At 61.3% G+C, this 115,343-nt stretch carries 102 protein-coding genes and 4 tRNA genes (1 of these 106 running past the window's edge); 39 read left to right on the forward strand and 67 right to left on the reverse strand.

The features are described from left to right. The 4 genes from tuf (ACRTG1_RS11810) to rpsL form a co-directional block, all read right to left on the reverse strand. Nucleotides 1–1,175, reverse strand: a 1,175-nt coding sequence (gene tuf, locus ACRTG1_RS11810; RefSeq protein ID WP_206547510.1) for an elongation factor Tu, incomplete at its 3' end; no start/stop codon positions are given. Between the two features lie 75 nt (nt 1,176–1,250). Then, nucleotides 1,251–3,341, reverse strand: coding sequence for an elongation factor G (gene fusA, locus ACRTG1_RS11815; protein WP_206545226.1), 2,091 nt, complete (start codon nt 3,339–3,341; stop codon nt 1,251–1,253). A gap of 26 nt (nt 3,342–3,367) precedes the next feature. After that, entirely contained in the window at nt 3,368–3,838 is a 471-nt protein-coding gene (rpsG, locus tag ACRTG1_RS11820; protein WP_113155292.1) for a 30S ribosomal protein S7, read from the reverse strand. A gap of 59 nt (nt 3,839–3,897) precedes the next feature. Further along, nucleotides 3,898–4,269, reverse strand: a complete 372-nt coding sequence (gene rpsL, locus ACRTG1_RS11825; RefSeq protein WP_007010616.1) for a 30S ribosomal protein S12 — start codon at nt 4,267–4,269, stop codon at nt 3,898–3,900. Nucleotides 4,270–4,738: 469 nt separating this feature from the next. Between rpsL and ACRTG1_RS11830 the strand changes: the two genes are divergently transcribed. Continuing rightward, the gene (locus ACRTG1_RS11830) at nt 4,739–5,020 is read left to right on the forward strand and encodes a transcriptional regulator (RefSeq protein ID WP_113155294.1); all 282 of its coding nucleotides are present in this window, start codon (nt 4,739–4,741) and stop codon (nt 5,018–5,020) included. A gap of 79 nt (nt 5,021–5,099) precedes the next feature. Here the strand turns inward: ACRTG1_RS11830 and ACRTG1_RS11835 are convergent, their stop codons facing one another. The 13 genes from ACRTG1_RS11835 to ACRTG1_RS11895 form a co-directional block, all read right to left on the reverse strand. Next, complete coding sequence (locus ACRTG1_RS11835; RefSeq protein ID WP_432516337.1) at nt 5,100–6,191, reverse strand: esterase-like activity of phytase family protein; 1,092 nt, start codon at nt 6,189–6,191, stop codon at nt 5,100–5,102. Between the two features lie 253 nt (nt 6,192–6,444). After that, entirely contained in the window at nt 6,445–10,644 is a 4,200-nt protein-coding gene (gene rpoC, locus ACRTG1_RS11840; protein WP_113156315.1) for a DNA-directed RNA polymerase subunit beta', read from the reverse strand. A gap of 150 nt (nt 10,645–10,794) precedes the next feature. Continuing rightward, nucleotides 10,795–14,934 carry a DNA-directed RNA polymerase subunit beta gene (gene rpoB, locus ACRTG1_RS11845; protein ID WP_206545223.1) on the reverse strand — a complete coding sequence of 1,380 codons (4,140 nt, stop codon included), beginning with the start codon at nt 14,932–14,934 and terminating at the stop codon, nt 10,795–10,797. 181 nt (nt 14,935–15,115) lie between these two features. Further along, on the reverse strand, nt 15,116–15,493 hold the full coding sequence (gene rplL / locus ACRTG1_RS11850; RefSeq protein ID WP_065815249.1) for a 50S ribosomal protein L7/L12: 378 nt from the start codon (nt 15,491–15,493) through the stop codon (nt 15,116–15,118). A 51-nt stretch (nt 15,494–15,544) separates the two neighbouring features. Further along, complete coding sequence (gene rplJ, locus ACRTG1_RS11855; protein ID WP_113156316.1) at nt 15,545–16,063, reverse strand: 50S ribosomal protein L10; 519 nt, start codon at nt 16,061–16,063, stop codon at nt 15,545–15,547. Between the two features lie 343 nt (nt 16,064–16,406). Next, nucleotides 16,407–17,111 carry a 50S ribosomal protein L1 gene (rplA, locus tag ACRTG1_RS11860; RefSeq protein ID WP_113155297.1) on the reverse strand — a complete coding sequence of 235 codons (705 nt, stop codon included), beginning with the start codon at nt 17,109–17,111 and terminating at the stop codon, nt 16,407–16,409. A 4-nt stretch (nt 17,112–17,115) separates the two neighbouring features. Next, nucleotides 17,116–17,544 (reverse strand): 50S ribosomal protein L11, encoded by a 429-nt coding sequence (gene rplK, locus ACRTG1_RS11865; protein WP_113155298.1) that lies wholly within the window; start codon nt 17,542–17,544, stop codon nt 17,116–17,118. A 138-nt stretch (nt 17,545–17,682) separates the two neighbouring features. After that, complete coding sequence (gene nusG, locus ACRTG1_RS11870) at nt 17,683–18,210, reverse strand: transcription termination/antitermination protein NusG (protein ID WP_113155299.1); 528 nt, start codon at nt 18,208–18,210, stop codon at nt 17,683–17,685. Between the two features lie 29 nt (nt 18,211–18,239). Then, a complete protein-coding gene (secE, locus tag ACRTG1_RS11875) occupies nt 18,240–18,443 on the reverse strand; it encodes a preprotein translocase subunit SecE (RefSeq protein WP_113155300.1) in 204 nt (67 codons plus the stop codon). Between the two features lie 331 nt (nt 18,444–18,774). Then, nucleotides 18,775–18,850 (reverse strand) — tRNA-Trp (locus tag ACRTG1_RS11880). 230 nt (nt 18,851–19,080) lie between these two features. Then, complete coding sequence (tuf, locus tag ACRTG1_RS11885; RefSeq protein ID WP_206547510.1) at nt 19,081–20,256, reverse strand: elongation factor Tu; 1,176 nt, start codon at nt 20,254–20,256, stop codon at nt 19,081–19,083. A 212-nt stretch (nt 20,257–20,468) separates the two neighbouring features. Further along, nucleotides 20,469–20,978 carry a DUF2867 domain-containing protein gene (locus ACRTG1_RS11890; protein WP_432516338.1) on the reverse strand — a complete coding sequence of 170 codons (510 nt, stop codon included), beginning with the start codon at nt 20,976–20,978 and terminating at the stop codon, nt 20,469–20,471. Nucleotides 20,979–21,101: 123 nt separating this feature from the next. Continuing rightward, nucleotides 21,102–21,323, reverse strand: coding sequence for a hypothetical protein (locus ACRTG1_RS11895; protein ID WP_113155302.1), 222 nt, complete (start codon nt 21,321–21,323; stop codon nt 21,102–21,104). A 421-nt stretch (nt 21,324–21,744) separates the two neighbouring features. On the opposite strand from ACRTG1_RS11895, the gene ACRTG1_RS11900 reads away from it, so the two are divergent. The 3 genes from ACRTG1_RS11900 to ACRTG1_RS11910 all read left to right on the forward strand — a co-directional run bounded on the left by ACRTG1_RS11900 (nt 21,745) and on the right by ACRTG1_RS11910 (nt 25,058). Then, nucleotides 21,745–22,506, forward strand: a complete 762-nt coding sequence (locus tag ACRTG1_RS11900; RefSeq protein WP_432516339.1) for a hypothetical protein — start codon at nt 21,745–21,747, stop codon at nt 22,504–22,506. Beyond that, entirely contained in the window at nt 22,499–23,917 is a 1,419-nt protein-coding gene (locus ACRTG1_RS11905) for a hypothetical protein (protein WP_432516340.1), read from the forward strand. Before ACRTG1_RS11900 ends, ACRTG1_RS11905 begins: the two co-directional genes overlap by 8 nt. Before the next feature lie 64 nt (nt 23,918–23,981). Continuing rightward, nucleotides 23,982–25,058: a helix-turn-helix domain-containing protein gene (locus ACRTG1_RS11910; RefSeq protein ID WP_432516341.1), complete on the forward strand. Its 1,077-nt coding sequence runs from the start codon at nt 23,982–23,984 to the stop codon at nt 25,056–25,058. Here ACRTG1_RS11910 and ACRTG1_RS11915 read toward each other — a convergent pair. The 4 genes from ACRTG1_RS11915 to ACRTG1_RS11930 all read right to left on the reverse strand — a co-directional run bounded on the left by ACRTG1_RS11915 (nt 25,021) and on the right by ACRTG1_RS11930 (nt 28,510). Further along, complete coding sequence (locus ACRTG1_RS11915) at nt 25,021–26,052, reverse strand: alpha/beta hydrolase family protein (protein ID WP_432516342.1); 1,032 nt, start codon at nt 26,050–26,052, stop codon at nt 25,021–25,023. The two genes, ACRTG1_RS11910 and ACRTG1_RS11915, sit on opposite strands and share 38 nt — an antisense overlap. 593 nt (nt 26,053–26,645) lie before the next feature. Next, nucleotides 26,646–27,587: a toll/interleukin-1 receptor domain-containing protein gene (locus ACRTG1_RS11920; protein WP_432516343.1), complete on the reverse strand. Its 942-nt coding sequence runs from the start codon at nt 27,585–27,587 to the stop codon at nt 26,646–26,648. Between the two features lie 733 nt (nt 27,588–28,320). After that, nucleotides 28,321–28,394, reverse strand: a tRNA-Gly gene (locus ACRTG1_RS11925). A gap of 31 nt (nt 28,395–28,425) precedes the next feature. After that, a tRNA-Tyr gene (locus tag ACRTG1_RS11930) sits at nt 28,426–28,510 on the reverse strand. 187 nt (nt 28,511–28,697) lie between these two features. Here ACRTG1_RS11930 and ACRTG1_RS11935 point away from each other — a divergent pair. After that, nucleotides 28,698–29,546 (forward strand): TrmH family RNA methyltransferase, encoded by an 849-nt coding sequence (locus tag ACRTG1_RS11935; protein ID WP_317088187.1) that lies wholly within the window; start codon nt 28,698–28,700, stop codon nt 29,544–29,546. A gap of 72 nt (nt 29,547–29,618) precedes the next feature. Here the strand turns inward: ACRTG1_RS11935 and ACRTG1_RS11940 are convergent, their stop codons facing one another. The 6 genes from ACRTG1_RS11940 to ACRTG1_RS11965 all read right to left on the reverse strand — a co-directional run bounded on the left by ACRTG1_RS11940 (nt 29,619) and on the right by ACRTG1_RS11965 (nt 35,403). After that, on the reverse strand, nt 29,619–30,530 hold the full coding sequence (locus tag ACRTG1_RS11940; RefSeq protein WP_432516397.1) for a Csu type fimbrial protein: 912 nt from the start codon (nt 30,528–30,530) through the stop codon (nt 29,619–29,621). Between the two features lie 146 nt (nt 30,531–30,676). Then, a complete protein-coding gene (locus tag ACRTG1_RS11945; protein ID WP_432516344.1) occupies nt 30,677–33,082 on the reverse strand; it encodes a fimbria/pilus outer membrane usher protein in 2,406 nt (801 codons plus the stop codon). Continuing rightward, a complete protein-coding gene (locus ACRTG1_RS11950) occupies nt 33,051–33,761 on the reverse strand; it encodes a fimbrial biogenesis chaperone (RefSeq protein ID WP_432516345.1) in 711 nt (236 codons plus the stop codon). The genes ACRTG1_RS11945 and ACRTG1_RS11950 overlap by 32 nt, the downstream gene beginning before the upstream one ends. A 26-nt stretch (nt 33,762–33,787) precedes the next feature. Further along, on the reverse strand, nt 33,788–34,273 hold the full coding sequence (locus ACRTG1_RS11955) for a Csu type fimbrial protein (protein WP_432516398.1): 486 nt from the start codon (nt 34,271–34,273) through the stop codon (nt 33,788–33,790). A 513-nt stretch (nt 34,274–34,786) separates the two neighbouring features. Then, nucleotides 34,787–35,137, reverse strand: a complete 351-nt coding sequence (locus ACRTG1_RS11960; RefSeq protein WP_432516346.1) for a hypothetical protein — start codon at nt 35,135–35,137, stop codon at nt 34,787–34,789. A 190-nt stretch (nt 35,138–35,327) separates the two neighbouring features. Further along, a tRNA-Thr gene (locus ACRTG1_RS11965) sits at nt 35,328–35,403 on the reverse strand. A 161-nt stretch (nt 35,404–35,564) separates the two neighbouring features. Between ACRTG1_RS11965 and ACRTG1_RS11970 the strand changes: the two genes are divergently transcribed. Further along, a complete protein-coding gene (locus ACRTG1_RS11970; RefSeq protein ID WP_113155311.1) occupies nt 35,565–36,338 on the forward strand; it encodes an NAD kinase in 774 nt (257 codons plus the stop codon). Nucleotides 36,339–36,501: 163 nt separating this feature from the next. Then, nucleotides 36,502–37,944: a DEAD/DEAH box helicase gene (locus ACRTG1_RS11975; protein WP_432516347.1), complete on the forward strand. Its 1,443-nt coding sequence runs from the start codon at nt 36,502–36,504 to the stop codon at nt 37,942–37,944. Nucleotides 37,945–38,035: 91 nt separating this feature from the next. Here ACRTG1_RS11975 and ACRTG1_RS11980 read toward each other — a convergent pair whose 3' ends face one another. From ACRTG1_RS11980 to ACRTG1_RS12015, 8 genes are all read right to left on the reverse strand, one after another. After that, nucleotides 38,036–38,362 (reverse strand): TfoX/Sxy family protein, encoded by a 327-nt coding sequence (locus tag ACRTG1_RS11980; protein WP_206546257.1) that lies wholly within the window; start codon nt 38,360–38,362, stop codon nt 38,036–38,038. A 9-nt stretch (nt 38,363–38,371) separates the two neighbouring features. Next, complete coding sequence (sufA, locus tag ACRTG1_RS11985; protein ID WP_113155314.1) at nt 38,372–38,752, reverse strand: Fe-S cluster assembly scaffold SufA; 381 nt, start codon at nt 38,750–38,752, stop codon at nt 38,372–38,374. A 98-nt stretch (nt 38,753–38,850) separates the two neighbouring features. Continuing rightward, nucleotides 38,851–39,240: an SUF system Fe-S cluster assembly protein gene (locus ACRTG1_RS11990; RefSeq protein ID WP_206552399.1), complete on the reverse strand. Its 390-nt coding sequence runs from the start codon at nt 39,238–39,240 to the stop codon at nt 38,851–38,853. Nucleotides 39,241–39,245: 5 nt separating this feature from the next. Further along, nucleotides 39,246–40,487, reverse strand: a complete 1,242-nt coding sequence (locus tag ACRTG1_RS11995; protein WP_432516348.1) for a cysteine desulfurase — start codon at nt 40,485–40,487, stop codon at nt 39,246–39,248. Nucleotides 40,488–40,543: 56 nt separating this feature from the next. Continuing rightward, complete coding sequence (gene sufD, locus ACRTG1_RS12000) at nt 40,544–41,815, reverse strand: Fe-S cluster assembly protein SufD (protein WP_206547500.1); 1,272 nt, start codon at nt 41,813–41,815, stop codon at nt 40,544–40,546. A 9-nt stretch (nt 41,816–41,824) separates the two neighbouring features. Then, nucleotides 41,825–42,580 carry a Fe-S cluster assembly ATPase SufC gene (gene sufC / locus ACRTG1_RS12005; protein WP_090326477.1) on the reverse strand — a complete coding sequence of 252 codons (756 nt, stop codon included), beginning with the start codon at nt 42,578–42,580 and terminating at the stop codon, nt 41,825–41,827. Between the two features lie 27 nt (nt 42,581–42,607). Continuing rightward, on the reverse strand, nt 42,608–44,131 hold the full coding sequence (gene sufB / locus ACRTG1_RS12010; protein WP_432516349.1) for a Fe-S cluster assembly protein SufB: 1,524 nt from the start codon (nt 44,129–44,131) through the stop codon (nt 42,608–42,610). A 183-nt stretch (nt 44,132–44,314) separates the two neighbouring features. Further along, complete coding sequence (locus ACRTG1_RS12015; protein ID WP_432516350.1) at nt 44,315–45,478, reverse strand: cysteine desulfurase family protein; 1,164 nt, start codon at nt 45,476–45,478, stop codon at nt 44,315–44,317. 260 nt (nt 45,479–45,738) lie between these two features. On the opposite strand from ACRTG1_RS12015, the gene ACRTG1_RS12020 reads away from it, so the two are divergent. Both ACRTG1_RS12020 and tyrS read left to right on the forward strand, forming a co-directional pair. Beyond that, nucleotides 45,739–46,413, forward strand: coding sequence for an alpha/beta hydrolase (locus tag ACRTG1_RS12020; RefSeq protein WP_113155319.1), 675 nt, complete (start codon nt 45,739–45,741; stop codon nt 46,411–46,413). Between the two features lie 66 nt (nt 46,414–46,479). Further along, entirely contained in the window at nt 46,480–47,733 is a 1,254-nt protein-coding gene (gene tyrS / locus ACRTG1_RS12025) for a tyrosine--tRNA ligase (RefSeq protein ID WP_206546261.1), read from the forward strand. A 77-nt stretch (nt 47,734–47,810) separates the two neighbouring features. Here the strand turns inward: tyrS and ACRTG1_RS12030 are convergent, their stop codons facing one another. Beyond that, a complete protein-coding gene (locus tag ACRTG1_RS12030; protein WP_432516351.1) occupies nt 47,811–51,089 on the reverse strand; it encodes a DUF3971 domain-containing protein in 3,279 nt (1,092 codons plus the stop codon). A gap of 194 nt (nt 51,090–51,283) precedes the next feature. On the opposite strand from ACRTG1_RS12030, the gene ACRTG1_RS12035 reads away from it, so the two are divergent. Then, nucleotides 51,284–51,763, forward strand: a complete 480-nt coding sequence (locus ACRTG1_RS12035; RefSeq protein WP_113155322.1) for a peroxiredoxin — start codon at nt 51,284–51,286, stop codon at nt 51,761–51,763. A gap of 179 nt (nt 51,764–51,942) precedes the next feature. Then, nucleotides 51,943–53,244, forward strand: a complete 1,302-nt coding sequence (locus tag ACRTG1_RS12040; protein ID WP_432516399.1) for a peptidoglycan DD-metalloendopeptidase family protein — start codon at nt 51,943–51,945, stop codon at nt 53,242–53,244. Between the two features lie 66 nt (nt 53,245–53,310). Here the strand turns inward: ACRTG1_RS12040 and prfB are convergent. The 3 genes from prfB to ACRTG1_RS12055 all read right to left on the reverse strand — a co-directional run bounded on the left by prfB (nt 53,311) and on the right by ACRTG1_RS12055 (nt 58,517). Beyond that, nucleotides 53,311–54,442, reverse strand: a protein-coding gene (prfB, locus tag ACRTG1_RS12045; RefSeq protein ID WP_113155324.1) for a peptide chain release factor 2 whose coding sequence is annotated in 2 segments (ribosomal slippage) — nt 53,311–54,372 and nt 54,374–54,442 — 1,131 coding nt in all. Because the reading frame shifts where the segments join, the coding sequence is not laid out codon by codon here. 119 nt (nt 54,443–54,561) lie between these two features. Beyond that, nucleotides 54,562–57,018: a penicillin-binding protein 1A gene (locus ACRTG1_RS12050; RefSeq protein WP_206546263.1), complete on the reverse strand. Its 2,457-nt coding sequence runs from the start codon at nt 57,016–57,018 to the stop codon at nt 54,562–54,564. A gap of 332 nt (nt 57,019–57,350) precedes the next feature. After that, the gene (locus ACRTG1_RS12055) at nt 57,351–58,517 is read right to left on the reverse strand and encodes an N-acetylmuramoyl-L-alanine amidase (protein ID WP_432516352.1); all 1,167 of its coding nucleotides are present in this window, start codon (nt 58,515–58,517) and stop codon (nt 57,351–57,353) included. Between the two features lie 687 nt (nt 58,518–59,204). On the opposite strand from ACRTG1_RS12055, the gene ACRTG1_RS12060 reads away from it, so the two are divergent. From ACRTG1_RS12060 to aat, 7 genes are all read left to right on the forward strand, one after another. Further along, a complete protein-coding gene (locus tag ACRTG1_RS12060; RefSeq protein WP_432516353.1) occupies nt 59,205–62,177 on the forward strand; it encodes an Rne/Rng family ribonuclease in 2,973 nt (990 codons plus the stop codon). A gap of 192 nt (nt 62,178–62,369) precedes the next feature. Then, nucleotides 62,370–63,740, forward strand: coding sequence for a M48 family metalloprotease (locus ACRTG1_RS12065; protein ID WP_432516354.1), 1,371 nt, complete (start codon nt 62,370–62,372; stop codon nt 63,738–63,740). Between the two features lie 74 nt (nt 63,741–63,814). Next, nucleotides 63,815–64,582, forward strand: coding sequence for a DsbA family protein (locus ACRTG1_RS12070; protein ID WP_206546266.1), 768 nt, complete (start codon nt 63,815–63,817; stop codon nt 64,580–64,582). A 130-nt stretch (nt 64,583–64,712) separates the two neighbouring features. Further along, the gene (gene aroQ / locus ACRTG1_RS12075) at nt 64,713–65,156 is read left to right on the forward strand and encodes a type II 3-dehydroquinate dehydratase (protein ID WP_432516355.1); all 444 of its coding nucleotides are present in this window, start codon (nt 64,713–64,715) and stop codon (nt 65,154–65,156) included. Nucleotides 65,157–65,177: 21 nt separating this feature from the next. After that, the gene (gene accB / locus ACRTG1_RS12080) at nt 65,178–65,648 is read left to right on the forward strand and encodes an acetyl-CoA carboxylase biotin carboxyl carrier protein (protein ID WP_113155330.1); all 471 of its coding nucleotides are present in this window, start codon (nt 65,178–65,180) and stop codon (nt 65,646–65,648) included. A gap of 16 nt (nt 65,649–65,664) precedes the next feature. Then, a complete protein-coding gene (accC, locus tag ACRTG1_RS12085; protein WP_113155331.1) occupies nt 65,665–67,008 on the forward strand; it encodes an acetyl-CoA carboxylase biotin carboxylase subunit in 1,344 nt (447 codons plus the stop codon). A gap of 123 nt (nt 67,009–67,131) precedes the next feature. After that, nucleotides 67,132–67,752, forward strand: a complete 621-nt coding sequence (gene aat / locus ACRTG1_RS12090) for a leucyl/phenylalanyl-tRNA--protein transferase (RefSeq protein WP_432516356.1) — start codon at nt 67,132–67,134, stop codon at nt 67,750–67,752. Between the two features lie 34 nt (nt 67,753–67,786). On the opposite strand, the gene ACRTG1_RS12095 is transcribed toward aat, so the two are convergent. Beyond that, complete coding sequence (locus ACRTG1_RS12095) at nt 67,787–68,215, reverse strand: DUF2155 domain-containing protein (RefSeq protein WP_206547493.1); 429 nt, start codon at nt 68,213–68,215, stop codon at nt 67,787–67,789. 113 nt (nt 68,216–68,328) lie between these two features. Next, complete coding sequence (locus tag ACRTG1_RS12100) at nt 68,329–68,727, reverse strand: NADH:ubiquinone oxidoreductase subunit NDUFA12 (protein ID WP_113155334.1); 399 nt, start codon at nt 68,725–68,727, stop codon at nt 68,329–68,331. A gap of 53 nt (nt 68,728–68,780) precedes the next feature. Between ACRTG1_RS12100 and ACRTG1_RS12105 the strand changes: the two genes are divergently transcribed. Further along, nucleotides 68,781–69,011, forward strand: coding sequence for a hypothetical protein (locus ACRTG1_RS12105; protein WP_206546270.1), 231 nt, complete (start codon nt 68,781–68,783; stop codon nt 69,009–69,011). Nucleotides 69,012–69,105: 94 nt separating this feature from the next. Here the strand turns inward: ACRTG1_RS12105 and ACRTG1_RS12110 are convergent, their stop codons facing one another. Together ACRTG1_RS12110 and gatB are read right to left on the reverse strand one after the other, a co-directional pair. Continuing rightward, nucleotides 69,106–69,612 (reverse strand): GNAT family N-acetyltransferase, encoded by a 507-nt coding sequence (locus tag ACRTG1_RS12110; RefSeq protein ID WP_432516357.1) that lies wholly within the window; start codon nt 69,610–69,612, stop codon nt 69,106–69,108. Next, nucleotides 69,605–71,107 carry an Asp-tRNA(Asn)/Glu-tRNA(Gln) amidotransferase subunit GatB gene (gene gatB, locus ACRTG1_RS12115; protein WP_432516358.1) on the reverse strand — a complete coding sequence of 501 codons (1,503 nt, stop codon included), beginning with the start codon at nt 71,105–71,107 and terminating at the stop codon, nt 69,605–69,607. The genes ACRTG1_RS12110 and gatB overlap by 8 nt, the downstream gene beginning before the upstream one ends. 310 nt (nt 71,108–71,417) lie before the next feature. Between gatB and ACRTG1_RS12120 the strand changes: the two genes are divergently transcribed. Beyond that, on the forward strand, nt 71,418–71,675 hold the full coding sequence (locus ACRTG1_RS12120) for a YjhX family toxin (RefSeq protein ID WP_113155337.1): 258 nt from the start codon (nt 71,418–71,420) through the stop codon (nt 71,673–71,675). A 36-nt stretch (nt 71,676–71,711) separates the two neighbouring features. Here ACRTG1_RS12120 and ACRTG1_RS12125 read toward each other — a convergent pair whose 3' ends face one another. Continuing rightward, complete coding sequence (locus ACRTG1_RS12125; protein ID WP_113155338.1) at nt 71,712–72,143, reverse strand: CBS domain-containing protein; 432 nt, start codon at nt 72,141–72,143, stop codon at nt 71,712–71,714. A 95-nt stretch (nt 72,144–72,238) separates the two neighbouring features. Next, nucleotides 72,239–72,919, reverse strand: a complete 681-nt coding sequence (locus tag ACRTG1_RS12130; protein WP_222473918.1) for a rhomboid family intramembrane serine protease — start codon at nt 72,917–72,919, stop codon at nt 72,239–72,241. A gap of 486 nt (nt 72,920–73,405) precedes the next feature. Here ACRTG1_RS12130 and ACRTG1_RS12135 point away from each other — a divergent pair, with 486 nt between their 5' ends. Together ACRTG1_RS12135 and ACRTG1_RS12140 are read left to right on the forward strand one after the other, a co-directional pair. Further along, nucleotides 73,406–74,044, forward strand: coding sequence for a PAS domain-containing protein (locus ACRTG1_RS12135; protein ID WP_113155340.1), 639 nt, complete (start codon nt 73,406–73,408; stop codon nt 74,042–74,044). Nucleotides 74,045–74,135: 91 nt separating this feature from the next. Further along, nucleotides 74,136–74,753: a PilZ domain-containing protein gene (locus ACRTG1_RS12140; protein WP_113155341.1), complete on the forward strand. Its 618-nt coding sequence runs from the start codon at nt 74,136–74,138 to the stop codon at nt 74,751–74,753. A 22-nt stretch (nt 74,754–74,775) separates the two neighbouring features. Here the strand turns inward: ACRTG1_RS12140 and ACRTG1_RS12145 are convergent, their stop codons facing one another. Next, entirely contained in the window at nt 74,776–75,492 is a 717-nt protein-coding gene (locus tag ACRTG1_RS12145; RefSeq protein WP_432516359.1) for a haloacid dehalogenase type II, read from the reverse strand. Between the two features lie 228 nt (nt 75,493–75,720). Here ACRTG1_RS12145 and ACRTG1_RS12150 point away from each other — a divergent pair, with 228 nt between their 5' ends. Then, on the forward strand, nt 75,721–76,335 hold the full coding sequence (locus ACRTG1_RS12150) for a transglutaminase-like cysteine peptidase (protein ID WP_113155342.1): 615 nt from the start codon (nt 75,721–75,723) through the stop codon (nt 76,333–76,335). A 203-nt stretch (nt 76,336–76,538) separates the two neighbouring features. Here ACRTG1_RS12150 and ACRTG1_RS12155 read toward each other — a convergent pair whose 3' ends face one another. Together ACRTG1_RS12155 and ACRTG1_RS12160 are read right to left on the reverse strand one after the other, a co-directional pair. Next, the gene (locus ACRTG1_RS12155; RefSeq protein ID WP_432516360.1) at nt 76,539–77,066 is read right to left on the reverse strand and encodes a gamma carbonic anhydrase family protein; all 528 of its coding nucleotides are present in this window, start codon (nt 77,064–77,066) and stop codon (nt 76,539–76,541) included. Nucleotides 77,067–77,138: 72 nt separating this feature from the next. Next, nucleotides 77,139–77,459 carry a DUF6949 family protein gene (locus ACRTG1_RS12160; RefSeq protein WP_317562540.1) on the reverse strand — a complete coding sequence of 107 codons (321 nt, stop codon included), beginning with the start codon at nt 77,457–77,459 and terminating at the stop codon, nt 77,139–77,141. A 179-nt stretch (nt 77,460–77,638) separates the two neighbouring features. On the opposite strand from ACRTG1_RS12160, the gene ACRTG1_RS12165 reads away from it, so the two are divergent. Continuing rightward, nucleotides 77,639–78,307 (forward strand): hypothetical protein, encoded by a 669-nt coding sequence (locus ACRTG1_RS12165; protein ID WP_222473916.1) that lies wholly within the window; start codon nt 77,639–77,641, stop codon nt 78,305–78,307. Nucleotides 78,308–78,408: 101 nt separating this feature from the next. Here the strand turns inward: ACRTG1_RS12165 and ACRTG1_RS12170 are convergent, their stop codons facing one another. Continuing rightward, nucleotides 78,409–78,615, reverse strand: a complete 207-nt coding sequence (locus tag ACRTG1_RS12170; RefSeq protein WP_113155346.1) for a DUF3126 family protein — start codon at nt 78,613–78,615, stop codon at nt 78,409–78,411. 303 nt (nt 78,616–78,918) lie between these two features. Next, the gene (gene cysE / locus ACRTG1_RS12175) at nt 78,919–79,755 is read right to left on the reverse strand and encodes a serine O-acetyltransferase (RefSeq protein ID WP_432516361.1); all 837 of its coding nucleotides are present in this window, start codon (nt 79,753–79,755) and stop codon (nt 78,919–78,921) included. A gap of 108 nt (nt 79,756–79,863) precedes the next feature. Between cysE and ACRTG1_RS12180 the strand changes: the two genes are divergently transcribed. Then, nucleotides 79,864–80,664 (forward strand): enoyl-CoA hydratase/isomerase family protein, encoded by an 801-nt coding sequence (locus ACRTG1_RS12180; protein ID WP_432516362.1) that lies wholly within the window; start codon nt 79,864–79,866, stop codon nt 80,662–80,664. A 21-nt stretch (nt 80,665–80,685) separates the two neighbouring features. Here ACRTG1_RS12180 and ACRTG1_RS12185 read toward each other — a convergent pair whose 3' ends face one another. The 4 genes from ACRTG1_RS12185 to ACRTG1_RS12200 are packed head-to-tail and all read right to left on the reverse strand — an operon-like array spanning nt 80,686 to nt 83,489. Then, a complete protein-coding gene (locus ACRTG1_RS12185) occupies nt 80,686–81,555 on the reverse strand; it encodes an alpha/beta fold hydrolase (RefSeq protein WP_432516363.1) in 870 nt (289 codons plus the stop codon). Beyond that, the gene (locus ACRTG1_RS12190) at nt 81,542–82,306 is read right to left on the reverse strand and encodes an alpha/beta fold hydrolase (RefSeq protein WP_432516364.1); all 765 of its coding nucleotides are present in this window, start codon (nt 82,304–82,306) and stop codon (nt 81,542–81,544) included. Before ACRTG1_RS12190 ends, ACRTG1_RS12185 begins: the two co-directional genes overlap by 14 nt. Before the next feature lie 24 nt (nt 82,307–82,330). After that, a complete protein-coding gene (locus tag ACRTG1_RS12195) occupies nt 82,331–82,858 on the reverse strand; it encodes a DUF192 domain-containing protein (protein ID WP_432516365.1) in 528 nt (175 codons plus the stop codon). Nucleotides 82,859–82,892: 34 nt separating this feature from the next. Continuing rightward, on the reverse strand, nt 82,893–83,489 hold the full coding sequence (locus ACRTG1_RS12200; RefSeq protein WP_113155352.1) for a cold-shock protein: 597 nt from the start codon (nt 83,487–83,489) through the stop codon (nt 82,893–82,895). Between the two features lie 226 nt (nt 83,490–83,715). Here ACRTG1_RS12200 and ACRTG1_RS12205 point away from each other — a divergent pair, with 226 nt between their 5' ends. Together ACRTG1_RS12205 and ACRTG1_RS12210 are read left to right on the forward strand one after the other, a co-directional pair. Beyond that, on the forward strand, nt 83,716–84,156 hold the full coding sequence (locus ACRTG1_RS12205) for a VOC family protein (protein ID WP_113155353.1): 441 nt from the start codon (nt 83,716–83,718) through the stop codon (nt 84,154–84,156). 108 nt (nt 84,157–84,264) lie between these two features. Continuing rightward, nucleotides 84,265–85,797 (forward strand): acyl-CoA carboxylase subunit beta, encoded by a 1,533-nt coding sequence (locus ACRTG1_RS12210; protein ID WP_206547480.1) that lies wholly within the window; start codon nt 84,265–84,267, stop codon nt 85,795–85,797. 19 nt (nt 85,798–85,816) lie between these two features. Here the strand turns inward: ACRTG1_RS12210 and ACRTG1_RS12215 are convergent, their stop codons facing one another. Beyond that, nucleotides 85,817–86,086 carry a hypothetical protein gene (locus ACRTG1_RS12215; protein WP_317087985.1) on the reverse strand — a complete coding sequence of 90 codons (270 nt, stop codon included), beginning with the start codon at nt 86,084–86,086 and terminating at the stop codon, nt 85,817–85,819. A 321-nt stretch (nt 86,087–86,407) separates the two neighbouring features. Here ACRTG1_RS12215 and pncB point away from each other — a divergent pair, with 321 nt between their 5' ends. Then, a complete protein-coding gene (pncB, locus tag ACRTG1_RS12220) occupies nt 86,408–87,712 on the forward strand; it encodes a nicotinate phosphoribosyltransferase (protein WP_432516366.1) in 1,305 nt (434 codons plus the stop codon). 93 nt (nt 87,713–87,805) lie between these two features. On the opposite strand, the gene cckA is transcribed toward pncB, so the two are convergent. After that, the gene (cckA, locus tag ACRTG1_RS12225; protein WP_113155356.1) at nt 87,806–90,391 is read right to left on the reverse strand and encodes a cell cycle histidine kinase CckA; all 2,586 of its coding nucleotides are present in this window, start codon (nt 90,389–90,391) and stop codon (nt 87,806–87,808) included. Between the two features lie 227 nt (nt 90,392–90,618). Here cckA and ACRTG1_RS12230 point away from each other — a divergent pair, with 227 nt between their 5' ends. Beyond that, complete coding sequence (locus tag ACRTG1_RS12230) at nt 90,619–91,578, forward strand: hypothetical protein (RefSeq protein WP_432516367.1); 960 nt, start codon at nt 90,619–90,621, stop codon at nt 91,576–91,578. Nucleotides 91,579–91,780: 202 nt separating this feature from the next. Here the strand turns inward: ACRTG1_RS12230 and dksA are convergent, their stop codons facing one another. Continuing rightward, the gene (gene dksA, locus ACRTG1_RS12235) at nt 91,781–92,197 is read right to left on the reverse strand and encodes an RNA polymerase-binding protein DksA (protein WP_113155358.1); all 417 of its coding nucleotides are present in this window, start codon (nt 92,195–92,197) and stop codon (nt 91,781–91,783) included. A gap of 267 nt (nt 92,198–92,464) precedes the next feature. Here dksA and ACRTG1_RS12240 point away from each other — a divergent pair, with 267 nt between their 5' ends. The 4 genes from ACRTG1_RS12240 (at nt 92,465) to ACRTG1_RS12255 (ending at nt 96,344) form a co-directional block, all read left to right on the forward strand. Continuing rightward, nucleotides 92,465–92,974 carry a SixA phosphatase family protein gene (locus ACRTG1_RS12240; RefSeq protein ID WP_206547478.1) on the forward strand — a complete coding sequence of 170 codons (510 nt, stop codon included), beginning with the start codon at nt 92,465–92,467 and terminating at the stop codon, nt 92,972–92,974. A gap of 79 nt (nt 92,975–93,053) precedes the next feature. Then, nucleotides 93,054–94,532 carry a YcjX family protein gene (locus ACRTG1_RS12245; RefSeq protein WP_432516368.1) on the forward strand — a complete coding sequence of 493 codons (1,479 nt, stop codon included), beginning with the start codon at nt 93,054–93,056 and terminating at the stop codon, nt 94,530–94,532. Continuing rightward, complete coding sequence (locus ACRTG1_RS12250; RefSeq protein ID WP_113155361.1) at nt 94,529–95,593, forward strand: YcjF family protein; 1,065 nt, start codon at nt 94,529–94,531, stop codon at nt 95,591–95,593. Before ACRTG1_RS12245 ends, ACRTG1_RS12250 begins: the two co-directional genes overlap by 4 nt. 205 nt (nt 95,594–95,798) lie before the next feature. Then, nucleotides 95,799–96,344 carry a hypothetical protein gene (locus tag ACRTG1_RS12255; protein ID WP_113155362.1) on the forward strand — a complete coding sequence of 182 codons (546 nt, stop codon included), beginning with the start codon at nt 95,799–95,801 and terminating at the stop codon, nt 96,342–96,344. Nucleotides 96,345–96,386: 42 nt separating this feature from the next. On the opposite strand, the gene folK is transcribed toward ACRTG1_RS12255, so the two are convergent. Genes folK through folP form a run of 3 tightly spaced genes read right to left on the reverse strand, consistent with a single transcriptional unit; the run spans nt 96,387 to nt 98,142 of the window. Further along, nucleotides 96,387–96,929, reverse strand: a complete 543-nt coding sequence (gene folK, locus ACRTG1_RS12260; RefSeq protein ID WP_432516369.1) for a 2-amino-4-hydroxy-6-hydroxymethyldihydropteridine diphosphokinase — start codon at nt 96,927–96,929, stop codon at nt 96,387–96,389. After that, nucleotides 96,930–97,289: a dihydroneopterin aldolase gene (gene folB, locus ACRTG1_RS12265; protein ID WP_113155364.1), complete on the reverse strand. Its 360-nt coding sequence runs from the start codon at nt 97,287–97,289 to the stop codon at nt 96,930–96,932. Nucleotides 97,290–97,296: 7 nt separating this feature from the next. Next, nucleotides 97,297–98,142 carry a dihydropteroate synthase gene (gene folP, locus ACRTG1_RS12270; protein WP_113155365.1) on the reverse strand — a complete coding sequence of 282 codons (846 nt, stop codon included), beginning with the start codon at nt 98,140–98,142 and terminating at the stop codon, nt 97,297–97,299. Between the two features lie 152 nt (nt 98,143–98,294). Between folP and ACRTG1_RS12275 the strand changes: the two genes are divergently transcribed. Continuing rightward, entirely contained in the window at nt 98,295–98,924 is a 630-nt protein-coding gene (locus tag ACRTG1_RS12275; RefSeq protein WP_315900348.1) for a DUF922 domain-containing Zn-dependent protease, read from the forward strand. Between the two features lie 79 nt (nt 98,925–99,003). On the opposite strand, the gene ACRTG1_RS12280 is transcribed toward ACRTG1_RS12275, so the two are convergent. Further along, nucleotides 99,004–99,324, reverse strand: a complete 321-nt coding sequence (locus ACRTG1_RS12280) for a 2Fe-2S iron-sulfur cluster-binding protein (protein WP_113155367.1) — start codon at nt 99,322–99,324, stop codon at nt 99,004–99,006. Between the two features lie 155 nt (nt 99,325–99,479). Then, a complete protein-coding gene (locus tag ACRTG1_RS12285) occupies nt 99,480–99,767 on the reverse strand; it encodes an Hpt domain-containing protein (protein WP_245447581.1) in 288 nt (95 codons plus the stop codon). Nucleotides 99,768–100,106: 339 nt separating this feature from the next. Between ACRTG1_RS12285 and ACRTG1_RS12290 the strand changes: the two genes are divergently transcribed. Together ACRTG1_RS12290 and ACRTG1_RS12295 are read left to right on the forward strand one after the other, a co-directional pair. After that, the gene (locus ACRTG1_RS12290) at nt 100,107–104,927 is read left to right on the forward strand and encodes a hypothetical protein (protein ID WP_432516370.1); all 4,821 of its coding nucleotides are present in this window, start codon (nt 100,107–100,109) and stop codon (nt 104,925–104,927) included. Between the two features lie 164 nt (nt 104,928–105,091). Continuing rightward, nucleotides 105,092–106,132, forward strand: coding sequence for a zinc-dependent alcohol dehydrogenase family protein (locus ACRTG1_RS12295; RefSeq protein ID WP_206546293.1), 1,041 nt, complete (start codon nt 105,092–105,094; stop codon nt 106,130–106,132). Nucleotides 106,133–106,415: 283 nt separating this feature from the next. Here the strand turns inward: ACRTG1_RS12295 and ACRTG1_RS12300 are convergent, their stop codons facing one another. From ACRTG1_RS12300 to ACRTG1_RS12315, 4 genes are all read right to left on the reverse strand, one after another. Beyond that, on the reverse strand, nt 106,416–107,018 hold the full coding sequence (locus ACRTG1_RS12300) for an ABC-type transport auxiliary lipoprotein family protein (protein WP_283800797.1): 603 nt from the start codon (nt 107,016–107,018) through the stop codon (nt 106,416–106,418). 97 nt (nt 107,019–107,115) lie between these two features. Beyond that, the gene (locus ACRTG1_RS12305) at nt 107,116–108,489 is read right to left on the reverse strand and encodes an MlaD family protein (RefSeq protein ID WP_113155371.1); all 1,374 of its coding nucleotides are present in this window, start codon (nt 108,487–108,489) and stop codon (nt 107,116–107,118) included. A 10-nt stretch (nt 108,490–108,499) separates the two neighbouring features. Then, nucleotides 108,500–109,312: an ABC transporter ATP-binding protein gene (locus ACRTG1_RS12310; protein WP_113155372.1), complete on the reverse strand. Its 813-nt coding sequence runs from the start codon at nt 109,310–109,312 to the stop codon at nt 108,500–108,502. A gap of 12 nt (nt 109,313–109,324) precedes the next feature. Beyond that, complete coding sequence (locus ACRTG1_RS12315) at nt 109,325–110,515, reverse strand: ABC transporter permease (protein WP_432516371.1); 1,191 nt, start codon at nt 110,513–110,515, stop codon at nt 109,325–109,327. Between the two features lie 115 nt (nt 110,516–110,630). On the opposite strand from ACRTG1_RS12315, the gene dgcA reads away from it, so the two are divergent. Further along, complete coding sequence (gene dgcA, locus ACRTG1_RS12320; RefSeq protein ID WP_113155374.1) at nt 110,631–111,614, forward strand: N-acetyl-D-Glu racemase DgcA; 984 nt, start codon at nt 110,631–110,633, stop codon at nt 111,612–111,614. Nucleotides 111,615–111,633: 19 nt separating this feature from the next. Here dgcA and ACRTG1_RS12325 read toward each other — a convergent pair whose 3' ends face one another. Continuing rightward, nucleotides 111,634–112,470 (reverse strand): UDP-2,3-diacylglucosamine diphosphatase, encoded by an 837-nt coding sequence (locus ACRTG1_RS12325; RefSeq protein WP_206547471.1) that lies wholly within the window; start codon nt 112,468–112,470, stop codon nt 111,634–111,636. A gap of 309 nt (nt 112,471–112,779) precedes the next feature. On the opposite strand from ACRTG1_RS12325, the gene ACRTG1_RS12330 reads away from it, so the two are divergent. Together ACRTG1_RS12330 and ACRTG1_RS12335 are read left to right on the forward strand one after the other, a co-directional pair. After that, the gene (locus ACRTG1_RS12330) at nt 112,780–115,095 is read left to right on the forward strand and encodes an NADP-dependent malic enzyme (protein ID WP_206546296.1); all 2,316 of its coding nucleotides are present in this window, start codon (nt 112,780–112,782) and stop codon (nt 115,093–115,095) included. 199 nt (nt 115,096–115,294) lie between these two features. Then, nucleotides 115,295–115,343 carry the start of a DUF2865 domain-containing protein gene (locus ACRTG1_RS12335; protein WP_432516372.1) on the forward strand. 1,052 nt of this gene lie beyond the right edge of the window, so only the first 49 of its 1,101 coding nucleotides appear in the window; it begins with the start codon at nt 115,295–115,297; the stop codon falls past the right edge of the window.

Genomic DNA, 115,343 nt, shown 5'->3' on the forward strand with positions numbered 1-115,343 from the left:
TACTCAATGATGGCTGCGACGATGCCGGCGCCGACGGTGCGGCCGCCTTCGCGGATAGCGAAGCGCAGCTTCTCTTCCATCGCGATCGGAACGATCAGCTCGACGTCAACGGCAACGTTGTCGCCAGGCATGACCATCTCGGTGCCTTCCGGAAGATGCACAACACCCGTCACGTCCGTTGTACGGAAGTAGAACTGCGGACGGTAGTTGGTGAAGAACGGCGTGTGACGGCCACCCTCTTCCTTCGTCAGGATGTAGGCTTCTGCCTTGAACTTCGTGTGCGGCTTGACCGAACCGGGCTTGCACAGCACCTGGCCGCGCTCAACGCCTTCACGGTCAACACCACGGATCAGCGCGCCGATGTTGTCGCCTGCTTCACCCTGGTCGAGCAGCTTGCGGAACATTTCAACGCCCGTGCAGGTCGTCTTCGTCGTCGGACGGATGCCAACGATCTCGACTTCCTCGCCGACCTTGATGATGCCGCGCTCGACGCGACCCGTCACAACCGTACCGCGGCCCGAGATCGAGAACACGTCTTCGATCGGCATCAGGAACGGCTGGTCAACCGGACGCTCGGGCGTCGGGATGTAAGCGTCGACTTCTTCCATCAGCTTGCGGATTGCGTCCTCGCCGATCTCCTTGTTGGAGTCTTCGAGAGCTGCAAGAGCCGAGCCCTTGACGATCGGAATGTCGTCGCCCGGGAAGTCGTAGGACGACAGAAGCTCGCGAACCTCGAGCTCAACCAGCTCGAGAAGCTCTTCGTCATCGACCTGGTCGACCTTGTTGAGGAACACGACGATGGCCGGAACGCCAACCTGACGCGCAAGCAGGATGTGCTCGCGGGTCTGCGGCATCGGGCCGTCAGCGGCCGAAACCACCAGGATCGCGCCGTCCATCTGTGCAGCGCCCGTGATCATGTTCTTCACGTAGTCGGCGTGGCCGGGGCAATCGACGTGGGCGTAGTGACGGTTCTCCGTCTCGTACTCAACGTGCGCGGTCGAAATGGTGATGCCGCGGGCCTTCTCTTCCGGCGCGCCGTCAATCTGGTCATACGCGCGGAACTCACCGAAATACTTCGTGATCGCCGCCGTCAAAGACGTCTTGCCGTGGTCAACGTGACCAATCGTGCCGATGTTCGCATGCGGCTTCGTACGCTCAAATTTACCTTTGGCCATGTGAGCTCTCCATTCCTTGTGCCCGTTCGGGCTCTTTCAACTTTCGATAATCCGTAACGACGTGCGTTGAGCGAATTATGCGTATTTCTTCTGGATCTCCTGCGCCACAGCGCTGGGAACCGGCTCGTAGTGATCGAACTGCATCGTGTACTGGGCGCGGCCCTGCGACATCGAACGCAGCGTGTCGACGTACTTGAACATGTTTGCCAGCGGAACCATGGCATTAATCACCGTAGCGATACCGCGCGGCTCCTGGCCCTGGATCTGACCGCGACGACCGTTCAGGTCACCGATGATGCTGCCCACATATTCTTCCGGCGTCACAACCTCGACCTTCATGATCGGCTCGAGAAGCTGCGCACCCGCCTTCTGGGCGCCTTCACGGAAGGCTGCGCGGGCGGCGATCTCGAACGCGAGGACCGAGGAGTCAACGTCGTGGTAGGCGCCGTCGATCAGCGTGGCTTTCACGCCGAGCATCGGGAAGCCTGCAACCGGACCGGAGGAAAGAACGCTCTCGATACCCTTCTGGACACCGGGAATGTATTCCTTCGGAACCGAACCGCCGACGATCTTGGATTCGAACTCGAATTCCTCGCTCTCGGTGTTCGGCGCGAACACGATCTTGACGCGGGCGAACTGGCCCGAACCACCGGACTGCTTCTTGTGCGTGTAGTCGATCTCGGCTTCGCGGGTGATCGTCTCGCGGTATGCAACCTGCGGGGCGCCCACATTGGCCTCGACCTTGAATTCACGCTTCAGGCGGTCGACGATGATGTCGAGGTGAAGCTCACCCATGCCGGCGATGATGGTCTGACCGGATTCCTCGTCGGATTTGACGCGGAAGGACGGATCTTCTGCTGCCAGGCGGTTGAGCGCGAGGCCCATCTTTTCCTGGTCGCCCTTGGTCTTCGGCTCGATGGCGATCTGGATCACCGGATCCGGGAACTCCATGCGCTCGAGAATGACCGGCTTCAGCGGATCGCAGAGCGTGTCGCCCGTGGTCGTCTCTTTCAGGCCTGCCAGAGCGACGATGTCGCCGGCGTAAGCAACTTCCAGATCGGAACGCGAGTTGGAGTGCATCTGCAGCATGCGGCCGATGCGCTCACGCTTGTCCTTCACGGTGTTGGACAGCGAAACACCCTTGTTCAGCACACCCGAATAGATGCGGCAGAAGGTGAGCGAGCCAACGAACGGATCGTTCATGATCTTGAAGGCGAGCATGGAAAGCGGCTCTTCGTCGGAAGAAACGCGTTCGATCTCTGCTTCGGTCTTCGGATCGATGCCCTTGATCGCCGGAACTTCAAGCGGGGAAGGCAGGAAGTCGACGACGGCGTCGAGCAGCGGCTGCACACCCTTGTTCTTGAACGCGGTGCCGCAGAGGACCGGATGGAAGTTCACGTTGATCGTGCCCTTCCGGATCAGCTGGCGAAGCTCGTCATTCGAAGGCATTTCGCCCTCGAGGTAACGCTCCATCGCACCTTCGTCGATCTCGACAGCCGTCTCGATCATCAGCTCGCGGTATTCTTCGGCTTTCGCCTGAAGATCGGCCGGGATCTCAACGATGTCCCACTGAGCGCCGAGCGACTCGTCGCGCCACACAACAGCCTTCATCTCGATGAGGTCGACAACGCCCTGGAAGTCGTTCTCTGCACCGATCGGGAGCTGGATGGCGAGCGGCGTGGCACCAAGACGCGACTTGATCATGTCGAGGCAGCGGTAGAAGTCCGCGCCGATCTTGTCCATCTTGTTACAGAAGATCATGCGCGGGACATGATACTTGTCAGCCTGACGCCAGACAGTCTCGGTCTGCGGCTCAACACCGGCGTTGGAGTCGAGCAGAGCAACCGCACCGTCGAGCACACGCAGCGAACGCTCGACTTCAATGGTGAAGTCAACGTGGCCGGGGGTGTCGATGATGTTAAAGCGGCGGGTAGCGCCATCACGACCGGTCCACGACGTCGTCGTCGCAGCCGAAGTAATGGTGATACCGCGCTCCTGCTCCTGCTCCATCCAGTCCATGGTCGAAGCGCCATCATGCGTCTCGCCCATCTTGTGGTTCTTACCGGTGTAGAACAGGATACGCTCGGTCGTCGTCGTCTTACCGGCGTCGATATGCGCCATGATACCGAAGTTACGGTAATCTTCGAGCTTATATTCGCGGGACATCGTCGTGTACCTTTTCGATCCTACGGCTACCAGCGGTAGTGCGAGAACGCGCGGTTGGCTTCAGCCATCTTGTGCGTGTCTTCGCGCTTCTTGACGGCAGTGCCGCGATTGTTTGCTGCGTCGAGCAGCTCGCCGGACAGACGATCGACCATGGTCGTTTCGTTGCGCTTGCGGGCAGCTGCAATCAGCCAACGAATGGCCAGAGCCTGGCGACGCTCAGGACGAACATCGACCGGAACCTGATAGGTCGCACCACCAACACGACGGGAACGAACCTCGACGTGCGGAGCAACGTTATCAAGCGCCTGATGGAACACACCAACAGGCTCCTGCTTCATCTTGTCTTCTACCTGGTCGAATGCACCGTAAACGATGCGCTCGGCAGCCGACTTCTTGCCATCAAGCATGATGGCGTTCATGAACTTGGTCACAACCGTATCACCGAATTTCGGATCGGGGTTGATCTCTCGTTTTTCTGCACGGTGGCGTCGGGACATGTTTTTCGTCTCTTACCTTCGAGGCCCGGCTCAAAATCAAAGCGCCGAAGCCGGATATCCTACTTCGGACGCTTTGCGCCGTACTTCGAACGACGCTGCTTGCGGTTCTTCACACCCTGGGTGTCAAGCACACCACGGATGATGTGGTAGCGAACACCCGGAAGGTCCTTCACGCGGCCGCCGCGGATCATCACCACGGAGTGCTCCTGAAGGTTATGCCCCTCACCCGGGATATAGCCGATGACCTCGAAGCCATTGGCGAGGCGGATCTTGGCCACCTTACGCATGGCCGAGTTCGGCTTCTTCGGCGTCGTCGTGTAAACACGCGTGCAAACACCCCGCTTCTGCGGGTTGGCCTGCATGGCCGGAACCTTATTGCGCTTAACCGGCGCAATGCGCGGCTTGCGGATCAACTGGTTAACGGTAGGCATCAAACCTTCCCTTGTTACAAATTCCGTGTCTCAAGCCCGAGGGCCGCATCCAGAACAAAAATTTGCTCTACGCACAAATCCAGGCTGCAAACCGCTTTTAACGGTCTTGCCCGGACAAAAAGCAGAGGAAGCGTTTCCGCTTCATGCGCCGCAAATTCTGTCGCTCGCAAAAACGAACCCTGTTTGAGACCTGATCCGGGGCGCGTCGCCCCGAAAGAAAAAGCCTCACATCGGCTCGGACGAAGCGGTAATTACTCGCATGAGGGTTAACCGTCAACCCCGCCGCCAGGATTATCTTGTACCGCAGGCCATCGCCGAGCCAGACAGGGTTAAAACGACAGATTATTTCCCGAAACAGCGCCATTTCGAACCAAAACGGCGCTCCATCTCTGTCATTCTCCAATCCCGCATGCGAGAAGCAGGCTTCATATAGTAAGCGATTGCCGGTTGGCAAGAATCAGGAATCACCATGAGCGAATCTGAACATCGCCCCGTCACCATCATCACCGGCCGGGTCTGGCGCGAAAAGGGTGATGAGAGCGAGGGCGTGCATATCATGCTGCAGGCCCCGGACGACGACACGGCGGTGCGGCTGGCGCTGGAAGCCCTCGCGCGCGAAGGCTACGCGGAAGCCGAGCTGGACCAGATCGGCGACATGCAGGGCGAGCCCGATGAAGAACCACACCTGTCGGCCTGGCAGGGAGCGCTTGAAGGCGAGATCGCAATCGTCACCTTCGACGAACCGGTCTGACCCCTTCACGGATCAGAGACAGGAAGCCCGGCCATCGCGCCGGGCTTCTTCTTTATGAGCGCGCCTCAGTCGTCCCGCTTTACTGAGAAGGCGCATCCAGGGCGAACACCACGAACTGGGTGAACTGGCCGTTCGGGTTGAAATTGTTGTCGGAAGCCAGAACCAGCGTCTTCCGGCCAGCAATGACGGGCCCCCAGGTCAGGGATTCGATGTTGTCCACGTCGAGACCGAAGTCCCCTTCCCCGATCTTCAGAACATGCGTCTTGCTGACCGGCGTGACATCGCGGTCTGCGATGCTGTCAGCACCGAGAATATCGGTCGCACCCGCCGTTTCGACCCGATAGAGATTGATCTCGTTTCCGGTCCCCAGCGCAAAGGAGCGCTCGACCGCGAGAAACGTGCCGGCGTCGATCTCGAGGATCTCCGTCAGACCATTGTCGTTATAGTAAGGCTCGGTTTCCGACTTCTGGTGGATCGTTCCGGTTTCGTAGACATATTCGGCAACCGGCTCGCCGCTTTCGACGTTGAAACCAAGGATACGCGAAGGGCTGCCCGCCTCAAGCGTCGCTTTCGGTCCGTCCTGAACGAGCGCATTCTCGGTCGCGACCCAGATCGTCTCTCCATCGACCGAAAGCGTCAGCCCCTCGAACGCCAGATTGTTGCGAATGCCGCGCTCGCCGGCCTCATCGGGAAGATAAGCGCCGGGGACCGCGAAACTGCGCTTGAACGCGCCGTCCGGTTTGGCCTCAAAGAGCGTCGGATTGCCTTTGGCATCCCGTTCGCTCGACCAGAACACGCTCTGGCGCGCACCATCGTAGCGGATCGCTTCGGGATCGATCGTCTTGGCCGCGAAGGGCTCGCCATTCTCACCCTGCAGCACATGGCTCGAAACAATGTCGACGCCCTTCACGCCGTCTTCCTCGATCACAAGCTTCAGACGGTAGAAGCGCGTCGGCGCTTTCTCCGACCGGTCGTCCGAAATCGCATAGAACAGATCCGCATCCGCGTCGTAGTCCAGGCCGGAAATGCCGCCGAACTCGACACCGGAGATCATGAGACCGCTGGGGAGGACGATTTCGCCGAGATAAGCGGGCTTCATCATGGCTTCGGCATGAGCCAGAGACTGCGCCGAAACGGACAATGCGGCAGCGAGCACTAATTTCCTGAACATGAGGTCTTCTCCGTGAACCGGGCGCGAATGCGCCTCCAGAGCATCGGACCGACGAACCGAAACCGGTTTTCGGCTTATCCGACGCTCCATCGATGGTTTGGATCGCCTTTTGTGCGTCCGGATGAACGCACGGCGATCTGGAGAACCTCATGATGCAGCCGGGTGACAGACACGCGACGATGGCGGTGGACTGCCAAAAGAAAAGCCGGGCACAAGGCCCGGCTTCTGCATTCTCTGAGAAGAGGTCTGCCGATTACTCGGCAGCACTCGTCGTCATGTCGGCGATCATCGGATCCGCCATTTCCACGCCCGAGGTCTTGCGACGCTCGTCCAGGATCAGATCGTCGCGCGAGCGCGCAATCCGGCGAACCTGGCTCATCGCGCCACCCGTACCGGCCGGGATCAGGCGACCGACGATGACGTTTTCCTTCAGGCCCTGCAGCGTGTCGACCTTGCCGGCAACAGCCGCCTCGGTCAGCACGCGGGTGGTCTCCTGGAAGGAGGCCGCGGAGATGAAGGACGGCGTCTGCAGCGAAGCCTTGGTGATGCCAAGCAGGACCGGCTGGCCCTCGGCAGGCTTCTTGCCCTCTTCCACCAACCGGTCGTTGACCTCGTCGAACTCCACGGAGTCGACGTGATCGCCCGGAATGTAGGTCGAGTCGCCCTGTGCCGTGATCTCGATCTTCTGCAGCATCTGGCGAACGATCACCTCGATGTGCTTGTCGTTGATCAACACGCCCTGCAAGCGATAGACCTCCTGGATTTCGTTGACCAGGTAGGAAGCCAGAGCCTCCACGCCCTTGATCGCCAGGATGTCGTGCGGCGCCGGGTTGCCGTCGAGAATGAAGTCGCCCTTCTCGATCTGGTCGCCGTCCTGAAGATGGAACGGCTTGCCCTTGGGAATGAGGTATTCCGCAGGCTCCAGAGTCGCGTCATGCGGCTCGATGATGATGCGGCGCTTGTTCTTGTAGTCGCGGCCGAAGCGAACCGTACCATCGATCTCGGCGATGATGGCGTGATCCTTCGGACGACGGGCCTCGAACAGTTCCGCAACGCGCGGCAGACCACCGGTAATGTCCTTCGTACGGGCACTTTCGGTCGGGATACGTGCAATCACGTCGCCCGGCATCACCTTGGAGCCCGGCTCCACGGAGAGAACCGTTTCCACCGAAAGCAGGAACCGCGCGTCGCCACCACGAGCAAGCTTGGAGATCTTGCCCTTGGAGTCGAGGATCGTCAGAGCCGGCTTCAGGTCGGTGCCGCGCGGCGTCGAACGCCAGTCGATGACCTCGCGCTTCGTGATACCGGTGGATTCGTCGGCGGTTTCCTGAACCGACACGCCATCCACCAGATCCTCGAACGCCACGGTGCCTTCCACTTCGGTGAGCATCGGACGGGTGTAGGGATCCCACTCGGAGATACGCTGACCGCGCTTCACCTTGTCGCCCTCGTCGATGAACAGACGCGAACCGTAGGTCAGGCGGTGGCTAGCACGTTCCTCGCCGTTCTCGTCCATGATGAGAACCGCCATGTTGCGGCCCATCACGATGAGATCGCCTTCGGAGTTGCGCACCACATTGCGGTTGCGAACCTTGACCGTGCCTTCGAAGGAAGCTTCGAGGAACGACTGGTCGACCACCTGCGCCGTACCACCCATGTGGAAGGTACGCATGGTGAGCTGCGTGCCCGGTTCACCGATCGACTGAGCGGCGATGACGCCGACAGCTTCACCGATGTTGACCGGCGTACCGCGTGCAAGGTCACGGCCGTAGCAGACCGCGCAGACGCCGACGCGCACTTCACAGGTCAGCGCCGAGCGGATGCGGACGGACTGGATGCCTGCCTTCTCGATGGCTTCAACGTCACGCTCGTCGATCAGGCGACCGGCAGCAACGATGACTTCTTCGGTTGCCGGATTGATGATGTCATCAAGCGCGGTACGGCCCAGCACGCGCTGGCCGATGGAAGCGACCACCTGACCGGCGTCGACGATCGGCTGCATGGTCAGGCCCTTGTCGGTGCCGCAATCCGGCACGGTGACAATGCAGTCCTGAGCCACGTCAACCAGACGGCGGGTCAGGTAACCCGAGTTAGCCGTCTTCAGAGCCGTGTCGGCCAGACCCTTACGGGCGCCGTGGGTGGAGTTGAAGTACTCCATCACGGTCAGGCCTTCCTTGAAGTTCGAGATGATCGGCGTCTCAATGATGGAGCCATCCGGACGGGCCATCAGGCCGCGCATGCCGGCAAGCTGACGCATCTGCGCCGGCGAACCACGGGCACCGGAGTGCGACATCATGTAGACCGAGTTCATCGGCTTCTGGCGACCGTCATCGTCGAATTCGACCGCCTTAATGCGCTTCATCATCTCGTCGGCGACCTTTTCCGAGCACTTGGCCCAGGCGTCGACGACCTTGTTGTACTTCTCGCCCTGGGTGATCAGGCCGTCATTGTACTGCTGCTCGTATTCCTTCGCGAGCGCCTCCGTCTCGGCCACCAGGTTTTCCTTGGTGTCTGGAATGACCATGTCGTCCTTGCCGAACGAAATGCCGGCGCGGCAGGCATGGCCGAAGCCGAGCTGCATGACGCGGTCACAGAAAATGACCGTCTCTTTCTGACCGCAGTGACGGTAGACCGTGTCGATCATCTTGGAGATGTTCTTCTTGGTCAGTTCCTGGTTGCAGATGTCGAAGGGCACATTGTGGTTCTTCGGCAGAAGCTCGCCAACGATCATACGGCCAGGCGTGGTCTCGTGGATCTGCGATACGGGGTTGCCCTCCGCGTCGACAGTCTTGAAACGGCCCTTGATCTTGGTGTGCAGCGTGACGACGCCGGTCTCGAGTGCGTGATGCAGCTCGCCCATGTCGGCGAACACCATGCCCTCACCCGGTTCGTTCTGGTTCATGATGGACAGGTAGTAGAGTCCGAGAACCATATCCTGCGACGGCACGATGATCGGTGCGCCGGAGGCCGGGTGGAGAATGTTGTTGGTCGACATCATCAGGACGCGCGCTTCAAGCTGCGCTTCGAGCGACAGCGGCACGTGAACGGCCATCTGGTCGCCGTCGAAGTCGGCGTTGAACGCGGTACAGACCAACGGGTGCAGCTGGATCGCCTTGCCTTCGATGAGGGTGGGCTCGAACGCCTGGATGCCCAGACGGTGCAGCGTCGGCGCGCGGTTCAGAAGAACCGGATGCTCGCGGATGACCTCGTCCAGGATATCCCAGACTTCCGGCTTTTCCTTCTCGACCAGCTTCTTCGCCTGCTTGACGGTAGACGAATAGCCCTTCGCGTCGAGACGAGCGTAGATGAACGGCTTGAAGAGCTCCAGAGCCATCTTCTTCGGCAGGCCGCACTGGTGCAGCTTCAGCTCGGGACCGGTCACGATCACCGAACGGCCGGAGTAGTCGACGCGCTTGCCGAGCAGGTTCTGACGGAAGCGGCCCTGCTTGCCCTTGAGCATGTCGGAGAGCGACTTCAGCGGACGCTTGTTGGCACCCGTGATAACGCGGCCGCGGCGGCCGTTGTCGAACAGCGCATCCACGGATTCCTGAAGCATGCGCTTCTCGTTGCGGATGATGATGCCCGGTGCGCGCAGCTCGATCAGACGCTTCAGACGGTTGTTACGGTTGATCACACGACGGTAGAGGTCGTTCAGATCCGAGGTCGCGAAACGACCGCCATCCAGCGGAACCAGCGGACGCAGATCCGGCGGAATGACCGGGACGATCTTCATGATCATCCACTCCGGACGGTTGCCCGACTCCAGGAAGTTCTCGACCACCTTGAGGCGCTTCAGAAGCTTCTTCTGCTTCAGCTCGGACGTGGTGGACGCGAGCTCGGAGCGCAGATCGCCGGCGATCTTCTCCAGTTCCATCGATTCCAGAAGGTGATGGATCGCCTCGGCGCCGATCATGGCGGTGAACTGGTCTTCACCATACTCGTCGACCGCGATCAGATACTCTTCTTCGGAGAGGAGCTGATTTTCCTTAAGCGCCGTCAGACCCGGCTCGGTGACGATGTAGTTCTCGAAATAGAGAACCCGCTCGATGTCCTTCAGGGTCATGTCGAGCAGCGTGCCGATGCGCGACGGCAGCGACTTCAGGAACCAGATGTGAGCGACCGGAGCGGCCAGCTCGATGTGGCCCATACGCTCGCGACGCACCCGCGACAGCGTGACTTCAACGCCGCACTTCTCGCAGATGACGCCCTTGTACTTCATGCGCTTGTACTTGCCGCACAGGCATTCGTAATCCTTGATCGGACCAAAGATGCGCGCGCAGAACAGACCGTCACGCTCGGGCTTGAACGTGCGGTAGTTGATGGTCTCGGGCTTCTTGATCTCGCCATACGACCAGGAAAGAATTTTCTCGGGGCTAGCGAGAGAAATCCTGATCGAATCGAAAGTCTGTGCCGGCGCCTGAGGGTTGAAAAGATTCATGACCTCTTGGTTCATGCCGATCTCCTTTTCGGGACGCATTGTCCCTTTTTCAAACTTCGGTGTTGGCTGCCGCCGCCTGCCTCACCGGTTCAAATGCTCGGCCGCTATGCTGCCGTGCGAACGACGAATGCGTGTCGCGGGCAATCCCGCGACACGCCGTAACGCTTATTCAGCCGCGTCGGGCAGCTGCTCAGCCTCGGATCCTTCAATGCGGGAGTTTTCAAGCTCCACATTGAGACCGAGCGAGCGCATTTCCTTGACGAGAACGTTGAAGCTCTCGGGAATGCCTGCCTCGAACGTGTCGTCGCCGCGCACGATGGCTTCGTAGACCTTGGTACGGCCTGCCACGTCGTCCGACTTCACCGTCAGCATTTCCTGCAGCGTGTAGGCCGCGCCGTAAGCTTCCAGCGCCCAGACCTCCATCTCACCGAAGCGCTGACCGCCGAACTGCGCCTTACCACCCAGCGGCTGCTGGGTAACGAGCGAGTACGGGCCGATCGAACGGGCGTGGATCTTGTCGTCCACCAGGTGATGCAGCTTCAGCATGTAGATGTAGCCCACGGTCACCTGACGGTCGAAGGCTTCGCCCGTACGTCCGTCGTAAAGCGTGACCTGGCCAGAGGTCTTCATACCGGCCAGCTCCAGCATGTCGTTGACGTCAGCCTCATGCGCGCCGTCGAAGACCGGCGTTGCAATCGAAACACCGCGACGCATCTGCTCGCCCAGACGCACGACGCTCTCGTCGTCATACTGGCGAACCGGCTCGTTGCGGTCATTCTCGGGAATGACGGCCTCGATGGTCTGGCGCAACGGCTTGATGTCGCCGCTTTCCTTGTAGCTGTCGATCAGGTCGCCGATCTGCTGCCCCATGCCGGCACAGGCCCAGCCAAGGTGCGTCTCGAGGATCTGTCCGACGTTCATGCGGCTCGGCACGCCAAGCGGGTTCAGCACGATGTCGACATGCTGACCGTCATCAAGGAACGGCATATCTTCAACCGGCACGATGCGCGACACGACACCCTTGTTGCCGTGACGACCGGCCATCTTATCGCCGGGCTGCATCTTGCGCTTAACGGCAACGAAGACCTTGACCATCTTCATCACGCCGGGCGGCATCTCGTCGCCGCGCTGCACCTTCTCGACCTTGTCCATGAAGCGCTGCTCGAGCGCCTTCTTGGACTCGTCATACTGTGCACGCAGCGCTTCGAGCGCTTCCTGCTGCTTCTCGTCCTCGACGGCAAACTGCCACCACTGCGAACGCGGATACTCGCTCAGCGCATCAGCGGAAAGCTCGCTGCCCTTCTTGAAGCCCTTCGGACCGGCGATTGCCTGCTTGCCAACGAGCATGTCGGAAAGGCGCGCGTAGACGTTGCGGTCGAGGATCGACTGCTCGTCGTCACGGTCCTTTGCGAGGCGTTCGATCTCCTCGCGCTCGATAGCCATGGCGCGCTCGTCCTTCTCAACGCCGTGGCGGTTGAAGACGCGCACTTCGACGACCGTGCCATACGTGCCGGGCGGCATACGCATGGAGGTGTCGCGGACATCCGAAGCCTTCTCACCGAAGATGGCGCGCAGAAGCTTCTCTTCCGGCGTCATCGGGCTCTCGCCCTTCGGCGTGATCTTGCCGACGAGAATGTCGCCCGGCTGAACTTCAGCACCGATATAGGTGATGCCGGCTTCGTCGAGGTTCTTCAGCGCTTCTTCCGAAACGTTCGGAATGTCGCGCGTGATTTCTTCCGGTCCAAGCTTCGTATCACGCGCCATCACCTCGAATTCCTCGATGTGAATGGAGGTGAAGACGTCATCGCGAACGATGCGCTCGGACAGAAGGATGGAGTCCTCGTAGTTGTAGCCGTTCCAGGGCATGAACGCGACGAGCACGTTGCGGCCAAGCGCCAGATCACCCAGATCCGTCGACGGACCATCGGCAAGGATGTCGCCCTTGTTGATCCGGTCGCCCACACGCACCAGCGGACGCTGGTTGACGCAGGTGTTCTGGTTGGAACGCTGGAACTTCATCAGACGGTAGATGTCGACGCCGGAGCGCGATGCATCCACATCCTCGGTGGCGCGGATAACGATACGCGTCGCATCCACCTGGTCGACGATGCCCGTACGGCGGGCCGCGATGGCAGCGCCGGAGTCGCGCGCCACGATCGGCTCCATGCCGGTGCCGACGAACGGAGCCTCGGCGCGCACCAGCGGCACGGCCTGACGCTGCATGTTCGAGCCCATCAGTGCGCGGTTGGCGTCATCGTTCTCAAGGAACGGAATGAGCGCTGCCGCGACCGACACGAGCTGCTTGGGCGACACGTCCATCAGATCGACGTTCTCGCGCGGAGCCATCATCACCTCGCCGGCATGGCGGCAGATGACGAATTCATCCGTGAACGCACCATCTTCACCGATCACGGCATTGGCCTGTGCAACGTAGTGCTTGGCCTCTTCCATGGCGGAGAGATAGACGACGTCCTGCGTGACCTTGCCGTCCACGATCTTGCGGTACGGGCTCTCGATGAAGCCGTACTTGTTGACGCGGGCGAAGGTGGCAAGCGAGTTGATCAGACCGATGTTCGGGCCTTCCGGCGTCTCAATCGGGCAGATACGGCCATAGTGGGTCGGGTGCACGTCGCGCACTTCGAAGCCCGCACGCTCACGCGTCAGACCGCCCGGTCCAAGCGCCGAAAGACGACGCTTGTGGGTGATCTCTGAGAGCGGGTTGGTCTGGTCCATGAACTGCGAAAGCTGCGAGGAACCGAAGAACTCGCGCACGGCGGCAGCCGCCGGCTTCGCGTTGATCAGGTCCTGCGGCATGACCGTGTCGATCTCGATCGAGGACATGCGTTCCTTGATCGCACGCTCCATGCGGAGCAGGCCGACGCGGTACTGGTTTTCCATCAGCTCGCCGACGGAACGCACACGGCGGTTGCCGAGATTGTCGATGTCGTCGATCTCGCCCTTGCCGTCGCGAAGCTCAACCAGCGTCTTGACCACGGCGACGATGTCTTCCTTGCGCAGAACGCGCACGGTGTCCTCGGCGTCGAGCTCGAGACGCATGTTCATCTTCACGCGACCAACGGCCGACAGGTCGTAGCGCTCGGCGTCGAAGAACAGCGAATGGAACATCGCTTCGGCCGTCTCAAGCGTGGGCGGCTCGCCCGGGCGCATGACACGGTAGATGTCGAACAGCGCGTCCTGGCGCGACTCGTTCTTGTCGGCAGCCAGCGTGTTGCGGATGTAACCGCCCACATTGACGTGGTCGATGTCCAGGAAGTGGACTTCGTCGACACCGGCTTCCAGAAGAACCTTGAGGGTCTTCTCGTCGATCTCGTCACCGGCCTCGAGGAAGATCTCGCCGGTTTCCATGTTGACGATGTCTTCGGCCAGATAGTTGCCGAGCAGGTCTTCTTCCGTCGCGTGAATGGCCTTGAGGCCCTTCTCTGCAAGCATCTTTGCCTGACGCGCGGTGATCTTCTTGCCGGCTTCAACGACCACTTCGCCGCTGTCCGCGTCGACGAGATCTGCAGTGGCCTTGAGGCCCTTGTAGCGCTCAACCGTATACGGCACGCGCCAGTTCTCACCGTCGCGCTGATAGGTCAGCTGATCGTAGAAGGTGGACAGGATCTCTTCGCCGTCCATGCCCAGCGCCATCAGAAGCGACGTCGCGGGAAGCTTGCGGCGGCGGTCGATACGCGCGTGGACGATGTCCTTGGCGTCGAACTCGATGTCGAGCCAGGAACCGCGATAGGGAATGACGCGCGCGGCAAACAGAAGCTTGCCCGACGAGTGCGACTTGCCCTTGTCGTGGTCGAAGAACACGCCCGGCGAACGGTGCATCTGGGAGACGATGACGCGCTCGGTACCGTTGACGATGAAGGTGCCGTTGGACGTCATGAGCGGCATGTCGCCCATGTAGACGTCCTGCTCCTTGATGTCCTTGATGGACTTGGCGCCGGTGTCCTCATCCACATCGAAGACGATCAGGCGCAGCGTCACCTTGAGCGGCGCAGCGAAAGTAAGATCGCGCTGCCGGCACTCGTCCACATCGAACTTCGGCTCTTCGAACTCGTAGTCCACGAATTCGAGCATCGCCGTACCGGCGAAGTCCGAGATCGGGAACACCGACTTGAACACCGCCTGAAGCCCCTCGTCAGGTCGCCCGCCCTGGGGCTCCTCGACCATCAGGAACTGGTCATAGGATGCCTTCTGAACCTCAATCAGGTTCGGCATCTCCGCAACTTCCGGAATCTTTCCGAAGAATTTGCGTACCCGCCTGCGACCATTAAACGTTTGGGTCTCGGCCATCGTCGCTCCTTGCCCTGCCTGGCTTGCATGCACCACGTGAACCGCCATCCCGGCGGTCAATCCAAACGGATAAAAACCCGTTTCCTGAAAGCCGCTTGCGGCCCACAGGAAAGAGGTTCCGGTTCCGTCTTCAAAGTTCCGGTCCGCGCAGATCGGAAATCCGCGCGGACCGGACGCCGAATTACTTCAGCTCAACTTTAGCGCCAGCGCCTTCAAGCTGACCCTTGATCTTCTCGGCTTCGTCCTTGGACACGCCTTCCTTGATCGGCTTCGGAGCGGACTCAACGAGGTCCTTGGCTTCCTTGAGGCCCAGGCCGGTGATGCCGCGGACTTCCTTGATCACGTTGATCTTCTGTGCGCCTGCATCGGTGAGAACGACGTCGAACTCGGTCTTCTCTTCAGCAGCTTCGCCACCAGCAGCACCGCCTGCAGCAGCAGCAACAGCCACCGGAGCAGCAGCGGAGACGCCCCACTTCTCTTCAAGCATCTTGGAGAGCTCAGCCGCCTCGAGGACGGTCAGGCTCGACAGGTCTTCAACGATCTTAGCAAGATCAGCCATTGTACATTTCCTTTTGTGTTCGAACTGTGTTGTTGGTCTTGAGGACCGGCATCACGCCGCCTCGTCCTTCTTGGAATAGGCGCCAAAGACGCGCGCGAGCTGACCCGCGGGCGCGTTGACAACCTGAGCGATCCGGGTGGCCGGCGTAGAAATCATGCCGACCAGCTTCGCCCTCAGCTCGTCCAGCGACGGCAGCGAGGCAAGAGCCTTCACACCATCGGAATCGAGCGCGGTCTCACCCATGGCACCGCCAAGAATGACAAGCTTGTCATTTGCCTTGGCGAAGTCATTGGCGACCCGAGGAGCGACAACCGGATCGTCCGAATAAGCAATCAGGGTCTGGCCTTCGAAAAGGGCCTGAATGCTCTCGGACGGGGTTCCCTGAAGGGCGATTTTGGCGAGACGGTTTTTCGCAACCTTAACTGTGCCGCCTGCACCGCGCATCTTGGAACGAAGATCGTTCATCTGCGCGACGGTCAGACCGGCATAGTGGGCTACGACGACCGAACCGGTGTTGTTGAACACCTCGTTCAGGTCCGCGACGAATTCGCGTTTTTCCGCTCTGTCCACTGCCTTCTCCATTTGACGGAGTTTCCCGAAGGAAATATCCGCCGGTTTGCCTTTTGCCGCAGGGCATCCGCAAACTCGGATCACCCAAGCGACGCTCGAGGATCCTGTCCCCCTTCGCTGACCGGAAAACCCGGATCAAACAAAAGGCCAACACGGTTCGAACCATCAACCGGAGCCAGGCTCCGTTATCCGGTCCCACCCGTCTCATGCAGGCCCTTTAAAAGTATTAAGGCGAGCCGCCTGCAATCTCGGACAGGATGTTCCGGAAGTTTCCTTCCGGCTTCCAGATCTTGCGATCCGGAAAGTCTTGGGGAAGGCGCCGGAGCGCCCTCCCCGGAATTCATCAGCCTTCGGCCGACAGGCTGCCAACGTCGATGCGCAGACCCGGGCCCATGGTCGAGGTGAGAGCCACCTTCTTCACATAGTTGCCCTTTGCGCCGGCCGGCTTCGCCTTGATCACCGCATCGGTGAAGGCGCGCACGTTCTCGGCAATGGCCTTGGCGTCGAAGGAAGCCTTGCCAACGCCTGCATGCACGATACCGGCCTTCTCGACGCGGAACTCAACGGCGCCGCCCTTGGAAGCCTTGACCGCGCCCGTGACGTCCGGCGTCACGGTGCCGACCTTCGGGTTCGGCATCAGGCCACGCGGGCCAAGCACCTTACCGAGACGGCCGACCAGCGGCATCATGTCCGGCGTTGCAATGCAGCGATCAAAGTTGATCTCGCCCTTCTGGACGCTCTCAACCAGCTCTTCGGCGCCGACGATGTCTGCACCAGCTGCCTTTGCTTCTTCAGCCTTGTCGCCCTTTGCGAAGACGGCAACGCGAACCGTACGGCCCGTGCCGTTCGGCAGGTTGACCACACCGCGGACCATCTGGTCAGCGTGGCGCGGGTCGACGCCGAGGTTCATCGCAACTTCGATGGTCTCGTCGAACTTCGCGGTTGCACGGTCCTTCAGGAGCGCAACGGCCTCATCGAGAGCGTATTCCTTGTCGCGATCAATACCTTCACGGGACTTCGCAACGCGCTTGGAAAGTTTCGTCGCCATATCGTCAGCCCTCCACTTCCAGGCCCATGGAGCGTGCCGAACCTTCGACCATGCGCATGGCTGCTTCGACGTCCGTCGCGTTCAGATCTTTAAGCTTGGCTTCCGCGATCTCGCGAACCTTGTCGCGCGAAATCTTGCCAGCAACCACCTTGCCGGGCTCCTTGGAACCGGACTTCAGGTTGATTGCCTTCTTGAGGAAGTAGCTCACCGGAGGCGTCTTCATCGTGAAGGTGAAGGACTTGTCCTGGTAGTAGGTCACCACGACCGGGATCGGGGATCCCTTTTCCATCTCCTGGGTCTGGGCATTGAATGCCTTACAGAACTCCATGATGTTGATGCCACGCTGACCAAGCGCAGGGCCGATCGGGGGCGACGGCGTAGCCGAACCCGCGGGAACCTGAAGCTTGAGCAGGCCTGCAACTTTCTTAGCCATATCTCATCTGCCTTGTCGTTCTCACCGGCCACCCTGAAAAGAATGTGCCGGCACTGCAGTTTGGTGGTCCGGAAATCAGCGACCGGCTTAGCCGCATTTCCCTTCCACCGATGAAGCCCCGCGCACGGGGCAACACGGTCAGCCCTTTTCGACCTGACCGAATTCCAGATCGACGGGCACTGCCCGTCCGAAGATCGACACCTCGACCTTGAGGCGCGAACGCTCCTCGTCCACTTCCTGAACGAAGCCGTTGAACGAAGCGAACGGACCGTCGGAAACGCGAACCTGCTCGCCGATCTCGAAGGTAACGGAGGGCTTCGGACGCTCCACGCCTTCCTGAACCTGCGTCAGGATGCGCTCTGCCTCGGCTTCGGTAATCGGAACCGGCTTGGCGTCGCCCAGAAAGCCCGTCACCTTCGGGGTGTTCTTGATCATCGAGAAGACAGCGTCGGTGAGCTGCGCCTTCACCAGGACGTAACCCGGGAAGAACTTGCGCTCGGCATCGACCTTGCGACCGCGGCGCACTTCAACGACCTTTTCGGTCGGAACCACGACCTGCTCGATCTTGTTATCAAGACCTTTCTGGCGTGCCTGCTCCTCGATCGACTCTGCGACCTTCTTTTCGAAATTCGAATAAGCGTGGACGATGTACCAACGCGCAGTCATTTCAATCGCACTCCGTCTATCGTCCGCAATCAGGCACCGATACCGAGAATGATCTCGATACCCCAGGCCATGAGCTGATCGGCAGCAAAGAAGAAGATCGCCGCCAGCGTGGCGAATGCGATGACCATTACCGTCGAGATCAGGGTCTCACGCCGCGAGGGCCACGTCACTTTTGCGGTTTCGGACCGAACCTGCTGAAGAAACGTGAAAGGATTCGTGGTTTTCGACGCCATGTGCCGCTCTTGATTCTATCGTCTGGTAACCCAGACTGTTTGTTATCCCCGAACTGGCCGGGAGACGCACCCGAGACCAGGAAAACCCGGCCTTCGGGCAAGAGCAAAATCCGAAAAAGCGAATCGCTTTTCGTAATCCACCCATACGACAAAGGCGCGTAAAGCCGCGTTCCCGGCTCCACGCACCGCGTGTCTGTTCGCCCTACATAGAACCGAAGTTCGATTCTTGCAAGCCCCAACGGAAGCTTCCGACAGGCGCTTACTCAACGAACTCGCTAAATGGGATCTCACCAAACGGGATCTCACGAAACGGCTCTGGCGCAAAATGCGCTGGCAGGGGCAGAGGGGCTCGAACCCCCGACCTGCGGTTTTGGAGACCGCCGCTCTACCAACTGAGCTATACCCCTGCATTCCCGTGCGCTGCTGCACACTGTAGGCAGGCCGCTTCCTAAGGGCTTCCGACGCGTCTGTAAAGAGACTTTAGCGCAGGTTTTGCGCCATCCACGTCATTTGTTTCCCTGAGGGTTTCGTCAAGGCGGATTTCCACCCTGCCCCGGCCCTTTCAAAACAGGCTCCGGGCAAAAGAAAAGGGCGGCCAGAGCCGCCCTTTCCGCATTCAACACTGCCGGGGCAGAGCTTACTCAATGATGGCTGCGACGATGCCGGCGCCGACGGTGCGGCCGCCTTCGCGGATAGCGAAGCGCAGCTTCTCTTCCATCGCGATCGGAACGATCAGCTCGACGTCAACGGCAACGTTGTCGCCAGGCATGACCATCTCGGTGCCTTCCGGAAGATGCACAACACCCGTCACGTCCGTTGTACGGAAGTAGAACTGCGGACGGTAGTTGGTGAAGAACGGCGTGTGACGGCCACCCTCTTCCTTCGTCAGGATGTAGGCTTCTGCCTTGAACTTCGTGTGCGGCTTGACCGAACCGGGCTTGCACAGCACCTGGCCGCGCTCAACGCCTTCACGGTCAACACCACGGATCAGCGCGCCGATGTTGTCGCCTGCTTCACCCTGGTCGAGCAGCTTGCGGAACATTTCAACGCCCGTGCAGGTCGTCTTCGTCGTCGGACGGATGCCAACGATCTCGACTTCCTCGCCGACCTTGATGATGCCGCGCTCGACGCGACCCGTCACAACCGTACCGCGGCCCGAGATCGAGAACACGTCTTCGATCGGCATCAGGAACGGCTGGTCAACCGGACGCTCGGGCGTCGGGATGTAAGCGTCGACTTCTTCCATCAGCTTGCGGATTGCGTCCTCGCCGATCTCCTTGTTGGAGTCTTCGAGAGCTGCAAGAGCCGAGCCCTTGACGATCGGAATGTCGTCGCCCGGGAAGTCGTAGGACGACAGAAGCTCGCGAACCTCGAGCTCAACCAGCTCGAGAAGCTCTTCGTCATCGACCTGGTCGACCTTGTTGAGGAACACGACGATGGCCGGAACGCCAACCTGACGCGCAAGCAGGATGTGCTCGCGGGTCTGCGGCATCGGGCCGTCAGCGGCCGAAACCACCAGGATCGCGCCGTCCATCTGTGCAGCGCCCGTGATCATGTTCTTCACGTAGTCGGCGTGGCCGGGGCAATCGACGTGGGCGTAGTGACGGTTCTCCGTCTCGTACTCAACGTGCGCGGTCGAAATGGTGATGCCGCGGGCCTTCTCTTCCGGCGCGCCGTCAATCTGGTCATACGCGCGGAACTCACCGAAATACTTCGTGATCGCCGCCGTCAAAGACGTCTTGCCGTGGTCAACGTGACCAATCGTGCCGATGTTCGCATGCGGCTTCGTACGCTCAAATTTACCTTTGGCCATTGCAACTTCCTTTGGCGCCCTGGATGCGTTTGGGTTTCAGATGCGCGGCGATTAACGACAAAGGCGCGAAATTACAAGCCCCTTTGCCGTTTCGCCCCCGTCGAACCGCGCCCTTTGCCCGAAAGAGCGTCCCGTATGCCACATGCAGGGAGCCTCTTACCGAAGATTGACACACGCCAGGGTGGCAACGCCACGCAGCACGAACGGATATTTCAGGCCACGATGCGACGCACCGTATTGGCCACGATCAGCTTGTGAAACGGCATGATCGTCAGGAGATAGAGCCATCCGAACGGATTGTGCGGACGCACCAGTGTGGTGCACGAAACGCGTGTGCCCGGCCCGGCGGCCGGATCGGTCTCCACGATCAGCCGGAAGTCCAGATGCCGGTCGTCCGTCCCCAGTACGATTCGCCGGGAAGAGCGTTCAAGAACCGGAAACGGGGCCTGCTCCGTTCCAACCACCTGGTCCAGGGCGTCTTTCCCGGTCTTCAGACCGAAAGGCCGGACGATCACATTGCGCCAACGCATGAGCGTCCCGATCCAGCGCGGCGGGCGCGCAAAGGCCCGCGTCAGCGCGGCGCTTGCATCGAAAGTGTCTTTTGAAACGCCGGAATATGTATCGGAGAAACCTGCACCGGGCAGCGTCAGCGGCGCTTCGGCCCGGCCCGTCTTCGACATCAGCCCCATCTTCGAGGTCAGCCCCATCTTCGAGGTCAGCATGACGCAGTTCCTTGATGCATTCACCGCACGGGCGAACAGACCGGAGCATCGTGCCGCACATTGGCAAGGCCTGCCAGTGTGCGGCGAAAGAATGCGGCAAACGGGCGCACAGGCCCGGTCCGGCTAAACGTCGCCGGAGGTCAGAAGCGCCAGCACGAGCATGTAGCAGCCGACAATGCCAAGCGCCGGCAAGATGATCGCCGGATAGCCGAAGAAGTAAATGGCGATCGCCCAGAATGCGAGCAGGTTGAAAATGAAAAAGACCTTCTCCGCCGTATCGCCAAGGGATGCGCTTTTAAGCATCCAGCCAAACACGGGGATGGAATAGATGAGCTTCTGAACCATTGGGGGAGCCTTTCGAATGGTACATACGGGTCGGTGCCTGGGAGGGCTTTGTCTCTTCGGGCGCGGCTGCCCGAAGACGGATCGACATGGCGCGCAGACGCCACGCAGGGCTGCGGGAATGAAGCGTTGCCGCAGCACGCGGGCCAATGCCGGATGCGCAAATGCAGCCATCGCCAGTTCCCATTCGCCCGAGCGACTGCCAGAAATGTAGGGTCGAGGCAATCGATCGGACACCGGCTGCGACAAAGAGTGCGGCTTCTCCCACAGCCCGATTGACGCACCCTGCAGAGCACGCATTTCGCGCCTGCGATTGAACGTCGCAGCAGAATCTGCAAGCTTTCAATGAATAGCTCCCGGCCCAAGCCATCTCCCGCCTCAAACGGCTCCCCGCTCAAGACGATGCACCAGAAAGAAGCCCCGGATGGATAGTCTTCACGTCAAGACACCGGCAAAAGCGCTCTACCCACTGACTGCGCGGGAAGCCCGCGTCGCGCCCGGGCAGATCGTCGAAAAGGACGAGGGGCTTTACGTCTTCACCATGAAGGATGGCCGGGACATTCTCATCAAGGCGCCAAAGCGCGGGCGCGTGTGCCCACCCATTTTTCCATCCGGGACCACGCTCGACAGGCCTATGCCCTTCCTCACACTCGAGCCCCTGCCCGAAACCGCGCCGACGCCAAGGGAGCAGGCAAGAGCGCCGGAACCCACGCCAGAGACGCAACCTCCTGAAAAACGTGCAGGCGGGCGCTGGCTGGCCGCCGCCGTCTCGCTTCTGCTGCCTGCTCTTGCAGCCTTTGCCGCCTTCCTCCTTTGCGAACTGGCATTCCCGGACTTTTTCGAAGACGCCATCGCGGCGCGCTGGGGGCTGATCCTCGCCGCCTTTCTTGCCGGCGTCTGGTTCTCCACCGGCATCGCCGCGCGTCTTCACCCGTCGCCCAACAGGCTCGCCACAGCGGGAACAATTGCGGCAGGGCTTCTTGCCGTCATCTTCCTGCTGCCCGCAGCCCTCATCTCCGAGACGCTGGAGGACAACGGGATCCATGTCGATCTCAGCCCGGCGCATCTGTTCAACCCCAGCGCCTATGGCGTGGTTCTCGAAGACCCGGCGCGTCACTCAAACGGCGTCACGCCCACGCCGTCCGCAAGGCAGGCCCAGGAATTTGCGAGCTGGCTGAATGACTAGACCTCTTCTCTTTCTGATGCTCCTGTTTCTGGCGCTTTCTCCCGCGCGGGCGCAGCAGGTTCTGACGTTTTCAGCCGATGGCGAGCGCGTTGCCGGCGAAGGCAGCAGCGGCGATGGCGCGGAGCTGCGCTTCGACTGGGAGGCGGAAACGAAGATCGGCCAGCTTCTGGGCGAGCCGGTGGTCTCGGCGCGTTTTCGATACGCGCTTCAGGGCGGCACGGTCACCCTGCCCACCTCAACGGCGCTTGGGGCGTCGCACTACGAAACGCACAGCCTCGCCAGCCTGCCGCGCAGCGCCATGGATCTGATCGAGCTTTACGGCGTGCGGCTACGGCTCGATTTTCGCGGCGATGAAGGCAATTTCCACCTGATCGTCGATGTCGGCCGCCCCGGTCCCGCCGGCGACTGGTCGTTCAACGTGCCGGGCAGTCCCGACTGGGGAACGCTGTTTCGCGGACCGGGCTCCACGCTCGACGATCCGCGCTATCTGAGCGCCGACCGCGCCCGCGAAGAAGTGCGCCGTGGCCTGACACTCGCCGCAGGTTCCATTGTTGAAGCCCATGTCACCCTGCTCCGCCTCCACCAGTGGTACGAACGGGAGAACCCGGACTACCATCTGAAGGCCTATGGCGCGGCCATCCGCCATCTGGAGGACGGCGTGCGCGTGAGCTACGGCTATAACGAGACCACGCCGGAGGCGCTGGAAACCGTCTTCATCAAGTCGGTGCGCGACAGGCTCGATTTCGTCGCCTCCTACGAGCGCCGTTACCGCAAACTGCTGGACATTCCGGACCGCTTTCGAACCGGCGGCAATCACGCCCCCTATGAGGTCGCGCGCGATCAGGCGCGCCGCATGATCATCAATGCCCGCGAAAGGGCTCCGCGCTTTGAAAGCGATCAGGTGAACCCGGGCGCGCTCCATGATCGCGGCCACCCGCCCCGCTTCGACGGCAGCGGGGTCGCCGCAGCCGAACCAAAAGGCAGCACCGGCCAGCCGAAAGCGCCTTCCGGGGCCGATCAGGCGGAAACGGACGGGTGTCGCGTGCGCCTGTTCCAGCATTGCGAGAAGCCGTTCAACGGGACAATCGAGAAGGCGATGTTTGTCGCCTTCCGCTCTAGCGACCTTCCGGCGGACCTCTGCGACACCGGGTTCATGGCGCTCGGCTACCAGCGCAAGACCGACGATTTCACCCACCCGCTCGATTTCCCGGCGCAGCACATGTCTGAGATGCAGGGGCTCCTGCGTGGCTTTGCCCGTCACATGACGCGCGAGCACCCCGAATGCCGCATCGGCGCGGCTTCCAGCCCCACACTGCAGATCGTACCGCCCGACCCAGCCCATTCCCGCTGGACCTGCACGACCGATCCGAAACCGCTGCCGCACTCGGTTCAGATCTGCTCGGGGTTCTGAAACACACAACGCCTCACCGCCGATCCGCCCTTTATCCACGCGCCCGGCGCCGTATAGATAGCGCATGATCCTGATCCCCCTGCCCGCCATCGTCGCGCTCCTGCTGGGCTTTGTGCTTTGCCTGATCGCCCTGAAGCGAGAGCGCAGGTTCCGGCCCATCATCGTGTTTCTCGCCGTCAGCACCGCCCTGATGACCGTCGTCAGCCTGCGCTGGAGCTTCGACGCGCCGGTTTTCCGCTTCCTCCAGCCCGTGTTCGCCGCACTCCTGCCGGCAACGGCGTGGCTTTGCTTTGCGGGCCTTGAGGGCGGCGCGCGTCGGCCCGCCTGGCCGCACTACCTGCCCGGCGCGGTCATCCTCGTGCTTTCTCTTCTGTGGCCACGTTTCCAGACGCCCATCGACGCCCCGCTGGCCTTCCTGTTCTTTGGCTATGGCAGCGCTCTGATGTGGCGCGGACTGCAGGGCGAAGAAAATTTTGCAGGCGCCCGGCTCGGTGCGGCCGTCGACCCCGGCCGCGCGGCAATGTTTGTCGGCGCCCTGCTTGTCTTTTCAGGCATGATCGATCTGGCCATCGCCTTCGACTTCGGCCTTGCCGGCGGTGCGCATGCCGCAACCATCGTCAGCATCGGCAACATGGCTGTGCTGCCCCTGATCGCATGGGCAGCACTCGCCGTCGCGCGCAGCCTGCCCGAGACCGAAGAGCCCCCGGCAGCAGAAGCCACCGCGCGCGTGGAAGAACGGGATCAGCCCACCGCCGACGATGCGCTTGTGCTGGCCGCAACCCATCGGGTGTTGAGCGAGCGCCAGCTCTATCGCGATCCAGATCTCACACTGGAGCGGCTGGCGCGGCGCGTCGGCATTCCGGGGCGGCAGATTTCGCAGGCAATCAACCGCAGGCTCGGCCGGAATGTTTCGCAGGAGATCAACCAGTGGCGCATCTGCGAGGCGATGGCGCTTCTGGAAGAGACCGACCGCCCCGTCACCGCGATCATGTTCGATTGCGGCTTTCAGACGAAATCGAACTTCAACAACACGTTCCGCCGTGTGACCGGCCTTTCGCCCAGCGACTGGAGACGCCGGGCGAAAGAAACCTGCGAAACGCGCCTCAGCGCAGCGAAAGCGAGCGGCCCAGAAACGCCGTGATCCGGTCCAGAACTTCCGCGTGAATGGCGGCGCGGCCCCGGCCCGCGCCATCGCGGCAGACGATCCCGTCACCCGGATCTTCCGCCTCGATCATGGCCGCCGCCCCCGGCTTGCACAGCTGCAGAAAGCTGAAATGCATCGCGTCCGGGAGCATCACCCATTCCGTGGTGTCTGCGGGAAGGTGCTCCGCCAGCCATCCGCTTTCCAGCTCCGCAGGCCGATCCCCGATATCGACACCGGCCCCGATCAGCAGCGCCGGCGCATCAACACCGCCAAGGCTATCAGGCGTAAAGCCGCGCGCAAAACCGGGATCGAGCGAGACAAAGGCGCGGATGCGCGGATCGTGCATATCCTGCCTGAGACCGGGTGCATCGAGCTTCAGATCACCCATATCGTTCAGATCGCTTGTCGGACAGGCTCTCGAAGCAATGCCCGACGCGCAGTCGCGCGCAAACAGATCCGGATCGAACCGGCCACCCGCCAGCGCCGTAACGGTCCAGCCACCGAGCGAATGGCCGATGGCCGCGATCCGCTCCGGTGCGATGGAACCGGCAAGGGCCGGCTCCTCCAGCACTGCATCGATGACCCGGCCCAGATCGCGCGGCCGCTCCCAGAGCATGGCCGCCTGCCGTCGATCACGATTGAAATGCGTGGTGCCGGGATGATCCGGCGCGGCGACGGCATAGCCCTCATCGGCAAGCGCGACCGCAAGCCAGCTGAGATTGCGCCAGGTGCCGCCATAGCCATGCGAAAGAACGACCAGCGGATGCGCACCCGCCGAAGGCTGCGCATCACGCACAACGCGCCCGCCGACGAAGGCCGGCGTTTCCCCCACCACCACCCCGGGCGCACCGCCCTTAGCCGGATACCACAGCGCAACATTGAGCGGCCGCGGCCCCTCACCGCCAATGCCGACAGTGCGAAACCCGACATCGGCCTGCGCAGCGGAACCCAGAAAAACCAGCGCAACCGCGCTGAAGCAGATCTTGAACATTTCAGGTCTCTCCTTGGATCAGATCCGGGGAGGCATAGGGACCGGAAACGGGGTCGGAGACCTGAAACACGTTTCAGGACGGGTTGGTGGAGGCGTGTTTTGGTTGGGCCTATCAGCGGACGGATTTGTGCCGCATGAGCGGTGCGGCGCTGACACCGAATGAAGACGGACCTTAGTTTCGTTTGAATGCGTGGCTCTGGTACGTCCCGACAGGTGCACTCTCGAGCATGCCCAGCTGGATAACGAATATCCCGGAGAACCGCCACTCTGGGGCCATCAGGTGACTGGCGGCTAGCTGACATTGGTCGGTACAGAATACGTCGATACTTGCGGCCCATTTCGGTCATAGGGCACCGTCTCGATCAATGTCAGCTTCGCGTCCCCATATCGGACTCTCACACAGTTTGTGAGTTCACCGAAAGCGGACATACGGCTCCTTCGAAGCGCCTGAGAGCCGGAAGACCAGAGATGTCGTTGAAGGCCCATGATTTCGGCGACTTTCGATGCAGGTACGAACATTGGAACGTCGAGCTCATAGTGGATGTACCTCTCGCAAGGCAGGTAACGGAGTGGCGAGTTAAACCGCCCCTCCGCTATTTGTCTTTCTTGCCAGTAACAGCTGACACAATTTGAACGACCATGTTTACAATCTGTGGATCGATCTCCGACGTGTCTAATGATGAGAACGTCGAAGTCCTGTCGATATTCCAGTGCTGGAAAACTTCCCTGATTTCGGTACCGCTGGACCGTGTGCCGTAAGCGCGGAGGTAAAACTTGCCGAATTGAATGGCGTGGATGCGGTCCGATGATTTGAGGGACTCGCTCATATACGACTTGCCGAGCGAATATGCATACCGGGCAAGTGCAGCGAGTATGGCGATGGTGATAATATTCAGGAGCGAAAGCGAGACTGCCTTGGCATAGTCGGAAGGTGCCGTTGTCGCGCTAACAAGCGAGTATGCTAGGTATGCGGTTGTCGCTAAACCGGCGACGAGACTTACGAAGCCAAGGAAATACCAAGATTTCGCCGAGGACTTGTGCACATTCTCATAGTTTTCTTGTGTCTTAATCGCCTCATCAACGAAGTCCGCAAGATTGCTCTGAACCGCTGCCGCGAGTTCTTTTGTCTCCACCTCTCTCGCGGCGCGCCGGCCTTCAAATGCAGAGATAGCTGCTTCAATATCAGGGACAACTTCGGGAAGGGGGAGATCTTTGGCAAAGATTACCTGAATATCTTGAATGAAGAGCGGGAGCTGCAAATCGCCGAGCACAATCGGCAGTATAAGTAATTTTCCTGAACTTTCTGCATACGCTCGTGCCGTTCCGAGTTCCATCATCGGATACTGTGAGGTCATCGTATGCTCAGATATCAGGATTATGAACACTTCGGCCGACTTCAGGCCTTCGTTCAATTCAGTGCGCCAATTGATACCTGCCGCGAGCTTCGTACCCTCAACCGTGATTTGATGTCCCGCAATGCGCAGTTGGTGCATCAGCGCTTGGGCATATTCATCGTCAGCCCGTGTATAAGACACGTAAATTCTCGACATCGGCTCCCTCAAACGATTCAGGTGTTTACCCCAACTTCAGGCAATTTGAAGGAGACGAGGCCGCTGTGAGAATGGCCCTGTTTCCCGTAATTCATAATACCTGTCGTCACTCCACAAGGCCATCTTGTAAACTGCTAGCAGCTAGTCTCGCGTACAGGTACTCGACCAACTGCGGCTCTTCACAAGGCGGCGAGTTTCGTCTGTTTTCTTATTCGGATCGAGACATATTCGGAATCTAGCACCTTGTGGTCAACGATAAGCTTTCGCCTCCCCAGATTGTCCGCGCCCGGGCTTTCTGGTCATTCGTTCCCTCCGCAGCGAATGACCGCTTTCCGCCCCTCTCTGCCACTACTGCCAATGGTATCGAATGGCGGCTTCCGTGCCCCATATCGAAAGGTTTAAACGGCTGGGATGGGCGCGCAGCATTACTGCCATTAGGTCAGCTCCCCGCAATATCCAGCAGCACCCTATCAGAACCGCCCCGCCCCCCGGTTAATTGACGCCCTCCACGCGGTCCCAAACCAAGGTTGCACATTGTGATCCCCGCGCTTGGGATGACTTCTAGGTAGCGCCCGCCCGTTTCTGCTAAAGCTCCCCCGTTCCACAGCGAGACAGGCAAAACCAGCTTACGCTCAAGCCATAACCAGCCACCTTGCCAGCCCAAAGACACGGCAAGCAAACGCCATCACTAAATTCAGCAATTTTTGAGGAGGCAACCTGGAGCGGGTAGCGGGAATCGAACCCGCATATTCAGCTTGGAAGGCTGCTGCTCTACCATTGAGCTATACCCGCCGGGGTTCGTTGCGCTGGCTCTGGGAGACGGTGGTGGAGGGAGCTGGATTCGAACCAGCGTAGGCTTAGCCAACGGATTTACAGTCCGTCTCCTTTAACCACTCGGACACCCCTCCGTTTCCGTCAGAGCTCAGCGACGTGGCGTGAACTTCGTGTGGGCAAATCGCCCCGCTCAGTCCCGCAATGCGCGCCTTATGCAGAGACCGCTTCGAAGTGTCAACCGCCTGTCGCAAATCTGGTGTCAAAAATTTTCAGAACGCAAATCCTGTTTCCACAATCGCCTAGCGCGCCTATAGAGAACGCATGAGCGACGATCAGAATTCAAAGACCCCGAAAGACAGCCATTACGCACGCCTCCGGCGGGCCCACAGGGACCGTACACAGCAGAAGCAGGGCGATGGCAAAAGCGATTCCCGACGCGGCGAAGGCCCGCGCGACGGCCTTGTGCGGCTTTATGGCCTGCACACGGTGCGCGCCGCCCTCGACAATCCACAGCGTCGAATCAAGCATATGCGCATCACGCGCAACGCCGCTGCCCGGCTGGAGCTGGGCGAGCCCTCGGCCCTGCCCTTCCCAGTGGAGATCGTCGAGCCGCGCGCCATTGATGGCCTCACCGGGCCGGACGCGGTGCATCAAGGCGTTCTGATCGAGGCGGAACCGCTGAAACCAAGACCGCTCGGCGATCTGGAAGGCGCAGGCCTGGTGCTGGTGCTCGATCAGGTCACCGATCCGCACAATGTCGGCGCGATCATGCGCTCGGCCGTCGCCTTCGGCGTCAACGCGCTTGTCACCACGGCGCGGCACAGCCCCTCCGAATCGGGTGTGCTCGCCAAGGCCGCCTCCGGCGCGCTGGAGCATATCGACCATCTGACCGTGCGCAATCTGGCCGAGGCGCTGGAAGAACTCTCCGCCGCCGGCTTCCAGACCATCGGTCTCGATTCGGACGGGCCGGCCCAGCTTGAGGCCACATTCGCCGCAGACCGCATCGCGCTGGTTCTGGGCGCGGAGGGCAAGGGGCTCCGGCAGAAGACACGCGACACCGTCACCGCACTCGCCCGTCTCGACATGCCCGGCGCAATCCGCTCGCTCAACGTTTCCAATGCCGCCGCCGTGTCGCTCTATGCGGCGCGCCAGTATCTCGGCAGCCGCTAAATCGCCCCGCGTCCTCCCGGACGCGCAAAGGACGATCCGGTTCACTGATGGAGCATCGGATCAATCCGGTACTCAGTAAGTAACGGTCACGACCACCGTGTCCGTGTAGGTTCCCGGCGAAGGCGTCGTCTGCGGCGGCACGCGGCCATAGACGGTCAGCACCTGCCCGCTGCCGCTACCCGTGCCGGGCACCGCCTCGCCCGGAATGGCGGCCAGCCCCCAGGGCAGGCTGCGCGCCGCATCCTGATAGAGCCCGTAGGTCACCGTCTCGCTTCCCTTGCTCATCAGCCGCGCCGCCGGCGGCGCTGCGGCCTGCCCGCCATCGAGCCCGACCGTGTAGGCGGTGCCGGGCGTACAGGTCACCGTCACCCCGCCCGTCGTGTCCACATTGCCCGTCAGAACGCCATGGGCGCCGAAATCCAGATCCTGCGTGGCGACGAGGCAGTTGTCGGTAACCGAGGCCGTCACGGTGAAGGACGGGGACGCCGTCTGGCCCGACAGGTTCGAACAGTCGCTCAGAAGCGTGTAGCGATAGATGAAATTCACATCCGCGCCTGAAAAGGCGGACAGATAGGTTCCCGCCGGCACGGTCGACTGGCTGCCGAACACCTGGCCATAGAGCGTGAAACTTGCCGATCCGCTGCCCAGCACGCCGAGTGTCAGGTCGAGCGTCGGCGGCGTGGCGGCGAAGCCCCAGAAATAGGAACCCCACACCACCGTGCGCCCGGCGTCGGAATAGAGCTGGTAAGCGAGTGTGTCGCCGCCGCTCGCCATCTGCCGCGCAGAGACGGTCGCGCCGCCGCTGCCCGCGCCAATGCTCGGACAGATCAGGATACGCGTGAGCGAAAGGCCGGTGCAGTTCACATTGATCGTGGCCGTCCCGTTCACCGCCCCGCCTGAAAGCGTGTCGACCGCGCCGAAACTCATGTCGGAGATGGTGAAGTTGCAGCTTTGCGCACGCGCCTGCGAAAGCGCGCCCAGCATGAAGGCGAGGAAGAGCAGAGCTGCGAGAAGCGCCCTTTCCCGGCCTGGAGGGTTTTCGCTTTTCGGCGGATCGCGAAAACGCTCCAACATATTGTTTTTACGCCATTTTGGACGAAAAACCGGTTCCCTCTTTTTCTGAAATTGCTCTAGCGGCATGGCACCGCCTCCAGCTGCACCTGCTCGCCCGGCTGTGACCGATAGGCGAAGGAGGCAGCGCAGACCTGCCCATCGGGCAGCTCGATGCGCACGGCGTTCTCCCGGCCAAGCCCCGTCAGATAGGTCGCGCCATCATAGCCGATGAAGAAGGCGTGGCCCTGAAACGCCCCGACCGATCCGACGGGAAGCGACGCGCCTTCTCCATCCACGAATGAAACGAGCGCGCCACGCGCCTGCCGCTCAACACCGAAGGCAACCGCAACCCCGCCCTTGCGCGGCGGCACGGCGCTCGTCGCAGTCATCGGGATGTCCGCATCGAGCGGCAGATCCGCCGGGTCGATGGAGAAGGCGTTTTCCTCATTCGCCACCAGATCGGGAACGAGCAACCGCCCCCACCGGTCGCTCGTTCCGACGGGACGGTTTTGATGGGAAACCGAAACACCGGGCGCGCCGGTATCGACAACGGCGAATGCCCCATCAATGCGGTTTGCGACAAATGCCCCGCCGCCTGCCAGAACCAGAGCGCCATCGAGCGACGCTTCGGCCTGAAACGCGTCGTCGCGCTGGTAAAGCGCGCCCTCGATGCGCCCGTGCCGTCCGCGATAGCTGAGCGAGGCGGAACGCTCGGAACGCCCGCCCTCCACGCTTCGCAGACGCCAGCCGAAACTCCCCTCTTCACGCGTTTCCTGCCGGGAGAGCTGCGAGACCAGACGCGTGCCATCCGGGCGGCTTTCAATGCCGCTGGAAACGTTGAAGTTTTCTCCAAAAGCGATTGAAATTCCGCCGAAAACGCCAAAATTCTCTTTTTCCTCGGCATCAACAAAACCGGTGAGATAGAAATTGCCGCGACGGGCTATGCGCCGGCTGTAGGACAGCGAGAGAATGCGGCTGCTTTCGCTGTGCGCATCCTCGATATGCGTATAGGAGAGGCTGAGGGTCGAGGGATCGAAGCGCAGCGGGATGCCGAGCGATATCTGGTCGATGGCGCGCGGAACGCCGGCACCCAGCCAGCGGGCTTCAAGATCGCTGCTCACCGGCAGCGCCGTGACCGATGCGATATCGTGATACGCGCCGAAGCTGCGTTGCAGCCGCCCGCGCAGCGACCAGCCCTCAAAGCCCAGCTCTACCGATCCGTTGACGAGACCGCCGCTCTCACCATCGAAATGGCTTGCCGCAGCCGCGAGAGAGGCAGCGCCATAAGGACCGATGGGAAAGGCGATGCCCGCACCGCCATTCACCAGCCCGCCCCCGCCTTCCACATGGCCTTCCAGCGTCAGCCTGTCGGTGAGGCCGTAGCGCATGCTGGTCGACGCCATCAACCGGCTGTCGTAATCGGAGGAGCGGCTGCCGAAGGCGCGGCGGGGAAAACCCGCCTCAAACGAGAAGTCGAACAGTCCGCGTCGCAACAGCCGCGTCGAGGCGTAGAAAGGCAGTGTGGCCTCGGTCTCGCGCCCCTGCGCATCGCGCAGGACGATGCGCGCCGACCCGGCGCCGGAAACAGCCGGCAGATTGACCAGTTCAAACGGACCTTCATCGACGGCGCCGGAAAAGCGGCGCGTGTTGTCGGCATAGACTTCAAGCGTCGATGGAACGGCCGCCGTGCCCGAAAAGGATGGCAGTGGCAGCGTGACCAGATCAGGGCGCAGGCCGAAATTGCGCTGCAGCTGCACGCCGCCCAGATAAACGGGCCGTGTCCAGGCCAGACCGCCGCTCACCAGATCGCCGGCGCGCCAGGTCAAAAGGCGCTCGTCGTCATCGCGGGTCCAGCTGGTCGCAAGCCGTGTTAGCCCATCGAGCTGACCATCCGTATAGCCGGCGAGAAACGATTGGCTGAACGTGCCGTGCGGACTGAAGAGCCGCGCCTCGAAACTGCCGGAGACGCCCTTCAGAAGCCCGGTCTGCCCGCGCTCGAATGAGTGCGAGGTGGCAAACAGCGCGTAGTTCAAAAGCGCCCCATAGATGGAGCGACCGGCCTTGCGTTCGTCATCGGCATCCTGCGACAGATCCAGCGTTCTGGCAGCGCGCCCCTCATGCCCGACGGTCACAAACAGTCGCTGCCCGGCCTCATCCACCGCAACAACGAGATCAGGCAATTCATTTAAAAGAAAGAGATTTTCGCCGAATCTTGAATCCCCGCGTGGCTCGATACCCACCTCACGCAGCTCCTGCCCCGTCGCCGCCAGCTCGCCGGTCGACAGCTCCTTGAAGTTCCCGATCATCCCGACCGGCCGCTCATTGATAAACACTTCCAGATAGAGCTCGCGAACCACATCCACCACCCCGGGAGCAGTGCCGGAGAAAGCACCGCCCTCGCTGGCGCTGACGGGCTTGCCAACAAGCCCCAGCGCGATGGTGAGAAGCGCACTAGCGGCGCTGTATGGCCAGACTGGTTTCAATGGGACCGAGATGGCTTTGCGCCCGCATCACAAGCGGCCCCGCGCCAACCCTTCCACTTGTCCTGATCGGCCACTGCATGCTCGCGCCGCCAAGCACGTAACCCGTCAGGCCCTCATCCCGCCCAACCACACCGCCACCTGAAAGCAGCACGATGTCGGCAAGCCGCAATCGTGACGCGCCCTGATTGCGGGCAACCAGCAGAAGCTGCCCGTCCATCCGCACCAACCCCAGCGCGACCCGCGCCGGTGCAGCATCGGGCGCGCGGAAGAAAACCGGGATGGAGTGCCGCACCACAAGATTGACCGCCCCGGCCCGTCGCTTTGCCGGGTCGGGCAATTGATCCACCACGACGCGATAACTCTCCTCCCCGCGAACAGGCGTCCGGGCGGTGCGCACCACACGTATCGTGTAATCGACACCCGGAGAAAGCTGCGTTGCCGGGGGACTCGCAACGACATCGCGCGTGGGTTCGAAACGATCCTGACCGCCGGACTGACTCCAGCGAAAAACGCGCACCTGAACATGCATGGGCGCAGCCGCATCATTGCGCAGCCGCAGCACGGCCGCGCTATCGGGCGCAATCAGGTCGAGCGTGGTCGGCGCGACACGCAGACTGCCAGCCGAAGCAGCGGACATCTGCAACGCAAGGAACAGGACAACGAGACAACAAAAACGCATTGGCATTCCGGTCTCCCTTGGCAATCCTAATAGGTCACGGTCACCGTCACCGTGTCGGCATAAACGCCAGCGCCGGGCGTTGCCTGCGGCGGCACCCGGCCATAGACGGTTAACGCCTGCGCGTTTCCATTGCCCGTCCCCGTCACCACGTCGACACCGGTCGTGTCTCCCCACAAAACGGAACGCGCCGCATCCTGATAGAGACCATAGGAAATGGTTGCCGACGCGGGACCGGTCATCAACCGTATCGCCACGGTTGCACCTGAACCCGCGCCGGCATCCAGCCCCACCTCGTATGGCGTGCCATCGGTGCATTGGATGGAAATCGTGCTGCTCTGATCGATATTGGCGTCAATGACACCCTGCGCCCCAAAATCGAGACTTCCGACGGATACAATGGTGCATTCGGCCTGAATGGTGATCTGCACGTTCAGAGTGCTGGTCGCAGTCGCCGCCTGCGCCACAACGCCACCTGCCCAGGTCAGGAAGGCGGCTGATGAAACGAGCAATATGCAAATCCTACGCACGCTGGCTCCTCTTGGTCACGGGCGCGTTTTGCTGCCGGACTAACGGTGGCTTCGCCAAGAATTACGTATTGAGGAGAAAGTAATGCGATTCGCCCAAAAGTAGAAAAATAAATTTGTCAGCTAACTTTATCCACCATGGCGCGATATTTGAATTGATATACAACATACGGAAAATTTCACGGAAGAACATTCATGGGGATCGATCACATCGATACATTCGATTGCGCTCGGTCCCGAGATTTTTCGAAAACTCATTTCAAATTGCAAAGGACGAGTGGCGGTCCCTCAAAGCTGTCCGACTGAGAAACCCAAACCTCGGCCACGCCATGCTGGTTGAACACTCTGCAGTTACCGGCGTTCAACACCTTCGCTGCGCGATACCGCACAGGACAGCCGAAGAATTCAAGACAATTCCGGCAACCATCCACGCCAGAAGCAACGAGCATGAACGCAACCTCCTCCCTGAACCTGACCCGGCTTCAAGAACTTCTCACGCCACTATGGATTTGCGGACTTATCAATCAGATTGAGTTTTGTTGCGGCCTGCCGCATTGCCTCAACGCCTCCCAACGAGGGGTTTCCCGCGCATAGACCGGATATTTCGGCACAAAAGCTGGACTTCTGGAGTGTTGCAGAGGGCGATGAAGGTTTTGCGAGGTCGGCTTCTCTTATGTCGTTGTCCTGCATGAACCGCCTCATGAGAACGACAAACGGCAGGACATCCCCCTTAAGAAGCCCAAGGTCATCGCTAAACGAACCTTCCCTTCTGTGGCGGGCGATCTCGGCATCATGATAGGCGACGATCAGGTCCTCATGCGCTGCACCAAGCTCTTCGCAATTGAACCCCATGAGTTCGTCAGCGGTGTAGTGTTTTATCTGAGCGGGTCGCGCCCGGACGTAAAAGGCCAGAGCGAGCGCAGAGGCGCAAAAAAGCAGGCCGAATCTCGATACAGTTGGAGAACATACCGGACCGCACCCAAAATCCGGGTGAGGAAACAATCGGAGCAAAGCTAGCAAAAACAAAGCGAGAAGGTTGGAATGGTGCCCCCGGACGGACTCGAACCGCCGACCCCCTGATTACAAATCAGGTGCTCTACCAACTGAGCTACAAGGGCATCCGGCGATGCGTTAGCACAATCCGCGCTCAAGTGAAATCAAAACTGGCGACAGCCGGTTGCGATCCCCACATCAATGCAGCCGCATATGCCTTTGCACGCGTTCGCACGCATGCTAACCGATAGGCTCCTGCCTCAAGTTCAAGGGCCCTTAGATTACCATGACCCGAAAGCCGATGGCCCTTTCCTTCGTCTGCGCCGACACCAGGGACGCACAGGAAGCTGCAAAGCGCCTGTCCGCACTCTACGGCCAGGAGCGCCCCGAAGACGCGGATGTGATTGTCGCGCTGGGCGGCGATGGCTTCATGCTGCACATTCTGCGCGAAACCATGGGTGCCGGGAAACGCATCTATGGCATGAACCGCGGCTCCATCGGATTCCTCATGAACGAATATCGCGAGGACGGGCTGCGCGAGCGTGTGGCGGCGGCCATTCCCGAAACGGTGCGACCGCTCCAGATGATCGCCGTGGATGCCGACGGCAACACGGTGAAGGCGCTGGCCGTGAACGAAGTGTCGCTTCTGCGTCAGTCCTATCAGGCCGCCAAGATCCGCATCGCCATAGACGACAAGGTGCGGCTTGAGGAACTGATCTGTGACGGCGTGATGGTGGCGACGCCGGCCGGGTCCACAGCCTACAATCTTTCCGCGCATGGCCCGATTCTGCCGCTGGACGCGCCGCTTCTGGCGCTGACGCCGGTAAGCCCGTTCCGCCCGCGTCGCTGGCGCGGGGCGCTTCTGTCCAACCAGGCGACCGTGCATTTCGACATTCTGGAGCCGGGAAAACGCCCCGTAAATGCGGTTGCGGATCATACGGAGATCAAATCCGTCGTCTCCGTGACCGTGCGCGAATCGCACGATGAGACCGTTACAGTGCTTTTCGACGAGAGCCATTCTTGGAACGAACGCATCCTCTCAGAGCAGTTCCGCTATTGAACAATAGGTGACTTTACGGCAAGCCATCTGTTGACATCGGGCGCTCCAAGCCGTACGCCACCTAGGATTCGAGGCTCCATGCCTTATGAGGCGGCATCAGGCCGCAGAAACCAAAGACAGCCGAAACGTGCCAGCAGAAGAACAAGACACCGCTCAGGAAGCGTTGACATTTTCCGATCTGGGCCTGTCCCAAAAGGTCCTCTCCGCCGTGACCGACGCGGGCTATACGCAACCAACCCCGATCCAGGCGGGTGCGATACCGCATGCCCTGGCCGGCAAGGATGTGCTGGGCATCGCACAGACGGGCACCGGCAAGACGGCCTCGTTCGTTCTGCCGATGCTGACGCGCCTCGAGCGCGGCCGTGCAAGAGCACGCATGCCGCGCACGCTCATTCTGGAGCCGACGCGCGAACTTGCCGCCCAGGTCGAAGAGAATTTCGTCAAATACGGCAAGAATCACCGACTGAACATTGCCCTTCTGATCGGTGGCGTTTCCTTTGAAGAGCAGGAAAAGAAGCTGGAGCGCGGCGCCGATGTGCTGATCGCGACGCCCGGCCGCCTGCTGGATCACTTCGAACGCGGCAAGCTGCTACTGACCGGCGTCGACATCTTCGTGATCGACGAGGCGGATCGCATGCTCGACATGGGCTTCATCCCCGACATCGAGCGCATCTGCAAGCTGATTCCCTTTACGCGTCAGACGCTGTTCTTCTCGGCCACCATGCCGCCGGAGATCACCAAGCTTACGGAGCAGTTCCTGCAGGCGCCGGTACGCGTCGAGGTCTCCCGTCCGGCCACCACCGCAACCAACATCACGCAGCGCTTCGTCAAGAGCGGTTCCAAGCCGTGGGACAAGCGCGAGCGGCTGCGCAAGCTTATCGACGATGAAGGCGAGACGCTGAAAAACGCGATCATCTTCTGCAATCGCAAGAGCGAGGTTGCGACCCTGTTCCGCTCGCTGGTGCGTCATGAATATGATGCAGGCGCCCTGCATGGCGACATGGATCAGCGCGCGCGCATGACGATGCTGGAGAATTTCCGCAAGGGCAATCTGAAGCTGCTCGTGGCCTCCGATGTTGCAGCACGCGGTCTCGACATCCCGGATGTCAGCCACGTCTTCAACTTCGACATTCCCACCCATGCCGACGATTATGTGCACCGCATTGGCCGCACGGGTCGTGCAGGACGCAAGGGCGCTGCCTTCACGCTGATCACCAAAGCGGATCGCAAATATATGGATTCCATCGAAAAGCTGATCGGCCAGGACGTCGAATGGCTGGACGGAGATCTTTCGACGCTTCAGGCTGACGAAAGCCCTGAAGAGGAGAAGCGCGGGCGCGGCTCCAAGCGTGGCGTCAAGAAGGATGCCGGCGCGAAGGAGAAGCAGGGCTCTGCACAGAATTCCGGGCAGGACACCGACAGGAAGTCGCGCAAGGAAGAGATCAAGTCCGACAATGCCGAGCGCAAGGCAAAGCAGGACAGGCCCCAGCAGGACCGCTCCGAGCAGCGCCGCGACAACAGGCGCAAGCCGCGTGAAGAGGAAAACACGGTCGTCGGCTTTGGCGACGACGTGCCCGCCTTCATGAAGATCCAGGTCAAGACCTGACCCGATCCGGTCTTGTGACGAATTGAAAAGGCCGCCGCTGGCTCCTGCCTGCGGCGGCTTTTCTTATTGCGTGATGTGTCTCTTGCGCCTGTCAGCGCTTTCGGCTTCTGAGGCCAGCCTGAAAGGCCCGTTGCGCCCAGAGCGCCATCTCGTCGGGATCATCAAGGGCAGCGTCCGGAATGGACCAGTAAGGCATGGCGACAGGCCCCCGCCCCTTATGGCCCTCATAGACCCACTGGCGGCAACCGGCCTCGGCGAAATCAGCCGCGCTTTCCGCATCAGCCTTCAGAAGGATTTCGCCGCTGACCTCCAGCGCGAAGACAACACCCTGATGATAGATGCCCTTCCCGCCAAACATGCGTTTTATGGAAACGGGCCCAAGCCCGGCGAAAAGATCGTGGATCGCATCATCGTCCACGGCGACGCGTCAGGCCGCGCCGCGCGCTTCGGCAAGCGCTTTCAGGTCTGCCGGCTGAAGCTCGATGGATTCACCGCAACCACAGGCCGATGTCTGGTTCGGGTTGTTGAAGGTGAACCCGGTGCGCAGCTTGGTGACCTCGAAGTCGAGCTGCGTACCAAGAAGAAACAGTGCGGCTTCCGGCGCGACATAGACATGCGCGCCTTCATGTTCCACATGGTCGTCCTTGGGGTCCGCCTCGGTGACGAGGTCCACGGTATATTCCATGCCGGCGCAGCCGCCCTTCTTGATGCCGACACGCACGCCCTTCGCGCCCTCACGGGCGGCAACGATGTCGCGCACGCGGCCTGCCGCCGCGTCGGTCATGGTCATCACTTGAAATCGGCTCATCGAATTCTCCGTTCACGGCGAGTGAAACGCTCGCGGAAAGGTCCTGTCTTCAAGATGGGCAAGATGCGTGGCTCTTGCAAGGGCCACGCCTCACCTGCTCAGTACCAGCCAACGGCGAACTGGGCTTCCTCGGACATCCGGTCGGGCGTCCAGGGCGGATCGAAAACCATGGTCACTTCCACATTGCTGACCCCCTCGACCGTACTGACGGCGTTCTGCACCCAGCCGGGCATTTCGCCGGCCACGGGGCAGCCCGGAGCGGTCAGCGTCATGTCGATCTTCACCGAGCGATCATCCTCGATATCGACCTTGTAGATCAGGCCGAGCTCATAGATGTCGGCGGGGATTTCCGGATCGTAGACGGTCTTCAGCGCGCTGACGATGTCGTCTGTCAGGCGAGCAAGCTCCTCCTGCGGAATGGAAGACGTTTTGGCTTCCGTCTCCGTGGCCTCGACCGTCTGGTCCGTATCCTGCGGTGTCTCAGTCATCTTGTTCACCCGAAAAAACGCCGCGCTTTCTCAAGCGCTTCAGCGAGGGCGTCGACCTCCTCGCGCGTGTTGTACATGCCGAACGACGCGCGGCAGGTCGAGGTTACCCCGAAATGTTTCAACAGCGGCTGCGCGCAGTGCGTTCCTGCCCTGACGGCGACGCCCGAACGGTCGATCACCATGGACACGTCATGCGCATGAACGCCCTCGATCTCAAACGAGACGATGGCGCCCTTGTCCGGCGCATTGCCGAAGATGCGCAGCGCGTTGATGCGCGACAGTTGCTCATGCGCATAGCGCACCAGATCGGCCTCATAAGCTGCAATCGCCTCACGGCCAACGCCTTCGATATATTCAAGCGCCGCGCCAAGCCCGATCGCCTGCACGATGGGCGGCGTGCCGGCCTCGAAGCGGTGGGGCGGATCGTTATAGGTGACACTGTCGAGCGTCACGTCCTCGATCATCTCGCCACCGCCCTGGAAGGGCCGCATGGCGGCAAGGCGCTCTTTCTTGCCATAGAGCACGCCAATGCCCGAAGGTCCGTAGAGCTTGTGTCCGGTGCAGACATAGAAATCGCAGTCGAGCGCCTGGACGTCTACCGGCAGGTGGACAGCGCCCTGACTGCCATCGACCAGAACCGGAATGCCGCGCTCATGGGCAATGCGGATGATTTCCTGCAGCGGCGTGACGGTGCCAAGCACATTCGACATATGCGTAATGGCGACGAGCTTCGTACGGTCGGTGAGCGTCTTCTCGAACGCCTCGACCGTGAGCACGCCCTGCTCATCGACCGGGATCCAGGCGAGCTTCGCGCCATGGCGCTCGCGCAGGAAATGCCAGGGTACGATGTTGGAGTGATGCTCCATGATCGACAGAACGATCTCGTCGCCCTCGCCGATATTCGGCATCGCATGGCCATAGGCGACGGTGTTGATCGCCTCAGTGGCCGACTTGGTGAAAATGATCTGATCGGTGCTTTCCGCATTCAGGAAGCGCCGAACCGTTTCACGCGCCTTTTCATAGGCATCCGTGGCGGCGTTCGAGAGAAAGTGCAGGCCGCGATGAACATTGGCGTATTCATTGCTGTAGGCATGCGTGATCGCATCGATCACCGCCTGCGGTTTCTGCGCGGACGCGCCATTGTCGAGATAGACGAGCAGCTTGCCGTACACCTCTCGCGCCAGGATGGGGAAATCCCGGCGAACGGCTTCAACGTCATAACGCATAGTGTCGACCTTCTGGTCCATTTCGAACCCCGCGTGCCCGCCCCTCGCTCAGAAAGGCGGGCGTGAGTGGTTTAGCTTTAGCCGTGCTCGGCGAACCAGTCGACCAGTCTGGCCTCCAGCGCCTCGATCACGGTTTCATCCTCGAGCTCTTCGATCACCTCGGCCACGAAGGCCTTGACCAGCAGACCGCGTGCGGTCTTCTCGTCGATGCCACGCGCCATCAGGTAGAAGAGGTGCTCCTTCTCGATATCGGTCACCGTCGCGCCGTGGCCGCAGGCCACATCGTCGGCGAAGATCTCGAGTTCCGGCTTGGAGGAGAAACCGCCATCATCGGACAGCAACAGCGTGTTGCAGGCCATTTTGGCGTCGGTCTTCTGGGCGATCTTCGCAACGCGGATCTGGCCCTGAAACACGCCATTGGCCTTGCCCGTGACGACATTGCGGAAGGTCTCGGTGGAGACCGTGTCGGGCGCCAGGTGATCGAGCACCATGGTCACGTCGCAATGGGTCTCGCCGCCAAGAAGGTTCACGCCACGAAGCTTGAACTCGGAGCCCTCGCCCCGCGCCTCAACCTTCACTTCCTGGCGAACCAGTTTACCGCCGCTGTTCAGGATGAAGAGCGTCAGGCTCGACTCCTTGCCCAGCGAGGCCGTGAACTGGCCGAGATAGGCCGCATCGTCCGGCTGTTCCTGAAGCAGGATCCAGAACACATGCGCGCCATCGGCAACGTCCAGATGCGTGACGGATGATGCAAGCGCATCGCCGACACCGGTCTGGCGCTCGATGATGGTCGCCCGCGAGCCGGCGGCCGCATTGACCACGAAACGGCCATGCACCTGACCGCCCGCATGGATGTTCTGAAGCTCGACCGGACGGCTGAGCTCCGCGCCTTCGGCGATATCGAGCCAGTAGCCATCAGAAACGAAAGCCGCGTTGATCGCACCAACGGCGTCGAACCGGTCGGAGGCCGTCAGCCATTCGGCAGAAAGCGCGCCTTCCTGAAGCTTGTCGGCCAGCGTGGCGATGGTCAGGCCTTCAGGCCCGGCGGCACGGCCATGCGCTGCACCATTCAGCACGGGCAGGACCAGCGCGTTTTCGATCAGCGGATCAACAGCCTCGGCATTGGCGACCGGCTTGAAATCCGGAACAACGGACAGAAGCCGGCGCAGGTCGGTATAGTGCCAGGCTTCGACGCGGCGCGTGGGCAGGCCCTGCTTGAGAAGCTCGAGCGCCTCATCGCGACGGACGGTGACATCGGCATCGCCGGGCAGGTCAGAGAAACGGCTGGAATAGCCGTTGACCAGCGCCGTTTCGGCCTCCGTCAGCGTGTTTTGAGCATGAAGGTTCATCTCGTCACCTCAAGCGGCTGCGTCGATGACGCCGGCGTAACCGTTCTTCTCCAGCTCAAGCGCCAGATCCTTGTCGCCAGACTTGATGACCTGGCCGCGGTAGAGAACGTGAACCGTGTCGGGAACGATATAGTCGAGAAGACGCTGGTAGTGGGTGATCACCAGCACGGCGCGATCCGGCGAACGCAGGGCGTTCACGCCATCGGCAACGATCTTCAGAGCATCGATGTCCAGGCCGGAATCGGTCTCGTCCAGAACGCAGAGTTTCGGCTCCAGAAGCTTCATCTGCAGGATTTCGGCCCGCTTCTTCTCACCGCCGGAGAAACCGACATTGAGCGGACGCTTGAGCATGTCCATGCTCATCTCCAGCTCGTCGGCTGCGGTGCGAACGCGCTTCAGCATCTCGGGGATCTTCAGCTCTTCCTCACCGCGCGCCTTGCGCTGCGCGTTGATGGCGGTCTTGAGGAACTCCATCGTGGCAACGCCCGGAATTTCGAGCGGGTACTGGAAAGCGAGGAAGATACCGGCGGCGGCGCGCTCGGCCGGATCCATCTCCAGAATGGACTCGCCATTGTAGAGGATCTCGCCCTCGGTCACCTCATAGTCGTCACGACCGGCGAGGATGTAGGACAGCGTGGACTTGCCGGAGCCATTCGGCCCCATGATCGCGGCCACTTCGCCGGCCTTAACGGTCAGGTTGAGGCCACGGATGATCTCGGTGCCATCCTCGGCGATGCGGGCGTGCAGGTTTTTGATCTCAAGCATGATTTTTTCCAAACAAATGCGCCGGCCTCAGCCGACCGAACCTTCAAGCGAAATACCGATGAGCTTCTGCGCCTCGACGGCGAACTCCATCGGCAGTTCCTGGATGACGTCCTTGACGAAGCCGTTGACGATGAGCGCGATGGCCTCTTCCTCGGGAATGCCGCGCTGCATGACGTAGAACAGCTGATCCTCGGAAATCTTCGACGTGGTCGCCTCGTGCTCGAACTGCGCCGTGGCGTTCTTCGCTTCGATGTAGGGCACCGTGTGCGCGCCGCAGTCATTGCCGATCAGCAGGCTGTCACACTGGGTGAAGTTACGGGCGTTGGCCGCCTTGCGATGCGCCGAAACCTGTCCGCGATAGGTGTTCTGCGACTTGCCGGCGGAGATTCCCTTGGAGATGATGCGGCTCGACGTGTTCTTGCCCAGATGCAGCATCTTGGTGCCGGAATCGATCTGCTGATGGCCGTTGGAAACGGCAATCGAGTAGAACTCGCCGCGGCTGTTGTCGCCACGCAGGATGCAGGACGGGTACTTCCAGGTGATCGCCGAACCGGTCTCGACCTGGGTCCAGGAGATCTTGGAGTTGTTGCCCCGGCAATCGCCGCGCTTGGTGACGAAGTTGTAGATACCGCCCTTGCCCTCGGAATCGCCCGGATACCAGTTCTGGACCGTGGAGTATTTGATCTCCGCATCGTCCAGCGCAATCAGCTCGACCACAGCGGCGTGCAGCTGGTTCTCGTCGCGCTGCGGCGCGGTGCAGCCTTCCAGATAGGACACATAGGCGCCCTCTTCCGCGATGATCAGCGTGCGCTCGAACTGGCCGGTGTTGCGCTCGTTGATGCGGAAATAGGTCGATAATTCCATCGGGCAGCGCACGCCCTTCGGCACATAGACGAAGGAGCCATCGGTGAAGACGGCGGAGTTCAGCGCAGCATAATAATTGTCCGACACCGGCACGACCGATCCCAGATATTTCTGGATCAGCTCGGGATGCTCGCGGATCGCCTCGGAGATCGAGCAGAAGATCACGCCGGCCTTGGCGAGTTCTTCCTTGAACGTGGTCACGACCGACACGGAATCGAACACCGCATCAACAGCAACGCGACCGGAGCTGTAGACATTGTCGCTCGGGTTTCCGTCCAGCTCACTCGGCTCGCCCTGCTTGCGAACGCCGGCAAGAATTTCCTGCTCCCTCAAGGGGATACCGAGCTTTTCGTAGGTCTTGAGCAATTCCGGATCGACTTCGTCCAGCGACTTCGGGCCGGTCTGGTTCTTCGGCGCTGCGTAATAGTGCAGATCCTGAAAGTCGATCTTGGGATAGCTGACGCGCGCCCAGCTCGGCTCTTCCATGGCCTGCCAGCGCTTGTAGGCGTTCAGCCGCCACTCCGTCATCCATTCCGGCTCTTCCTTCTTGGCCGAAATGAAGCGGATGATGTCTTCGTTGAGGCCCTTGGGGGCCAGCTCGCTCTCGATGAGCGTCTCGAAACCATATTTGTACTGGTCCACATCGATCATGCGGACCTGATCAATCGTCTCCTGCACGGCAGGCATATGCGTTCTCCATCCATGCCGGGGTCAAGACCCGGCCGTCTTCAAAATTGAGCACACCGTGATTGCCTTGCGGCAACCCTCATGTAGTGCATCGGAGCAGATGTTTCATCCGGTCACATATTAAATATGTGTCTTTTTCTCCATTTTAATCTGCATCAGTTCCATTTTTCTCACAGCGCCGCCTCAGGCGGCCTCGGAAGCCCCCTTGCGCCGCCGGGCGATATTGGCCAGCGCCGCATCAAAAAGCGCCAGTTCATCCTCGCCCGTCGCGTGCCCGATGGAAACGCGCAGCGCACTGGCCTGATCACCAAGCCCCATGGCTTCAAGCACGTGGCTTGGTCCCACACGCCCAGAAGAACAGGCGGATCCCGCAGACAGGGCCACACCGCCAAGGTCGAAGCCGATCTGCGCAGTCTCGGCCTTGGTGCCGGGGATCGAGAAGAAGCTGGTGTTGGCAACGCGCGGCGCGCCCCGGCCATGGATGACGGCATCGGGTACATGCGCCAGAATGGCAGCCTCGAAACGGTCACGCATGGCGGCAAGCGCATTGATGCCAGACAGTTTGCCGAGCGCCTCTGACGCCGCTGCACCAAAGCCTGCAATCGCGGCCAGATTCTCCGTGCCGCCGCGATGTCCCTTCTCCTGCCCGCCGCCATTGATCAGCGGTTCAGGCATCATCAGGTCAGCGCTGCCGACGATGGCGCCTGCGCCCTTCGGGCCGCCGATCTTGTGCGAGGAAAGAATAAGATAGTCTGCGTATCCCGCTGAAATATCGAGCGAAATCCGACCGGCCGCCTGCACCGCGTCGATGACGACCACCGCGCCTGCCGCCTTTGCGATACGGCCGATATCTTCAAGCGGCTGAATGATCCCGGTTTCATTGTTGACCGCGTGCACGGCGACCAGCGGAAGCCCTTCGCCGCGATCATGGGCGGCGAGCTTCGCCTCAAGATCGATCAGATCGACCGAGCCGTCAGGACGAACGGCTATCATATTGATGGCGCTGGCGGAAAAGCGCCCGCCCTTCAGAATGCAGGGGTGATCGGCGGCACTCACGTAGAGCGCAGAGAAGGTCAGCGGCGCACGCCCCATCGTCCAGCGTGGAGAGAGAAGCGTTGCCGCAGCCTCGGTCGCACCGGAAGTGAACACCACATGGGCGGGCTCTCCGCCGACGAGTGCGGCAACCTGTCGGCGCGCCGTCTCGAGAACACGCTTGGCGGCACGCCCTTCGCTGTGAACGGAAGAGGGATTCGCAGGCATGGCCAGTGCGTCAAGCATGGCCGTGCGCGCGCACTCAAGGAGAGGCGCACTGGCGTTGTAATCAAGATAAGCACGGGCTGCCGACATTGATTTTCCGCTTTTCTCCGCGAATCCGACGTCTGCTTTACGCCTTCTTGGCCAAACTTGGCCTCAATGGCGTAATTTCCTTGAATTTTTAGGGCGAGCCGTCCTATCTACCCGGCTTGCCGACATGATGGACGCGTTGCGTCTGTCATTTTTGAATAATTCTAAACTAGCTTCTATGGAGGCGTCGGCGTCGCGTCAAGGGTAAGGAACATAGTTCCTTGTGCAACCCGAAGCGCTGCGACGCCCAATGTGGAGTACTCATGCCTGAGGTCATTTTCGCCGGACCGGCCGGACGCCTGGAAGGACGCTATCAGCCGTCCAAGGAAAAGAACGCTCCGATCGCGCTCATCCTGCACCCGCACCCACAGTTCGGCGGCACGATGAACAACAAGATCGTCTACGATCTTTTCTACATGTTCCAGAGCCGCGGCTTCACCACGCTTCGCTTCAACTTCCGCGGCATCGGCCGCAGCCAGGGCGCATTCGACCACGGCACCGGCGAATTGTCGGATGCAGCGGCGGCGCTCGACTGGGTGCAGACGCTCCATCCCGATTCGAAGAACTGCTGGATCGCCGGCTACTCGTTCGGTGCATGGATCGGCATGCAGCTTCTCATGCGCCGTCCCGAGATCGAGGGCTTCATGTCCATCTCGCCGCAGCCGAACCTCTACGACTTCTCGTTCCTCGCCCCCTGCCCGTCTTCGGGCCTGATCATCCATGGCGATGCCGACAGGGTCGCGCCGCCGGCAGACGTTCAGGGTCTCGTTGACAAACTCCAGTCGCAGAAGGGTATTACGATCACCCAGAAGACGATGCCCGGCGTCAATCACTTCTATACCGACCAGATCGACAACCTGATCGGTGAATGCTCGGATTATCTCGACCGCCGCCTGCGCGGCGAGCTGTCCGAGCCCCGCCCCAAACGCCTCAAGTAAACTGTCCGACGGACAGGCGCTGCCCCGGCAGCGCCCTCCGTCAAACATCAAAGAGCCTGAAAGATCATGACCGCCTTCAAATCCGACTTCCTGCGCACGCTGAGCGAACGCGGGTTCATTCACCAGACCTCCGACAATGCGGGTCTCGATGAACTCTTCCGGAACGAGACGGTCACGGCATATATCGGCTTTGACCCGACCGCGCCGAGCCTGCACGCCGGCGGTCTGATCCAGATCATGATGCTGCACTGGATGCAGAAGACCGGCCATCGCCCGGTCGCCCTGATGGGCGGCGGCACCGGCATGATCGGCGACCCGTCCTTCAAGGACGAGGCGCGCAAGCTGATGACACCGGAAACGATTGCCGACAACATTGCCGGCATCAAGAAGGTGTTCTCCAACTACCTGACCTTCGGCGACGGCCCTCAGGATGCACTGATGGTCAACAATGCCGACTGGCTTCTGGGCATCAATTACCTCGAATTCCTGCGCGATGTGGGCCGCCATTTCTCGGTCAACCGCATGCTGTCGTTCGATTCGGTGAAGACGCGCCTCGACCGCGAGCAGTCGCTGTCCTTCCTGGAATTCAACTACATGATCCTCCAGGCCTACGATTACGTTGAGCTGAACAGACGGATTGGCTGCCGCCTGCAGATGGGCGGTTCCGACCAGTGGGGCAACATCGTCAACGGCATCGATCTCGGCCACCGCATGGGCACGCCGCAGCTCTACGCCCTCACCTCGCCGCTTCTGACCACCTCGTCGGGCGCGAAGATGGGCAAGAGCGCCGACGGCGCTGTCTGGCTCAACCCGGACATGCTTGGCGCATACGATTTCTGGCAGTACTGGCGCAACACCGAGGACGCCGACGTCGAGCGCTTCCTCAAGCTCTACACGACGATGCCGCTCGATGAGATCGCCCGCCTTGCAGCACTTCAGGGAGCAGAGCTCAACGAGGCGAAGAAGATCCTCGCCACCGAGGTAACGGCAATGCTGCATGGCCGCGAAGCGGCGGAAGAGGCCGCGGAGACGGCGCGCAAGACTTTCGAGGAAGGCGCACTGGCGCAGACGCTCCCGACGGTCGAAGTCGAGCGCTCTGCGCTTGAGGAAGGTGTCGGTGTTCTGGCGCTCTTCGTGACCGCAGGCCTTGCCGCCTCCAATGGTGAAGCGCGCCGGCATGTGAAGGGTGGCGCAGTGCGCCTCAACGACCAGCCCGTCAGCGATGACCGGCAGGCCGTAACCCTAGACAACCTCACCGAGGAAGGCGTGGTGAAGCTCTCGCTCGGCAAGAAGAAGCACGTGCTTCTGCGCCCGGTCTGAGCCTCGCAACAATCGTATTTAAGAAATGAGCGTGCGTCCAACCGGGCGCACGCTTTTTCTTTATGGGCGGCTGCCCGCTATCGATACTCGAAGATTTGCCGGAAGATGCCCGGCGCAATGGCCGAGATGGGGTTCACCTCCATCTGCGGATCCTTCAGCTTGCCGTAGAGACGATATGTGATGCCGATCAGGCCGCGATCACGGCCATTGCCGAGAATGGCGCCGAACAGCGGGATCTCGCCAAAAATGCGGTTGAGCCCGTAAAGCGGCATGAAGGTGCCGGTGATCGCGATGTTGTCATTGGCGTCGAACAGCGTGCCCTGAAACGTGGTGCCGATCAGCGGACCGCGCAGAACGCCGTCGCTCAGCGCCAGACTGCCCGGTCCCTTGATGATGTTGGCAAAGCCACGCTCGAAGCTGACACGTGCGGCATCGACCTTGTCGCCATTGCCGCTATTGTCCGTTGCGGCGACCAGAGACCCCAGACGCGGCTCGTTGACGATGAAGAAGTTCTCGGCCGTCACGCTGCCCTGGAAGCGGCCACCGCCAGCTTCCGTCAGGGCCAGCACCATGCGCCCGCCTTCCATGTGTTCGTAGAAATCCACGAAACGCATGACCGCACCGGCATCGGAGGAATTGGCGCGAATGCCGCCTGCGTCGCGCGACAGGGAAACGCTTCCGCCAGATGCGGTGACGCCCTTTAAATCGAGCCTGCCGGTCTCACCGGCCCCCGCCTTGTAGTCAAGCGACACATCGCGCATCACTTCGCCGCCGAAACCGGACACGCGGCCGAGACGGGCGTCGAGTGTGATGCCCGCGTCTGCGCCGTCATCATCGCCACCTGACGCGCCCTGCCGCGCACCCAGATAGTATTTCACCATGGCGCGGCCATCGACCGACGCGCCGCGCACCGACACCCTGTAGGCGGAACCTGAACGGTCGATGGAGACGGAGAAATCGTCATCGCGGTTCAGCCGCGCCTTGTCGAAGCGGGCCGATGCGAGCCGACCGCCCGCAATGGTGATGCGCCCGGTTGCGGAAAAGGTCTTTCCGGAAAGCCTGAAATCGGTGAGTTCCATGGAGGATGATTTCTCATCCAGAATGAAGGAAGCGGTGGCTGGAATGCCCGCCCCCTTGCTCCAGTTGATCCAGGGCAGCGTCAGGCGCGCCTTGTCCAGATTGACCTTGAGCGCCTTGCGTCCATCCTCAAGCTCGTCATAATCGACCGTCATCGGACCGGAGAGAATGCCATCAAGGCCCGGCACGATCTTTCGCCGCGCCGCATCGTCAAGCGTCAGTTCGATCCTGCGCGAGCGCGCCTGATCGGATTCGCCAAAGGGCTCCACCAGTTCGAGCCGCGCCGGCACGCCGTTGAGTGTGGCGGTGGCCGAAATATCTGCCCGCCCCGGCTCGACCATGAGCACGCCGTCCGCGTTGGCAACCATCTGCCCGTTGAAGGGTTTGGAGATCGAGAGGTCGGAGTATTCAAGCGTCGCCCGCCAGCCAAGCTGGTCGCGCGGAATGCCATCGCTCAGGGGAATGTCGGCTGTCACATGACCGGTGACGTCGCCGGTCACGTCCTTGGGCGTCAGATCGATGCGTTCTGACACGTCGATGGGCTCGTAGGAGGCCAGTTCGACGACGGCGGGCGCCTTGCCGGCAACATCAATGGCGAGCTTGCCGATGCGCGGCTTCACATGCGCGTTGCGAACGGACAGCGTGCCATTGCTGGCCGCAACCTGCCGTCCGCTTGGCATGAAGACGGTGCCCGCCTCGATGGCAATATCGATGTCGGAGCCCTTGAAGGCGATGCTGCCGGCGGCGTCCCGCACCGGCGGAATGCGTCCTGCAATATCGAAACGGGCATCAGCGACGGAGAATGCGCCGTTCACTTCCTCATCGTTCAGCGGCTGGCCATTGCCGAACCGGCCGGGCGGAACGCGCAAACGCAGATTGCCTTCCACCACATGCCCGCCAAACAGGTTTTCAAGCACCCATTCCCGTGCGCCCGAGGCCGCAAACCACGGCCAGAACTGCTTGACCTCATTGGTCGGCATGCCGCTCGTATAGACGGCAAGCGAAAGCCCGGGCGTCTTGCCGGCTTCCAGCGTTACAGCAGCGCTTGCGGTGATGACGCCGGATGTCGTTGCGATACGGATCGTATCGCCGACGATGCGGCCGCTGCCGGTGTCGATGCGTCCGGAAACACCCGCCACGAAGGGAACGGCAGCCTGCGGTGAATCGAGCGGAGCGATGGTCGATTTCGGACTGACCAGATCGAAGCCATAAAGCGCGCTGTCGGCCTCCTCGTTCTCAAGAGGAACGATCCTGCCGGTGAAGTTGAAGACCGAACGGCCGACAACGAGGTTTGCCTGATTGATGACGATCATGCCGGCTTCACGGCCAATCTCGGCGCGGATACGGCCCGTTGCGGTCAGAATGCCATCTTCGCCAAGATCAAACGGCGCTTCCTGCAGCGCCACCTCGAACTGCAGCCTGCCTTTTCCGACCTCCTGCTCGCCGCCCTTGAGCGATAGCCTTGTGGCGGCAAGAAGCGCATCGGCTCCCTTCAGTTCTCCGGCAACGGACCGCGCCGCCTCCAGAAGCGTTGGGTCGGGGGAATCGATTTCCACCTCGAGCGACTTGATCGGTCCATCGGCAAGCGGGCGAAGCGCCGATCCGACAAGCTCCACCTCCCGCTCACCCAGCGCCGCATTGGCCCTGAATTCCAGCTTTCCCGAAGGTGCGAGCGCGGCATTGACGTCGAGGGCTACGGCGCGGCCCGTCTCGTCATCCAGAACAATCTCGACATCACGCATGCGCAGATAGCGCGTTCCGGTACGCTCGGAGATCGCATAGACCCGCCGCAGGCCCGCAAACACGCTCTCTTCCAGAACGGACGGATCAATGGGCTTTTGCCAGCGGGCAACCGCTGCAACCTCGTCGGACTTCGCGGAAAGTGCTGACAGATGCACCCGCGCGCCGGAAAGCTCGACGCTTCCCACTTCCACTTTCCCGCTCAGAAGCGGGAGCAGACGGAATCCGATACGCAAAACGTCCGCATCGACCATTCTGTGGCCAGTCTCGGCCTTGCTCAGATGCGCATCGCGGATTTCCAGAGCAACCAGACTGCGATCACTCAGAACCAGCCCGAGCTCCCCCATGTCGGTCTGGATTTCGTAACCGGCGGCGGAGGTCAGCGCCCTTTGGGCAGCGGCGCGGAGGCGATCCTGCCCGATGGAGCCGGTGCCAACGAACTGAAGCAGAAGGCCGGCCAGCACAAGAAGCGCGATCAGGGAGACCAGAACAATGAGAATGCGCCGGCACCACAGCCAGAACAGGGAGCGCCGCAGCACGCCACGAGCCCTGCCCTCAGTAGAAGGGTAGGTCTCCAAAGCCGCTATCTCGCCCCGTCTGAACCTGATTTTCCTGTGAGAAGCGCCTTCCTGATCCACAACCGTTCCCGTCGACACACCGCAGCCATGGACGAATCCATCGACATCATTATATCTCTCCCTTTCATCGCCTATCCACAAACAGGGGAAAGAAAATGACAGAACCCGTCAAAGGAAGCGAAGCACCGGATTTTGTGCTGCCAGCCGATGGCGGCAGCGAGGTCAGATTGTCCGACTTTCGCGGCAAGACGGTTGTGCTCTTCTTTTACCCCAAGGACAACACCAGCGGCTGCACGGTCGAGGCCATCGACTTCACCGCACTGAAGCCCGAATTCGACGTGGTCGACACGGTCGTGCTGGGCATGTCTCCCGACAGCCCCAAGAGCCATGACAAGTTCAAGACCAAGCACGGCCTTACCGTCGGCCTTGTTTCCGATCAGGAAAAAGAAACGCTGCAGGCCTATGGCGTGTGGGTCGAGAAGAGCATGTATGGCCGCAAATATATGGGTGTGGAACGCTCCACCTTCCTGATCGATCCGGAAGGCCGCATTGCGGAAGTGTGGCGCAAGGTGAAGGTGCCCGGTCACGCACAGGCCGTTCTCGAGGCCGCCAAGAAGCTCAGGCAGGCCGCCTAGAGCAGTTCCGGTCAGGCAGGATCGCCTGACGCGCATACAGGCGGGAATGATAAAATATAGCGGAGCAGCACACCTGCCCCGCTTTCTTTAACGCCACACCTGATCGGGAAAAGCTTTATTAACCCTAATCAAGTGTAATCAAAATCGAACAAAGCTCACCTGCAACGAAGTTCGATTTTCTGATGCGTTCACAGCAATCTGCGGTTTTCGGCAAGCGAAAAGAGCCCCACACGATCATCATCGCGCGGGGTGAAAAGATACGACATTTCACCGTACGGCCATGGATGGCCGCATCAGTTGGCTCAGCGATCGCTGCGATCGGAATCGGCTACATTCTTGCAACGTCCTATCTGGTTATGCGCGACGATCTGATCGGCGCGACGGTGGCCCGGCAGGCCCGCATCCAGCAGGCCTATGAAGACCGTATCTCGTCGCTGCGCGCCCAGCTCGACCGCGTGACCAGCCGTCAATTGCTCGACCAGCAGTTCATGCAGGAAAAGGTGGGCGAACTTCTTGCCCGGCAGGATCAGCTGACCAAGCGCCAGAGCCGCCTGGAACCGGTTCTAAACCGCGCCGGCACGGAACTCCTGCCCAAAAAGGGGCCGGTTCCCGCCCCGCGCCCACAGATCAAGGCCGACACCGAGCCGCTTCTCGATCCGACACGGACCGGCAGCATCGCCGTTGCAGCACTGGCTCCCACGAAAGCCGATACCGTTCCCTGGCCGCTTCGTTCGCAGACGCAATCGGACGACCGACCGCTTTCTGCCGCAGACAAGGCGGATTTTCTTTTCGTGAAGCTCAACCGCGCGCTCGCATCAATCGAGACGGAGCAGATCGACCGCGTCAGGACGCTGGCCGACAACGCCTATCAGAGCGCCGAGGTCATCGCGGACGCACTTGATGATGTCGGGGTCCGCGTTTCGGAAGACGAGCGCGAACAGCATGTCGGCGGCCCGCTTCTGACATCGGCCAGTGCGCTCGCCTTCGAAGACCAGGTACGCGACTTGGACGATGCGCTGTCTCGCCTCAACGACATCAAGGGCAAGGCGCGCGCGCTGCCGCTGGCCAATCCGGTTCCCGGTGCGCAGATCACCAGCCGCTTCGGCTCGCGCCGCGACCCGTTTCTGGGTCGCAGGGCGCATCACTCCGGCATGGACTTTCGCGCCCGGACGGGAGCGCCCATCCATTCGGCCGGCGTCGGCACCGTCATCAAGTCCGGCTGGAACGGTGGTTACGGACGCATGGTCGAAATCGACCATGGCAACGGACTGACCACACGCTACGCGCATATGAGCAAGCTTCTGGTCAAGAAGGGCGAGAAGGTCGAGCCGGGAACGCTGATCGGCAAGGTCGGCTCCAGTGGTCGCTCCACCGGCCCTCACCTGCACTATGAAGTGCGCAAGGGTGGTACGGCCATCAATCCCTCGCAGTTCATCACGGCTGGTCGAAAGGTCGCCGCGTTTCTCAAGGACGGCTCCTGAGATGCAAAACGGGCGAGCCTGAGGCCCGCCCGCTGTTCTACTCTTCACGCCGACGCATGAGCCGGTTCAGGCGAGGTCTTCGACCTCGGCCCCTTCCCCGCCATGCACGCGCTGCGACAGTGCGGCTTCCATGAACGCATCAAGCTTGCCGTCGAGCACGTCCTGCGGGCTGGTGCTTTCCACGCCTGTGCGCAGGTCCTTCACCAGCTGATAGGGCTGCATGACGTAGGAGCGGATCTGGTGTCCCCAACCGATGTCGGTCTTGGACGCCTCGGTGGCGCTGGCCGCATCTTCCCGCTTCTTCAGCTCGTCCTCGTAAATGCGCGCGCGCAGCATGTCCCACGCGGTTGCGCGGTTCTTGTGCTGGGAGCGTTCCTTCTGACACTGCACGACAATGCCGGTCGGAATGTGCGTGATGCGAACGGCCGAGTCGGTCGTGTTGACGTGCTGTCCGCCCGCGCCGGAAGCGCGATAGGTATCCACGCGCACGTCCGAATCGGGAATGTCGATCTCGATCGTGTCGTCGATGACCGGATAGACCCAGGCGCTGGCAAAGGATGTGTGCCGGCGCGCAGCGCTGTCGAAAGGCGAAATGCGAACCAGACGGTGCACGCCCGATTCGGTCTTCAGCCAGCCATAGGCGTTGCGCCCCTTGATCAGAAGGGTTGCCGACTTGATGCCTGCCTCTTCGCCGTCATGGACTTCCATGACATCGACCTTCATGCCGCGACGTTCGGCCCAGCGCGTGTACATGCGCAGCAGGATCTGTGCCCAGTCCTGACTCTCGGTGCCGCCGGCGCCTGCATGGATTTCGAGATAGGTGTCGTTGCCATCGGCCTCGCCGGAGAGCAGCGTCTCCACCTGGCGCGCGGCAATCTCGTCCTTGAGCACTTTGAGCGCGCTCTCGGCTTCCGTCACCACGTCAGCGTCGCCCTCTTCCTCACCAAGCTCGATGAGGCCGATATTGTCCTCAAGCGCCTGGGTCAGATCACGGACCCCGCTGATATTGTCTTCCAGCATCTGACGTTCACGCATCAGCTTCTGCGCCTCCTGCGGATCGTTCCACAGATCGGCCTCTTCAGCGCGCGAATTCAGGTATTCCAGCCTCTTTACTGCCTCATCCCAGTCAAAGATGCCTCCTCAGCAGGCTTATGGCCTGCTTGATTTCGTCGACAAGATTTTCGGTTTCCGCACGCATTGCAGATCAACACCTCGGCTTTGTTGGATTTTTCAAGAAACGCTTCCTGAATCGCGTCGGACCATATGAACCGCGCCCGCCTGTGTAAAGCGGGCGCGTCACAGATTCAGAACGCTGCGTCAGTAGAGGCCGCCAGCGCCGGAATTCACCGCCCGGTTGGCCTGTGGCGAAACAACCCGCGGCCCGCCCATGCCTTCCAAATCTTCCATGCCGATCACCCAGTAGCTGTCGGCCGGTCCCGTGCCGGGCTTGAAGGCTTCCATGATGACGCCCGGCTGGCCCGACTCGGCGCGCATGCCGGTCTTGCGGTCAATCGGGATGATGTTCATGCCCTCGGGCACCTGGAAGTCCACCGGGCGCATGTCCTTGAGCGCATTGCCCATGAACTCCTTGAAGATCGGCGCGGCCAGACCGCCACCGGTCGAACCACGGCCCATCGGGCGTGGCGTGTCGAAGCCCATGAAGACGCCAACCACGAGATCAGGCGTGTAGCCAACGAACCAGGCATCCTTCTCGTCATTGGTGGTGCCGGTCTTGCCGGCGATGGGACGGCCGAGTTCGGCAATGGAGGTTGCCGTACCGCGCTTCACCACGCCTTCCATCATGGAGGTGATCTGGTAGGCGGTCATCGGGTCGAGAACCTGCTCGCGATCATTGATGATCTCGGGCTCTTCCTGATTGGTCCATTCGCTGGCAACACAGCCCACGCATTCGCGACGGTCATGCTTGTAGACAGTCTTGCCGTAGCGATCCTGAATACGGTCGATCAGCGACGGAACGATCTGCTTGCCGCCATTGGCCATGACCGCATAGGCGGAAACCATGCGCATGACTGTGGTTTCGCCCGAGCCGAGCGACATGGCCAGAACCGGCAGCATCTTGTCGTAGATGCCGAAATGCTCGGCATAATCGGCAACGAGCGGCATGCCCATATCCTTGGCAAGCCGCACGGTCATCAGGTTACGCGAACGCTCGATACCGGCGCGCAGGGTCGAAGGGCCGGCAAACTTGCCGCCGTAGTTCTTCGGCTCCCACACATCATTGCCGACCTGCACCGAGATCGGAGCATCAAGCACCACGGAGGCAGGCGTGTAACCATTGTCGAGCGCGGCGGCATAGACGACCGGCTTGAAGGCCGAGCCGGGCTGACGATAGGCCTGCGTTGCACGGTTGAATTCGGATTCGGCGTAGGAGAAGCCGCCGACCATGGCCAGAACGCGGCCCGTGTGCGGGTCCATGGCGACAAGCGCGCCCTCAACCTCGGGCACCTGGCGCAGCGTCCACGCGCGGTCCGTGTCAGCTTTCTTCTCAACAAAGATCACATCGCCCGGCTTCAGAACGTCGGACTGGCGTTCCGCCTTGAGGCGCTTGCCGTCCACCACGTGCCGCATGGCCCATTTCATGTCTTCCAGCGCAATCGTACCGGTCGTGCGTTCCTCGGACAGTGCGCCGGAAACCTCACGCTCAGGCTTGAGGCCAATGGAAATCTTGTTGTCTTCGGTTCCAAGAACCACGGCCACATTCCACTCGGGAACATCGCTCAGCCCATCGACTTCGCCGAGGGCTGCACCCCAGTCGCCGGAAACGTCGATCTGCGTGACCGGTCCGCGATAGCCCCGCAGCGTGTCATAGCGCAGAAGGCCATTGTGCAGCGCCTTGCGCGCATAAAGCTGCATCTGCGGATCGAGCGTGGTGCGAACGGAAAGGCCGCCCTCGTAGAGCGCATCTTCGCCATAGCGCGAAATGATGTCGCGGCGCACTTCCTCGGTGAAGTACTCGCCGGCGAACAGATAGGTGCCCCGGCGACGCGGCGAAACGTTGAGGCCGGTGTTCTTGGCCTTCTCGCCCTCTTCAGCCGTGGCGTAACCATTCTCGACCATCTGGTCGATCACCCAGTTGCGGCGCTCGATGGCGCGCTCGGTGTGACGGAAGGGATGGTAGTTCGACGGGCCCTTGGGAAGAGCAGCGAGATAGGCCGCTTCTTCCAGCGTCAGCTCGTTGACCGACTTGTCGAAATAGGTCAGCGCCGCACCGGCGATGCCGTAAGCACCGAGACCGAAGAAAATCTCGTTCAGATAGAGCTCGAGGATGCGATCCTTGGAATAGGCCTGCTCGATGCGGAAGGAGAGCACCATCTCCTTGATCTTGCGCTGCATGGTCTGGTCGGAGGTGAGAAGGAAGTTCTTCGCCACCTGCTGCGTGATCGTGGACGCGCCGACCGGACGCCGGCCCGAACCCAGATTGCGCGCATTCGTCACGACGGCGCGGGCAAGGCCCGTCACGTCGATGCCCGGATGCTTGTAGAAATTCTTGTCTTCTGCGGAAAGGAACGCAGCCTTGACGCGATCCGGAACGGCCTGGATCGGAAGGTAGAGGCGACGCTCGCGCGCGAACTCGGCCATGAGAGCGCCATCGGAGGCGTGAACGCGGGTCGTGACCGGCGGCTCATATTTCGCCAGCACCTCGTAATCGGGCAGATCCTTGGTCAGATCGCCGATGTAGAGCGCGATGCCCGCAGCCACCAGCAGCGCCAGCACAATGCCGACGCCGAAGAAATACCCGATGAGACGTATCATGCCCGCTCCAATTCAAGCCCGGTCGCAACTTCACCGCCCGTCAGCGGCAACTGCCCCGCGCAGCCTTTCCAAGTCTTATCGGCAGGACAAAGAGGGACAGGCGAATGGTGGATTGCCACCGCAACGCAGTCCGCTGTCTTCATTCCATGCGATTCCAATATACCATTTCTTTTCACGATCTTCGCCCGCTCGTGCAAGGACAGCCGGAAAATCATGCGCCTGCTCTTAATGCCTCACGCTTGTGGGCAAAATACGGCGATTGCAGCGCCCCCGGCGCGAACAGCACAAAACGGGAGCGCCGTTGCAGACTTGCAACGAATTGGGCTCTGAGATCAACCTCCAGCTGCACCATTTGCCTTGGCAAAATAGCTGATCGCATCAATGATCGCCGCCATTGTCTTCTCCCGCCATGCCGGATCGCGCAGCTGCGCTTCGTCCTTCGGATTGGAAAGATAGCCCAGTTCCAGAAGAACCGAGGGGATGTCCGGGGCGCGCAGAACGCGGAAACCCGCATAGCGATGCGGGTTTTTCACCATCTGCACGGTGCTCGACAGTTCGCCGATGAGCGTGCGCGCAAAGCGGATGGAGAAGGCGTGCGTCTCGCGCCGGATGAGATCGACCAGAATATCCTCGACCTCGTCCTGCTCTTCTTCCGGCACCTTGCCGGCGATCTCGTCAGACAGGTTTTCGCGTGCAGCGGTAGCCGCAGCCTCGGCGTCGGACGCCTTGTCGGAAACCGTGTAGACGGTCGCACCGCGCACGCTGCGAATGGCAATCGCATCGGCATGGACCGAAACGAAGAGGTCAGCCCCCTTCTCCCGCGCAATGCGCACGCGCTCGTCGAGACGCAGGAAACGGTCATCATCTCGTGTGAGAACAACGCGATACCGGCCAGTCTCCTCGAGCTTTTTCTTGAGTTCGAGCGAGAACAGAAGCGTGATCTGCTTTTCGACCGTACCGTTCACGCCACGCGCGCCACCATCGGCGCCGCCATGCCCCGCATCAAGCGCAACGGTGAAACGATCCTTCATCGCAACGGCCTCGTCCTTGGCGGAACCAAGGTCGGGCGGCGTGATGCTGGCCCGCAGGGCCTTGTCAAAATCCTCAACGGAACTGGCGCGCATTTCGATGATGAGGCGAAACCCGTCGGAGGTCTCGTTCTTCATAACCTCGGCCTTTTCGACCGAGAACGGCCCCTTGGCGTTGAAGAGCAGACGCGCGCGCTGCGCATCGACGGCGCCATATTGCACACCGGCAACCAGCCCCCGTGGCTCCAGTTCCAGAGGATCGAAGGTAAATTCGGTGGCCGGCATGTCGATCACCAGCCGGTTAGGATCGCGCAGGAGGAACCAGCGAAAATCGGGCGCGCGGTCGAAATGCACGACGATGCGCGTGTATTGCTGGTCACCGGCCATCTTGTAGTCATGCGCCTTGAGCGCAGGACCATCGGCAAGGGCATTGTTGAGAACGAGAAAGAGCCCGGTGAGGACAACCGTCAAAAAAAACGCTGGTCTGTGCAAAACCGCTTCTCTCCGATGCGTCATGCGGATTTAGTCGAATCAACTCCATTTCCAGCGAAAGAAAATGGCAATTTTTCTTCGAATCGACCGCCAACGATCATATTTTATGCGCTGTGCAGGGACATTGGGCAAATAAGCTGGATGATATTTGCAGGCCGCCCCGGCCAGGGCGCGATAGAAATCAGGGTTGCCAATACAACTGTCAAATCATAAAAGCATCTTTGAATCATCGCGATATCCGTCCTTGGTTTGAGTCCCAGCTGACAAACGGCGATGAGCAACGGGGCAAACCTTTATCCGCCGCCGCAAACCCGAACGGGTGGTGATTCAAGAGGAATTTTTCAGGGCCTTCCTCAAGCATGGAAGCCCTGGCTTCAGGAAACGGCCGGACCATCACTGTCCGCGCCGGCTCTACATGAGCAAAAGCTGGCCCGCAAAATCGGGCCTTGGTTGAAACGGTTCTGCCGGGCGATGGAATGGCATCAGGCGCAATTGGAACGAGATCCGGATTGAAACGCACCGCAAGCTCGGTGCTCCGGCCCAATTTGGCGCGGCCTTCAACGCCGGCGAGCCTCAGATTATCCGGCACAGATTGTCACGTTGGCTTGCGGCTACGCCCGTCGAGCCCGGCCCGACAATCTTTCCTTGCCGGGGAGACAAGTATTTATGCCAAACAAAATGCTGATAGATGCCTCCCATCCGGAGGAAACGAGGGTTGTTGTCCTTCGCGGTAATCGCATCGAAGAGTTTGATTTCGAATCTCAGGATAAGAAGCAGCTTCGCGGTAATATTTATCTGGCACGCGTCACACGCGTCGAACCTTCCCTTCAGGCAGCCTTCGTAGAGTATGGTGGCAACCGGCACGGCTTTCTCGCTTTCAGCGAAATCCATCCCGACTATTACCAGATCCCCGTAGCCGACCGTCAGGCGCTTCTGGAGGCCGAAGCCGCAGAAGCGAAGGCCGATGACGACGACGAAGACAGCGAGCCCCGCCAGGCACAGAAAGGCGGACGCAAGCGCCGCCGCGCCAGCACCCGCAAGAAGACCGCCCAGCAGGACGACGCTTCCCAGGACGAGGCTGCACAGGAAGAGGACGGCGACAGCAACGCCGTTGCCGAGGCGCAGCCTGAAGCCGGGGCGGACGCCGACGCGGTTTCCGACGACGATGCCGACACTGCGCAGGACGCGGACGGCGAAGACAAGCCGCAGGCCATGGCTGCAGAGGCCTCTGCCGACGTGGTTTCGGAAGAGCCGCGCAGCCGGCGCTCGCGCCGCAACCGGTCCGATGACGATAACAATGGCAACGACGACGAAGACGACGTCGACACGGTTGGCGCTGACGATGCGATGGAAGAAGCGCAGCCCTCGCGCCGCGCCGCCCGCAAGAACTACAAGATCCAGGAGGTCATCAAGCGCCGCCAGATCCTGCTCGTTCAGGTCGTCAAGGAAGAGCGCGGCAACAAGGGCGCCGCACTGACCACCTATCTGTCGCTGGCAGGCCGCTACTCGGTTCTGATGCCCAACACCGCACGCGGTGGCGGCATTTCCCGCAAGATCACCAATGTGCAGGACCGCAAGCGCCTCAAGGATGTCGTGAAGCACCTGGAAGTGCCGCAGGGCATGGGCGTGATCCTGCGCACTGCCGGTGCAAACCGCACCAAGGCGGAGATCAAGCGCGATTACGACTACCTGATGCGCCTTTGGGAGAAGGTTCGCAGCCTGACGCTTGAATCCACGGCCCCCGCCCTCGTCTACGAGGAAGGAAGCCTCATCAAGCGGTCGGTGCGCGACCTCTACAACAAGGACATCGGGGAAATCCTGGTGGCCGGTGAGGAAGGGTATCGCGAGGCGAAAGACTTCATGCGCATGCTCATGCCGAGCCATGCCAAAGTCGTTCAGCCCTATCGCGACGTGACGCCGATCTTTGCCGGCAATGGCATCGAGGCGCAGCTCGACCGCATGCTGCAGCCGCAGGTCACGCTGAAATCCGGTGGTTACATCATCATCAACCAGACCGAGGCTCTGGTGGCGATCGACGTGAACTCCGGCCGTTCGACGAAAGAGCACTCGATCGAGGACACCGCGCTCCAGACCAATCTGGAAGCGGCGGAGGAAGTGGCGCGTCAGTTGAGGCTGCGCGACATGGCGGGCCTGATCGTGATCGACTTCATCGACATGGAGGAGAACCGGAACAACCGGGCGGTCGAGAAGCGCCTCAAGGAATGCCTCAAAAACGACCGCGCCCGCATCCAGGTTGGCCGCATCTCGCATTTCGGCCTTCTGGAAATGTCGCGTCAGCGCATCCGCGCAAGCGTTCTGGAAAGCACCATGCAGCCCTGCCCCCATTGCGGCGGCACGGGACACATCCGCTCCGATTCGTCGGTGGCGCTCTATGTGGTGCGTTCCATCGAAGAGTACCTGCTCAAGGACGCGCGCAACGACATCGCCGTGCGCACGCCGGCGCAGACCGCGCTCTATCTGCTGAACCACAAGCGCTCCAATCTGGTCGAGATGGAAAACCGCTTTGGCGTGACCATCACGGTCGAGGCTGATGACAGCGTGGGTTCGCAGCATTTTGCGATCACCAAGCAGCAGCCCGCCGACAAGTCGGGAATGGAGCAGCCGGCAGCCCCGCAGGCGGCGCCCGCACAGGTGGTTGAAACCCCTGCCCCCGCACAGGAAACCGAAGCCGGTGAGGATGGCGAACCGCGCAAGCGTCGCCGCAAGCGCAAGCGCCGGGGCGGCCGCAACCGCAACAATGGCGGCGCCGAGGGTGCAGAGCAGAATCAGGATCAGAACGCAGATCAGATGCCAGGCGACGACGATGCCGTCGCAGCCACGGCTGAGGATGGCGCAGCAGTTTCCGAGGATGCAGCCGAGACGAAGCCGGCAGAAGCCGGCGAAGGCGAGCGCAAGAAGCGCCATCGCGGGAAGCGTGGTGGCCGCAGGAATCGTCGCGACAGCGATACGCAGGAAGCCCAGGCCGAGGGCGACGCCTCTGTAGAGGCAGACGTTTCCGAGGACGCTCCGACTGCGGAAGGTGCAGAAGCCCCGCAGGCGGCGGCAGCAGCCGATACGCCGGTTGTTGCCGATGAGGCTCCGGCAGCTGTACCCGAGGCGCAGGCCGCCGCACCCGAGGCAGGGACAGAGGCGGAGGCTTCTGCCGAGGCAACGGATGCGCCCGCCGAGGAGAAGCCTGCTCGCAAGCCGCGCCGCCGCACCCGCAAGGCTGCTGCACCGGCTGAAACCGCGCCTGCCGAGACAGCCGACGAAGCGGCTCCAGCCGTAGCGGAAGAAGCGGCAGCCGAGGAAAAGCCTGCCGAAGAGGCAGCCGCTGAAGAAAAGCCGGCTCCGAAACGGCGTCGCACGACCACGCGTCGCAGCACCGCCAAGGCCAAACCGGCTGAAGACAAGCCAGCCGAAGACAAGCCGGCTGCAGAAGAGACGGTTGCCCCGCAAACCGCCGAAGAGGCTCCCAGCGAGGCAGCACCGGCCCAGAAAGCGGTCGAGGAAACGGTCGAAGAGCCTGCCAAGGAAGAAGTCGCCGTATCTTCGGAACCGGTTGTCTCCTCTTCCGAACCGGCAGAGAGCGATCGCCCCCGCAAGACCGGCTGGTGGCAGCGCAAGAGCTTCTTCTAGAGGGACGTGCGCCGGCTTCTGCAGCTGGCGCATTTGGAACACAAAAAACTGGAAGGCCGGCGCATTGCGTCGGCCTTTTTGCATTGGCGACACGGCAAGAGCACAGATCAAAACTCCATGATCGAAGACTGTTGTGCCTTCCCATTGCCCTTATGCTCGTCTACCAATTCGGCAATGCTTGAGAGAGACACCATGGTTCACAGGATTATCGCGCGGGCAGCCACGCTCTTCATGCTGGCATCCTATCTGATTGTCGTTTCGGTGCCGGCTTCACAGGCGCAGGGGCGTGTGACCGTCGTTCGTGACGCGGAAATCGAGGCTCTTGTTACCGAATATGCCGCCCCGATACTGAAGGCGGCCGGTCTGTCCCGTTCGGGGATCGACATCATTCTCGTCAACAATCGCAGCTTCAACGCCTTCGTGGATGGGCGACGCATCTTCATTCACACCGGCGCTCTGACACAGGCTGAAACGCCCAACGAGATCATCGGCGTGATCGCTCACGAAGCCGGGCATATCGCGGGCGGACATCAGGAGCGACTGCGCCAGCAGCTCAAGCGTGCGCAGACCATGGCCATCGTGTCGGCGCTGATCGGCATTGGAGCCGGCGTTGCGGGTGCAGCAACGGATACGCGCGGTCTGGCTTCGGCCGGTGTCGGCATGGCTGCAGGCGGTGCGGAAATGGCGCGGCGCGGCCTGCTCGGCTATCAGCGCTCCGAAGAGGTGACCGCCGACCGCACGGCCATCGATTATCTCAACAAGACCGGCCAGTCGGCCAAGGGCATGCTGACGACGTTCGACCGTCTGGCGGGCGGCCTGGCGCTCGCAGGCGTCAATGTCGATCCCTACCAGATCAGCCACCCCATGCCGCGCGAGCGTATCGCCAATCTGGAAGAGCTTGCGCGAAAGAGCCGCTTCTACGACCGCAAGGACCCGGCGCAGCTTCAGCAGCGCCATGACATGATGCGCGCAAAGATTGCCGCGCATACGGAAGGCGCGCAGGCCGTACAGCGGCTGTTCAGGCAGGACCCGCGCGGCATTCCCGCCATGTATGGCGACGCGATTGCCACCTTTCTCACCGGAAATCCCCGCACGGCACTCCAGAAGGTCGATGCACTGATCTCCAAAATGCCCCGCAATCCCTATCTGCAGGAGCTGCGCGGTGACATCCTCATCAAGGCGAACCGCCCGAAGGATGCAGCCAATGCCTATGCCAGGGCGTTATCGCTTGCTCCGGGCACGCCCGGACTGCTTCAGGTGGGCTATGGGCAGGCGCTTCTGGCGACCGGTCAGCCGGACCTCGTGAAGAAGGCGGCATCGGAACTGCAGACCGGGCTTTCGCGTGAGCCGGAATTCGCCAATGGCTATCGCTATCTTGCCCAGGCCTATGGTCAGATGGGTGACATCGCCAATGCGGAACTTGCTTCAGCAGAGGGCTATTTTCATGCCGGCCAGTATCGCGATGCGAAGCTTTTCGCCATCAGGGCGCAGAAGCGCATGAAGCGCGGCTCGCCCGGCTGGCTGCGCGCGCAGGACATCATTCAGTACAAGGCTCCCGGTTGATCGGTGAACCTTTCGCCCCAAATGGGCCACACAACAAACAGATATCCTCAATTCAGATGAAATCGGATTTGATCATGACTCTTTCCAGCAAACTCCGCGCCCTTACGGCGGCAACCACCCTCTTCCTGCCCGCCATGGTGCTCGGAAATGTCGCGCAGGCATCGGACGGCGCAGCGCTCGGCAAACCGGAAGTCGAACAGATCGTGCGCGACTACCTGCTCGAAAACCCGGAAATCCTGCTCGAGGTTCAGGCAGCACTCGAAACCAAGCAGCGCGAGCAGCAGGCCGAGGCCCAGAAGACGGTGCTGCAGGATCGCAAGGATGATCTCCTGAACAGCCCGCATGACGGCGTGATCGGCAATCCGGAAGCCCAGGTCACCGTGGTCGAGTTCTTCGATTACAATTGCGGCTTCTGCAAACGCGCCATGGCCGACATGCAGGCGCTGCTCGAAGAGAATGACGATGTGCGCTTCGTGCTCAAGGAATTCCCCATCCTCTCCGCAGAATCGCGCGAGGCCCATGTGGTTTCCATGGCTGTTCAGGCGACCGCGCCCGAGAAATACGCCGAGTTCCATCAGCAGCTGATGGGTTCGGAATCCCGCGCCGATGGCGAACTGGCCATGTCGATTGCGACCGGCCTTGGTCTTGATGAGGCAGCGCTTCGCAAGGAAATGGAAAATCCGGAGATCCAGAAGGCTTTCGCGGAAACCTATGAACTGGCGAATCAGCTTGCGGTTACCGGAACGCCCGCCTATGTGGTCGGAAACGAGGTTGTGTTCGGCGCGCTGGGCAAGGATGTGCTCGGCGAAAAGATCGAACAGGCCCGCACGGAAAGCAACTGACGCGCACGCCGGAAGCCTCCGGAGCGCTCTGTGGACAGAGAAAGAAGCCCCTTGCCATCTTTGCGGTACGGTCTAAGCCCTCTATAGAGGAGCTTGTGATGGTGCCGCAAAAGGGCCAGGGGACGATTTTATGGCGAAAACAGTCTTCATTCTGAACGGGCCCAATCTGAATGCGCTCGGCAAGCGCGAACCCGGCATCTATGGCGGCGATACCCTTGAGGACGTCGAGAAGAACTGCCGGGACAAGGCCGCTTCACTTGGAATGGACATTGAGTTTCGCCAGTCCAATCACGAGGGCGACCTCGTTGACTGGATCCATGAGGCCGGCCAGAAAGCTGTCGGCATCGTCATCAATCCCGGCGCCTATGGGCACACGTCGATTGCATTGCATGATGCGATCCGTGCGGTGAGCCCGCTCCCGGTGATTGAGGTGCACATTTCCAACATTCATGCCCGCGAAGCGTTTCGCCACGTTTCGATGATTGCCCCGGCGGCAAAAGGCATGATTTGCGGATTGGGCACAATCGGTTATGTACTCGCGCTGGATGCGCTGGCCGCACATCGGCCGGATTGAGACAAAAGCAGGACAAAACACATGTCGACAAAAAAGACGGGGGTCGATCAGCAACTCATTCGCGAGCTTGCGACGATCCTGAACGACACCAATCTGACGGAAATCGAAGTCGAGCAGGACGACCTGCGGATTCGCGTGGCCAAGCAGGGCGCAGTCGCCGTGCAGAGCTATGCCGCTCCGGCACCCGCCCCCGCGCCCGCACCGGCTGCGCCGGCCCCGGCCGCGGCTGAAGAAGCCAAGAAGAGCCCGGCCGATTCCAAGAATGCCGTTCCTTCCCCGATGGTCGGCACCGCCTACAAGTCTCCCGCGCCCGGCGCGAACGCCTTCATCGAAGTCGGCCAGTCCGTGAAGGAAGGCCAGACGCTTCTCATCATCGAAGCGATGAAGACCATGAACCAGATTCCCGCGCCCCGTTCCGGCACCGTGACGGCGATCCTCTTCGAGGATGCGCAGCCGGTTGAGTTCGGCGAGCCGCTGGTCGTCATCGAATAGTCCGGGGCAGGCGCGCATGTTTCACAAGATCCTCATCGCCAATCGCGGCGAAATCGCCCTGCGCGTACTGCGCGCCGCCAAGGAGCTCGGCATCCAGACCGTAGCCGTGCACTCCACGGCGGACGCGGATGCGATGCATGTGCGCCTTGCCGACGAAAGCGTATGCATCGGGCCGCCGCCCTCGCGCGACAGCTATCTGAACATTCATCAGATTCTGGCCGCCTGCGAGATCACCGGCGCCGACGCCGTGCATCCGGGCTACGGCTTCCTTTCGGAAAACGCCAAGTTCTCCGAAATTCTGGCCGCACACAATCTCACCTTCATCGGCCCCTCGGCCGACCACATCCGCATCATGGGTGACAAGATCACCGCCAAGAAGACTGTGAAGGCCCTTGGCATTCCCGTGGTTCCGGGCTCCGATGGCGCCGTGACCGACGATGTGGAAGCCAAGCGCATTGCCGCCGATATCGGCTATCCGGTGCTGATCAAGGCATCGGCCGGCGGCGGCGGACGCGGCATGAAGGTTGCGCGCACCGAGGCAGATCTTGCCGAGGCGCTCTCCACCGCCCGCACAGAAGCAGGTGCGGCCTTCGGTGACGACGCGGTGTATATCGAGAAGTATCTCGAAAAGCCGCGCCACATCGAGGTTCAGGTGATGGGCGATGGCGCGGGCAACGCGATCCATCTGGGTGAACGCGACTGCTCGCTGCAGCGCCGCCACCAGAAGGTGTGGGAAGAGGCCAACTCGCCTGCCCTCAATGTCGAGCAGCGCAACCGCATCGGCGAAATCGTCTCCAAGGCCATTGCCGATCTCGGCTATTCCGGCGCGGGCACGATCGAGTTCCTCTACGAGAATGGCGAATTCTACTTCATCGAGATGAACACCCGCCTGCAGGTGGAGCATCCGGTGACGGAAGCCATTACCGGCATCGATCTGGTGCATGAGCAGATCCGCGTCGCTTCCGGCGGTGGACTGTCCTGCACGCAGGATGAGGTGCGTTTCGAGGGCCATGCCATCGAGTGCCGCATCAATGCGGAAGACCCGCGCACCTTCACCCCCTCGCCGGGCACGATCACGCATTTCCATACGCCGGGCGGTCTTGGCATCCGCGTCGATTCGGGCGTCTATTCGGGCTACCGCATCCCGCCTTACTACGACAGCCTGATCGGCAAGCTGATCGTGCATGGACGCAACCGCGTCGAGTGCATGATGCGTCTGCGCCGCGCGCTGGACGAGTTCGTCGTCGACGGCATCAAGACCACGCTTCCGCTGTTCCAGGATCTGGTCGGCAATCCCGATATCGCCAATGGCGATTACGACATCCACTGGCTGGAGAATTACCTGGCGAAAACGAGCTAGAGTTTCGGTTATCCCGTTTCTCTGTCAGTGATTGAGATCGCCCTTTGTGCGTCCAGTGGACGCCGGGCTTTCCAAAGCTCGCCGCCCCATGTGATTCTCCGGCGATCTGGCCGGTTGAGCACGATGGCACGACCTTTCGCACCAGGATTTCGGATCCCTCCGGATCTTCTTCTTCGCGCTTACGCCACCGGGGTTTTCCCGATGGCGGAAAGTGCCGATGATCCGGAGGTTTTCTGGGTGCGGCCGGAAATGCGCGGGGTCATCCCGCTCGATTCCTTTCACATCCCCAAAAGCCTCGCCAAGACGCTGCGCCGCGCGCCCTTCCGCATCGCCTTCGATACGGACTTTGAGGGCGTCATAGAAGGCTGTGCAGAGGCGCGACGCGACACCGACGACACATGGATCAACGCGCCCATCCGCGAAGCCTACGGGCTTCTATTCGAGAACGGGCACTGCCACACGGTGGAAGCCTGGACGGATAAAGGGCTGGTGGGCGGGCTCTACGGCGTCACACTTGGCCGCGCCTTCTTCGGCGAGAGCATGTTCTCGCGCCAGACCGATGCCTCCAAGGTCTGCCTTGTGCATCTGGTCAAGCGCCTGCGCGAACGCGGCTTCACATTGCTCGACACGCAGTTCACAACCCCGCACCTAAAACAGTTCGGCGCGATCGACGTGCCCCGCAGCCGTTATGAGCAGATGCTTCAGGACGCGCTGCAAAAGGGCGAAGCGCGCTTCAGCCCCTGACAGTCCGCGTCGATGGAAATCAGTAGGGTTTCACTCAGTCCGCGTCCGGCGGCGGGACTTCCGTGTCTTCCTTGCAGGCCTTGAGCCACACGTCGTAAACCGCGTGCTCGACGGCATTGAGGCCCGGGCTTTCGGCCAGCATCCAGCCGGTGAAGATGCGGCGGATCTCACGGTCCAGCGTGATCTCGTCCACTTCCACGAAAGCGTCGGTGCGCGGCTCCTCGGTCTCCTCGGAGCTGTAGCAGACGCGCGGCGTCACCTGCAGAGCGCCAAACTGGACGGTCTCATGCATATAGACGTCGAAGGAGATGATGCGGCCGGTAATCTTGTCGATGCCGGTGAATTCGGCCACCGGGTGCTGCAAACGCTCTGCCTGCGCCGGCAGGGCGGCGAGCGTCGCCATTCCCAGTCCCAGCGCTGCAACAAGCCTGAAACCGGCTTTCTTCTTGTGGCCTGAATTCATGTGGCTCGACACCCGTCCTGTTCGCTTGTCATCCGGGATAGACCGGTGGAATCACCAAGTCCATGGGAAGGCGCACAACTAATGTTAAATTGTGGCAAGAACAGCGCGCGGCTTCAACCGCCGGGCGTCCACGCATCATAGTCGCCGGTCACGCGCGGGCGCTCCTTGCCGGTCGCAATCGATCCCTGCGGACGATAGGCGGCGGGGGTGCCCGTGAGATTCGGCTGATGCGGCTTCTGCCATTCGCGCGGCGTGTAGTTTTCGTTCACCGGCGCAACATCGACGCGGTGGTGCAGCCAGCCGTGCCAGCCAGCGGGAACCAGAGACGCATCGGAAATGCCGTTATAGATTACCCAACGGCGCGTGCGCCCTTCGGAATCCTTGCCGCCTTCGTAATAGATGTTGCCGAACTCGTCTTCACCGACGCGCGTGCCCTTGCGCCACGTGTGGAAGCGGGTGCCCAGTGTCTGGCCATTCCACCAGGTGAAAAACTGAAGCAGGAACTTCTTCATGGCGTCCTCAAGTCGCTCGCTATCATCGTTCGAGATGGCTCGTGAGTTGCGTTATGGCGTCCGCATCGCCAGAAGGCAAGGCCCGTTACGGATTGCTCAAAGTTCATTTCATCGCATTCGCCGTATCACGGCTGTTTTCGGGCCGGCAAAGGGGTTTTGCCCCTCACCTGTCTCATGGCTGGAAAAGCCGGAAGCGCGGCGAGGACGTGGTTTCCGGGGACCGGATGGAGAGCGCCTTCCGCGCAGCTGTCAAAGCCAAAGCCTGCCACCGCAATGAGACCTGATGCGCGCGAATGCCGCAAGAGGGATAGCCGGCTGACAAAAGGATTCGGTCTCGAATCAGCGCCGCCCTGCGTCCGGGGAGCCTGAGGCCCTTCCCTAAAGCAGCCTGCGGTAGATCAAGGCCGGGATATCGAAACCGGCGCTGCCGCAATCCTCGCTCTGGCCCATCTGCTCAAATCCCAGATGCTCATAGAAGCCACGCGCCCGGCCATTGGCCTCTTCCACTTCGAGCGTGATCTCGCGCGCCTCGGGAAAGCAGATCGCCACCTCGTCGAACAGGGCCTGACCGATGCCACGCCCCTGGCAGGCAGGAAGCACGTAAAGCTGATGCAGCTTGATGGATTTGCCTTCACGCTCGGCGACGGCGAACGCCATACCGCCGATATCGCTGCCATTGTCTGCCAGAACGAATTCGGAGTGCGGCTGTTTCAGCCGCGCCCTCAAGGCCTCGATGGAGTGCCAGGCACCGGTGATCTCATCCACACGCTCGCGGCCGTAGATCGCGTCATAGGTGTCGTGCCAGGTTTCCACGAGGAGCGCACGCACGGCCGGCAAGTCACGCTCGCCGGCCGTGCGGACAAAATAACCGCCGGCATCAATCATTGATGCCGAGCTTTTCCTTCACCAGCGCGTTGACGGCCTGCGGGTTGGCCTTGCCACCGGTGGCTTTCATCACCTGACCGACGAACCAGCCGGCCAGCGTCGGCTTGGCCTTGGCCTGCTCGACCTTTTCCGGGTTGGAGGCGATGACTTCGTCAACGGCCTTCTCGATTGCGCCGGTGTCGGTGACCTGCTTCATGCCGCGCTCATCGACGATGGCGACCGGATCGCCGCCCTCGGTGAACACGATCTCGAACAGATCCTTGGCGATCTTGCCGGAAATCGTGCCGTTCTTGATCAGGTCGATGATCGCGCCGAGCTGGTCAGCCGAAACAGGGGTCTCGTCGATCCCCTGCCCGGCCTTGTTCAGCGCGCCGAGCAGATCGTTGATGACCCAGTTGGCGGCAGCCTTGCCGTCACGTCCCTTTGCAACCTTCTCGAAGAAGTCTGCCGTAGCCTTCTCGGCGATCAGGACCGAAGCGTCATACTCGGACAGGCCGAAGCCTTCGATGAAACGCGCCTTCTTCTCATCCGGCAGCTCCGTGAGGTCGGCTGCAAGCGCATCCACATAGGCCTGATCGAATTCCAGCGGCACCAGATCCGGATCGGGGAAGTAGCGATAATCGTGCGCTTCTTCCTTGGAGCGCATGGAGCGCGTCTCGCCCTTGACCGGATCGAACAGGCGGGTCTCCTGATCGATGGAACCGCCATCCTCGAGAATCGCGATCTGGCGACGGGCTTCCGATTCGATTGCCTGACCGACAAAACGCACCGAGTTCACATTCTTGATCTCGCAGCGCGTGCCGAATTCACCGCCCGGCCGGCGCACGGACACGTTCACGTCGGCGCGCATGGAGCCTTCGTCCATGTTGCCGTCGCAGGTGCCCAGATAACGCAGGATGGTGCGCAGCTTGGTCAGGAACGCCTTGGCCTCGTCCGCAGAACGGATATCGGGCTTGGAGACGATCTCCATGAGCGCGACGCCCGAGCGGTTGAGATCCACATAGGACATGGTGGGATGCTGGTCGTGCATCGACTTGCCGGCATCCTGCTCCAGATGCAGGCGCTCGATGCCCACTTCGATTTCCTCAAACGAGCCGTCCTTGGCGGGGCCGACGGAAACCGTCACCTTGCCCTCGCCGACGATCGGCTGCTTGAACTGCGAAATCTGGTAGCCCTGTGGCAGGTCCGGATAAAAATAGTTCTTGCGGTCGAAGACCGAGCGCAGGTTGATCTGCGCTTTCAGGCCAAGGCCCGTGCGGATTGCCTGCTTGACGCAGACCTCGTTGATGACGGGCAGCATGCCGGGCATGGCCGCATCCACGAGGGAGACATTCGCATTGGGGGCAGCACCGAAAGTCGTCGAAGCGCCGGAGAACAGCTTTGCTTCAGACGTTACCTGGGCATGGATCTCCATGCCGACGATGATTTCCCAGTCGCCGGTAGCGCCGGAGATGAAACGCTTGGGATCGGGCGTGCGTGTATCGATGAGTGTCATGGTTTCACGGTGCCGTGCAGTCGGATGGTTCGGAATGGACTGCCGCATTCGCTAGACCAAACATACCCGCGTGGCAAGCCAAGCACTTTATTCCGGCCACAGTTTGCGTTATGAAATGCAGCATCAACGGAGTTTTTATGTCCAACTATCTTGAGGCCCGGTAGGGCCCCGAACCTGAACCAACACAGGGTCGGGGCGAGAAAACCTTGAAACCCTGCGCCATCGCAAGGCGGCGCAGCGATGTTTGTCGGCCATTTGGCCGGTGGTTTTCCCATTGGTTTGCGCCAGTGGTTTTCCAGGACTTCAAGATATGGATATTTCGCGCGCAGAGCAGCGCATCCTGCACATATTGGCGCAGGGCGGCCGGATCGTCATCGAAAAGGACGAGCAAGGCCAGATACTCGAACTGAACTGCATCACACGTGACGGCTGGCAGTTTCCCGGCCTTGACCTGACACTGTTCAGAAAAATCAAACGCAAACGGGCAATCCAGTCGCGCAACAGCGGTCCCTACCGCATCACGCGCCGCGGCCTTCAACTGGTCCGCTCACAACTCGATAACCGTTAAAACAAAAGAGGCTGCCGAAAGGCAGCCTCCGTCTTTTCAGGCGGTCGCGATGTAGCTGCGAATGTCTTCGGCCTCGCGCTCGACCTCCTCGATGCGCTTTTTCACGACATCGCCGATCGAGATGATACCGGCAATCTTGCCGTTCTCTTCCACCGGCAGGTGCCGGAAACGGCCTTCAGTCATGATCTGCATGACCTCGTTGACCGTGTTCTGCTCATGGCAGCGGCGAACTTTTGCGGTCATGACCGCAGAAACTGGCTGTTCAAGCATGTCGGCGCCATCGCGCCCGATCACGCGCACAATATCGCGCTCCGACAATATACCTGCGATACGCCCGTCGGGCTCCGTCACAACGACGGCACCGATACCGCGTTCAGACAAGAGCTGGGCGGCCTCCGCCAGCCTCCTGTCCGGACCGATGGTGACCACATTGCGCCCTTTGGCGTCCAGAATGGCCTTCACCGTCATGGCAATCTCCTTCTTCTGGCAACAGGGCAATGTTGCGCCGTGAAAGAGCGCTTTGCAAGTAGACGAATGCTTATGCCGTCGTCGAAATCCTGCCCTTAGGAAGGGAAATCAGCCTGACGCCGCGCGGGCGGGCGATCAAAGAACTGGATGCCGAAGAAACCCAGGAGAAAACCGCCGATATGGGCTTCCCAGGCGATCTGGGGACCGTTGACCACGGTGCCGCTCATCAGGCCCGTCACCACATTGGCCACCATCCAGACGCCAAGGAACACCACGACGCTGCGCGATTTCACGACCAGGGAGACAGGAAGCACCGGCCCGGTGAAGGCCGGCTTGGGCTGACGCCGATCCACCCGGAACGCAAAGCGGGCGGCTGCCCCCATCATCGCGGAAATGGAGCCGGATGCGCCAACAAGCGGCACTGCCGAGGATGGATAGAGCAGGTAATGCAGCCCGACGGCGGCAAGCGCGCCTGCCACCCAGAACAGGACGAAACGCGCGCTTCCGATGCGGTTGGCAAGCGGAGACCCGAAGGCGGCAAGCCAGATCATATTGACCAGAAGATGCCCCCAGCTTCCATGCAGGAAGGAATAGGTGACGGGGCTGATGAAAGCGTAGGTGTCGAGCGCAAACTGCCCGCTATAGCGGATCGGCAGAAACGCGAAATGCACCATCAGCCAGATCTGCTGATCAATGCTCATCCAGAATGTCTCGATGGCAAAAATTGCAACGCAGATCAGGCCGAGGACCGTGACGGCCGGCGCCAGGTTGAACACCGGCTCCCTGCCATCACCGCCGTTCCGCTCAAACCCATTTTCGGATTCCGCTTCAGGAATCGCCCGCTCTTCATCTCTGTTCATGATTTTGCGTAGCAGACCCGCGGAAAAGAAAAAAGCCGCTCAGGATGAACCTGAACGGCCTGGTCGAGCCCCCACTCCGGCTTTCGTGTGAAAGACCGGCCCCGGCCCGTCAGTTGGAGCATCGGGCGCCCCCGCTACTCCCTCAATCATTCAGATCGTCCTTCAGGCGTCCACGGGGACGCATGGCGATCTGGTTGATTCGGTCTTGCTAACGGCCGGACACTGCCACCGGCCCGAAACCCGCGCAATCTAAACCCTTTGTTAACCCTAACAGAGCGGCTGCGCGAACAACCCCCATCGCTTTGGCACGCATCCTGCACCCATCCACATGTCGCTATTGAAAATGCCTGCACCTGTCCGCCTATGGGACAGGCCCGGGCCGAGAGTAAGGAGCCAAGAGGCATGAAACATGATGGTTCGGTGACGTTGTTCCAATATTGGAACAGGTTGCGTGGCAACCGTCCGGCCCCCAGGCGCACGGAAGTCGAGCCGGCAGAGATCAAGACACTGCTGGCCGATACGTTCATTCTGGAACGCGATGCGCGCGGCGAAGCCGTGTTCCGCCTCGCCGGCACCCGGCTGTGCGCCACATTCGGAAAGGAACTGAAGGGCCTCTCCTTCGCCTCCCTGTGGCCGGGCCGTGATCAGGCCGTGGTCGGCAAGCTTGCGCGCAGCGTGTTCGACATGAAATCCGTGGTGGTTCTTTCCTTTGCGGGACGCAACAGGAGCGGCGATGCCGCAGCCTTCGAGCTTCTGCTTCTGCCGCTTGAAGGCGGCATGGAAAGCCCGCGCGCCATGGGCTCGCTGCTGGCCTGCCACAAGCCTTTCTGGCTTGGCGCAGAACCAATCGTGGAATGTGAAGTCACCTCGCTGCGGATCATCGACGCCGACCGCGAGCCCTCCCTCCTGAAGAACCGGCCAGCCGTCCAGGTGCCGCCACTGGTGCCGGAGCGCCGCTCCATCACCGACAGCCTCATCGAACCCGGCCAGGGCCGCCGCTTCCGCCATCTTGTGGTTTTCGACGGCGGGCGCAACGAATAGTTGCTCCTTACCGCTTATTAACGGATCAGGCGTAGTGTCTCGATGCCCCATGGGCCAGCTGGAATCTTCAGATCGAAGGGCGCAAGACACGATGAGAGCGGCGATCAACCGATCCCCATCAGACGATGAAAGACGCAGCTTTCAGCGCGTCAAGGTGTCGATCTATGGCCGCTTCATGCTTGAGGATCGCAGCGAACACCCCTGCCGGGTGACAGACATGTCACCGGGCGACGTTTGCCTGATCGCACAGCATTCGGGCAGGCAGGGCGAGCGCGTGATTGCCTATCTCGATCATATCGGCCGCATTGAAGGCGAAGTGATCCGCGTCAACCGCGACGGTTTCGCCATGACGGTGGTTGCCTCCGAGCGCAAGCGCGACAAGCTCGCAGCCCAGCTTACATGGCTTGCCAACAAGCACGAACTGGATCTGCCGGAAGATCGCCGTCATGAGCGTATCGCACCGCGCAACCCGATCAGCGTTCTGCGCCTGCCGGACGGCCGCGAATATCGCTGCCGCATCATCGACCTGTCTCTTTCCGGCGCAGCCGTGGAGAGCGAAGTGCGGCCTGAGCGCGGAACGCAGGTTCATCTTGGCACGATGCGCGGACAGGTGGTGCGCCACTTCGACGATGGCGTCGCCATCGAATTTGCAAGCATCCAGAACCGTCAGGCGCTGGAAGCAGAGTTCTCGCTGCCGACGGAAGCCTGACCGCTGCATTCGTAACAGCGGCCTAAGCGCCCATCCGCGTCGCCAGCTCTCCAAAGTCCGAGACGCTCACATCCCAGTCCCGTTCTGCGACGGGATCGCGTGACGATCCGCTGCCATATTCCAGCGGACGCGCAACGAAAGCCGTCCTGAGTCCACAGGCGCTGGCGGCAGCCAAATCGCTGTTGTGTGCCGCCACCATGCAGACCTCCCCGGGCTCAAGCCCCAGAATATCGGCGGTGTGCAGATAGGCTTCCGGCGCGGGCTTGTAGGCCTGCGCGACCTCGGCGCCCAGAATGGCGTCCCACGGCAGGCCGGCGCGCTTGGCCATATTCAGCATGAGAAGAACATTGCCATTGGAGAGCGGCGCGATGATGTAATGCGTCTTGAGGCGCGCAAGCCCCGCCAGCACATCGGGCCAGGGATCGAGCCGGTGCCATGCGCGGTTCAGCGCATCCAGTTCGTACGCGGGAACGTGCGAAGGGTCTACGCCGACATCCGGAAGGATCACTTCCAGATTTTCCCGATGCAGGACATCGAGCCGCACAAAGGGCCGCCGACCGCTTCGCACCTCCTCCATGGCCGGCTGATAACGCGCCCGCCACAAATCCGCGAATGCTGCCGGATCAACGCCCCCTGCCCCATGACGCTGCAGAAACTCTGCCGCCTCGCGCGCCACACCTGCGCGCCAGTCCACCACCGTGCCGAATACATCGAACACCAAAGCCTTCACACCATTCATGCTGCTCTCCTCTCCATCGTCAATCCGCCCGTGAAGTGCGGCGCGAACCGAGCGCCGTGACGCCTTCGAATTTCATTACAATTTTAGATAAATTTTATTCAAATATAATTCGATTTTTATATTGATTAGATCAAAATACAAATAGAATTTAGCGCGATTTATACTTCCCACTTTTGCCTGGAATAAATTCCCCTGTGTCATTGTCCTCTCAAACGGGGAGACAAAACTATGGGGCATTCAAAGAGCGCACGGCTGATCGCGGCCGCCGCACTTGCATTCGGAGCGTTCACCACGGGGGCGTTCGCCACACCCAATTTCATGAAGACCGGTGGCTTCACCAGCCAGCCGATCGGTCACTATGAACTTTGCCAGCGCGAGCCGGTCGAGTGCAACCAGACAACGGCGCGCCCGCGCCCGGTGAAGCTGACGCGCGAGATGTGGAAAGCCATGATCGACGTCAACAATGCGGTGAACTCGACGGTTCTGCCGCGCACCGACATGGAAATGTGGGGCGTGGAAGAGTACTGGTCCTACCCGACGGCCTATGGCGACTGCGAGGACTATGTTCTCGAGAAGCGCCGCCGCCTGATGGCAGCCGGCGTGCCTGCCGGCAATCTGCTGATCACGGTGGTGCGCCAACCCAATGGCGACGGCCATGCCGTTCTGACCGTGGTCACCAATATGGGCGATTTCATTCTCGATAATCTGGAAGCCCGCGTCTCTCTGTGGGGCGATACGGATTACACCTATCTCAAGCGCCAGGCCGCTTCGCATTCGGGCAAGTGGGTCAACATCAACAACGGACAGCCCGTCGCCGTTGGCAGCGTCGCTTCGAGCCGCTGATCTTCTCAACAAAACACATGGGCGAAGTCGACTGAACGCGCCCATGTCTTTCTGAACACCAACGGAAAACGTCGCGCTCCAGAGCATGGGACCGGCGGCATCCGTTGCGGGACACCCGGTCGAGTCCCCACCTCCCCGTCCCCAACGACCGGGTCAGGAGCCGGCCCACCCCATGGGTCGGCTCCACCTTTTTTTTCGGGAACTCAGACTTCCTTCAACCCTGCGGAAAAGCGCTGACCGTTCTTCACATAGTGATCGGCAGACCAGCGGAGCCCGCGCACCGCTTCCTCATCCAGTTCACGCACGACCTTGGCAGGCGAACCGACGATCAGCGAATTGTCGGGGAATTTCTTGTTCTCGGTAACGAGCGCGCCGGCGCCGACCAGGCAATTCCTGCCGATCTCAGCGCCATTGAGTACCACCGCGCCCATTCCGATCAGACTGTTTTCGCCGATCCGGCAACCATGCAGGATCGCCCGGTGCCCGACCGTGCAGCCGCGCCCCACGACCAGCGGAAAGCCCATATCCGTATGAAGTACGGAGTGTTCCTGAATGTTGGTGTCTTCGCCGATATCGATCAGCTCATTGTCACCGCGCAGGACAGCGCCGAACCAGACACCCGCATTGCGTCCGAGCCGCACACGCCCGATCAGCGAGGCGTCCGGCGCGATCCAGTTTGTGTCCCTGTCCTCGAACTGCGGGCTCTCGCCCTCCAACGCATAAATCGGCATGAAAAACTCCCGGTAGATTAAGGCGGCACACTACAACACGCGGGCGGGAATCAGAATCTGCACTTCGCCGCTTCAAATCCGCCCGACCGCCAGCACCGCCTCGATAACAACCACACCGGTCGCCGTCACCCATAATCCGGACGTGAAAGCCGCACCCGCCAGCGCGCCATGCCCGATCAGCCTCTGCCTGTGGCTTGCGAGCGCTTCACGTAGGAAAACGACCGGTCCCACGCACAGCATGACCGCGAGGGATCGCAAAACACGCCGACGAACGATGAAGGGCGACTGGAAGCGCACACGCCTGCCGGTCAGAAGCTCAAAGAGACTTGAAAGGAGACCGCAAAAGACAAGTCCGGCGACAAACGCCGCCCCGCAAAGCCAGATATGGACCATGTCTTTACGCTCCATTTACCATAAGAACCCAAGGTCAATACAACCTTTGAGGCAAACTTTGTGCCGATTCCCGTGTCCCGTATCGAGACACAAGCGAGGATCTGAAACTGGCGACCGAAAACGACATCAGCGCTGCCAACACATCTGCCGCCGTGCAACAAAACCGGTTTGCGCGCCGTGTGTTTCAGTTCTTTCTGCTGCTGCTGGCGCTTTCCATCGGCATCCTGTTTGTCGGCCAGTGGTATGGAGACACGCTGTCGGAAGCCGGTCACACCGCATCCACCAAGCCCCGCGAGATCGTCATCGGCAACAATGTGCTGACATTTCCGGAAAACATGATCCGCTTCAAGGCCGCACGGCAGGATGGCGTGAGACAGCGCCTGGATGTCTATATGGTCTGGCCCGAACTCGAGGGCTATTCGCCTGACAGAAGCGATGATTTCAACCATGTGGACGGATCGCGACGCATCCTGTTTGTGACATTCGAGGAACAGATGATGTCGCGCGACATGAGCAACCGGCTTGAACCCGTCTACCGGCAGGTGATCGAGGCGCACTCGGTTGGTGGACCGGAGAGCATTCGCTTTCACCGCTTCAAACAGGGCTCCGGCTATGAGGGCGAAGTGCTTGCGGTTTCGGCCTCAGAACCGGGGGAAGAACCCTTCGTGGCGCGTTGCCTGACAGGAACTGCGGCGCGGGAGGCGCTCGCGCCGTGCGAACGCGACATCAACCTGGGAAACCGGCTGAGCATGACCTACCGCTTTCCCGCCTCGCTGCTCGGCCAGTGGCGGCTTCTGGACAAGGACATTCGCCGGAAGGTCGCAGAGCACATCAAGACCCCGCTGTAAGCCCCCTTTGACAGAAAAAAGCCCGCATGCGACAGCGCATACGGGCTTTCGAATTCACGCCGCCGCGCCAGGGGCGCCTGCGTGCTTCTGGCCAAAACGGCTCAGAGGTCGATGTCGAGAATGGCCATCGAGAAATTGTAGGAGAGCTCTCCCTCTTCCTCATCCTTGAAGACGATGCCGAGGAACTCGTCACCAAGATAAAGCTCGCAGGAATCGTCCTTGCGCGGACGCGCCTTCACGGTCAGCGCATCATTGTTGAAGGTACGTTTGAAATACGCTTCGAGCTTTCGGATCTCTTCGGGCTTCAAGAAACATCTCCAGTGCCTGGCGCATCGTGTGAAACCGGACCGGTTTCGGGACAGCACGACGCACAGCTTCAGATTTGATGCAGACCCGCCGGATATCCGTGCGAACACCCGGTAGCCCTGCTGTGATCGCGGCGCTTCTGACATGAGGCCAGCGCCACTGTAAACCCTGAAACCGGGATTTCAGCCGTAAAGCCTCTGCGGGTCAACAGACGTTTTTGCTGCGAACAGTCACCAGTCGTGATGCCGGGAAACCTCCCTGCCCTGACAAAATAGAGATGAGCTGAATGAGCGCCGCAGACGCGCTCAGGACTGACCGTGCAGGATCTGGTCCATGGAGCGGGACGGCTCGCTGCAGCCCGACTCACCAACGACACGCGCCGGCACGCCGGCAACGGTCTTGGCAGCCGGCACATCGTTCAGCACGACAGAGCCCGCCGCAACGCGTGCGCAATGGCCGACCTCGATATTGCCGAGGATCTTCGCTCCAGCGCCGATCAGCACGCCATGGCGGATTTTCGGGTGCCGGTCGCCCGTTTCCTTGCCGGTGCCGCCCAGCGTCACCGCATGCAATAAGGACACATCGTCTTCGACAACCGCCGTCTCACCGATGACCACGCCGGTTGCATGGTCGATGAAGATGCCCTTGCCCATCCGCGCACCGGGATTGATGTCCGTCTGGAAGACGGCCGACGAGCGGCTTTGCAGGTAGAGCGCGAAATCCCTGCGTCCCTCCTTCCACAGCCAGTGCGCCAGACGATGGGTCTGGATGGCGTGGAAGCCCTTGAAATAGAGCACCGGCATCAGAAAACGGTCGCAGGCCGGATCGCGGTCGTAATAGGCCTGAATGTCCACACGCACAGTAGTGCGCCATTCAGGCTCGGCATTGAGCATGGCGTGGAAAGTATGGCGGATCAGGTCCGCGCCCATGTCGGGATGATCGAGCCGCTCGGCGACCCGGTGCACGACCGCGCTTTCCAGATCGTCATGATTGAGGATCGTCGCATAGAGAAAGGCCGCAAGCAGCGGATCATTGGCGACAGCGGCCTCCGCCTCTTCACGGACCGCGTACCAGATCGGGTCCACCGGTTGAGGCGCGCTTTTGCCGGAACTGCGTTCACGGATAGCGTTGCGAGCGTTCATCGATTTCTCCGCCAGAGGCCTAACCTTGCCTTAAAGCCAAACATACGTCAGAAGCCAAGGTAATTGAACCGCAAAAAACTGTGACAGCAGCTACAGGAAAATTGATGCATGACGGTCCAATCGCAGCAAAATGAGGCAGGTTTACGTGTTTCCCGCTCGAATGGCATCGCGACCATTCTGATCTCCCGGGAAGCAAAGATGAACGCGATGTCACAGGCCATGTGGCGATCGATGATCGATCTGGTCGGTGAACTGGAGGCCGACGACACGGTGCGCGTTCTGGTTCTGCGCGGCGCGGGCGACAATTTCTGCGCGGGCGCGGATGTTTCCGAGTTCGACACGGTGCGGCGCGATGCGGAAACCGCGCGCAGCTACGAAATGCTGAATGCCGGCGCGTTTGCAGCCATTCGCAACACGCATCTGCCGACCATTGCGGCTATTTCCGGTGTCTGCTTCGGCGGCGGCTTTGGCCTTGCTGCGGCCTGCGACCTGCGGATAGCCTCGCCCGATGCGCTCTTTTCAGTACCGGCAGCGCGGCTCGGCCTTGCCTATCCGGTGGAGGCGATGGGCGACATCGTGGCCACGGCAGGCGCACAGATGGCGCGCTACCTCACCTTTTCCGGCGCGCGGATCGATGCGGCGCGCGCCCGCGAATGCGGGTTCCTGCTGGAGGTCGTGCCTTCTGACGTGCTGATCAGCCGGGCCACGGACCTTGCAGCAACCATTGCCCGCAATGCCCCGCTTTCCATCCGCGCATCGAAGGTTTCGATTTCGGCGGCGCTGACCTGCAGCGCGCAGGAAGCCGAACGCGCTCAGGGGCTCGGCGACATCACGTTCGAAAGTGCGGATTATGCGGAAGGCCGGCGCGCATTTCGCGAGCGGCGCCCACCGCATTTTGCAGGACACTGACCGGCCTGACCGCGAAATGCTCTAGGCCGCCTCGTCGCGGCCCAGAAATTTCAGGATCTCGGTTGCGAAAACATCGTTGCGGTCGCCGGCCACCATGTGCCCGGCCCCGCCGACATCCACATAGGAAGCGGCAGGCGCAAGGGAAACGAACTCCCGGGCATGCGCTTCCTGCACCAGTTCCGAACGCATGCCACGCACCAGAAGCACCGGCAGGCTCAATTGCGGCAGGCCCGCAAGCAGCTCCTGCATCAGCGCTTCCGCGCCATAATTGATGCTCTCGGCCCCCTTGATGAAGGCGGGGTCCCAGTGCCAGCGATAGCGGCCATCCTCATCCTGCCGCAGATTCTTGCGCAGGCCCTCCAGCGAGCGACGCGGCGTGCGGTGCGGCAGATAGGCGGCGATTGCATCGGCAGCCTCTTCAAGCGATGCGAAGCCCTCTTCCATGCGCGCGCCCATGAAACCCTGGATCTTGTTCACCCCTTTGGGATCGAGGCGCGGCGTGATGTCGACAAGCACGAGCGCATCAAGAAGCGGCCCGTCCCGCATCTCCGCTGTCAGGGACGCCAGACCGCCAAGCGACGCGCCAACGGCTGATGGCCTGATGTGGAATTGCTCATGAACCTGCCGGAAGATGGCAGCGGCATCTTCGCCATAATGGTGAAATCCGTAGCGGCCGCTTTCGACCCACGCGCTCTCGCCATGGCCGCGCTGGTCTACCGAGATGGCGCGCATGCCGCGCTCGGCCACCTCACGCGCCGTGGCGTCCCAGGCGCGCCGTGTCTGCCCACCGCCATGCAGGAAAACGACGGGCTGACCGCCGCCATCCCAGATATCGCCGGTCAGCCTGTTGCCTTCGGCCCCGACAAAGGAAATCGCCTTACGTTCGATCAAGAGGGTGCTCCTCCAGAAACGCCAGCGCGCGCGCCTTGAATGTCCGGTCGCCCACCGCCAGCATGTGGTCCCGTCTTTCAATCGCAAATGCCGTGCCGTTAGGCAACAGATCGGCCAGCCCTTCAGGCGAACCGGCAATGTCATCGACGGTGCCAACGGCAACCAGCGTCGGCTGGGCAATCGTCGCGGCATCTTCGGCGGTCAGGAGCTCGCGGGACGTGGCGATGCAGGCGGCGAGCGCAATGCGGTCGCTCTTTGTCTGATCGGCGAATTTGCGGAACATCTGGCCGCGCTCGGAGGTGATGCTATCCGGATCGTCGGCAAGAAGCGCTTCGGCGATCTCGTCCCACTCTCCAACGCCGTCAATCATGCCGCGCCCAAGCCCGCCAAGGATGAGCGTGGCGACCTTCTCGGGGTGCTCAAGCGCCAAAAAAGCGGAGATGCGCGCGCCCATGGAATAGCCCATCACATGCGCCTTCCCGATGCCCAGATGATCGAGCAGAGCGGCTGCATCACCCGCCATCTTACCGGGCGTGTAATCCGCCTTGTCATGGCTCTTGGCAGATTTTCCGTGGCCGCGATTGTCGATCGCGATGACGCGGAAGCCCGCATCCCGCAGGGTCTTCACCCAGCCCGGCGCAACCCAGTTGACGAAATGCGTGGAGGCAAAGCCGTGAATGAGGAGAATGGGATCGCCCTGGCCTTCATCGATGAAAGCGAGCTCGAACCCGTCATGGAGGAAAGACTTCATTTTCCGGAAAATCGCCCTTGCTGACTATTGGGCGCCGGCGGCCTCTAAGCGCGGATGGCGCAAACGGTCACCGACCTCGATCCCCGTCTTCTGCGCGGTTCCGGCGACCAGTTCAAGCACGAATTGGGATTCGACGTCCGGCGAGATGGAAGCGGTGGAGAACGGCGTGCCGGGCGCAATCGCCCGAACCGTACCATCAGCCGCCACGAAAAGAAGATCAAGCGGCAGCGGTGTGTTCTGCATCCAGAACCCCTGACGGCCCTCTGCCGGGAAGATGAAGAGCATGCCGCGATCCTGCGGCATGGACTGGCGGAACATGAGCCCACGCTGACGCTCATGCGCCTCGTCGGCAATTTCGATGTCGAAACGCACCTCGCCCGCCGCCGTGACCGCGACAAGCGGTTCAGGATCGACCGGCAGGCGCATGGCCGATCCCTGTGCAAAAGCGCCAGCGGCGAGAAAAATAAGGAAAACAGACGCGAGAAACGCCTTCAGGACACGCTGGCTCAACGAACGAAAAGCCTCAACCGGCTGGAAGGAAAAATGCGACATTGGCGGCACTCTCGTGAAAAGGGCCGCGCAATGATCAATGCGCGGCATTCAGCGTGCCAAGATCGGGGTAGACTTCGGCAGCCATAAGGCCTTTTTCACCGCGCCCGAAGCGCACCAGCACAACCTGGCCGGGGCGCAGTTCCGTCACGCCGTAGCGGCGCAGCGTTTCCATGTGGACGAAAATATCCTCGGTCCCCTCGCCGCGGGTCAGGAAGCCGAACCCCTTGGTGCGGTTGAACCATTTGACGAGCGCACGCTCCAGACCGCTTTCCGCGGCCACAGTGACATGCGTCCGAGGCTCCTGATCCTCACTCGGGTGCACCGCAGTCGACAGATCGATGGAAACGACCTTGAAGGCCTGAAGGCCCTTGTCGCCCTGTCGGGCGAGGCATTCGATCCGTGCGCCTTCCAGCGCCGTCTGGAAGCCGTCCTTGCGCAGGCAGGTTACGTGAAGTAGCACATCTCCATGCTCTTCGTCGTCCGGGAGGATAAAGCCATAGCCCTTCGCCACGTCAAACCACTTAATCGCGCCGGTGATCTCCACCAGCTCAATGGCTTCCGTAGCGTCATCCGCCGTTGGCGCCGTACCGCCAGCCTCGTACCTCTTGGTTGTCGAGGACTTGTCGTCCATCCCATCAAGCCTTTTTTCAAGTCCGCCCGACTCACTGTGTAGTTCGAAGATAGCATTTGCGCTTTGTGGCATAGCAAGACCCAGTTTCTGATTTTCAACAACAGGTGAAAACAACTGGATTTGAAGGTCTTCGGCAGTGCGGCACAATTGGTTAACGTGCAACATTGCCGGATGGCGCGGGTAGGATGCCCGTACCGCATACGTAAACCAGCAAGCGAGAGGAAACATGCGCTACCTGCACACGATGGTCCGTATCAAGGATATCGACGCATCGCTCGACTTCTACTGCAACAAGCTCGGCCTCACCGAAGTGCGCCGTTCCGAGAGCGAAAAGGGCCGCTACACGCTGGTGTTCCTCTCCGCTCCCGCCGACGGCGCGCGCGCTGCCGACGAGCACGCTCCATTGCTGGAGCTGACCTATAACTGGGATCCGGAAGATTATGATGGCGGGCGCAATTTCGGCCACCTCGCCTATGAGGTCGACGACATTTACGCCCTGTGCGACAGCCTGATGAAGGCCGGCGTCACCATCAACCGCCCGCCGCGCGATGGCCGCATGGCCTTCGTGCGCTCGCCCGACGGCATCTCCATCGAACTGCTGCAGAAAGGCGGTGCGAAGGAGCCGATGGAGCCCTGGGCTTCCATGGAAAACACGGGCAGCTGGTAAAATCTGCAAACGCGCCGTGCGTCATCTAGGACGCACGGCGTATTTGCCTGTCGATGCGGCCATGCTACCAGCATGAGAACCGTTTATCGCCTTTGGGGGGAGACAAGCATGAAAGAGGTTCTTCTCGAGCTGGAACGCCGCCGCGCCGCTGCGCGTGAAGGCGGAGGCCAAAGGCGCATCGACGCCCAGCACGCCAAGGGCAAGCTGACGGCGCGCGAGCGCATCGAGGCGTTTCTCGACGAAGGCTCTTTTGAAGAATTCGACATGTTCGTCGAGCACCGCTCCACAGATTTCGGCATGGAAAAGAGCCGCATCTCGGGTGATGGCGTGGTGACCGGCTGGGGCACGGTCAACGGCCGCACGGTTTTCGTTTTCGCCAAGGATTTCACCGTGTTCGGCGGGTCTCTTTCAGAGGCGCATGCGGAGAAAGTGGTCAAGGTTCAGGAGATGGCCCTGAAGAATCGCGCGCCCATCATCGGCTTCTATGATGCCGGCGGCGCGCGCATCCAGGAGGGCGTGGCGGCACTCGGCGGCTATGCCGAAATCTTCCAGCGCAATGTGCTCGCCTCCGGCGTCATTCCGCAGATTTCTGTCATCATGGGTCCGTGCGCCGGCGGTGACGTCTACTCCCCCGCCATGACCGATTTCATCTTCATGGTGCGCGACACGTCATACATGTTCGTGACCGGTCCGGACGTGGTGAAGACCGTGACCAACGAGACCGTGACGGCCGAGGAACTGGGTGGCGCATCGGTGCATACGGTCAAGTCGTCCATCGCCGACGGCGCTTATGACAATGATGTGGAGGCGCTCTTGCAGATGCGCCGCCTGATTGACTTCCTGCCCACATCGAACACGGCGGATCTGCCGGAAGTGGAGTGCTTCCAGTCGGTGACCGAGGCGGATCATTCGCTCGACCGGCTGGTGCCCGACAATGCGAACAAGCCCTATGACATTCGCGAACTCATTCTGAAAACCTGCGACGAGGCGGATTTCTTCGAGATCCAGGCGTCCTTCGCCAAAAACATCGTCACCGGCTTCGGACGTGTGGAAGGTCGCACGGTGGGCTTTGTGGCAAACCAGCCCATGGTGCTGGCGGGCGTTCTCGATTCCGACGCCTCGCGCAAGGCTGCCCGCTTCGTGCGCTTTTGCGACTGCTTCAACATTCCGATCGTCACCTTCGTCGATGTTCCAGGCTTCCTGCCCGGCACCGCGCAGGAATATGGCGGTCTGATCAAACACGGCGCGAAGCTGCTCTTCGCCTATGCGGAGGCCACGGTGCCGAAGATCACCGTCATCACCCGCAAGGCCTTTGGTGGCGCTTATGACGTGATGGCGTCAAAACATCTGCGCGGCGACATCAACTATGCCTGGCCATCCGCGCAGATCGCGGTGATGGGCGCAAAGGGCGCGGTCGAGATCATCTTCCGCAAGGACATCGACGATCCCGAAAAAATCGCGGCGCACACGAAGATGTATGAGGATCGTTTCCTCTCCCCCTTCGTGGCCGCCGAGCGGGGCTATGTGGACGAAGTCATCATGCCCCACTCGACCAGGCAGCGCATCGCCCGCGCGCTCAGAATGCTGCGCAACAAGGACCTCCAGAACCCCTGGAAGAAGCACGACAACATCCCGCTTTAGGCGGTGCAGCACGGGCCTTTCAGAATGCGCGCGGCGGCACGAACAGGCAGATGGTGCGGCTGTTTTCCTGACCGGCCATCGAACACCAGTGGAACACGCCATCCGGCGAGTTGCGCACGCGCCTGTCGGTGTAAGGCAGAACCTCGCCTGTCACCTTGATGACGTAGCCTTCCGGGCCTTCGGTCACCGCTGCATCGGAGACGGTGCGGCAGTCCCGGTCCGAGCAACAGGCATAGGGGTAGCGCCATCCGGTCGGAGCCTCATGGGGCTCGGCAGGATACGGGGACATGATGAAAGTGATCAGGGCAAATGCACCGGCCAGTGACCGGCCATGGTGGGTGGATCCAGAGTTGAACATCGTCACCTCCTTGGGCTCCTCCCGGCATTCAGTCTTCGCCCCTTTCGTTAACGGGCGATTAACCACGCCCGATCCGGCCATGGGGCCTGACTGAACTTCAACGACTTGTCGTTGAATTCATGTGTGGTTTTCGTCGCAAGATCGCGAAAGTGGATCACGTAGTCGTTGACAATCGTGGCCTGCCGTTGTGGTCTGCCCAACCGAACGAATGCCGCAGAACGGTGGCCTTTACTCGCAGGATACACGCATACCATGCCGAAAACCGATATCGCGCGACGCGTTTACAACCACGCCTGGAAGGTAGACCCGATCTGCCGCAGCCTGCTGGACACGGATTTCTACAAGCTGCTCATGCTGCAGATGATCTGGGGCCTCTATCCGAAGGTCGACGCGACGTTCTCGCTGATCAACCGCAACAAGACGGTTCTTCTGGCAGACGAGATCGATGAGGGCGAGCTGCGCGAACAGCTGGACCATGCGCGCGCCATCCGTTTCACCAAGAAGGAGATGATCTGGCTCGCCGGCAACACGTTCTACGGCCACAAGCAGATCTTCCAGCCGGAATTCCTCAAATGGCTGGCCGATTTCCGGCTCCCGGAATACGAACTCACCCGCAGCGACGGGCAGTATGAACTGCACTTCCATGGCCGCTGGATGGAAACCACCATGTGGGAAATCCCGGCGCTGACCATCATCAACGAGCTGCGCTCGCGCGCGGCCATGCGGTCGCTTGGCCCCTTCGCGCTGGATGTGCTTTACGCCCGCGCAAAGGCCAAGGTGTGGTCCAAGGTGGAGCGGCTGAAAAAGCTGCCGGAAATCAAGATTTCCGATTTCGGCACACGCCGCCGCCATTCGTTCCTCTGGCAGCGCTGGTGCGTGGAAGCCCTGAAGGAGGGAATCGGCGATTCCTTCACCGGCACATCCAACGTGCTTCTCGCGATGGACACGGATCTGGAAGCGCTCGGCACCAATGCGCATGAACTGCCCATGGTTCTGGCCGCACTTGCCAAGACCGACAGGGAACTTCTGGAATCCCCCTACCGGGTGCTGGAAGACTGGCAGAGCTATTATGGCGGCAATCTTCTGATCGTCCTGCCGGATGCCTTCGGCACCGAATCCTTCCTGCGCAACGCACCGCCATGGGTGGCCGACTGGACCGGCTTCCGCCCCGACAGCGCACCGCCCATCGAAGGCGGCGAGCGCATCATGGAATTCTGGCGCAGACACGGGAAAGACCCGCGCGACAAGCTCCTGATCTTCTCCGACGGTCTCGACGTCGAGACCATCGAGGCGGCTTATCACCACTTCCAGGGCAAGGTTCGCATGGCCTTTGGCTGGGGAACCAACCTGACCAATGATTTCGAGGACTGCGCCCCCACGGAAATCAACGGGCTGAAGGCGATTTCCGTGGTCTGCAAGGTGAGCGAGGCCAATGGCCGGCCCGCCGTCAAACTGTCGGACAACCCGGAAAAGGCAACCGGCGATCCAGCAGAGATCCAGCGCTACATCGATCTGTTCGGCACGCAGAACCGTGTGAGGCGCACGGTTTCGGTCTAGGGTCAGGAATTTCAGAGCCTGAGACAAGAAAAAGGGGTGACGGCACATTGCCAGTCCCCCCTTCTTTTTTGATTGAGCCGAAACGGGCCGGTCTCAGCCTTCCTCCAGCATCTCCTTGACCACCGTTGCAAGCTGCTTGAGCGAGAAGGGCTTGGGCAGGAAGCCGAACTGCGCATCTTCCGGCAGGTTCTTTGCAAAGGCGTCTTCGGCATAACCGGAGACGAAGATGAACTTGATGTCCGGCTGAACCTTGCGCAGTTCGCCGAGCAGCGTGGGACCGTCCATCTCCGGCATAACCACGTCGGAAACGACGATATCCACCTTGCCGTCGAGCTCGTTGAAGATCTCCAGCGCTTCCGCGCCGGAACTCGCCTCATGCACCTCGTAGCCGCGCGAGGAGAGCGCGCGCACGCTGCCCATGCGAACGGCATCCTCGTCCTCCACCAGGAGCACCCGCGCGGAGCCGGAGAGATCGCGGTTTTCTTCCTTTGGCTTGGCGGCGCCGTTTTCGGCTGCTGCATTTGCCTCCTCGGCCGCCTTCTCCGCCTCGCTTGGAATGTAACGCGGCAGGAAGATGCGGAAGGTCGTGCCCTCGCCCAGCTCGGAATCGCAGAAGATGAAACCGCCGGTCTGTTTGACGATGCCATAGACCATGGAGAGGCCGAGACCGGTGCCCTTGCCCACTTCCTTGGTCGTGAAGAACGGCTCGAAGATCTTGCGGATCGTCTCGGGATCAATGCCCGTGCCGGTGTCGGAAACTTCGACGGCCACATAATCTGCGACTGCCAGCTCGCGATACGGGAACTGCGCGCATTCATCGGCCGAGATATTGCGCGTGCGCACCGTCAGCTGACCGCCCTCGGGCATGGCGTCGCGTGCGTTCACCGTCAGGTTGACGATGACCTGCTCGAACTGGCCGATATCGGCCTTGACCGGCCACAGGTCGCGTCCGTGCTCGATGGAAAGCGACACCTCGTTGCCGACCAGACGCGCCAGAAGCATGCGCAGATCCGCCAGCACGTCGGTCAGGTTCAGCACTTCCGGGCGAAGCGTCTGGCGGCGCGAGAATGCCAGAAGCTGACGCACCAGCGATGCGGCGCGGTTGGCGTTCTGCTTGATGTTCATGATGTCCGGGAAGGACGGATCGGACGGGCGATGATTGGTCAGCAACAGGTCCGAGGCCATGATGATGGCGGTGAGCACATTGTTGAAGTCGTGCGCGATGCCGCCGGCAAGCTGGCCCACGGCCTGCATCTTCTGGCTCTGCGCCATCTGCGCTTCGAGCGCCTTCTGCTCGGTGGTCTCCACGGCATAGACGATGGCCGCTTCCTCGGCCCCTTCTGCACCATCATGATCGACGACGGGATTGACGTAGAAGCGCACATGCCGCTCGGCATCATCGGGCAGAACGGTGTCGATGGGGGCAATCTCGGCCTGCCTGTGCTTCGCCCGTTCCAGAGCGTTGGCAAAGGCCTCACGGTCGTTCTCGTGAATGACGGCATCGAGACGCACCTGGCGTTCCATCGCATCGCTGTCGACCACCTGGGAGAACAGCGAGAGGAACGGCGCATTGGTGCGCAGGATGCGCCCGTCATGGTCGACCGAGGCAATGGCCATTGGCGTCGAATTGAAGAAGCGGGTGAAGCGAACCTCGGAAGCGCGCAGATCCGCAGAGGCGTCCTCGCCCACCTGCCGGTTGAGCACGATGGTGCGGGTCGGACCGGAAGAACCTTCGCGGCTTGCCATGACACGATGCATGAAGCGCACCGGCAGAACCTCGCCGCCCATCGTGGAGAGATCGAGATCGATCACCGCATTACGCGCGGTTCCCGGATCGGCCTTGACCGCGTTGACCAGCGCCATGCCGTCGCCGGCAACGATCTGCGGCAGACGAACCGCGCCGGGCACGAAATTGGCGAGATCGATGCCCAGCCATTCGGCGAGCGTCGCGTTGATATAGGTGACGCGGCCATCAGGGTCAGCGGCGAAGAAGCCTGCCGGCGCGTGATCGAGATGATCGATGGCCTTCTGGAGATCGAGGAAGAAGCGTTCCTGCTCGGCGCGCTCCTCGGAAATGTCGGCAATCTGCCAGGCGGAGACCGGCTGACGGTATCCCGGCAGTTTGAAAATACGCGCCCAGGTGCGGTACCAGCGCGCGCCCAGTTCACCGCCCGGACGGATCGAACGGGTCAGACGGAACTCACCATCCCCTGCCCGGCCATCGCGCAGACCGGCGGCGAGCTTCTCGATCACCGGCGCGGCTTCGGGATTGTCTGAAAGCAGACCATCGACCGTCTTCACGTCGGCAACTGATGTCGCACCGGTCATTTGGGCATAAGCATTGTTTGCGTAGAGGATGCGGCCCTTGGTGTCTGCAACCACGAGGCCCTCCTCCATGGAATCAACAAAGGCCCTGGAGAGTTCACTGCCTGCTGAACGCGGCGCGACCTGCACGAAGCCGATCGCCGTTGCGAACAGGAATCCCACCCCGATCATCGCCAGAACGCCCAGAAGCCCCAGCAGGAACGGGTCGCCCAGACGGTCGCGGAACACGGAGAAGGCAACCGCAGACAGCGTCAGTACGACAATGAAGATGATTAGCCGCGTTATGGCACCGGGTCGCGAACTCTGGTCGACGATCGGTGCTGCGTGGATTTCTCCCCCGGTCTGCTTGGCCATGCGTTTCCCGTTTATCGCGCCCAATTCCCGCCGGCTTCCACGCGAACCCGACCCATTCGGGATATATCAGGGCTCCCGCCATCTGCAAGCGCACACGTGTAATCGAAACGCAAATCGCCTTTCTTTGCCCGAAATGTTCTGTTGAATGGCCACAGTTTTGCTGGCGGCTTGCTGCCATGGCGTGACACGCATACCTTGTCTGATCTGACGGAAACTGGAGTAAACGAATGCGCGACTGGCTCGTGGGGATTTTTGGAGAAGCAAACGCGACTGCGGCCCTTTGGACCATAATCCTCATTGTAATCGCCATAGTGCTTCTCGTGTTCGTACGCGTGAACCGGCGCTTTACGGCAGGCACGTTCATCTCCGGTTCCAGAGGCAAGCAGCCGCGACTGGCGGTGACCGACGCCACGCCGGTCGACAATCATCGCCGTCTTGTGCTCGTTCGCCGTGACGATGTGGAACACCTGATCCTGATCGGCGGCCCCAGCGACATTGTCGTCGAGGCCAATATCGGAAAAGAGCTCCCGGCGAGAATTGAACCGGTCATGCCTCGGCGGCAGAGTGAGCCGGCTCCGCGCGCAATGCCAGAGCCGGAAATGCCCCGGCCCGAAACACGCCAGCGCCCGGAAACTCGCCAACGGGCGGTTCCCGAGCAAGGGCGTGAGGAGCCGGAGCTGCAGGAGACGGCTCCCGAGCCAGCCCCGGCAGAGCCCCGGCGAGAGGTGGAGCCGCCTGCACCGGAGCCGGAGCCCAGCATTCAGATTGCCGAGCGCACACCGACGCTCAGCGAACAAGCGCCACAGCGCCGGTCAATCCCCCGGCCCATTCCCGTGAGGCCAGCGCCTTTGCCGGTATCGCCGAACCACGACCATCGCACCCTGCCTTCCGCGACCGCCCCGGAGCCAGCGCGGCTGGCTGGCATGGCTACACCGCCGCGCGCGGCTGCACCCGAGAGGGTGGCGACAGATGTGCGCCCTGCAGAACCTGACGAGCGCTATGTGGAACGCACTCATATCGCATCCGCCCCGCGAGCGGCCATGCCCACCACGCGCAACGATCCTCCGGTGGAGACGCGATCAGACGAGGCTGCGCGAAGGGACCAGATGGAAGAGCCGGTGAGCGAACACACGCTCGAGGATGAAATGAGCAAGCTTCTGGAAGAACTCTCGGAACAGAAGCACTAGGTTTTTAGAAACGTCTCGCTTGCCCGATCTCTGCGCAAAGGCGGGATGGGCAGGCCATAGGCCACACATCCAGGCTGATGCCCGGAAACCAAAATGCGCGGGCGTCGGCAAACCGGAAAACAGGCAAAGAAAAAGCGCCAGCCGCAGCGGCGTGGCGCATACAAAACTGGGCTAACGCCCTAACCGTTATTTTGTCTGCCAGTCAGTCGTCGCGATAAACTTTTTCACGACGCTCATGACGCTCCTGCGCCTCGATCGACAAGGTAGCGATCGGCCGCGCGTCAAGCCGCTTCAGAGAAATCGGCTCCCCCGTTTCCTCACAGTAACCGTAGGTGCCTTCCTCGATGCGCTGCAAGGCAGCGTCAATCTTGGAAATCAGCTTGCGCTGCCGGTCACGCGCGCGCAATTCGATTGCACGGTCGGTCTCCGACGACGCCCGGTCTGCGAGATCGGGGTGATTGGCGTTTTCCTGTTGTAGCGCCTCGAGGGTTTCACGCGCCTCCTTGAGAATGTCGCTCTTCCAACGCTGTAGCTTCGCACGAAAATACGAGCGTTGGCGATCATTCATGAAGGGCTCGTCCTCGGTGGGCACATATTCAGCATTACTGAGCTCATTCATCGAGTCACCCTGGGATGTTTTTTCGCCCGCGCCTATATATTAGCGCACCTCCACAACCACAAGCACAAAGGCTGCCTCTTTCACGCTTTTGTTAAATGCAGCGGAAAAAGTGAATCCGCTCTACCCGGGGCTGTGGATGCGTATAAAGTCTGCATTTAGCTTCAAAAGCCATTGCGGAGGGAAAAATGCAGCCGAAATCGCGCAGTTTGAGGGCATTTCCAACCCGTTCAGGTGCGTTTTCAGCGCCATCGATCAGGATTTCGTGATATGACGCGGCTTCTTCTCCTTCGCCATGCAAAAGCTGGCTGGGCAGCGCCCGGCATGTCCGATTTTGACCGCACGCTCACCGCATCGGGGCAAGAGGACGCAAGGGCGCTGGGAAAACGGATGCGCGCAATCCACCTCCTCCCCGACCTGATCCTCTGCTCGACGGCCAGACGCGCCATCGAAACGCTGGATGGCGTTTCGTCCACCATGCTGGATCAGAAACCGGAGACGCATTTTCTGGCCGAATTGTACAACTCTGACGCGACCGACTATCTGTTCGCAGTGCGCGAAGCGCCGCAGGCAGAGACCATTCTGGTCGTGGGACATAACCCGATGATGGAAGACCTGGCTTACGAGCTCTCATCAGGCGGCGACGCCGAGGCAACGCAGGCCGCCTCTTCCGGCTTCCCCACATGCGGGCTTGCAGTCATCAGCTTTCCCGGCGCGTTGGCCAATATCGAGCGCAGAAGCGGGCGTCTCGACATGTTCCTGCGCCCCGACCGCGGATAACGGGCCTTGCCGGCGGCTCTTCAATCACAGGCTTGATTTCCTATATGCAAGGTCTTGCGATTTTTGAGGATTTCGCCTCTTGGCTTCATTGACGACATATTCCGACGAAGCGCGGATCGCCTTCGACACGCTGACCGGACGCGCTGCCGGTCTGATTTCGCCTTCGCTGCGGATCGGCGTGACAGGGCTGTCCCGCGCCGGCAAAACGGTTTTCATCACCGCCTTCATTCACAATCTGCTGCATGGCGGGCGGCTGCCCATGTTCGACGCCCAGAAATCGGGGCGGATATCCAAAGCCTATCTCGAGCACCAGCCGGACGACGCGGTGCCGCGCTTCCAGTATGAGGACCACATCGCAGCCCTGGTCGAAAGCCGCATCTGGCCGGAGTCCACGCGCGCCATTTCAGAACTGCGGCTGACGGTGGAATTTGAGTCCGCGTCCGCCTGGAACCGGCTCCTGTCGCGCGGAAAACTCTCCTTCGACATCGTTGATTATCCTGGAGAATGGCTGCTCGACCTGCCGCTTCTCGGCAAGGATTACGACACGTTCTGCCAGGAGGCCATGGAAATGGCGCGCCTGCCCGTCCGCGCGGAACTTTCAGCCGAATGGCGTGAGATGGCCAGCGGGATTGACCCGGACGCGCCAGCCGACGAGATGACCGCGCGGCGGCTGTTCGAAGCTTTCTCGACCTATCTGCGCGCCTGCAAGGCCGACCACAGGGCGCTTTCGACACTGCCGCCGGGACGCTTTCTGATGCCGGGCGATCTGGAAGGTTCCCCGGCGCTGACCTTTGCGCCGCTCGAGTTCGAGCCGGGCAAGAAACACAAGCCCGGATCGCTGCACGCGATGATGGAGCGACGTTTCGAGGCCTACAAGACGCATGTCATCCGCCCCTTCTTCCGCGACCACATCGCACGGCTGGACAGGCAAATCGTGCTTGTGGACGCGATGCAGGCGATGAATGCGGGTGCGGAAGCCGTGACCGATCTGGAGCGCGCACTGACGGAGATCCTGTCGTGTTTTCGACAGGGACGCGGCAATCTGCTGACGGGGCTCTTCGCCCACCGCATCGACCGCATTCTGGTGGCGGCGACCAAGGCGGACCACATTCATCATGAAAGCCATGACCGCCTGCAGGCCATTGTGCGACGGCTGGCCGACCGCGCTATCGCGCGTGCTGATTTTTCAGGCGCGGCAGTGGATGTGCTGGCCATGGCCGCCGTGCGGGCCACACGCGAAGGCACGGTTCGGCAGGGCAAGGAAACGCTGCCGGTGATCATCGGCACCCCGCTGGCCGGCGAGACCATTGCCGGTGAGACATTTGACGGCGAAACCGAAACCGCAATCTTTCCAGGCGACCTGCCGGAAAAGCCCGGCCTGATCTTTCAGCAGAAGAAAGCGGAAGACGGGTCGGACAGCCCGCCGGACCATCCGATCCGCTTCGTGCGCTTCCGCCCGCCCCGGCTTGAGCAGACGGCGGAAGGCGTCACCCTGTCCCTGCCCCATATCCGGCTTGACCGGGCCCTTGAATTTCTCGTCGGAGACCATCTCGCATGAGCAGAGCGCCCGCATCCTTCCGCGTGGACCCGCCAAAGCCTGAGAAGCCTGAAAAGACGGCGCCGAAGCGAAAGCCGCAGGCCATCGACCCCGGCAACGCCGTGGCGGTGGTCGCCGAAAGCGAAGACTATTTTGCCGAACAGGACATGGCGCTCGCCGATCCCCCGCCGATCCCGCCACGCCGGCGTTCCATTCTGGGACGGGTCTTCTTCGCCGCATTCGGCGTTCTCCTGTCGCTGGCCATCGGCCTGTGGACGGATCAGCTGATCCGCGACCTTTACAACCGCGCAGACTGGCTGGGATGGCTGGCGCTTGGCGTGGCTGCGATCGGGCTCACCGCCTTCATCGCCATCCTGACCCGCGAAGCGCTGGGCATCATGCGGCTTGCCTCAATCGAGACGATGCGCCGGGACGCCGCCGACGCCATCGAACGCAATGATGCCAAAGAGGCGCGCAAGACGGTCGATCACCTGATGGGGCTTCTCGCCGGAAAGCCGGAAACGGCAGCCGGACGCGCAACGCTTGAAAGCCTCAAAGACGATGTGATCGACGGCGCGGATCTTCTGACCGTGGCGGAGAAGGAGCTTTTGGCCCCGCTGGATGCCGCCGCCCGCCAGCAGGTGCTGAACGCGGCCAAGCGCGTTTCCGTGGTGACAGCCGTTTCTCCGCGTGCGCTGGTCGACATCATCTATGTGCTCTTCGAAGCAGCAAGGCTCACACGCCGCATCGCCGACCTCTATGGCGGTCGTCCGGGCTTCCTTGGCTTCATGCGGCTGGTGCGCAGCATCTTCACGCATCTGGCCATCACCGGCTCCATGGCGGCTGGCGAGACACTGGTGCAGCAGGTGGTGGGACACGGGCTTGCAGCCCGCCTCTCCGCCAAGCTCGGTGAAGGCGTCGTCAACGGCATGATGACGGCGCGGATCGGCATCGCGGCGATGGACGCGGCCCGCCCTCTGCCGTTCACGGCCCTGCAGCGCCCCGGCGTCGGTGATTTCCTGAAAGCGCTGACGAGCTTTGCATCGAGCGAAAAAGACAAGAAGGAAGCGCCGAAGGCATAGGCTGCAAGCACCCAAGCTGGACGACTGCTGCCTCTTTTGGGTGAGTCCGAAAAGACACACCTGACCGCTAGCGTGCATTGCAACCGAGGTTTGAAGCGGGAACCGTCTCCAAACGTGGGTCGGGACATGGTAGACAAAGCCTTAACCAATCTGCGGCAAGATTCCCCGCAGTTCCCAGTTTCAAACAAGTTTGGTCACTTCGCTCATGCTTAAATTCGCGCTCAGGCTTGCTCTTCTGACGGCGGCAGCAGCTCCGATCTCCGGCCTCGCCGGCAAGGCGGAAGCTTCAGAGAAGGAGCGGCGCTTTTTCCAGACTGTCGAGGGGAGTTGGTCCGGTCCGGGTGAAATCGTGGCTGGCAAATACAAGGGCACGAAGTTCGTCTGCAATTTCGATGGCGGCACGCCGGACAAGAAAATCGGCATGGCGCTCGACGGAAGCTGCCGTGTCGGCGTTTTCACCCAGCCCATGAAAGCGAATGTGGTTCTCACCGGTTCCGACTATCGCGGCACCTTCCTCGACGGTGCAGCCGGCAAGGGGCTGGATGTCACGGGCGGCAAGGTGATGGGGAAGGACGTTGTGTTTGCCCTGCACCGCTCGTCGCTCAGTGGCGCGATGCGTGCCCGCATCAGCGACAACAACACCATGCACATCACCATCTCCGTGCAGGTGGAAGATGACATGGTCCCGGTGATCGGCATGAAGCTGAAGCGCACCAAATCGGGTGGCCTTGAAGCCATTGCCCGCCAGTAGTCACGCTGGCCCAGAAATCCGAGACTGAAAGAAGAGCGGCCGTCAGCCGCTCTTTTTGTTTGTCGGGTTGTTTGGTGGGCTGCGCCACCAGCCGCCATCGGCGGTAATGCGCTCCATGCCGGCCTGATCGAGCGTCGCAAGGCGGGTTTCGATCATCTGACCGTCAATCTCGATCCCCGGCGCGATCTCGGACAGCGGACCCAGCACAAAGGCGCGCTCGCCCATACGCGGATGGGGAATGGTCAGCCCTTCATCATCAATGCTCAGATCGCCATAAAGCAGAATGTCCACATCAATGGGACGTGGCCCCCAGCGCTCGGCGCGAACACGCTTGAGCGCGCGCTCGATGGACAGACATTCGTCCAGCAGGGCGTGGGGTGCGAGTTCGGTGCGCACCAGAGCGACGGCGTTCAGGAAATCCGGCTGATCGACCACACCCCAGGGCGGCGTGCGATAGAGCGCGGAAACCGAAAGAACTGCGGTATCCGCGCGCTCATCCAGCGCCTGCAGGACCAGCTGCATTGCCCGGCGCGGCTCTCCGATATTGCCGCCCAGACCAAGATAGGCATCGTGCGTTTTCGGCATTTACTGGGGCCAGGCCACCGAAACCTCGACATAGTCGAGAACACCCGGAACCGGTGCATTCGGCTTGCGGATCGTGATGTCGGACCGGGCGATCTCGGGAAAGCGGGCGCAGAGCGCCTTGGCAACCTCAAGCGCCAGCGATTCGATGAGAAAACGCCGCTTGCCGGCAACAATCTCTTCGATGACCTTGAAGGCCGCCCCGTAATCGACGGTGCCCTCCAGGGAATCGTCGCTCAGGGCCCGACCGGGCTCCACCGTCAGAACCGCGTCGACATAGAAACGCTGACCCAGCCTCTCTTCCTCGTCGAGGACGCCATGCCGCGCGAAGAAAGCGCAGTTCATCATCCGGATCACATACATCATCGCCTCACCCGGCCCGTTCTCTGGTCGCCAGCATAGCATCCGCCACCTTTAGCGAATCCCTGTTGATTGCGACATTGTGCACCCGGAAAACGGCTGCACCGTTCATTCGTAACAGCGCACTCGTCGCTGCGGTTCCCGCATCGCGGTCTTCGGCCTTCTCATGACCGGTTATCGCACCAACGAAACGCTTGCGGGATGTACCGACAAGCAGCGGAAACGCAAGACCCGAGAGTTCGCCAAAGCGATTCATGATCTCGATGTTTTCATCCACATCCTTGGCGAAGCCGAAGCCGGGGTCGAGCATGATCTGCTCATCGCGCACCCCTGCCCCACTGGCGATTTTAAGCGATTGGCGCAGGAACGCGAACTGATCGGCAATCACATCGGGGAGCTTCTCGCGCTCGCGGCCAGTATGCATGATGACAAGGCCTGCACCGGTTGCAGCCGCAACCTCGGCAATGTCGGGCTCACGTTGAAGGCCCCACACATCATTGACGATATGCGCGCCGGCGGCGACTGCGAGCCGCGCGGTCTCGGCCCGGTAGGTATCGACGGAGAGCAAAACATCGTCGCGACCGGCAAGGGCCTCGAACACCGGCAGGATGCGGTCCTGCTCTTCGGCAGCGGAGACCGGTTCACTGCCGGGACGGGTGGATTCGCCGCCAATATCGATGATTCGCGCGCCCTCACTCACGAGCCTCTCGGCCTGACGAAACGCATGACCGGCATCCAGAAACGCGCCGCCATCGGAAAAACTGTCCGGTGTGACGTTGAGAATCCCCATCACAATCGCTTCCGGTCCAAGCGCAAGTTCGCGCCCGTGGGCAAGCTTCCATGTCGGAATGGTCATCGGGCTTTTGGCCTCCGGATCACAATCAGGCGTTTTTGCGGCTCATTGCCGCCAAAATCAACCGCAATGTGGTGAGCAGATTGAGTCGGCGCTCCGCCGATCCGGGGTTGCCATCGCTCAGCCAAGGTCGCAGGGTGAGTATCGGAGACATGATGAAACGCACGACGCTTACTCTCACCTTTCTGGCGCCTGTCCTTATGGCTGCCGGCGTTCTTCCAGCAGCAAGCGCCGATATTTCGCGCAGCTACAGCTATTTCTCCATCGGCGGCAAAACGCTTGGAGAGATTGAGGAGCAGCTGCGCTCCCGCGGCCCGGAAGTGCAAAGCACCGGGCAACGGCACCCGGGCGCGACGCGCATGGAGTTCAAAACCAAGATCACTTACGAGGAAGATGAGAGGCGCTGCCGGATCGCCGCCGTGAATGTTTCGGTGGATGCGCAGGTCTTCCTGCCGCGCTGGCGAAACCGCAAGCGCGCCGAGCCCGAAACCGCGCTGATCTGGGACACGCTTTCGAAAGACATCAAGCGGCACGAAGAAAGCCATCTTGGCATTGCCAAGCGCTATGCCCGCAAGATCGAGGAAGATGTGGCGCGGCTCAGGCCACGCGCTTCCTGCGAGGCGCTTCAGGAACGCGCGGAAAAAATCACCGAGAAGACGCTGAATGCACACGATGCAGCGCAGGCGCGCTTCGACCGTATTGAAAGCGGGAATTTTGAATGGAGGCTGATGCGCCTCCTCAACTATCGGCTGGAGCAGCTCGAACGCGGGCGCAATCCCGGCTAAACCGGAGCCCCCGCTGAAGCGACCGCGGGCAGAGGGGCAAAGGCTTGCGCCCGCCCCCTTCCGCCAGCACGCCTGAAAATCAGGCCTGCCGCTCGGGAATGCGCACCACGAGACCGTCAAGCTCGTCACGAACGATGATCTGGCAGGAAAGGCGCGAAGTGGGCTGCACTTCATAGGCGAAGTCCAGCATGTCCTCTTCCATGGCCTCCGGCTGGCCGACCGTTTCCGCCCACTGGTCATCCACATAGACATGGCACGTGGCACAGGCGCAGGCGCCGCCGCACTCTGCCTCAATGCCCGGAACGGCGTTTCGGATGGCGTTTTCCATGACAGTGGAGCCATTCTCGGCTTCCACGTCAAAGCGTGTGCCATCGGGGACGATGTAGGAGATTTTCGGCATGCAAGTTTCCCGGCAGAATTGTGAAAGCGTTTCGTCGCGTAGCATGAACCGGGCACTCCGGCCCTGTTCGAACGCACCCGACGCCAAGACTTGGCGCTTCACATATTGGCTTTGATCGGGAAACGCAATCTGTCGGCGATGCCGCAGCGGGTTGATCAGGATAAAGATGAAATGAATTCATGCACTTCGTCGATGAGGCTCGAGAGGTGCATGATTTCGCCCGGACCGGTTTCGCCCTTTTCGATGCGCGCGGCGCATTCGGCAACGCGGAACGCGCCAATGCCCCGGGCCGAACCGACCAGCGCATGGGCCAGCTCGCGGCGGTTGCGCATGTCTGCCGCCTCCATGCGATCCACAAGCCCAAGTGTCTGCGTCTGGAACAGTTTCAGCACCTCGGTCGCCAGGGCCTTGTCTCCGAGCGTCTGCCGGGTCAGGTGTTCCATATCGAGAGGAAGCCCCTCCGGCCCCAGTTCCCTCACCCTGCCCGGGGCTTCGGCCTTAATGTTTGCCGGCATCCGACTTTACTTCCCCCAACGTCACCCTTCACACACTATTAATCCCGGATGGACAACGGGTTAACGGCATCGGTGCAAAATGAGTAATTCGCCAAAAACCACGTTAACCTTATGTTTAAACTTTTACACATCCGGCTGATTGGATGTTTTCAACAGCGCGATGTCCCATTACGATACGCTTGGCTCAATTTGGGCATAGTGTCGGAGTACGAGGTCCCGAAGTTTGCGTATGGGACTCCGGCGGTGAGTAGCTGAAGGTTTGGCGGTATGGCGCGTACAGTAGCAAAGAAAAATCAATCCAAGCGCGATTTTGCGAAGGAACTCGAGGATGCACTCGATCTGGAGCTTGCGGACGGACTGGAGAACGGCGATCTGGACATCGCCGCATCCATGGAGGATCTGGAAGCGCAGATTTCTGCAGCGGCTGAGGAACTCGCACGCGAAAACCGCGATCAGAACGGAGACGAGAAAGTCACCGTGAGCGACAAAAAGGAAGCCCCCAAGGGCTCCAGCGAAGCAGAGAAGCCCGCGCCCGCCAAGGCAGAAGCCCCGGCGGCCAGCACTGCTGCGCCCAAGCCCGCCAATCTCGAAGCGCCGGCCAATCGCAAGGACCTCACCCCGGTCGAACCCGCGCCCGAACAGACAGCCTCCCAGCCCTTCGCACCTGCCAATGACGACCGCGCCGGCGACTTTTCGAGCGTCATGCGCAAATTCGATCGTCGCGCACCCAACACCGCCTATTGGCTCGTGGCAGCCCTTTCGGCTCTATGGGTCGGCGGCGGCCTTATGCTTGGCCAGCTGCTTTACGGCTCCGATCTCTGGCAGATTCGCTCCACCGAAGCCTTCATGGCGGCGCCGCACGCCATTGCGCTGCTCATCGGCATCATCGTTCCCGTGATCCTTTTCTGGGGCTTTGCCGTGATGGTGCGCCGCGCGCAGGAAATGCGCCTGGCAGCCCAGTCCATGGCTGAAGCCGCTTTCCGCCTTGCAGAGCCGGAGAGCCTTGCCCATGAGCGCGTAATGACGGTCGGCCAGGCCGTGCGCCGCGAGGTGCAGGCAATGGGCGACGGCATGGACCGCACCCTCACCCGCGCGGTGGAACTGGAATCGCTGGTCCACACGGAAGTGAGCGAACTCGAGCGCGCCTACTCGGCCAACGAATCGCGCATCCGCCATCTCGTGGACGGCCTTGGCGCAGAGCGCGAAGGCATTGTCGGCCACGCAGAGCGCGTGCGCGCTTCAATCGCCGGCGCACACGAAATCCTGAAAGACGAGCTGGACACGGCCGGCGAGCGCATCCGCGCCACCATCGCTGATGCTTCGCGCCAGCTTGCCGCCTCGGTCAACGCTTCCAGCGAAACGCTGCTCAAGCAGCTCGACGGCACCGGCGGCAACCTGCACAAGGGCATCGACGATCGCATTCAGAGCCTGTCCGAGCGCATCACCACGTCCGGCGATGCGGTTGCCAACCTGCTCGACACGCGCATTGCCTCGCTGACCAGGGGCACGGAAGACGCGACGCAGACGCTCACCACGCTGTTCGACACGCGTATGGCGACGCTCGCCGAGCGCACCGAGGAAGCCAATGAAAAGATTGGCGGACTGCTGGATTCGCGCGTTTCGGCCCTCACCGATGGCGCTGAACAGGCTGTGAGCAAGATTGGCAGCGTGCTCGATTCGCGCATCGCGACGTTCAGCGAGAACACGCAGAACGCCGAACAGAACCTCACCCGGGTTCTGGAATCGCGCCTCGGCACGCTGACGCAGGAAACCGAGGATGCGGCGAAGACGCTGAGCACCCTGTTCGACGAGCGCATGGCCACGCTGGCCGAGCGCACCGACCAGACCACGCGCTCGCTCAACACGCTGTTCGAGACGCGCAGCACGGCCCTGCTCTCTTCGCTCGGCGAAGCAAGCGAATCCCTGACCGGCGAGTTCGATTCGCGCCTCGGTCAGCTGGAAACCGCCATCACCGAGCGCGGCCGCGCTCTGATCTCCGAGTTCACCACCCGCGCAGAAGCGCTCGACTCGGGCACGCAGAAGCTCAATTCGGCGCTTGAGGCCCGCGCACGCAGCATCAATGAGACGCTGGTCGAACGCACCCGCGAGATCGCCACGACCTTTGCCCAGGGCAAGGACGATGTTTCGGCAGCCGTGGAAGCCGGCAAGGCCGCACTCGGCTCCGAGATGTCCGATCTCGTGGCCTCCACCAGCATCATGCTGGAGAACACCGCCAGCGACTTCGGCAAGCAGATCGATCAGAACTGGTCGCAGATGAGCGCCCATTTCGATGAAGGCATCGAGCGGATCGACGCGACGCAGGCGCGCATGAGCGACGCTGCAAAGCGCCAGATCGAAGCCTTCGAGGAGACGCATCAGCGCCTCTCCGGCGCCTTCCAGTCGGATATGGAGAAGCTCGACGAAGCCCGCACGACCTTCGAGGCAGGCATTGGCGAGCAGGTTCAGCACCTGGCCAAGACGCGCGACGGCTTCGCCGAGGCGCTGGACGTCAACATCGCGAAGATCGACGAGCGTCGTCAGGCGCTGAACGCCGTGATCGAGGACGAGGCAACCCGCGTCAACGAGATGTTCTCCAAGCAGACGAACATCATCGAAGAACGTACGCAGACCATGGAGAAAGCACTCTCCATGGGCGTCGAGAATGTCCGCTCCACGCTGGAAAACAGCGCGGTGGTCGTGGCAGGCGCGCTGCGTGACAAGGTGATCGAAGCCACCTCCACGCTGAACCAGGAAGCCTCCAGGGTGTTCGAGGATGCGGACAAGCGCATTGCCGCCCGCGCCGAGCAGACCGCTTCCACGCTGGGTTCGCGCATCGAGGACATTGATCGCACCTTCGACGACGCTTCGGCACGCTTCACCGAACGCGCAGGCGTGTTCGCCCAGACCTTCGCAGAGGTCGACGGCCGTATCGCTTCGCGTCTGGAGACGACGGCGGAAACGCTGTCGCAGCACACCAAGGCAATCACCGACACGTTCGACGCCGCCGACCGCAAGCTGGTCAGCCGTGTCGACCAGACTTCGGAGCAGCTCGCAGAGCGCACCGAACAGCTGGCCAGCACGTTCGAGAACTTCGATCAGCGCATCATCGCCCGTACGCACCAGACATCGGCTGAGCTGGATGCGCGCGCTAATGCCATGAGCGATACGCTGTCGGGCCTTCAGGAGCGCCTGTCCAACAGCGCCAGCACGATTGCCGGTGCGATCTCCGGCGGCATCGAGGATGCGGACGCCCGCCTGCGTGAGAGCGCAGAATCGGTTGCCCAGCACGTCAACCAGCAGCTTTCGACAACGCAGGCGCGTCTGGTCTCCACCGCAGATACGATTGCCCAGACCTTCGCCTCCGTGGACGACCATATCGGCAAGCGCACCAGCGAGACCGTGTCCAATCTTGAAGAGCGGACGCGCGAACTCAACGCCATGCTTGCAGGCCGCACCTCCGAACTGTCGCGCATTCTTGACGAGACGGCGAAGCCGCTGGTCGACAAGTTTGCCGAGAGCGGCGGCCAGCTGCGCTCCAGCATCCGGGCCATCACCGAAGAGACGACCGAACGTCTGCAGTCGGAGAATGCCGCGCTGGTCAACGCACTCTCCAACCGCACCCACGAGACCCTCTCGGCCTTCGAGCAGGCACAGGCGAGCATTACCGGCAATATCGACGATCTTCTCCAGAAGCTCGGTGTTTCCGGTCAGCGCCTCGGCGCACTCATCTCCACCGCCTCCCGGAACCTTTCCGAGGTGGACGAGCGCCTGAGCGGCACGGCCACATCCTTTGCCGAGAATGCAGAGAAAGCCGCGGAGACCTTCTCCAATTCGGCAAGCCTCATCAATGCGAACTCCGGTCGCCTCGCCGACTTCTCGGAGCGGACCCTGCGCGAGGTTTCGGCCATCGCCAGCCGATTCGAGGACCACAGCAAGGTTCTGGAAACCGCATCGGAGCTTCTCGAGCGCGCCCAGTCCGGCCTGACCGGCAATCTGGAAGACCGCCAGAAAGCGCTGGAAGCGCTGGCAAGCGGTCTGGTCGAGAAGTCCGAGCACATCGAAAAGACGATGAACTCGTTCGAGGACTTTGTGGAGCGCATCCTGACCTCCGCCGAGGGCCGTACGCGCCAGTCGGTGGACGGCATCCGCGAAGCGATTGCAGAGGTCGTGGAATCGGCAACCAGCCGTTTCAGCGGCGCAACCGACGAGATCCGTCGCACCGCCTCGGAGATCCGCACCGAGCTGGAGCAGACCCGCACCGACGTGAAGCGCGGCATTGCCGAACTCCCGGCCGAAGCCAAGCAGTCGACCTCGGCCATGCGCAACGCGATCAGCGAGCAGGTCAACGCGCTCAAGGAGCTTTCGGACATCGTTTCGAAATCGGGCAAGATGTACCATGTGGAACAGGCAAGCGAGACACGCCTGACCGCAGCGCCCGCTCCGCTTCAGCAGCCCCGGCCGACACAGGCCCCGACGCCCGCTCCGCAGGCGCCGGCAGCCTCCGTCGCACCGCAGCAGCCCGTGATCGAGCGTCAGCGTCAGCCCGCTGCACCCGTGGCGCCTCGCCCGGCAGAGCGTCTGCAGGAAACCGCTCGTGCCCCCAGCCCGACACCGCAGGCAGCGCCTCAGGCGCCCGGCGGTGGCTGGATCCGCGATCTTCTGCGCAGCGCCTCAAGCGAGGAAGGCGGCAAGGGACGCGAACCGGCTGCACCGTCGGTCCAGAAGGAAGATCGTTCGGCGCTTCATGTGGTCGAATCGCTCAACTCGCTGTCTGTCGACATTGCACGCGCAATCGACCACGAAGCGTCCATCGACCTCTGGGAGCGTTACCGCCGCGGTGAGCGCAATGTCTTCACGCGCCGTCTCTACACGCTGAAGGGCCAGCAGACCTTTGACGAGATCCAGCGCAAGTATCGTTCCGACCCCGAGTTCCATTCGGCCGTGGACCTTTACTGCCGCGATTTCGAGAAGCTGCTGCGCGACGTGTCCCGTTCGGACCGCGACAACATGATGACCCAGACCTACCTGACCTCCGACACAGGCAAGGTTTACACCATGCTGGCCCATGCCAGCGGTCGCCTGCGCTAAGGCAGACGAACCCTCACCAATGAAAACGGGCCCGCGAGGGCCCGTTTTTTCTTGTGGCCGGCGTCACAGAAATGTCCAGACAAGCGCCGTGCAAAACGCTTTGACAAAGCTGCGTTCAGGCAATCCTGATATGGAAAGACTGACACAGAATCGGGAGGGACAGAATGAAGGCCGTGTTCTTTGAGGCATTTGGAGAGATGCCGCGTCTGGCCACCCTCCCCGACCCGACGCCCGAACCGCATGGCGTGGTGTTGAAGGTCGAAGCGACAGGTGTCTGCCGCAGCGACTGGCACGGATGGATGGGGCATGATGACGACATCGAACTGCCGCATGTGCCCGGACATGAACTGGCAGGGACCGTGGCCGCTGTCGGCGGTTCCGTCAGCAAATGGAAGATCGGTGACCGGGTCACCGTCCCCTTCGTCGGTGGGTGCGGTGGCTGTCCGCAATGCCATGCAGGACATCAGCAGGTCTGCGACCACCAGTTTCAGCCCGGCTTCACTCATTGGGGCTCATTCGCAGAATATGTGTCCATCCATCAGGCGGATCTGAACCTCGTCGCCCTGCCCGAAAACATGGACTTCGTGACCGCCGCCAGCCTCGGCTGCCGTTTCGCCACCTCGTTTCGCGCAGTTGTGGATCAGGGCCGGACGCGAGCCGGTGAATGGGTGAGCGTGCACGGCAGCGGCGGTGTGGGGCTTTCAGCCATCATGATCGCCAATGCCCTTGGAGCAAACGTCGTGGCGGTGGACATTGCCGACGACAAGCTCGCGCTCGCAAAGGCGCTGGGTGCGGTCTCCACGATCAACGCCAGAGCGGTTCCCGATGTGGCCGAAGCGGTGCGCGAGATCACCCAGGGTGGCGCGCATGTCTCCATCGATGCGCTTGGTCATCCCGAGACCTGCTTCAACTCCATCCGCAACCTGCGCAAACGCGGCAGGCATGTGCAGATCGGCCTCATGGTGGCGGAGCAAAGCACGCCGCAGGTTCCGATGGCGCAGATCATTGCCAATGAGCTGGAAATACTGGGAAGCCACGGCATGCAGGCCCATCGCTACGATGCGATGATGGCAATGATCGCCACAGGCAAGGTGGAGCCGCAACGCCTCATCGGAAGGCGCATCGCGCTGGAAGAGGCCATAGAAGCGCTGACGGAGATGGACAGCTTTCAGGCGACCGGCGTGACCGTGGTCGACCGTTTCTAAAGGCTTGAGGGACGGTTCAGCGGGGCGCAGCATGGTGGCAACGAGCGTCTGAACATAGAGCGCACGTCGCATTGCATTCATGCGGTGCGTGGTTCGACAAGCTCACCATGAGGGAAGAGGTCGCCTGCAGGAAACCTCGATCAAAGATGTTGCGGTGGATTTCAGAAACAATGCCTCTTCATGGCGAGCGCCCTGAGCCTGTCGAGGGGCGAACCACGCACCGCACTGTGGCTGCAAATTCCATATCACGAATGTGATGGTATCTGACTGATCGCAGAGCGATCTAGATACTGGTGACTGTCCAGTCCACCAGGTCGACCACGGCGGCGCTGAACGCGCGGTCGAGTGCTGCGGCGAAAGCCTCCGAGCCCGTCCCCGTGACGGGAGCAGACGCGCGGAAGGTGCGCGAGGCCCGCACGACGCCATTGCGGTCGTTCAGAACGCGGACGAACAGCTCGACTTCCGCACGCTTCGCGCCATTGACCTGCACATCGAAACTGCGCAGATCCGCGAGGATCTGATAGTCGATGGCCAGACCTTCGCCCGGCATGCCAACGCCACCAAAGCGACCGGAGCGCTGATAAAGATCGGCCATGCTGGTCTGTACGATGCGCGGCAGGCGATCAGCCCAGCGAACGCCGCCCAGATACTGGATGGCGCCGCCGGAGGTCTTAACGACGATGTCCTGTCCATCGAGCATCTTGATGGCGGTGGGTTCGGTGACGAGGATCTGCGTTCGCGCTGCGCGTCGGCCATCGGTCGAAACCGGCGGTGGCGTCAGGTCAAAGGCATCAACCGGTGCAGGACCGCCCCCCGGCAGGGCCGCACAGCCCGCCAACACGCTTCCAAGCACCAACAGCGCGGAAATCCTCGCACTCGTTTTCAAAAAACGCTCCTCGAACCAAACGCCGGACAAACCGGGGAGATCCGCCCCTCTAGAAATGCAAAATCCTTAATTTGTTTGGGATGATGCAGCATGAATGTCAACGCCGCACCCGCCCATCGTAGCGACGAATCGTGCCATCCCCACCGGTAATAATGCGCTGCGGGTTCTGCTCGAAGTCCGAGACCGCGCTTTCGATGCGGTTGATCGAACGCCGGGCGTCGCGTACCAGCGCCTCCACCTCACGCAGACCACCGCCCGAGAAGCGCTCCAGATTGCCGGAAATCGCATCAACGCGGACGGTGAGCGTCTCGGCCATCTTGCGGAAGGATTTGAGCGTCTCGCGCGCATCGGCCATCAGGCCCTCGCCATCCCCGGATTCAAGCATGCCGTCGAGCTTTGCCAGAACGGAATCGAGCCGCACGGACGATTTGTTGAGCTGGCTTGCGAGTTCGCTTGCATTGGTGATGAAGGAATCGATGTCTTCCTTGCGCTTGTCCACGGTCTCGCTGACATCGGCGATGCTCTTGGCGGCCCGGTTCACCGTTGCACTCGCTTCCTCGAAATTCCCCACGGCAGATTTGACGGTCGCCGGATCGACACTGTCGAGCACGCCGTCGAGCTTGGCCAGCGTCTGATTGGCGTTGGTGGAGAAGGTGCCGATGGAGCGGACCGTTTCATCGACGCTGCTCATCACCGTGTCGATGTTGCGGCTGGCCTTTTCGAGACGCGCCGAGAATTCATCGAAGTTGGTCACCATCGAAGAGACCTTGTCCCGGTCCACGGAGGTGATCAGTTCTTCGGCGGCCTTGAGCGTGCTGTCGAGCTGCCCGGAAACCTTGGAAATGGTGCCGGAAAGGTCGCTGACATTGGACAGGAAATCATCAATGCCGGACGCGTTGCGCTCAAGCGCCTCGGAGAAGCGCTGCACGTTCTTGACGGTTTCGGTCAGCGGCTGACGGGCATCCTGCGTGAACCCTTCAAGCTGATCGACAACGGAATCCGCCCGCGTCAGCAGGCTCTGTGCGGTCTGAAGAAGATTGGTCACGGCCGAGGGGCTGGCCTGGATCTCGGCAACAGTGTCTTCGTCCTCGGCGAGATCAAACAGATTGGGTTCGTTTGGGTTGCCGCCGGTCATTTCGATATTCGCGGTGCCCGTCAGGCCGGCAAGCCCGACATCAGCCTTGGTGGAACTGGTAATCGGCGTCAGGCGATCCACCTGCGCATCGGCAATTGCAACGCTGGGGTTGGAAAGATCGAGATAGACCCGTCGAACGTCACCCACCTTCACGCCGTTGAACAGCACGGCGCTACCGCGCGAGAGGCCGGAAGCGGAACCCGGAATGCGAAACCGCAGCAGCGCCGTCTCCCCCCGGTCACCGATATTGGCAGACCAGTAGACGAAACCGAACGCGGCCAGAATGACCAGAACGGTGAAGAAGCCGACAAGAACGTAGTTGGCTCTGGTTTCCATAATATGCCTGCTAACCTCTTGCGGAACGGTCGATCTGCCGGGCCCGCTTTCCCCTGAAATAGGCTTTCACCCAAGGATCGTCGCATGCGAGCATGTCGTCGACGGTGCCATCCACCAGAACACGCTTGCCACCAAGAACGGCGATGCGGTCACACGCCGTCAAAAGACTGTCGAGATCGTGCGTGACCATATAGACGGTCAGCCCCATCGTGTCGCGCAGTTTACCGACCAGCTCATCGAATTCCGCAGCGCCGATCGGGTCAAGCCCCGAGGTCGGTTCGTCCAGAAAAACAATGTCCGGATCGAGCGCCAGAGCCCGCGCAAGTGCTGCGCGCTTGATCATGCCGCCTGAAAGTTCGGACGGAAACTTGGGCGCGGCCGTGCGCGGCAGGCCCACCAGTTCGAGCTTCAGATAGGCAAGCTCATCCATAAGGGCGCGCGGAAGATCGAGATATTCCCGCATCGGCACCTGAATGTTTTCCAGAACGGTGAGCGCTGAAAACAGCGCACCGTGCTGGAACAGAACACCCTGGCGCATGTCCACCTTGAGGCGCTGCTCGTCATTGGCCTTGTCGAGATCCTGCCCCAGAAGGCGGATCATGCCGGAACGCTTGCGAATGAGGCCCAGAATGGTGCGCAGAAGGACGGACTTCCCCGAACCCGATGCGCCGACAAAGCCGAGGATCTCACCCCGATAAACATCGAGAGACAGGCCGTCGAGCACCACGGTGTCGCCAAAACCAACGGTGACGTCGCGCACCGACAGGACCACGTCCCGCGTCTCGCCCGTCTGCGTCTCCCGCTGTTCGTCGATCAGCACCATACGCCCAAAACCCTAGAAATCGATTGCCGCATAGAAGATGGCGAACAGACCATCCACCACGATCACCACGAAGATCGCCTTCACCACCGAGGCGGTGACGTGATTGCCGAGCGATTCCGCACTGCCGCCCACCTTCATCCCCTCAATGGAGGCGATGATGCCGACAATGAGCGCCATGAAGGGCGCCTTGATCAAACCGGCGAAGATCGTCGAAAGATCGATGGAATCGCGAAGCCGGTCGATGAACGCTTCCGGCGGAATGCCCGAATAGAGCCACGCGATCAGCATCGCGCCGCCAAGGGCGGCAAAATTGGCGACAATGGTCAGGCACGGAACGCCAACCATCAGGGCGACGAGGCGCGGGAACACCAGAACACCGACCGGATTGAGGCCGATGACGGTCAGCGCATCGACCTCCTCGCGCATCTTCATGGACCCGATTTCGGCGGTGATGGCGCTGCCGGAGCGACCGGCGATCATGATCGCGGTCATCAGCACGCCGAGCTCGCGCAGGATCAGGATGCCGACCAGATCGACAACGAAGATCTCCGCACCGAAATAGCGAAGCTGGAACGCGCCCTGCTGGGCAATGATTGCGCCGACGATGGCCGACATCAAAACGATGATCGGCACAGCGCCGACGCCCATGCGGTCGATCTGGCTGACGATTGCCGCCGGGTTGATGGCGTGGGTGCGGCCGAGCTTCATCTGCGCACCGCCAATGGTGGCGCCGAGAATATGCGCGCCATAGACGATGTCGTCGCGCGCCTCGTACATGGCGCGTCCGATCCGCTCCAGCGTGTTGATGATGATCGAGCCCTTGGGGCGCGGCTTGGCTTCGCCGTCCTGCACGACCGCTTCGCGCACAGCCGGCAAAAGAATTCTGGCGGCCTCGCTCTCTCCGGTCAGCTCGACCTCAACACCGCGTGACTGATGCGCATAGACGAGACGCTCGATCAGCCAGGCTCCGGCCGTATCTAGGCTGGTGATGCCGGAAAGATCCAGCCCGACATGCTGCAGGCTGTTCTGCGCTTCGAGCTTGCGCATGCGCGCATCGACCTTGGCAACCGTGCGTGTGTTCCACGCCCCCGACAGACGACAGGAAAGCGCGTTCCCCTCCTCGTGAATCTCGAGGCGCGGCTCGCCATTCTGGCCGGAGGGACGTCCTGCGTCGCTTGCGTCGTCAACGGAATTGGTCAACATGGCACCATCATTAGTGTGGAGCAGGTCCAAAGGGAACCGGTTGCGGGCTCCCGGAGGGGGCATATAAGGCTTGTTCCTCTGATAATTGTGATTTTTTGCGAGAAGAAGGGCGGAAATGACACGCGAACTGGCCACAGACATCGAAGGTTTTCCGATAGCCGGCGTCTTCACAATCTCCCGAGGCTCACGCACCGAGGCGCGAGTCGTCAGATGCACGGTGAGTGAAAACGGCGTCAGCGGTCACGGCGAATGCGTGCCCTATCCGCGCTATGGCGAATCCGAGGACAGTGTGGTCGGCCAGATCGAGGCCGCTCGGCAGGAGATCGCCAACGGCATCAGCCGCGCCGATCTGATCGCCGCCATGCCGGCAGGTGCGGCGCGCAACGCCGTTGACTGCGCGCTTTGGGATCTGGAAGCGAAGCTTTCAGGCAAGCGCGCATCGACTGCGGCCTGCCCGATCCCGCCACGTCCGCTCCAGACCGCCTATACGATCTCGCTGGCGGAACCCGAAGAGATGGCCGCACAGGCCCGCGCCCATGCGACCCGCCCTCTCCTGAAAGTGAAGCTGGGCGGCAAAAACGATGCCGCGCGCATTCACGCCGTGGCAGGCGCTGCACCCGACAGCCGCCTCATCGTTGACGCCAATGAAGGCTGGACCGAAGAGAACATCCGCGAAAACATGCTCGCAGCGGCCGAATTCCACGTGGCGCTGATCGAGCAGCCCCTGCCGGCCGGCAAGGACGAAATCCTGCGCGAAATCCCGCATCCGGTTCCGATCTGCGCAGATGAAAGCGTGCACACGGCGCAGAGCCTTCCAGAACTCGCCGGGCTCTATGATTTCGTGAACATCAAGCTGGACAAGACGGGCGGCCTGACCGCCGCCATGGAGCTGCGCGACCGCGCCCGCGAAATGGGTTTTGGCGTGATGGTCGGCTGCATGGTGGGCACGTCGCTCGCCATGGCGCCGGCCGTGCTTCTTGCGCAGGGCGCAGATTACGTGGATCTCGACGGCCCGCTGCTTCTGGCAAAGGACCGCGCGCACGGGCTCAGCTATTCGGGCTCGCTCGTTTCGCCGCCTTCGCCACAGCTCTGGGGCTGACGCACAGGGTCGGGGCCGCTCAGGCGGCCTTGACCCCATCCTTTCGGAACGCGGTCACAACGCCGCGTTTCTCGATTTCCCGGGTGGCCGTGACAGGCGCTGTCTCAAGGATCTGCGCCCAAGTGATGATTTCGAAACTCCCGTCGAAATTCTCGGCCAGCGCCGTGCAGCTTTCCACCCAGTCGCCCGTGTTCATGTAGGTGACCCCGCGAATGTCTTCCATCGCGGCGTGGTGGATGTGGCCGCAGATGACGCCATCGACTTCCGAACGCTGCGCCTCCTGGGCGAGAACATCCTGAAACGAGCTGATGAACTTGATCGCCTTCTTGACCTTGATCTTCGCCCAGGAAGAGAAGGACCAGTAAGGCCGCCCCAGAATGCGGCGCACCCGGGCGATGACCCGGTTCACAACGATGGCGAGATCGTAGGCCTTGTCGCCCAGATAGGCGAGCCAGCGCACATTGTGCACCACCTGATCGAACTGGTCACCATGGATGACGAGGAATTTGCGCCCGTCTGCTGCCTCATGGATCACGCGGTCGGCAACGACGATGCCGCCGAAATGCACCCCCTGAAACGAGCGCAGGAACTCGTCGTGATTGCCGGCGATATAGGTGATCCCGGTGCCTTTGCGCGCCTTGCGCAGGAGCTTCTGCACCACGTCATTATGGGCAGCCGGCCAGTGCCAGGAGCGCTTCAGTCGCCAGCCATCGACAATGTCGCCAACCAGATAGATCTGCTCCGCATCGTGATAACGCAGAAAATCGATCAGAAACTCGGCCTTGGCCGGTTTCGAACCGAGGTGAATATCGGAGATGAAGAGTGCGCGAAATTTTCGATGTTCAGCGCCGGTCATTGTCCCGCCTGAGCCCTGTTAAGTCGCGCATTCTATGGCCAGATTCATGTCACAGGCATATGACGGATTCCGTAGCGTTACCGCAAACCCGGCCCCATCCTGCGTCAGAACAGCCCGAAAGCAGCAATTCTGGCGGATGAAACTGCTTCTCGGCATTCAACGCTGGAAAAAGCAGTTATGAGCGCCTAAGCACAAGTGATGATTCAAATCGTTTGAGTGCCTTGTTCCCTGCGGGACCGGAAAGGCGCGCGAACGCCGGGCCGCGAGCCAAACGGCCCCACCGACAGAGCCATGATGTGGAGCCGCTGGATGTCTTCCAATACCAAGAAACCGCAACGATCCGAATTCGACGAAGCCGCGCTCTTCTTCCACAGCCACCCCATGCCGGGGAAGCTGGAGATCCAGGCGACCAAGCCGCTCGGCAACCAGCGCGATCTGGCGCTTGCCTATTCTCCGGGCGTTGCCGCTCCCTGCATGGCCATCCATGACGATCCGAGCACGGCGGCAGACTACACCGCCCGCGCCAATCTCGTGGCCGTGGTTTCCAATGGTTCGGCGGTGCTCGGCCTCGGCAATATCGGCCCGCTTGCCTCCAAACCCGTGATGGAGGGCAAGGCGGTCCTCTTCAAGAAGTTTGCCGGCATCGATGTTTTCGACATCGAAATCGATGCGCCGGAAATCGACCGGATGGTGGAAACCGTCGCAGCACTCGAGCCGACCTTCGGTGGCATCAACCTTGAGGACATCAAGGCTCCGGAGTGTTTTGAGGTCGAGGAACAGCTCAAGGCGCGCATGGGCATTCCGGTGTTCCATGACGACCAGCACGGAACCGCGATCATTGTTGCCGCGGCCGTCATGAACGGGCTGGAGCTGGCCGGCAAGGACATTGCCAAGGCGAAGATCGTTTCCTCCGGTGCAGGCGCTGCCGCGCTTGCCTGTCTCAATCTGCTGGTCTCGCTGGGTGCGAAGACCGAGAATATCTGGCTCACCGACCGCCACGGCGTCGTCTATGAGGGCCGGAAGGAAGAGATGGACCGCTGGAAAGCGCCCTATGTGAAGGATACGGACGCCCGCAAGCTTGCCGAAGTGATCGGCGGAGCGGATGTGTTCCTGGGCCTCTCGGCGGCCGGTGTCCTGAAGCCGGAAATGCTGGCTGACATGGCTGAAAAGCCACTGATCCTGGCGCTTGCCAACCCCGTTCCCGAGATCATGCCGGACGTGGCGCGCGAAGCGCGGCCTGACGCCATGATCTGCACCGGGCGTTCGGACTTCCCGAACCAGGTGAACAACGTCCTGTGCTTCCCCTACATCTTCCGTGGGGCGCTCGATGTGGGCGCAACCGCGATCAACGAGGAAATGAAGCGCGCCGCCGTGAAGGCGATTGCGGGCCTTGCACGCGAAGAACCTTCCGATGTCGCAGCGCGCGCCTATTCGGGCGAGACGCCGATCTTCGGACCCGACTTCCTGATCCCCTCGCCTTTCGACCCGCGGCTTATCCTGCGCATTGCGCCGGCGGTTGCCGAAGCGGCGATGAAGAGTGGCGTCGCGGCGCGGCCCATCGAGGACATGGACCAGTATCTGGACCGGCTGAACCGCTTCGTGTTCCGCTCCGGCCTGGTGATGAAGCCTGTCTTCTCGGCCGCCAAGGGTGCGGGCACCAAGCGCGTCATCTATGCGGATGGCGAAGATGAGCGCGTGCTGCGCGCAGCCCAGGTGGTGATCGAGGAAGGCATTGCCGAGCCCATCATCATCGGCCGCCCGCACGTGGTGGAAACGCGCCTCAAGCGCTATGGCCTGCGCATTCGTCCGGGCGAAGACTTCTCCATCATCAACCCGGAAGACGATCCGCGCTATCGCGACTATGTCGATATGCTGGTGCAGCTTGCCGGCCGTCGTGGCGTGACGCCGGAGGCCGCACGCACCTTGGTGCGCACCAATACCACGGTGATCGCCGCCATCGCCATGATGCGTGACGAGGCCGACGCCATGATCTGCGGTCTGGAAGGGCGTTTCGAAAAACACCTGCGCTATGTCGACATGATCATCGGCAGGCGCGAGGGCGTGCGCGATCTCTCCACCCTCTCCATGCTGATCTCGCAGTTCGGCGTGACCTTCTTCACCGACACCTATGTCACGCTCTGCCCGTCGGCTTCCGAGATCGTGGAAACGACGATCCTGGCTGCGGAGGAAATCCGCCGTTTCGGCATCGAGCCGAAGGCGGCGCTGCTGTCGCATTCGAACTTCGGGTCGCGCGATTCCGAAAGCGCCATCAAGATGCGCGAAGCGGCGCTGACGCTGAAGCGCGTCGCGCCGGACCTGGTGTCCGAAGGCGAGATGCATGGCGATTCCGCGCTCTCGGAAGTGCTGCGCCAGCGTGTCTATCCGCAGGCCGCTCTTTCCGGTGAGGCCAATCTTCTGGTCTTCCCGAGCCTGGATGCAGCCAACATCACCCTGACCACGCTCAAGGTGATGACCGACGCGCTGCATGTCGGCCCAATCCTTCTCGGCACCGCCATGCCGGCGCATATTCTCACGCCGTCCGTCACGTCGCGCGGTGTTGTGAACATGACCGCGCTGGCGGCCGTCGAGGCGCTGCAGAAGAGCAAGGCCATCATGACAAGCTGATTGCGGAAAAGTCGCAATTTTAGTTGTCACGGATCAAAATTTCGCGATAGAGTTGCATTTCTAACCGTAACTTAACTTGATTGGCGCATCTTCGCGCCAATCAGCCGGTGGTGTCTCGGAAACCAGTGCGGTTTTGGAGGCCTGTGAGCGTGGAATGAGTATCCCCACTCTGACCGGCGCTGTTTGAACGGTACGAGTGATGTATCTGCGCGGCAAAAACCTGTTCTGTTTGATGCTTGTGGCTGTCA

The sequence above is a fragment of the Nitratireductor sp. PBL-C9 genome (assembly GCF_050877045.1).
Taxonomy (GTDB): domain Bacteria; phylum Pseudomonadota; class Alphaproteobacteria; order Rhizobiales; family Rhizobiaceae; genus Nitratireductor; species Nitratireductor aquimarinus.

Coding starts and splice junctions, on each gene's coding strand:
- rpsG (WP_113155292.1), bottom strand. CDS start 3,838: ATGTCCCGACGCCACCGTGCAGAAAAACGAGAGATCAACCCCGATCCG.
- ACRTG1_RS12275 (WP_315900348.1), top strand. CDS start 98,295: ATGAAACGCACGACGCTTACTCTCACCTTTCTGGCGCCTGTCCTTATG.
- ACRTG1_RS12050 (WP_206546263.1), bottom strand. CDS start 57,018: ATGATACGTCTCATCGGGTATTTCTTCGGCGTCGGCATTGTGCTGGCG.
- aroQ (WP_432516355.1), top strand. CDS start 64,713: ATGGCGAAAACAGTCTTCATTCTGAACGGGCCCAATCTGAATGCGCTC.
- ACRTG1_RS12200 (WP_113155352.1), bottom strand. CDS start 83,489: ATGGACGACAAGTCCTCGACAACCAAGAGGTACGAGGCTGGCGGTACG.
- ACRTG1_RS12125 (WP_113155338.1), bottom strand. CDS start 72,143: ATGACGGTGAAGGCCATTCTGGACGCCAAAGGGCGCAATGTGGTCACC.
- fusA (WP_206545226.1), bottom strand. CDS start 3,341: ATGTCCCGCGAATATAAGCTCGAAGATTACCGTAACTTCGGTATCATG.
- ACRTG1_RS12205 (WP_113155353.1), top strand. CDS start 83,716: ATGCGCTACCTGCACACGATGGTCCGTATCAAGGATATCGACGCATCG.
- ACRTG1_RS11895 (WP_113155302.1), bottom strand. CDS start 21,323: ATGGTTCAGAAGCTCATCTATTCCATCCCCGTGTTTGGCTGGATGCTT.
- ACRTG1_RS12290 (WP_432516370.1), top strand. CDS start 100,107: ATGGCGCGTACAGTAGCAAAGAAAAATCAATCCAAGCGCGATTTTGCG.
- tuf (WP_206547510.1), bottom strand. CDS start 20,256: ATGGCCAAAGGTAAATTTGAGCGTACGAAGCCGCATGCGAACATCGGC.
- ACRTG1_RS12065 (WP_432516354.1), top strand. CDS start 62,370: ATGGTTCACAGGATTATCGCGCGGGCAGCCACGCTCTTCATGCTGGCA.
- ACRTG1_RS12110 (WP_432516357.1), bottom strand. CDS start 69,612: ATGATTGATGCCGGCGGTTATTTTGTCCGCACGGCCGGCGAGCGTGAC.
- ACRTG1_RS11995 (WP_432516348.1), bottom strand. CDS start 40,487: ATGGACCAGAAGGTCGACACTATGCGTTATGACGTTGAAGCCGTTCGC.
- cckA (WP_113155356.1), bottom strand. CDS start 90,391: ATGGCCAAGCAGACCGGGGGAGAAATCCACGCAGCACCGATCGTCGAC.
- ACRTG1_RS12120 (WP_113155337.1), top strand. CDS start 71,418: ATGGATATTTCGCGCGCAGAGCAGCGCATCCTGCACATATTGGCGCAG.
- aat (WP_432516356.1), top strand. CDS start 67,132: ATGGCACGACCTTTCGCACCAGGATTTCGGATCCCTCCGGATCTTCTT.
- folB (WP_113155364.1), bottom strand. CDS start 97,289: ATGTATGTGATCCGGATGATGAACTGCGCTTTCTTCGCGCGGCATGGC.
- ACRTG1_RS12160 (WP_317562540.1), bottom strand. CDS start 77,459: ATGGTCCATATCTGGCTTTGCGGGGCGGCGTTTGTCGCCGGACTTGTC.
- ACRTG1_RS11830 (WP_113155294.1), top strand. CDS start 4,739: ATGAGCGAATCTGAACATCGCCCCGTCACCATCATCACCGGCCGGGTC.
- cysE (WP_432516361.1), bottom strand. CDS start 79,755: ATGAACGCTCGCAACGCTATCCGTGAACGCAGTTCCGGCAAAAGCGCG.
- ACRTG1_RS11990 (WP_206552399.1), bottom strand. CDS start 39,240: ATGACTGAGACACCGCAGGATACGGACCAGACGGTCGAGGCCACGGAG.
- ACRTG1_RS12250 (WP_113155361.1), top strand. CDS start 94,529: ATGAGCAGAGCGCCCGCATCCTTCCGCGTGGACCCGCCAAAGCCTGAG.
- ACRTG1_RS12035 (WP_113155322.1), top strand. CDS start 51,284: ATGACAGAACCCGTCAAAGGAAGCGAAGCACCGGATTTTGTGCTGCCA.
- ACRTG1_RS11970 (WP_113155311.1), top strand. CDS start 35,565: ATGACCCGAAAGCCGATGGCCCTTTCCTTCGTCTGCGCCGACACCAGG.
- ACRTG1_RS12135 (WP_113155340.1), top strand. CDS start 73,406: ATGAAACATGATGGTTCGGTGACGTTGTTCCAATATTGGAACAGGTTG.
- ACRTG1_RS12105 (WP_206546270.1), top strand. CDS start 68,781: ATGGCGTCCGCATCGCCAGAAGGCAAGGCCCGTTACGGATTGCTCAAA.
- pncB (WP_432516366.1), top strand. CDS start 86,408: ATGCCGAAAACCGATATCGCGCGACGCGTTTACAACCACGCCTGGAAG.
- ACRTG1_RS12230 (WP_432516367.1), top strand. CDS start 90,619: ATGCGCGACTGGCTCGTGGGGATTTTTGGAGAAGCAAACGCGACTGCG.
- ACRTG1_RS12210 (WP_206547480.1), top strand. CDS start 84,265: ATGAAAGAGGTTCTTCTCGAGCTGGAACGCCGCCGCGCCGCTGCGCGT.
- nusG (WP_113155299.1), bottom strand. CDS start 18,210: ATGACTGCGCGTTGGTACATCGTCCACGCTTATTCGAATTTCGAAAAG.
- ACRTG1_RS12060 (WP_432516353.1), top strand. CDS start 59,205: ATGCCAAACAAAATGCTGATAGATGCCTCCCATCCGGAGGAAACGAGG.
- dksA (WP_113155358.1), bottom strand. CDS start 92,197: ATGAATGAGCTCAGTAATGCTGAATATGTGCCCACCGAGGACGAGCCC.
- ACRTG1_RS12215 (WP_317087985.1), bottom strand. CDS start 86,086: ATGTCCCCGTATCCTGCCGAGCCCCATGAGGCTCCGACCGGATGGCGC.
- ACRTG1_RS11940 (WP_432516397.1), bottom strand. CDS start 30,530: ATGCTGGGCGCGCTTTCGCAGGCGCGTGCGCAAAGCTGCAACTTCACC.
- ACRTG1_RS12310 (WP_113155372.1), bottom strand. CDS start 109,312: ATGGTGCTGATCGACGAACAGCGGGAGACGCAGACGGGCGAGACGCGG.
- ACRTG1_RS12095 (WP_206547493.1), bottom strand. CDS start 68,215: ATGAATTCAGGCCACAAGAAGAAAGCCGGTTTCAGGCTTGTTGCAGCG.
- ACRTG1_RS12190 (WP_432516364.1), bottom strand. CDS start 82,306: ATGAAGTCTTTCCTCCATGACGGGTTCGAGCTCGCTTTCATCGATGAA.
- accC (WP_113155331.1), top strand. CDS start 65,665: ATGTTTCACAAGATCCTCATCGCCAATCGCGGCGAAATCGCCCTGCGC.
- ACRTG1_RS12155 (WP_432516360.1), bottom strand. CDS start 77,066: ATGCCGATTTATGCGTTGGAGGGCGAGAGCCCGCAGTTCGAGGACAGG.
- ACRTG1_RS12280 (WP_113155367.1), bottom strand. CDS start 99,324: ATGCCGAAAATCTCCTACATCGTCCCCGATGGCACACGCTTTGACGTG.
- ACRTG1_RS12015 (WP_432516350.1), bottom strand. CDS start 45,478: ATGTCGGCAGCCCGTGCTTATCTTGATTACAACGCCAGTGCGCCTCTC.
- ACRTG1_RS11835 (WP_432516337.1), bottom strand. CDS start 6,191: ATGTTCAGGAAATTAGTGCTCGCTGCCGCATTGTCCGTTTCGGCGCAG.
- rpoB (WP_206545223.1), bottom strand. CDS start 14,934: ATGGCCGAGACCCAAACGTTTAATGGTCGCAGGCGGGTACGCAAATTC.
- tyrS (WP_206546261.1), top strand. CDS start 46,480: ATGACCGCCTTCAAATCCGACTTCCTGCGCACGCTGAGCGAACGCGGG.
- sufA (WP_113155314.1), bottom strand. CDS start 38,752: ATGAGCCGATTTCAAGTGATGACCATGACCGACGCGGCGGCAGGCCGC.
- secE (WP_113155300.1), bottom strand. CDS start 18,443: ATGGCGTCGAAAACCACGAATCCTTTCACGTTTCTTCAGCAGGTTCGG.
- ACRTG1_RS12255 (WP_113155362.1), top strand. CDS start 95,799: ATGCTTAAATTCGCGCTCAGGCTTGCTCTTCTGACGGCGGCAGCAGCT.
- ACRTG1_RS11950 (WP_432516345.1), bottom strand. CDS start 33,761: ATGCGTTTTTGTTGTCTCGTTGTCCTGTTCCTTGCGTTGCAGATGTCC.
- ACRTG1_RS11960 (WP_432516346.1), bottom strand. CDS start 35,137: ATGGGGTTCAATTGCGAAGAGCTTGGTGCAGCGCATGAGGACCTGATC.
- ACRTG1_RS11910 (WP_432516341.1), top strand. CDS start 23,982: ATGATCCTGATCCCCCTGCCCGCCATCGTCGCGCTCCTGCTGGGCTTT.
- ACRTG1_RS12295 (WP_206546293.1), top strand. CDS start 105,092: ATGAAGGCCGTGTTCTTTGAGGCATTTGGAGAGATGCCGCGTCTGGCC.
- ACRTG1_RS11915 (WP_432516342.1), bottom strand. CDS start 26,052: ATGTTCAAGATCTGCTTCAGCGCGGTTGCGCTGGTTTTTCTGGGTTCC.
- ACRTG1_RS12150 (WP_113155342.1), top strand. CDS start 75,721: ATGGGGCATTCAAAGAGCGCACGGCTGATCGCGGCCGCCGCACTTGCA.
- ACRTG1_RS11935 (WP_317088187.1), top strand. CDS start 28,698: ATGAGCGACGATCAGAATTCAAAGACCCCGAAAGACAGCCATTACGCA.
- ACRTG1_RS12305 (WP_113155371.1), bottom strand. CDS start 108,489: ATGGAAACCAGAGCCAACTACGTTCTTGTCGGCTTCTTCACCGTTCTG.
- gatB (WP_432516358.1), bottom strand. CDS start 71,107: ATGACACTCATCGATACACGCACGCCCGATCCCAAGCGTTTCATCTCC.
- rplA (WP_113155297.1), bottom strand. CDS start 17,111: ATGGCGACGAAACTTTCCAAGCGCGTTGCGAAGTCCCGTGAAGGTATT.
- folK (WP_432516369.1), bottom strand. CDS start 96,929: ATGCCGAAAACGCACGATGCCTATCTTGGTCTGGGCGGCAATATCGGA.
- rpsL (WP_007010616.1), bottom strand. CDS start 4,269: ATGCCTACCGTTAACCAGTTGATCCGCAAGCCGCGCATTGCGCCGGTT.
- accB (WP_113155330.1), top strand. CDS start 65,178: ATGTCGACAAAAAAGACGGGGGTCGATCAGCAACTCATTCGCGAGCTT.
- ACRTG1_RS12145 (WP_432516359.1), bottom strand. CDS start 75,492: ATGAATGGTGTGAAGGCTTTGGTGTTCGATGTATTCGGCACGGTGGTG.
- ACRTG1_RS12195 (WP_432516365.1), bottom strand. CDS start 82,858: ATGTCGCATTTTTCCTTCCAGCCGGTTGAGGCTTTTCGTTCGTTGAGC.
- ACRTG1_RS12330 (WP_206546296.1), top strand. CDS start 112,780: ATGTCTTCCAATACCAAGAAACCGCAACGATCCGAATTCGACGAAGCC.
- ACRTG1_RS11890 (WP_432516338.1), bottom strand. CDS start 20,978: ATGCTGACCTCGAAGATGGGGCTGACCTCGAAGATGGGGCTGATGTCG.
- folP (WP_113155365.1), bottom strand. CDS start 98,142: ATGACCATTCCGACATGGAAGCTTGCCCACGGGCGCGAACTTGCGCTT.
- ACRTG1_RS12070 (WP_206546266.1), top strand. CDS start 63,815: ATGACTCTTTCCAGCAAACTCCGCGCCCTTACGGCGGCAACCACCCTC.
- ACRTG1_RS11900 (WP_432516339.1), top strand. CDS start 21,745: ATGGATAGTCTTCACGTCAAGACACCGGCAAAAGCGCTCTACCCACTG.
- ACRTG1_RS12140 (WP_113155341.1), top strand. CDS start 74,136: ATGAGAGCGGCGATCAACCGATCCCCATCAGACGATGAAAGACGCAGC.
- rpoC (WP_113156315.1), bottom strand. CDS start 10,644: ATGAACCAAGAGGTCATGAATCTTTTCAACCCTCAGGCGCCGGCACAG.
- ACRTG1_RS11905 (WP_432516340.1), top strand. CDS start 22,499: ATGACTAGACCTCTTCTCTTTCTGATGCTCCTGTTTCTGGCGCTTTCT.
- ACRTG1_RS12100 (WP_113155334.1), bottom strand. CDS start 68,727: ATGAAGAAGTTCCTGCTTCAGTTTTTCACCTGGTGGAATGGCCAGACA.
- ACRTG1_RS12180 (WP_432516362.1), top strand. CDS start 79,864: ATGACGGTCCAATCGCAGCAAAATGAGGCAGGTTTACGTGTTTCCCGC.
- sufB (WP_432516349.1), bottom strand. CDS start 44,131: ATGCCTGCCGTGCAGGAGACGATTGATCAGGTCCGCATGATCGATGTG.
- dgcA (WP_113155374.1), top strand. CDS start 110,631: ATGACACGCGAACTGGCCACAGACATCGAAGGTTTTCCGATAGCCGGC.
- ACRTG1_RS12240 (WP_206547478.1), top strand. CDS start 92,465: ATGACGCGGCTTCTTCTCCTTCGCCATGCAAAAGCTGGCTGGGCAGCG.
- sufC (WP_090326477.1), bottom strand. CDS start 42,580: ATGCTTGAGATCAAAAACCTGCACGCCCGCATCGCCGAGGATGGCACC.
- ACRTG1_RS12020 (WP_113155319.1), top strand. CDS start 45,739: ATGCCTGAGGTCATTTTCGCCGGACCGGCCGGACGCCTGGAAGGACGC.
- ACRTG1_RS12325 (WP_206547471.1), bottom strand. CDS start 112,470: ATGACCGGCGCTGAACATCGAAAATTTCGCGCACTCTTCATCTCCGAT.
- sufD (WP_206547500.1), bottom strand. CDS start 41,815: ATGAACCTTCATGCTCAAAACACGCTGACGGAGGCCGAAACGGCGCTG.
- ACRTG1_RS12285 (WP_245447581.1), bottom strand. CDS start 99,767: ATGGAACACCTGACCCGGCAGACGCTCGGAGACAAGGCCCTGGCGACC.
- rplL (WP_065815249.1), bottom strand. CDS start 15,493: ATGGCTGATCTTGCTAAGATCGTTGAAGACCTGTCGAGCCTGACCGTC.
- ACRTG1_RS12315 (WP_432516371.1), bottom strand. CDS start 110,515: ATGTTGACCAATTCCGTTGACGACGCAAGCGACGCAGGACGTCCCTCC.
- rplK (WP_113155298.1), bottom strand. CDS start 17,544: ATGGCTAAGAAAGTTGCAGGCCTGCTCAAGCTTCAGGTTCCCGCGGGT.